At 67.7% G+C, this 85,264-nt stretch carries 70 protein-coding genes and 4 pseudogenes; 35 read left to right on the forward strand and 39 right to left on the reverse strand.

All coding sequences use genetic code 11. The annotated features are described in order from the left end of the window. From ACFWFI_RS01030 to ACFWFI_RS01045, 4 genes are all read right to left on the reverse strand, one after another. Positions 1-1,135: ABC transporter transmembrane domain-containing protein (locus ACFWFI_RS01030; RefSeq protein ID WP_387384021.1), on the reverse strand; the 1,135-nt coding region annotated here is incomplete at its 3' end. Positions 1,136-1,348: 213 nt separating this feature from the next. Continuing rightward, on the reverse strand, positions 1,349-2,824 hold the full coding sequence (locus ACFWFI_RS01035; protein WP_387384023.1) for a Gfo/Idh/MocA family protein: 1,476 nt from the start codon (positions 2,822-2,824) through the stop codon (positions 1,349-1,351). Between the two features lie 543 nt (positions 2,825-3,367). After that, the gene (locus tag ACFWFI_RS01040; protein ID WP_387384025.1) at positions 3,368-6,310 is read right to left on the reverse strand and encodes an FAD-binding and (Fe-S)-binding domain-containing protein; all 2,943 of its coding nucleotides are present in this window, start codon (positions 6,308-6,310) and stop codon (positions 3,368-3,370) included. Positions 6,311-6,356: 46 nt separating this feature from the next. Beyond that, positions 6,357-6,803, reverse strand: a complete 447-nt coding sequence (locus tag ACFWFI_RS01045) for a MarR family winged helix-turn-helix transcriptional regulator (protein WP_387384027.1) — start codon at positions 6,801-6,803, stop codon at positions 6,357-6,359. 147 nt (positions 6,804-6,950) lie between these two features. Here ACFWFI_RS01045 and ACFWFI_RS01050 point away from each other — a divergent pair, with 147 nt between their 5' ends. Both ACFWFI_RS01050 and ACFWFI_RS01055 read left to right on the forward strand, forming a co-directional pair. Then, positions 6,951-8,756, forward strand: coding sequence for an ABC transporter ATP-binding protein (locus tag ACFWFI_RS01050; RefSeq protein ID WP_387384028.1), 1,806 nt, complete (start codon positions 6,951-6,953; stop codon positions 8,754-8,756). A gap of 85 nt (positions 8,757-8,841) precedes the next feature. Beyond that, on the forward strand, positions 8,842-9,459 hold the full coding sequence (locus ACFWFI_RS01055) for a hypothetical protein (RefSeq protein WP_387384030.1): 618 nt from the start codon (positions 8,842-8,844) through the stop codon (positions 9,457-9,459). Positions 9,460-9,599: 140 nt separating this feature from the next. Here the strand turns inward: ACFWFI_RS01055 and ACFWFI_RS01060 are convergent, their stop codons facing one another. After that, entirely contained in the window at positions 9,600-10,676 is a 1,077-nt protein-coding gene (locus ACFWFI_RS01060) for an NAD(P)-binding domain-containing protein (RefSeq protein ID WP_387384150.1), read from the reverse strand. 73 nt (positions 10,677-10,749) lie between these two features. On the opposite strand from ACFWFI_RS01060, the gene ACFWFI_RS01065 reads away from it, so the two are divergent. Further along, positions 10,750-11,172, forward strand: a complete 423-nt coding sequence (locus ACFWFI_RS01065) for a secondary thiamine-phosphate synthase enzyme YjbQ (RefSeq protein WP_387384032.1) — start codon at positions 10,750-10,752, stop codon at positions 11,170-11,172. A gap of 210 nt (positions 11,173-11,382) precedes the next feature. Here ACFWFI_RS01065 and ACFWFI_RS01070 read toward each other — a convergent pair whose 3' ends face one another. Beyond that, positions 11,383-11,577: a hypothetical protein gene (locus tag ACFWFI_RS01070; RefSeq protein WP_387384034.1), complete on the reverse strand. Its 195-nt coding sequence runs from the start codon at positions 11,575-11,577 to the stop codon at positions 11,383-11,385. Positions 11,578-12,071: 494 nt separating this feature from the next. Between ACFWFI_RS01070 and ACFWFI_RS01075 the strand changes: the two genes are divergently transcribed. From ACFWFI_RS01075 to ACFWFI_RS01085, 3 genes and pseudogenes are all read left to right on the forward strand, one after another. Next, on the forward strand, positions 12,072-12,965 hold the full coding sequence (locus ACFWFI_RS01075) for a hypothetical protein (RefSeq protein ID WP_387384035.1): 894 nt from the start codon (positions 12,072-12,074) through the stop codon (positions 12,963-12,965). A gap of 61 nt (positions 12,966-13,026) precedes the next feature. Further along, positions 13,027-13,497, forward strand: coding sequence for a hypothetical protein (locus ACFWFI_RS01080; RefSeq protein ID WP_387384037.1), 471 nt, complete (start codon positions 13,027-13,029; stop codon positions 13,495-13,497). Positions 13,498-13,812: 315 nt separating this feature from the next. After that, positions 13,813-14,579: pseudogene (locus tag ACFWFI_RS01085) on the forward strand (transposase family protein). Positions 14,580-15,364: 785 nt separating this feature from the next. On the opposite strand, the gene ACFWFI_RS01090 reads toward ACFWFI_RS01085, so the two are convergent. Beyond that, entirely contained in the window at positions 15,365-16,627 is a 1,263-nt protein-coding gene (locus ACFWFI_RS01090; RefSeq protein ID WP_387384038.1) for a DUF6357 family protein, read from the reverse strand. 350 nt (positions 16,628-16,977) lie between these two features. Next, positions 16,978-17,631 (reverse strand): DUF6357 family protein, encoded by a 654-nt coding sequence (locus tag ACFWFI_RS01095; protein WP_387384040.1) that lies wholly within the window; start codon positions 17,629-17,631, stop codon positions 16,978-16,980. Between the two features lie 697 nt (positions 17,632-18,328). Between ACFWFI_RS01095 and ACFWFI_RS01100 the strand changes: the two are divergent. After that, a pseudogene (locus ACFWFI_RS01100) lies at positions 18,329-18,586 on the forward strand (transposase family protein); the annotation flags it as partial. Positions 18,587-18,657: 71 nt separating this feature from the next. Here the strand turns inward: ACFWFI_RS01100 and ACFWFI_RS01105 are convergent. Next, positions 18,658-19,086 (reverse strand): VOC family protein, encoded by a 429-nt coding sequence (locus ACFWFI_RS01105; protein ID WP_387384042.1) that lies wholly within the window; start codon positions 19,084-19,086, stop codon positions 18,658-18,660. A 770-nt stretch (positions 19,087-19,856) separates the two neighbouring features. On the opposite strand from ACFWFI_RS01105, the gene ACFWFI_RS01110 reads away from it, so the two are divergent. From ACFWFI_RS01110 to ACFWFI_RS01120, 3 genes are all read left to right on the forward strand, one after another. After that, on the forward strand, positions 19,857-20,594 hold the full coding sequence (locus tag ACFWFI_RS01110; RefSeq protein WP_387384044.1) for a hypothetical protein: 738 nt from the start codon (positions 19,857-19,859) through the stop codon (positions 20,592-20,594). A 55-nt stretch (positions 20,595-20,649) separates the two neighbouring features. After that, entirely contained in the window at positions 20,650-24,762 is a 4,113-nt protein-coding gene (locus tag ACFWFI_RS01115; RefSeq protein ID WP_387384046.1) for a CHAT domain-containing protein, read from the forward strand. 430 nt (positions 24,763-25,192) lie between these two features. Then, positions 25,193-25,348 (forward strand): hypothetical protein, encoded by a 156-nt coding sequence (locus ACFWFI_RS01120; protein WP_387384048.1) that lies wholly within the window; start codon positions 25,193-25,195, stop codon positions 25,346-25,348. A gap of 579 nt (positions 25,349-25,927) precedes the next feature. On the opposite strand, the gene ACFWFI_RS01125 is transcribed toward ACFWFI_RS01120, so the two are convergent. Further along, on the reverse strand, positions 25,928-26,089 hold the full coding sequence (locus tag ACFWFI_RS01125; RefSeq protein ID WP_387384050.1) for a hypothetical protein: 162 nt from the start codon (positions 26,087-26,089) through the stop codon (positions 25,928-25,930). 50 nt (positions 26,090-26,139) lie between these two features. After that, positions 26,140-26,580 carry a hypothetical protein gene (locus ACFWFI_RS01130; protein WP_387384052.1) on the reverse strand — a complete coding sequence of 147 codons (441 nt, stop codon included), beginning with the start codon at positions 26,578-26,580 and terminating at the stop codon, positions 26,140-26,142. A gap of 176 nt (positions 26,581-26,756) precedes the next feature. Here ACFWFI_RS01130 and ACFWFI_RS01135 point away from each other — a divergent pair, with 176 nt between their 5' ends. Further along, positions 26,757-27,218, forward strand: coding sequence for a hypothetical protein (locus ACFWFI_RS01135; RefSeq protein WP_387384054.1), 462 nt, complete (start codon positions 26,757-26,759; stop codon positions 27,216-27,218). A 549-nt stretch (positions 27,219-27,767) separates the two neighbouring features. Here the strand turns inward: ACFWFI_RS01135 and ACFWFI_RS01140 are convergent. Beyond that, positions 27,768-28,604 (reverse strand): AraC family transcriptional regulator, encoded by an 837-nt coding sequence (locus tag ACFWFI_RS01140; RefSeq protein ID WP_387384056.1) that lies wholly within the window; start codon positions 28,602-28,604, stop codon positions 27,768-27,770. A 65-nt stretch (positions 28,605-28,669) separates the two neighbouring features. Here ACFWFI_RS01140 and ACFWFI_RS01145 point away from each other — a divergent pair, with 65 nt between their 5' ends. After that, positions 28,670-29,608, forward strand: coding sequence for a DMT family transporter (locus ACFWFI_RS01145; protein ID WP_387384058.1), 939 nt, complete (start codon positions 28,670-28,672; stop codon positions 29,606-29,608). Positions 29,609-29,750: 142 nt separating this feature from the next. Further along, complete coding sequence (locus ACFWFI_RS01150; RefSeq protein WP_387384060.1) at positions 29,751-30,191, forward strand: hypothetical protein; 441 nt, start codon at positions 29,751-29,753, stop codon at positions 30,189-30,191. A gap of 68 nt (positions 30,192-30,259) precedes the next feature. Here ACFWFI_RS01150 and ACFWFI_RS01155 read toward each other — a convergent pair. Then, positions 30,260-30,513: pseudogene (locus tag ACFWFI_RS01155) on the reverse strand (serine hydrolase); the annotation flags it as partial. 360 nt (positions 30,514-30,873) lie between these two features. On the opposite strand from ACFWFI_RS01155, the gene ACFWFI_RS01160 reads away from it, so the two are divergent. Together ACFWFI_RS01160 and ACFWFI_RS01165 are read left to right on the forward strand one after the other, a co-directional pair. Then, the gene (locus ACFWFI_RS01160; RefSeq protein WP_387384062.1) at positions 30,874-31,284 is read left to right on the forward strand and encodes an FKBP-type peptidyl-prolyl cis-trans isomerase; all 411 of its coding nucleotides are present in this window, start codon (positions 30,874-30,876) and stop codon (positions 31,282-31,284) included. A gap of 727 nt (positions 31,285-32,011) precedes the next feature. Continuing rightward, the gene (locus tag ACFWFI_RS01165; RefSeq protein WP_387384064.1) at positions 32,012-34,990 is read left to right on the forward strand and encodes a GH59 galactosidase; all 2,979 of its coding nucleotides are present in this window, start codon (positions 32,012-32,014) and stop codon (positions 34,988-34,990) included. Positions 34,991-35,042: 52 nt separating this feature from the next. Here ACFWFI_RS01165 and ACFWFI_RS01170 read toward each other — a convergent pair whose 3' ends face one another. Next, complete coding sequence (locus ACFWFI_RS01170) at positions 35,043-36,230, reverse strand: substrate-binding domain-containing protein (RefSeq protein WP_387384066.1); 1,188 nt, start codon at positions 36,228-36,230, stop codon at positions 35,043-35,045. Between the two features lie 199 nt (positions 36,231-36,429). On the opposite strand from ACFWFI_RS01170, the gene ACFWFI_RS01175 reads away from it, so the two are divergent. From ACFWFI_RS01175 to ACFWFI_RS01200, 6 genes are all read left to right on the forward strand, one after another. Beyond that, positions 36,430-37,449: a hydroxyacid dehydrogenase gene (locus tag ACFWFI_RS01175; protein WP_387384067.1), complete on the forward strand. Its 1,020-nt coding sequence runs from the start codon at positions 36,430-36,432 to the stop codon at positions 37,447-37,449. A 52-nt stretch (positions 37,450-37,501) separates the two neighbouring features. Further along, the gene (locus tag ACFWFI_RS01180; RefSeq protein ID WP_387384069.1) at positions 37,502-38,770 is read left to right on the forward strand and encodes an ABC transporter substrate-binding protein; all 1,269 of its coding nucleotides are present in this window, start codon (positions 37,502-37,504) and stop codon (positions 38,768-38,770) included. Next, the gene (locus ACFWFI_RS01185; protein WP_387384071.1) at positions 38,767-39,711 is read left to right on the forward strand and encodes a carbohydrate ABC transporter permease; all 945 of its coding nucleotides are present in this window, start codon (positions 38,767-38,769) and stop codon (positions 39,709-39,711) included. Before ACFWFI_RS01180 ends, ACFWFI_RS01185 begins: the two co-directional genes overlap by 4 nt. Continuing rightward, positions 39,708-40,619: a carbohydrate ABC transporter permease gene (locus ACFWFI_RS01190; RefSeq protein ID WP_387384073.1), complete on the forward strand. Its 912-nt coding sequence runs from the start codon at positions 39,708-39,710 to the stop codon at positions 40,617-40,619. Before ACFWFI_RS01185 ends, ACFWFI_RS01190 begins: the two co-directional genes overlap by 4 nt. Positions 40,620-40,682: 63 nt before the next feature. Next, positions 40,683-41,387: a hypothetical protein gene (locus ACFWFI_RS01195; protein ID WP_387384075.1), complete on the forward strand. Its 705-nt coding sequence runs from the start codon at positions 40,683-40,685 to the stop codon at positions 41,385-41,387. A 73-nt stretch (positions 41,388-41,460) separates the two neighbouring features. Beyond that, positions 41,461-43,128 (forward strand): heparinase II/III domain-containing protein, encoded by a 1,668-nt coding sequence (locus ACFWFI_RS01200; RefSeq protein WP_387384077.1) that lies wholly within the window; start codon positions 41,461-41,463, stop codon positions 43,126-43,128. Positions 43,129-43,528: 400 nt separating this feature from the next. Here the strand turns inward: ACFWFI_RS01200 and ACFWFI_RS01205 are convergent, their stop codons facing one another. Both ACFWFI_RS01205 and ACFWFI_RS01210 read right to left on the reverse strand, forming a co-directional pair. Next, on the reverse strand, positions 43,529-43,963 hold the full coding sequence (locus tag ACFWFI_RS01205; RefSeq protein WP_387384079.1) for a hypothetical protein: 435 nt from the start codon (positions 43,961-43,963) through the stop codon (positions 43,529-43,531). After that, positions 43,960-44,226, reverse strand: a complete 267-nt coding sequence (locus ACFWFI_RS01210; RefSeq protein ID WP_387384081.1) for a hypothetical protein — start codon at positions 44,224-44,226, stop codon at positions 43,960-43,962. The genes ACFWFI_RS01205 and ACFWFI_RS01210 overlap by 4 nt, the downstream gene beginning before the upstream one ends. A 23-nt stretch (positions 44,227-44,249) precedes the next feature. On the opposite strand from ACFWFI_RS01210, the gene ACFWFI_RS01215 reads away from it, so the two are divergent. Continuing rightward, positions 44,250-44,855, forward strand: a complete 606-nt coding sequence (locus ACFWFI_RS01215) for a class I SAM-dependent methyltransferase (protein WP_387384083.1) — start codon at positions 44,250-44,252, stop codon at positions 44,853-44,855. A 235-nt stretch (positions 44,856-45,090) separates the two neighbouring features. Here ACFWFI_RS01215 and ACFWFI_RS01220 read toward each other — a convergent pair whose 3' ends face one another. The 4 genes from ACFWFI_RS01220 to ACFWFI_RS01235 all read right to left on the reverse strand — a co-directional run bounded on the left by ACFWFI_RS01220 (position 45,091) and on the right by ACFWFI_RS01235 (position 47,431). Further along, positions 45,091-45,489: a hypothetical protein gene (locus ACFWFI_RS01220; protein WP_387384085.1), complete on the reverse strand. Its 399-nt coding sequence runs from the start codon at positions 45,487-45,489 to the stop codon at positions 45,091-45,093. Positions 45,490-46,212: 723 nt separating this feature from the next. Continuing rightward, entirely contained in the window at positions 46,213-46,476 is a 264-nt protein-coding gene (locus ACFWFI_RS01225) for a phospholipase D-like domain-containing protein (protein WP_387384087.1), read from the reverse strand. A gap of 90 nt (positions 46,477-46,566) precedes the next feature. Then, entirely contained in the window at positions 46,567-46,869 is a 303-nt protein-coding gene (locus ACFWFI_RS01230) for a hypothetical protein (RefSeq protein ID WP_387384089.1), read from the reverse strand. Then, complete coding sequence (locus ACFWFI_RS01235) at positions 46,862-47,431, reverse strand: Zn-binding domain-containing protein (RefSeq protein WP_387384091.1); 570 nt, start codon at positions 47,429-47,431, stop codon at positions 46,862-46,864. Before ACFWFI_RS01235 ends, ACFWFI_RS01230 begins: the two co-directional genes overlap by 8 nt. 39 nt (positions 47,432-47,470) lie before the next feature. Between ACFWFI_RS01235 and ACFWFI_RS01240 the strand changes: the two genes are divergently transcribed. Continuing rightward, positions 47,471-47,686 carry a hypothetical protein gene (locus tag ACFWFI_RS01240; RefSeq protein ID WP_387384094.1) on the forward strand — a complete coding sequence of 72 codons (216 nt, stop codon included), beginning with the start codon at positions 47,471-47,473 and terminating at the stop codon, positions 47,684-47,686. 662 nt (positions 47,687-48,348) lie between these two features. Here ACFWFI_RS01240 and ACFWFI_RS01245 read toward each other — a convergent pair. Further along, the gene (locus ACFWFI_RS01245) at positions 48,349-48,846 is read right to left on the reverse strand and encodes a hypothetical protein (protein ID WP_387384096.1); all 498 of its coding nucleotides are present in this window, start codon (positions 48,844-48,846) and stop codon (positions 48,349-48,351) included. 490 nt (positions 48,847-49,336) lie between these two features. On the opposite strand from ACFWFI_RS01245, the gene ACFWFI_RS01250 reads away from it, so the two are divergent. Both ACFWFI_RS01250 and ACFWFI_RS01255 read left to right on the forward strand, forming a co-directional pair. After that, complete coding sequence (locus ACFWFI_RS01250; protein ID WP_383114485.1) at positions 49,337-49,921, forward strand: 3'-5' exonuclease; 585 nt, start codon at positions 49,337-49,339, stop codon at positions 49,919-49,921. Between the two features lie 47 nt (positions 49,922-49,968). After that, complete coding sequence (locus ACFWFI_RS01255) at positions 49,969-50,106, forward strand: hypothetical protein (RefSeq protein ID WP_387384098.1); 138 nt, start codon at positions 49,969-49,971, stop codon at positions 50,104-50,106. A 303-nt stretch (positions 50,107-50,409) separates the two neighbouring features. Here ACFWFI_RS01255 and ACFWFI_RS01260 read toward each other — a convergent pair whose 3' ends face one another. Continuing rightward, positions 50,410-55,602 (reverse strand): DUF6531 domain-containing protein, encoded by a 5,193-nt coding sequence (locus tag ACFWFI_RS01260; protein ID WP_387384100.1) that lies wholly within the window; start codon positions 55,600-55,602, stop codon positions 50,410-50,412. 1,312 nt (positions 55,603-56,914) lie between these two features. On the opposite strand from ACFWFI_RS01260, the gene ACFWFI_RS01265 reads away from it, so the two are divergent. After that, positions 56,915-57,670 carry a class I SAM-dependent methyltransferase gene (locus ACFWFI_RS01265; RefSeq protein ID WP_387384102.1) on the forward strand — a complete coding sequence of 252 codons (756 nt, stop codon included), beginning with the start codon at positions 56,915-56,917 and terminating at the stop codon, positions 57,668-57,670. Positions 57,671-58,177: 507 nt separating this feature from the next. On the opposite strand, the gene ACFWFI_RS01270 is transcribed toward ACFWFI_RS01265, so the two are convergent. The 6 genes and pseudogenes from ACFWFI_RS01270 to ACFWFI_RS01295 all read right to left on the reverse strand — a co-directional run bounded on the left by ACFWFI_RS01270 (position 58,178) and on the right by ACFWFI_RS01295 (position 64,365). Next, complete coding sequence (locus tag ACFWFI_RS01270) at positions 58,178-58,639, reverse strand: pyridoxamine 5'-phosphate oxidase family protein (protein ID WP_387384104.1); 462 nt, start codon at positions 58,637-58,639, stop codon at positions 58,178-58,180. A 480-nt stretch (positions 58,640-59,119) separates the two neighbouring features. Continuing rightward, positions 59,120-59,602 (reverse strand): hypothetical protein, encoded by a 483-nt coding sequence (locus ACFWFI_RS01275; protein WP_387384106.1) that lies wholly within the window; start codon positions 59,600-59,602, stop codon positions 59,120-59,122. Positions 59,603-59,823: 221 nt separating this feature from the next. Beyond that, a pseudogene (locus ACFWFI_RS01280) lies at positions 59,824-60,105 on the reverse strand (transposase); the annotation flags it as partial. Between the two features lie 43 nt (positions 60,106-60,148). Continuing rightward, positions 60,149-61,288, reverse strand: a complete 1,140-nt coding sequence (locus tag ACFWFI_RS01285) for a M20 family metallopeptidase (protein WP_387384108.1) — start codon at positions 61,286-61,288, stop codon at positions 60,149-60,151. Between the two features lie 7 nt (positions 61,289-61,295). Beyond that, positions 61,296-62,720, reverse strand: coding sequence for an aldehyde dehydrogenase family protein (locus ACFWFI_RS01290; protein ID WP_387384110.1), 1,425 nt, complete (start codon positions 62,718-62,720; stop codon positions 61,296-61,298). A gap of 82 nt (positions 62,721-62,802) precedes the next feature. After that, positions 62,803-64,365 carry a GMC family oxidoreductase gene (locus ACFWFI_RS01295; protein ID WP_387384112.1) on the reverse strand — a complete coding sequence of 521 codons (1,563 nt, stop codon included), beginning with the start codon at positions 64,363-64,365 and terminating at the stop codon, positions 62,803-62,805. A 131-nt stretch (positions 64,366-64,496) separates the two neighbouring features. Between ACFWFI_RS01295 and ACFWFI_RS01300 the strand changes: the two genes are divergently transcribed. Further along, positions 64,497-64,988 (forward strand): GbsR/MarR family transcriptional regulator, encoded by a 492-nt coding sequence (locus ACFWFI_RS01300; protein ID WP_387384114.1) that lies wholly within the window; start codon positions 64,497-64,499, stop codon positions 64,986-64,988. Between the two features lie 310 nt (positions 64,989-65,298). Here ACFWFI_RS01300 and ACFWFI_RS01305 read toward each other — a convergent pair whose 3' ends face one another. From ACFWFI_RS01305 to ACFWFI_RS01325, 5 genes are all read right to left on the reverse strand, one after another. Beyond that, the gene (locus tag ACFWFI_RS01305) at positions 65,299-65,559 is read right to left on the reverse strand and encodes a hypothetical protein (protein WP_387384116.1); all 261 of its coding nucleotides are present in this window, start codon (positions 65,557-65,559) and stop codon (positions 65,299-65,301) included. 50 nt (positions 65,560-65,609) lie between these two features. Further along, on the reverse strand, positions 65,610-66,713 hold the full coding sequence (locus ACFWFI_RS01310) for an alkene reductase (RefSeq protein WP_387384118.1): 1,104 nt from the start codon (positions 66,711-66,713) through the stop codon (positions 65,610-65,612). A gap of 379 nt (positions 66,714-67,092) precedes the next feature. Continuing rightward, complete coding sequence (locus ACFWFI_RS01315) at positions 67,093-68,121, reverse strand: saccharopine dehydrogenase family protein (protein WP_387384119.1); 1,029 nt, start codon at positions 68,119-68,121, stop codon at positions 67,093-67,095. A gap of 159 nt (positions 68,122-68,280) precedes the next feature. After that, positions 68,281-69,261, reverse strand: a complete 981-nt coding sequence (locus tag ACFWFI_RS01320; RefSeq protein WP_387384121.1) for a helix-turn-helix transcriptional regulator — start codon at positions 69,259-69,261, stop codon at positions 68,281-68,283. Between the two features lie 98 nt (positions 69,262-69,359). After that, a complete protein-coding gene (locus ACFWFI_RS01325) occupies positions 69,360-70,199 on the reverse strand; it encodes a helix-turn-helix transcriptional regulator (protein ID WP_387384123.1) in 840 nt (279 codons plus the stop codon). Between the two features lie 651 nt (positions 70,200-70,850). Here ACFWFI_RS01325 and ACFWFI_RS01330 point away from each other — a divergent pair. The 6 genes from ACFWFI_RS01330 to ACFWFI_RS01355 all read left to right on the forward strand — a co-directional run bounded on the left by ACFWFI_RS01330 (position 70,851) and on the right by ACFWFI_RS01355 (position 75,668). Then, on the forward strand, positions 70,851-71,306 hold the full coding sequence (locus ACFWFI_RS01330; protein ID WP_387384125.1) for a nuclear transport factor 2 family protein: 456 nt from the start codon (positions 70,851-70,853) through the stop codon (positions 71,304-71,306). 53 nt (positions 71,307-71,359) lie between these two features. Continuing rightward, positions 71,360-72,277 carry a helix-turn-helix transcriptional regulator gene (locus ACFWFI_RS01335; protein ID WP_387384127.1) on the forward strand — a complete coding sequence of 306 codons (918 nt, stop codon included), beginning with the start codon at positions 71,360-71,362 and terminating at the stop codon, positions 72,275-72,277. 161 nt (positions 72,278-72,438) lie between these two features. Then, positions 72,439-73,494, forward strand: a complete 1,056-nt coding sequence (locus tag ACFWFI_RS01340) for an aldo/keto reductase (RefSeq protein WP_387384128.1) — start codon at positions 72,439-72,441, stop codon at positions 73,492-73,494. A gap of 200 nt (positions 73,495-73,694) precedes the next feature. Further along, entirely contained in the window at positions 73,695-73,997 is a 303-nt protein-coding gene (locus tag ACFWFI_RS01345) for a hypothetical protein (RefSeq protein ID WP_387384130.1), read from the forward strand. Positions 73,998-74,012: 15 nt separating this feature from the next. Then, positions 74,013-75,128 carry a DNA alkylation repair protein gene (locus ACFWFI_RS01350; protein ID WP_387384131.1) on the forward strand — a complete coding sequence of 372 codons (1,116 nt, stop codon included), beginning with the start codon at positions 74,013-74,015 and terminating at the stop codon, positions 75,126-75,128. Between the two features lie 159 nt (positions 75,129-75,287). After that, complete coding sequence (locus ACFWFI_RS01355; protein ID WP_387384132.1) at positions 75,288-75,668, forward strand: nucleoside triphosphate pyrophosphohydrolase family protein; 381 nt, start codon at positions 75,288-75,290, stop codon at positions 75,666-75,668. Between the two features lie 291 nt (positions 75,669-75,959). On the opposite strand, the gene ACFWFI_RS01360 is transcribed toward ACFWFI_RS01355, so the two are convergent. From ACFWFI_RS01360 to ACFWFI_RS01375, 4 genes are all read right to left on the reverse strand, one after another. After that, entirely contained in the window at positions 75,960-76,334 is a 375-nt protein-coding gene (locus ACFWFI_RS01360; protein ID WP_387384134.1) for a nuclear transport factor 2 family protein, read from the reverse strand. Between the two features lie 301 nt (positions 76,335-76,635). Next, positions 76,636-77,100, reverse strand: coding sequence for a cupin domain-containing protein (locus ACFWFI_RS01365; RefSeq protein ID WP_387384136.1), 465 nt, complete (start codon positions 77,098-77,100; stop codon positions 76,636-76,638). A gap of 242 nt (positions 77,101-77,342) precedes the next feature. After that, on the reverse strand, positions 77,343-77,723 hold the full coding sequence (locus ACFWFI_RS01370; protein WP_387384138.1) for a VOC family protein: 381 nt from the start codon (positions 77,721-77,723) through the stop codon (positions 77,343-77,345). A gap of 297 nt (positions 77,724-78,020) precedes the next feature. Further along, complete coding sequence (locus ACFWFI_RS01375) at positions 78,021-78,674, reverse strand: hypothetical protein (RefSeq protein ID WP_387384140.1); 654 nt, start codon at positions 78,672-78,674, stop codon at positions 78,021-78,023. Between the two features lie 336 nt (positions 78,675-79,010). On the opposite strand from ACFWFI_RS01375, the gene ACFWFI_RS01380 reads away from it, so the two are divergent. Both ACFWFI_RS01380 and ACFWFI_RS01385 read left to right on the forward strand, forming a co-directional pair. After that, on the forward strand, positions 79,011-79,487 hold the full coding sequence (locus ACFWFI_RS01380) for a nuclear transport factor 2 family protein (protein WP_387384142.1): 477 nt from the start codon (positions 79,011-79,013) through the stop codon (positions 79,485-79,487). 452 nt (positions 79,488-79,939) lie between these two features. Continuing rightward, positions 79,940-80,404 carry a nuclear transport factor 2 family protein gene (locus tag ACFWFI_RS01385; protein WP_387384144.1) on the forward strand — a complete coding sequence of 155 codons (465 nt, stop codon included), beginning with the start codon at positions 79,940-79,942 and terminating at the stop codon, positions 80,402-80,404. Between the two features lie 299 nt (positions 80,405-80,703). Here the strand turns inward: ACFWFI_RS01385 and ACFWFI_RS01390 are convergent, their stop codons facing one another. Both ACFWFI_RS01390 and ACFWFI_RS01395 read right to left on the reverse strand, forming a co-directional pair. After that, a complete protein-coding gene (locus ACFWFI_RS01390; protein ID WP_387384146.1) occupies positions 80,704-82,212 on the reverse strand; it encodes a DUF4246 domain-containing protein in 1,509 nt (502 codons plus the stop codon). 257 nt (positions 82,213-82,469) lie between these two features. After that, entirely contained in the window at positions 82,470-85,061 is a 2,592-nt protein-coding gene (locus ACFWFI_RS01395; protein ID WP_387384148.1) for a glycoside hydrolase family 9 protein, read from the reverse strand. Between the last annotated feature and the right edge of the window lie 203 nt (positions 85,062-85,264).

Below are 85,264 nucleotides of genomic sequence, written 5' to 3' on the forward strand. Positions count from 1 at the left end.
GCCGTTCCGCCAGCCGCCCGGCTTCGTCGGGGTCGCCGCAGACCACGGCGGTGAACAGGCCCTGCGACGCCATCAGTCCGGTCACCGGGTCGTACAGATCACCCCGGGGCAGCTCGGCCTCCGCCGTCGGAGGGCGGGTACTGCGGCGCAGGGAGAGCACCCGCACCGCGCGCTGCGCCGACGGCCGCGAGAAGGAGTAGGCCATGGCGATCTCCTCCACGTTGCGCAGCGGAAACAGCATCAGGGTCGCCGCGCTGTACACGGTGACCAGCTGACCGACGTCGATCCGGCCGTCCCGGGCCAGTGTCGCGCCGTACCAGACCAGGGAGATCAGCAGGACTCCCGGCAGGAACACCTGGATCGCCGAGATGAGCGCCCACATCCGGGCGCTGCGCACGGCGGCCTCGCGGACCTCCTGGGACGCGCGCCGGTAGCGTCCGAGGAACAACTCCTCTCCGCCGATGCCGCGCAGCACCCGCAGTCCGGCGACGGTGTCGGAGGCCAGCTCGGTGGCCCGGCCCGCCTTCTCGCGCTGGAGATCCGCCCTTCGGGTGGCCCGGGGGAGCAGCGGCAGGACGGCCAGTGCCAGGACAGGGGTGGCGATCGCGACCAGCACACCCAGTGAGGGCAGGTAGAAGACCAGCCCCACACAGATCAGTACGAGCGCGGTCGCGGCGGCCGCGAAGCGTGACAGCGCCTCGACGAACCAGCCGATCTTCTCGACATCGCCGGTACTTACGGAGACCACTTCACCGGCCGCCACCCTCCGGGTCAGTGCCGAGCCCAGCTCGGCCGTCCTGCGCGCGAGCAGCTGCTGCACCCGGGCCGCAGCGGTGATCCAGTTGGTGACCGCCGTCCGGTGGAGCATGGTGTCGCCCACGGAGATGAGGATGCCGAGGACGACGAGGAGGACGCCGGACACCGCGAGGTCCCGGCCGGAACGGTCGATGACGGCCTGCACCGCCAGTCCGACGGCGAGCGGGAGGCCCGCGATCGCACAGTGGTGGAGCAGCCCCCAGGAAAGGGACTTGAGCTGGCCGGTGAGCTGACATCGTCCGAGCCAGAACAGGAAACGGGGGCCGGACCGTACATCGGGATCGCCGGGATCCGAGTACGGAAGATCGCGAATCTGCATGACGTCCCAAGGATCGGAAGCGGAGATCCGTGTCGGATCTCGTGGAACAGTGGGGGGACCAAACCGTGCAAGGTTCGCTTCCTGCCCCCGTCCGGGGCAACCGATTATTCCGGCGTGACGGCCGGTTCCGCTCTTTCAGGGTTCCGCTCTTCCCGGATTCCGCTCTTCGAGGAGGAGCCCCGCCACCGACCGGGGTGACGGGGCGTCGGCCGCCTACTCGGTGGGCTTGGCGGAGTCCATGCCGGAACGGGCCTTCTTCCACTCGCCCCGGGTGAAGTCGGGGATCTGCTGCGGCGCGCCCTTGGCCTTGATCGACAGGTGGCTCAGCGGCACGGGCGCGGTCCAGGTGGCGGCGTCGTACACGTCGAAGTCGGGGGCGAGCCCGAGACGTATGCACTGCATCAGCCGGAACACCATCATGTAGTCCATCCCGCCGTGGCCACCGGGCGGGTCGGAGTGCTCCTTCCACAGCCAGTGGTCCCAGTCGGCGTACGCGCCGAAGTCGGCCCACTCGTCGTTCGAGTGGTCCGGTTCGAGGTAGATCCGCTCGGGGTAGTCCTCGAACACTCCTTTCGTGCCGCCGAGGCTGTTGATCCGCGAGTAGGGGTGCGGCGTCGACACGTCGTGTTCCAGGCGGATGACCCGGCCCTTGGCGGTCTGGACGAGACTGATCGTCCGGTCGCTCTCGATGTAGGTCTCCTTCCAGCTCGGGTCGCCGGCCGGCATGTGCTCCTTGCGGTAGGCGGCGAGACCGAGCGACGGAGAGCCGACACTCGTGATGCTGACCGCGCGATCGCCGCGGTTGACGTCCATGTAGTTGGCGACCGGACCGAAGCCGTGGTTGGGGTACAGATCACCTCGCAGCCGGGTGTGCCACAGCCGTCGCCAGGGGCCCTCGTAGTAGTCCGGGTCGAACATCAGGCCGCGCAGGTCGTGGTTGTAGGCGCCCGCCCCGTGCAGCAGATCGCCGAAGAGACCGGCGTGCGCCATCCGCAGCACCCGCATCTCGTTGCGCCCGTAACAGCAGTTCTCCAACTGCATACAGTGGCGCCGGGTCCGCTCGGAGAGGTCGACCAGTTCCCAGAGCTGGTCCAGCTGCAGGGCGATCGGGCACTCGACACCGACGTGCTTGCCGTTGAGCATGGCCGTCTTCGCCATCTCGAAGTGGAAGTCCCAGGGCGTCGCCACGTAGACGAAGTCGATGTCTCCGCGTGCGCAGAGATTCTCGTAGTCGTCCTCCCCGTTCGTGTACACGGCGGGTGCCGGCTGACCCGCGGCCGTCACCTTCGCGGCGGCCTGCCCGGCCTTTTCCTTCACCGGGTCGCAGACGGCGACGACCCGCACCCCGTCGACGGCGAGGAAGAGGTCGATCATGCTGCCGCCGCGGTTACCGAGGCCCACGATTCCGACGCGCACGGTCGAACGCCGGTCGAAGCGGACCCCGGCCATGGTGGCGCCCTTGCGGGCCGGTACGGACATGGGGTCGGTGACCGGGGCATGCTCCGCAGCTGATGCCGAGCCGGCACCGAGCGTTCCGAGTCCGAGCCCGGTGCTCGCGACTCCCACCGCCCCGGCTGTGGTGCGAAGGACGGAACGACGGCTCAGCGAGCCGTCGTCCGTGGACCGCGGGTCCTGGCCCTGGGGGTTCTGGTCCTGAGGGTTCTGGTCCTGTGGTGCGTCGTCATTCATCGAGCCTCCAGAGAGGGGGATTTGACGGTGCGCGTACCGATCCCGGAGCCCGCGTGGACACGGCGGGTCCCCGAACCTCGGTTAGGACCTTGGACGGTGAGGCTGTTCTTACGCAAGGGAAGCGATTGGACTCCTGCGTTTAAACCATGGACTTCCGAACCATGGACTTCCGGCAGCTCTGCGACGACGCCCGGGCCGTGCGGGACTCACGCGCGGTGCGCGGGGAAGAGGAAAGGTGACGCATGCCCGCGCGGGGCCGTATGCGGCGCTGCACGGGGGTGGCGTGCAGGAGTTTCAGCGGTCAGCGGTCAGCGGTCAGCGGTCAGCGGTGAGCGGTGAGCGGTGAGCGGTGAGCGGTGAGCGGTCAGCGGTCAGCGGTCTGCCGGGGCAGGCAGGCAGGCAGGGTGGGTCGGGCCGGCTGCCGGGAAGTGCCCGGGCTCAGCGTCGGGCTGCTGCTCCCTGATCGGCGGAAGGGAGCTCAGCGCCCGGCTCGGCGCACGGTGCCGGCCCCTTCCCGCTCGGCGGACGGGCGCTGACCTCGCGTCAGAGCACCGGACGGGTCGCCCGCTCCAGCTCGATGAGCGCCGAGTGGTAGCTGTGGCCGGTCGCCCGGTCCATCCCGATCTCGCACGTCCGGTTCGCCGACAGATAGGCGTCGTACTCCCGGGTGTTGACCTCCGCCGCCTCCTTGGCGGTCGCCGAGTCGGTGAGCTCCTTGTGCAGCATGCCGCGGTCGCCCGCGAACCCGCAGCAGCCCAGGTCGTCCGGCACGACGACCTCCTCGGCGCATGCCTCGGCCAGCGCGCGCAGGTGTGGGACATCGCCCAGATGCTCCATCGAGCAGGTGGGATGCAGGACGGCGGACCCTGCCCGGCGGAACACCGTCAGATGGGGGAGCAACTCGTCGGCGGCCCAGACGAGCGAGTCGACGACGGTCAGCTCCTGGTGCAACGCCCGGTTGTCCTCCGTGAGATACGGAACCACCTCGTGGGCCAGGCCCAGCGTGCACGACGACGCGTCGACGACCAGCGGCAGCGAGCCGCCACCGGTCCAGCCCCACGCGGCCTCCACGATGCGGTTGGCCATGACCGCGTTGGCGACGTCGTACCCCTTGGAGTGCCAGATCGTCGCGCAGCAGGTCCCGGCGACGTCCTCGGGGATCCATACGGGCCTGGCGGCCCGCGCGGACAGGGAGACGACGGACTCGGCGAGCGACAGCGCCCCCGCGTCCCCGGGGCCGGCGAAGATGCGGTTCACACAGGCCGGGTAGTAGACGGCACTCGCTCCGACCCGCGAGGTGAGCGGCAGAGTGCGGGGGGCGGCGCCAGGGATCTCGGGCAGCCATTCCGGTAGCAGATCCGGATTTACGGCCTTGCGGGCGAGCCGTGTCACGGCCTCGAGCAGCCGGTCGCCGGCGTGTCGGGTGACGACGTCGGCCAGGCCGAGGGCGATCCGCGCCGAGGCCTCGACGACCTTGAAGTGCTGTGCGGTCAGAGCCGCGACCCGCTCCTCGCGCGCGGAGTGCCGATGATGACGGAAGTCCTTCATCATCGCGCCGGTGTCGATGCCGACCGGACACGCGAGCTTGCACGTGGAGTCCCCCGCGCAGGTGTCCACGGCGTCGTATCCATAGGCATCCAGCAAGCCCGCCTCCACCGGGGAGCCGTCCGGCTGCCGCATCATCTCCCGGCGCAGCACGATCCTTTGACGCGGCGTGGTGGTGAGGTCCTCGCTGGGGCAGGTGGGCTCGCAGAACCCGCATTCGATGCAGGGGTCGGCGACCGGCTCGACCTTGGGGATGGTCTTGAGCCCCCGCAGATGTGCCGCCGGATCCCGGTCGAGGACGATCCGGGGTGCCAGGACCCCGGCGGGGTCGATGGCCCGCTTCGTCCGCCACATGAGATCGGTCGCGGTGGGGCCCCATTCCCGCTCCAGGAAGGGGGCGATGTTGCGGCCGGTGGCGTGCTCCGCCTTCAGCGATCCGTCGAAACGGTCGACGACGAGCGTGCAGAACTCCTCCATGAAGGCGGCGTACCGGTCGACGTCGGCCGGTTTCGCGGCGTCGAAGGCCAGCAGGAAATGCAGATTCCCGTGCGCCGCGTGACCCGCGACCGCGGCGTCGAACCCATGGACGGCCTGGAGGGCGAGCAGCGCCTCGCAGGCCTCCGAGAGCCGGGACGGCGGGACGGCGAAGTCCTCGGTGATCAGCGTCGTGCCCGAGGGGCGGGAGCCGCCGACGGCGGTGACGAACGCCTTGCGCGCCTTCCAGTACCCGGAGACGGTGGCGGCGTCCCGGGTGAACTCATTGGTGACGGAGACCGCCGGAGCCACCAGATCGAGATCCGCGACGACCGAGGCCGCGGCCCGCTCGCAGGCCGCCAGCGCGCTTTCGTCCGGGGCGCGGAATTCCACCAGGAGCGCCGTCGTCGCCTGCGGGAGCCCCGCCCAGTCGGAGGGGACGCCTTCGACCCGGACCGACGCGCGCAGGGTGTTGCCGTCCATCAGCTCCACGGCCATCGCTCCCGCCTCGTTGAACCGCGGCACCGCCGCCGCTGCCGCCGTGAGCGAGGGGAAGAACAGCAGTGCGGAGGAGACGTGACGGTCCAGCGGCAGGGTGTCGAAGACGACCTCGGAGATGAATCCGAAGGTGCCCTCGGAGCCGACCATCAGGCCACGCAGGATCTCCACGGGTGTCGATCCGTCGAGGAACGCGTCGAGGCGGTAGCCGTTGGTGTTCTTGATCTCGTACTTGGCACGGATCCGGGCGGTGAGCCGATCGTCGGCCTCGATCTCCGCCTTGAGAGCCAGCAATTCGTCGCACAGGCGAGGTTCCGCATGCCGGAGCAGCTCATCGGCTTCCGCTTCGCCCGTGTCGACCACGGTGCCGCTCGGCAGGACGAAGGTCAGCGAGGAGACCGTACGGTACGAATTCCTCGTGGTTCCCGCGGTCATGCCCGAGGCGTTGTTCGCCACGACGCCACCGACGGTGCAGGCGATGGCGCTGGCGGGATCGGGGCCCAGGACCCGTCCGTGCCGGGCGAGAGCGGCATTGGCCCGCATGACGGTGGTCCCGGGCCGGATCCTGGCCCGCGCGCCGCCGTCCAGGACCTCGACGCCCGTCCAGTGCCGGCGTACGTCGACGAGGATGTCCTCGCCCTGAGCCTGGCCGTTGAGGCTGGTGCCAGCGGCCCGGAAGACGACATCGCGGCCGTTGCCGTGCGCGTAGGAGAGGATCGCCGAGACGTCGTCGAGGTCCTCGGGGACCAGCACGACCTGTGGCAGGAAGCGGTAGGGGCTCGCGTCGGAGGCGTACCGCACCAGGTCGGAGACCTGCCACAGCACCTTCTCCGGACCGAGCAGAGCGGTCAGGCCGGCCCGCAGCTCCGCCGGGGTTCCTGATGCCTTCCAGCCGGGCACCCGATCGGGGGACGGCGCGCGTGCCGTACCAGGACGCAGGGCTTCCGGCTTCGGCTCCAGCAGCGGCATGTCAGGGTCCCCTCGACGGCGCGGTGCGGTGGTCGCACCGCATGCCTCAGCAGCGGCGGCGCTCCGGCATCCCGTCGACCAGAGCGGTGAGCAGACCGCCGAGCACCTCACGCTGTTCGGCGGTCAATGGAGCCAGGATGTCCTCCGCGGCGGCCTTCCGCGCGTCGCGCATCGAACGGAGCACCGCCCGGCCCTCCTCTGTGATCTCGATACGGACCACCCGGCGGTTGGCCGGATCCGGGGCCCGCCGCACCCTGCCACTCGCCTCCAGGCCGTCGACCAGGGTGGTCACCGCTCGTGGGACGACGTCGAGCCGCTCGGCGAGATCGGCCATCCGGGGCGGGCCGTCGTAGTGCGCGGTCGTGCGCAACAGGCGGAACTGGGCCGGGGTGATGCCGATCGGCTCCAGCTGCCGGCTCTGGATGCGCTGGAGGCGGCGCGTGAGCCGCAGCAGCTGCTCGGCGAGCATGCCGTCGGAGTCGGGGGAGTCCATGGGGGAACAATATCAGGACCTGGTTCATTGTGTATAGAGGTAACAGTGAGCTAGGCTCTCAAAAGTCCGCTCGTCCGTCAGCTCTCGGGATCTTCCTCAGCTGCCGGAGACCCGAGCACACTCCGCCGCACGCTCTCGAAGGAGCCCATGAAACCCGACGAACCCGCCTGGACACCTCCAGCCGCAGATGCCGGGCAGCCGCCCGCCGAGCTGCGTCGCATCTTCCGGCTCTTCCGTCCCTACCGCGGCAGGCTCACCGTGGTGGGGCTGCTGGTCGGCGCCTCCTCGCTGGTGTCGGTCGCCTCCCCGTTCCTGCTCCGCGAGATCCTGGACACCGCGATCCCCCAGGGGCGCACCGGGCTGCTCACGCTGCTCGCACTCGGCATGATCCTCACCGCCGTGATGAACAGCGTCTTCGGCGTCCTGCAGACCCTGATCTCCACGACGGTCGGCCAGCGCGTCATGCACGACCTGCGCACCGCGGTCTACACCCAGCTGCAGCGGATGCCCCTCGCCTTCTTCACCCGGACCCGCACGGGCGAGGTCCAGTCCCGCATCGCCAACGACATCGGCGGAATGCAGGCGACGGTCACCTCCACCGCGACCTCCCTGGTCTCCAACCTCACCGCCGTCATCGCCACCGTGGTCGCCATGCTCGCGCTGGACTGGCGGCTCACCGTCGTCTCGCTGCTCCTGCTGCCGGTCTTCGTCTGGATCAGCCGTCGCGTCGGCCGGGAGCGCAAGAAGATCACCACCCAGCGCCAGAAGCAGATGGCCGCGATGGCGGCCACGGTCACCGAATCGCTCTCGGTCAGCGGCATCCTGCTCGGCCGCACCATGGGCCGGTCGGACTCCCTCACCAAAGCCTTCTCCGAGGAGTCGGAGCGACTGGTCGACCTCGAGGTGCGCTCCAACATGGCGGGGCGCTGGAGGATGTCGACCATCGGGATCGTGATGGCCGCCATGCCCGCCGTCATCTACTGGGCAGCGGGCCTCACCCTCCAGTCGGGTGTCACGGCCGTCTCCATCGGTACGCTGGTCGCCTTCGTCTCGCTCCAGCAGGGCTTGTTCCGGCCCGCCGTGAGCCTGCTCTCCACCGGTGTGCAGATGCAGACGTCCCTCGCCCTGTTCGCGCGCATCTTCGAGTACCTCGACCTCGAGGTGGACATCACCGAGCCCGAGAAGCCCGTCCGGCTGGAGAAGATCCGCGGTGAGGTCGCCTTCGAGAACGTCACCTTCAGCTACGACGAGAAGAGCGGCCCGACCCTGAGCGGCATCGATGTGACCGTGCCCGCCGGGAACAGCCTGGCCGTCGTCGGTCCCACGGGATCGGGCAAGTCCACGCTCAGCTACCTGCTTCCGCGGCTCTACGACGTCACCGGGGGCCGGGTCACGATCGACGGGGTCGATGTGCGTGACCTCGACTTCGACACCCTCGCCCGGGCCGTAGGCGTGGTCTCCCAGGAGACCTACCTCTTCCACGCCTCGGTCGCCGAGAACCTCCGCTTCGCCAAACCGGACGCCACCGACGAGGAGATCGAGGCCGCGACCCGCACCGCGCAGATCCACGACCACATCGCCGGGCTGCCCGACGGCTACGACACCCTCGTCGGCGAACGCGGATACCGCTTCTCGGGCGGCGAGAAACAGCGACTGGCGATCGCCCGCACGATTCTCCGGGACCCGCCCGTGCTGATCCTCGACGAAGCGACCAGCGCCCTCGACACCCGTACGGAACATGCCGTGCAGCAAGCCATCGACGCCCTCTCGAAGGGCCGCACCACCCTCACCATCGCGCACCGGCTCTCCACCGTCCGGGACGCGGACCAGATCGTCGTCCTGGACGACGGCCTTGCGGCTGAGCGCGGCACCCACGAGGAACTGCTCGCGCAGGACGGACGTTATGCCGCACTGATCCGCCGCGACTCCCATCCGGCCCCGGCCGCCACCTGAGGCACCGGCCCGGCTGCGGTGCCCTCTGCGCTGTGGGGCAGGCAGGGCTGCGATGCCGGCCGGGGGTGCGGCATGATCGCCACCCATGAGAGCACTGCTCGGGGTGGAACTCCCCGGATACCGGCCCCTGGAGACGGACGGCGGCGCCCAGGGCGACGCCTGGATGAACGAAGACGGCGACGTGCTGTCTGTGCACTACTTCGCCCTGCCCCCGGACCTTCCGGCCGGTCTGGACGACGGCCCCGCGCTGCGGACCACTCTCACTCATTGGACGGCACAGGCGGGCGGCGGACTCATCGAAGCGTCGGTGAAGCGGCTGGGTGAACTGCCCGCACTGCGGCAGATACTCAAGCTGCCACTGCCCCAGCAGCCCAGCGGGCAGGTGTTCATCGGTAGCTTCACGGTGCCCCGCCAGGGGTGCAGCACCGTGGTGAAGATCCAGGCGCCGGAGCGCGGGATGACCGGGATGCGGGAAGCCCTCGTCATGTCCGAAGTCGGCCCCGACGCGTACTTCCGGCCGCATCCCTACGCTCCCGATGCGCAGGGCGGCCTTCCCTTCCATGCGGCGGACCATGCCCGCTGGGACGAGAGGTTCCCCGACCACCCGCTCAGCCGGGTGCGCCGTACGCTCGACGCGCTCACCGAGGCGGTGACCGTGGATCCGGGCTTCGCGGCTCTGCCCCCGTTCACCGGCCCAGTGTGAGGGATTCCCGGGTCTGAGGCATGGAAACACAGCAGCGCTGCCACTCCCGTGGGACGGGGAGCGGCGGCGCCGTTGTGCAGGGAGGGTCGGACGAGCCAACCCACGAAGTGGGGGTTTCGGCCTCGATCGTCGAGGTCCGGTCAGGCCGGCACGCTGTCCAGCAGTCGGGTGACCGAACGGACCGCCGCCCTGCCTGCCCGGTTGGCGCCGATCGTGCTGGCGGATGGGCCGTAGCCGACGAGGTGGACGCGCGCGTCCCGCACGGCCCTGGTGTCCTCGACGCGGATTCCGCCGCCCGGCTCGCGGAGTTTCAGCGGTGCCAGATGATCTACGGCGGCCCGGAAGCCGGTCGCCCAGAGGATCACATCGGCCTCGACCGTGCGGCCGTCGGGCCAGGCGACCCCCTCCGGGGTGACTCGTTCGAACATGGGGAGCCGGTCGAGGACACCCTGCTCCCGCGCGCGCCGGACGGCGTCGTTGAGCGGCAGACCGGTCACGCTCACCACGCTCTGCGGAGGGAGCCCGAGGCGTACGCGTTCCTCCACCATGGCCACCGCGGCCCGGCCCTGCTCCTCGCCGAACGGCCCCTCCCGGAAGACCGGTGGACGCCGCGTCACCCAGTACGTCTCCGCCGCCACCTCGGCGATCTCCATCAGATGCTGGGTGCCCGACGCTCCGCCGCCGACCACGACCACCCGCAGGCCGGTGAACTCCGCGGGCCCCGGATAGTTCGCGGTGTGCAACTGCCGCCCGCGGAAGGTCTCCTGCCCCGGGTAACGCGGCCAGAACGGCCGGTCCCAGGTGCCGGTGGCGTTGATCAGAGCACGCGTGGCGTACGTGCCTTCGGAGCTCTCGACGAACAGCCGGCCACCTTCGCCCTCGCGCACGGCACTCACCTCGACGGGACGGTGCACACGGAGACCGAAGCGGCGCTCGTACGCGTCGAAATAGGCGCCGATCACCTGGGACGAGGGGCTGCTGTCATCGGCGCCCGTCAGCTCCATGCCGGGCAGGGCGTGCATTCCGTGCACCTTGCCGTACGTCAGTGAGGGCCAGCGGAACTGCCAGGCGCCGCCGGGCCGGGGCGCATGGTCCAGCACGACGAATTCCCGGTCGGGCCCGAGGCCGGAGCGCCGCAGGTGGTATGCGGCGGACAGCCCGGCCTGCCCGGCGCCGATGACGACCACGTCCAGCTCACGTGTCCCGAAGTTGTTCACGCTTCTACCAACCCTGGCCCTGCCCCGGATCTTCCCGGGGCGCGACCCGCCCCGACGACGAGAGAATGGGTCCATGTCCGACACCTTTGCCACACACCTGCTGAGCGTCACCACGGGACGGACCGAAACGGTCATGGACCTGACCGAGGACTGTGCGCAGTTCCTCGCCCGCACCGCTCACGGCAGGGACGGCCTGCTCAACGTCTTCGTACCTCATGCCACCGCCGGGATCGCGATCCTGGAGACCGGGGCCGGCAGCGACGACGACCTCCTCAACGCCCTGCAGACCCTGCTCCCCGCCGACGACCGCTGGCACCACCGCCACGGGAGCCCTGGCCACGGCCGCGACCACGTACTCCCGGCACTCGTACCGCCGCATGCCACCTTGCCCGTGATCGGGGGGAGGCTGGAGCTGGGGACGTGGCAGTCGGTCTGTCTGGTCGACACGAACGTCGACAATGCGGACCGTCAGGTGCGGCTGAGCTTCGTCGGCTAGGCAGTCGCTTCGGTGGGACTGTAGAGGGGAAGTCCGGCCGCGCCAACTGAGTGGTGCGCACGGCTGCCCGCCGGTCCGCAGGTCACTGAGCTTCGCTCCACCTCGGGCGCAAGGGAGTCCCTTCCGCGTCGTCCACCTGCTCCTGATGACCTCGCACGTAAGTGTGTGGCGATTCTGGAGCCCGTGGCGAAGGGTGCCTGACCTGCGGTTTCATGTCCTGGGGGTTTGTTCGACCTGTTTCCCTCGGTCCAACAGATTGAGCTCCTCGACACGGGCTTCGGAGATGTCCTCAGCCGCAGGACCGTGGTCGATATCGACCGCCACCATGGATTTCCACACCGCGTTGCGGACCACCTCCTCCCGGTCCCGCGGCGGTATGAACGCGGTGTCCAGGACCGGGCTCATCAGGCAGACCTTCGTCTGCGTCGGCCACAGAGTCGGCCTGGCAGTACCTCGGCCCGTTCCCCCACAAGTCCCCCTCGACACGGACGCTTCCCGATATCAGTCTGACGGGATTTGATCTCGCTGTGCAACGGCTTCGCCGGGCCCCGCGCAGCGCCCTCGCCGGATGCGGCGTGACCTTGAGGCGGTGCACTACTGACAAAGTTCCCTGCACGGATGACAAGGTTCGATGCCCGCGATGAGCCTAAGGTCCATGGGCGAGGCCAGAGAAGGGGGAGTCACACACCCGCATCACGAGCCTTGTCCAGGCCATCCTTTACCTGCGTCACCCCAGCGCAGACCGAGGATGGAAGGGGCTCACTGTGATCACGGAGCGCGGAGTCAAAGGCGACACTTCCGACAGGTTCGGTGTGCCGTTGCCGTCTGTTAATCATGTCGTTCTGATCAGTTCACGGCAGAGTCGGGCCTCTGGCCAGAACGCGGAAAGGTGAACATCGGTGAGGCGGAAGTATTCGGCCACGCTCACGCTCACGGTTCTCTTCCTGCTCGCAGGTTGCGCTGATGAACCGCGACCATGGGAGGGCATCTCCGGCTCCAGGACGCGGGATCTGACCAACGAGGAAGTCGTCGAGATCGAGCGGGCCGAGCAGAAGCTCATCAAGGCGTGCATGACGAATGAGGGGTTCCCCTACTGGGAATTCCCGGTGCCCGGCATTGACGAGCGAAAGTCGGGCACTTACGTCATCGAGTCCGTGCGGTGGGCCAAGGCGTACGGATACGGTCGAGAGTTCGAAAGACTTGGCGAAAAGATCCGAACCTCCCACCGGGTCATCACATACCAGAACAAACTTCCCAAGGAAGGGCGTGTCAGTTACACCCGGGCTCTCGACGGCAACTACAGGGACAGGATGACAGTCAAACTCCCCGGAAAACTTGGCACGGTGGAAACCCCGCGCGGGGGATGCACCAACGAAGCACGCGCCGAACTCTACGGCGATGCCGAGATCTGGTACACCGCGCGCCGGACCGTGGAGAGCGCCCTCCCCCTCTACGCCCAGGCCCTCAAGGAGGACGAACGCTTCACGAAAGCGCTCCGTCAGTGGGCCGACTGCATGACGAGAGCCGGACGGCCCTTCGACAGCCCCGATGACCTCCGGCAGAAGAGGGCGGCGGCCGTCGAGAAGATGCCGGATGCCGAAGCCGATGCCTTCGACAGGAAACTCGCCGTCACCGAGGCGACCTGTGCCGTGGAGTCCTCCCTGGGCAAGGTGCTCCGTGACCTGGAGAGCGAGTACCGGGCCAGGACTCTGAAGCCGTACAGCGAACAGTGGGACGCCTACCGGAAGATGCGCCTGCACGCTCTGCGGCAAGCCCAGGACGTCCTGTCCTGACCATGACTCCGGCAGGCATCCGACTGCCGGACAGCAGACACCTGCTACAGAGGAGATTGGCATGTACATGCACAAGTTTGGTTCGGCTGCCGCCGTGGCGGCCCTGACCGGGGTCGCGATCCTCGGCTTCGGCCCCAGCGCCTCCGCCTCGACCCCCGGAACCTGCTGGGACAACTACGAGAACATGGTCAGCGGTTACATGTCCGCCTACTCAGCGATCAACTGTGACGGTCTTCTCGGCCTGGCTAAAGGAAACGACCTGAACTGGGGCGACAGCTCCGGCAGCTTCCAGAGCAGTGACGCCAACGTGGCCAGCTCTGTCATCAACAAAGGGAACTACTCGGAGGTGAAGTTCTACCCGGGGTCGGGAGCCGACAGCAATTTCCACATCTGCCTCACCCGTGCTGAGGGATTCGCCAGTAATCTCACCGACGACTACTGGCTCGAAGAAAGAGGCTTCGGCTCCGTCAACAACTCCATAGGTTCGCACCGGTGGGTCGACAGGACTGCATGCTCGGCCCTCGCAGTGTGACCCTCCCTGCCACCACGCCCTTCGGCACAGTCGTGCCGCCTGGTCAGTAGGCGGGCGTGGCCGGGTGAGCCCGGACGGGCGCGGCACATCATGATCGTGTGCTTCCACTCGCAAGGTCAGGAGGACCGCGCCCGCCTGGCCTCCTACCCGGCCATTGCCGCCGTGCACCGCATCGCCCAGAAGCCTGGGCCGCGGGACCATCCCCCGTGGGTGCGAGGAGCATATGGAGGTTTCACGGAACGTTTTCAGAGCGGCCTCGGGGCGGGTGACGGGCTTGGGTCCGCAACGCACGAGGCTTCCGTGCCGTTGAGAGAGGTGTTCGACGCCTCAACTCAGCAGTGCAGAAGCCTCGTTGGTTTCACACCTGCCGCACTCGGCCTGCCTCACGCCCTGGTCGAGTGGGTAACCAAGCTAATCGTGACCCGTGAGGGTGACCGCCGCTGCAAACCCCCAGCCTCACCGGCGGGCCCTCGTCGGCCTGGTCTACCTCCACCGGCACGACACCCTCACACAGGTCGTTGCGGACTTCGGCATATCCGTCGGCACCGCCCACGCCTATGCCACCGCCGTCGTCGACCACCTGTCCAGTCGGGCACCAGGACTGCTGCGGATTCTGCGGGAGACCGATCCCGAGTACGTCTTGCTCGACGGCACGCTCGCCGAGTGCGACCGCGTAGGTGACAGACGGGCCGACTTCTCCCAGAAGCATCGCCCCCCACGGGGTGAGCATGCAGCTCGTGACCGATCCCGCCGGCAAGCTGCTTTGGATTTCACCCGCGTTGCCCGGCCGCACCCACGACCTCACCGCATCATCCGGATCTGCGAACGCCAGGGCATTCCCGTCCTCGCCGACCGCGCCTACATCGGAGTCGGCCCCTGGGTGACCACTCTGCTCAGACGGCCCTCGGGGAACTCGCGCCCACTCTGCGGACGGTCAGTCGAGCCCTGTCGACAGCGCGGGCACCCGTCGAACGAAGCGTCGCGAGACTGAAGTCCTGCAGATCTTCCGCCGGCCCTGCCGCAGCCCGAACCGCCTCACGTCAATCGCCTCCGCCGTCCTCACCCTGGAGCGGCAGCGCTGAAAATGCTCAATGACCGCATCGACGTTCCCCTCGCGTTCGTATCCGTAGCGGCACACGGTGACCGGTCCCTCTCGTGTGTGCAGCGAGAGCTCGGCCACCCGCTCGTCCTCCATGCGCCTGACCTCGTAGCCGCCGTCGTGTACAACCCGGACCGGAGCACCGTCACCGCGTCGGACGAAGATGATGCCGTTGTGCTTGCGGTCTTCCTCGTTCGCACTAGCCCAATCCCAAGCAAGATCAAGCAGCATGTTATGAGATGACCATCGCGCATGCCCGAACTGGAGTGCACATCGTGGAGCGCCCGGCGCGAAGCGCCAGAGGGGTGACGTCGACCCTGCAGGGGCGGGGATGCTCTGCTCTTGAAGAAGCGGGGGGGCTACAAGGATTCGTCGCCCCGCGTCCGCGGCGATCCCCGGCACGGCGTCACCTGCCTGAGACGGCGTAACTGTTGGCCCCAGCTCGTCAAGATGGCCAGCAACCAGAGGCGGCTATCTTCGAGGAGGGGACTGTCCGCAGTGCTGGCCTTTGCCTTCCGGGCCTGTTCGGCCCAGTCAACCGATGGTCGATCCCCGGGGTGGCTCGGTACCAACTGGTTGTCTTAACGGAGGTTGGTGGACACCAGCATCTCGAATCACGACCGGCAGGTGCGGCTGAGCTTCATTTGCGCATCACGCTAGCGGCGGCGCCCGGTGTTTACGAGTCGGGCGGCGGCGGTGAACAGTCGGAGCCGGATCCGTTTGGGTTCCCAGCGGCGGGTAGCGCTGGTGAGGGCAGGCATCGGCGGGCTACTTGGCGTCGCGCTGCCGGCGCGCGCGCTCGAACTCAGCGTTGTCCGCCATCCAAGAGCCGTGCTGTTCGAGTGAGGCGCAGCCGCCGCGGACGAAGGCGCTCACCAGGTTCCGGTACCCGCTGATCCCGTCGACCAGGCTGTACTCGACCCGGTACTCCGGATCCGACTCGCCTTCACCCTCGTGCACCGTCGTGATCCGGGCGATGGAGTCCGCGTAGAAGTGGAGCTGGATCCCTTCGCCCATCTCCTCGTCCTCGATGGTGAACACTTCGTTGTCCGCGGCAGAGTGATCGCCGACGAACTCCCAGAACTCCGCGGCGGCAGTGCGGGGACTGTCCTGGATCCACTTCTTCTCGACGCCTTTGTCGTCGGTGAACGACAGGACCGTCTTCCTCGCACTTCCGCCGAGGTCGGCGCGGTGGCCGGCCGCCTCCTCGTCATCCTCCATGGGCGTGCTCCTGGAGCGGGCCGCGGCCTCCGAGCACATCAGGAAGCTCACGGTACGCACCGCGTCATCGACGAGCTCGGGGTGTGCACTGCGCACGGCCGCGTCGACCGTCGTCGCCATCCGATCCCAGTCGCGCTTGCTCGTGCCGCGCTTTCCCCGTCGCGGATCACGGCCGATCCGCGTCCCGGCGCACGCCTGCTCCGCGGTGGCGATCACACGCATGACCTCCGGCAGCACCGCGGGGTCGACGGCATCGGGCATCCGCCTCGGAACCGTCGCCCCGTGCAGGTACTGGCCCGTGTACATCAGTATCGCGGTGTCGAGTGGACCGAGTACCGTTCCGCGCTCGGCGCGACGGCGGTTCGCGTGGTACTCCTGAGCTCGTTTCCCGTTGGACGTCTCCGTCGCCGCGCGCATCGCCGCGCAGACCTGGCCACGCTCGAGCAGATCGATGTCAGCGCCATGGGCGATGAGCCGAGCCCTGTCCCACGGAATGCGTCGGAAGAGCGCGTCGACGTCCGCGGGCGCGGAGAGGAGGATCGGGTCCAGGAGCGCGACGGCAGCGTCCTCATCGATCCGGCCCCGGGTTCCGGCGGCGTCGCACAGCGGAAGGACCGCACTCCACAGCAGCAGGTGTCTGGCCAGGTTCTCCCGGATCACCGCAAGATGGGCTTCCTCGATCGAGAACGTGAATGTGCGAGGCGCATGGTTGGCGTCGGCCCCGGCACCGAGCATCAGCTTCAGTTCACCGGCCTCGCGGATCACGTTCGGGATCCAGCCGCTTCTGCGCGTGAAAACTATGTCTCTCATGGACTCAGTCTTCCCCATCAGGAGAGACCAGCGAGTCCCGCCCGCATCGATCTGACCGGCCGCTTTCGTGTACACCCACGCCGCGCGGAGCGAGCAGGCCCGTCAGGGTCGAGCCAGACGTCGAACCTGAACTCCACCGAGTTCCGGTACAGGGCAACTTCGATCCGGCACCGATCTCGACAGGATGCGACCGGATGGGAACCGCTGACTACGCACCACTGGAGGAATGCAGCAGTCACCGGTCGACAGGTAGGCGAGTCATCTCCGGAACGGCACCGGCTGGACACGGCTGGCCTGGGTCCCACGGCGAGCATCACGGCGATGCTGCAGCCCTATCCCGAACCATCAGTTCACGACCACCGTTCGAACTCGACGTCGAGGCGCATGTCGGTGCGCACCCAGACTTCGCCATCGGCGGCCTCGGCCGGGGCGTCGACTCGTTCGATACCGAGGAATTCGATCAACTTGAGCAGTTCGGCTCGTTCGGCTCGGTCATCGCCGACATCATGCGAGTCGAAGAAGACGTAGCACTGGTTGCTCGGGTCTACGGTGCCCGAAGCTGCCCAGATTCGAGCGACTTCTTCGATTGCCGCAGCTTCGGTCGTGATCGTGGCGGCGCGGGTAGCACCGCGAGTCTCCGGTGACGCGTCGAGGTCCGCGAGGTCCGAGAACCACTGGCCGAAGTAGTCGAGGCCGGCATATCCGTTCTCGAAAAACAGCATTGTGCTCGGCAGGTAGCGATTGGCCCTATCGACCTGGAGGTATTCCGACCGAGGCTGATCCGTCATCTCGATCCGGGCGATCACACCTTGACCAGGCATGAGCACCAAGCTTTGGCTCGCCGGTTCGTCTTCGATCGTGTAGGTATCAGAGTCTCGATTCCGGAAGAACGCGGAGAATGCTACGTACGCTTCCTGAGGGTCGCTTACGGAGACCTGCTGGTCGTTGCCATCACCGACAGCGAAGACGAACTGTTTCGGTCCGGGGTTGTAAGGGCGAGCCATTTGTGTCCTTCCTTCAAGTGTGATAGCTCCACCAGCGTAGTCGCATCGGAGCAGGCAGATGGACCTGCCGTTCATCGACGACACATTGTCAGTGGAGCGGGCGGCCACCGGAGCCACAGGCTCGCGCGCCGGTAGCCTGTTCGGCACGCTCACGCCCGACTTCGACTACTCCCGGGCAGGGCGAAGCCGCCGACTTTCCCGCCTTCCCGTAAGCCCCGAGCGCTACCGGAAGGCCGGCCGACACACGGCGGGGCGCCGTTTGCCGCCTGGGGCGGTGCCTCCGTGCAGGCCGCCGAGCCCGAGCTGCTGGCCGTGCAATCTGCTGGCAACGGCCTGTTCGGGGCCGCCGAGGCTGTTGCCCCGAACGCCGGTGTCCTGCGGCCCCGTTCCGGCCACCGCGACCCGCTGGCGCCTGAGGTCCGCACAGGTGCCGGTGGGGACCCGCTGTCCAGCAATGCAGGTGACGTCGCGCATCGGTACCCCACCACCGCGCGAGAGGGCGCAGGGGTGGGCGCCGCGTCATGAAGCACCTTGCCGCTGATCCGCTGTCTCGTGCGTGGCCGGGTGCGTCTGGCGACAGTCGGCCAGTCCGCGGAACGGCTTGGTGATCACGGCGTCGCAGCCGTCCTGGATATCCCCGGTCACCGGGCTGAGCCCGCCTGCTTCGGCGCCGCGACAAGCAATACACGGTCTTCCAATTGGCAAGGCCACGACGATCGCCGACGGCGGCTATCCGGGCACAGGACTCCTGATGCCGCACCGCCGCCGAGCCGGCGAAAAACTTCCCGACCGGAAGCAGCAGCACAACCGCTCGCACAAGCAGGTCCGTGCCGCGTCGAGCACACCTTTGTCCGGATGAACCTGGAAGATCCTTCGCGACTGCCGCCTGAAGGGCGACGGCGTTCACACCGCCGTGCTCGGCATCGCCCGGTTGCACAACCTCGCCATCAGGGGGGACACCCGCCCTGTACGAGGCCGAAGAGGCACAAGGGAGGCGGCTCCCCGCTTTCCCGGATCGGAGAATGCTCAGTCGATACAGAAGTCGTTGCCCTCGATGTCAAGCATCGGGATGCACGCATCATTGCCGTCATACAGCGTCTGCACGTGAACCGCACCGAGAGGGACCAGCCGCGCGCATTCGGCCTCAAGTGCGGCGAGACGCTCCTTACCCACGAGACCGGTGCCGACCCGCACATCAAGATGCACACGGTTCTTGACGGCCTTCCCCTCAGGAACGCGCTGGAAGAACAGCCGCGGACCCACACCTGAGGGATCTATGCAGGCGAACCATGCATCCTGCTGCTCAGGTGCCTGCGAACGCTTGTAATGGTCCCAAGTGGCAAACCCTTCAGGCGGCGGTGGTATGACGTACCCCAACACCTCGCACCAGAAGCGAGCGAGACGCTCAGGTTCTGCGCAGTCAAAGGTGACTTGGAACTTCTTGATCGCTGCCATTGGCGCACCCTACCGAGAGCGACGCGACCCTGGCGTCGTAGCCCACCGGTGGGGCCCAGGACTCCATCCCGACCGCCCTCATACCAAAGATCAGTTACGGGACAGTCCTTAGGCAGTTGAAAGCAGTGTGAGTCGGGTCCTGAACAACCGAAGCCATGGTCATGGGGGATCACGACTGTTCTCCACGCAGCTTGATCACGTGGACACATCCGGACTGCCGCAATTCCGGGCGAAGCCCCTGACCTGCTCCGCGCAACCAGCGCTTCACCGGCGGCACGCCCCGCCACCCCTACCAGGACGCCGTTCGCCGTGCCGACACAGCGTCCGCCCAGTACCCGCCACGCTGCACTGCTGTGCGAGAGGAGCTGAGACCCGCATTCTGATCTCCTGACCACGGCCCACGATCCGCCCCAGCAGGTGCCCCATGGCCGCCCGTTCATCAGCACGCTCGAAGTCGAAGGCGCGGCAGTCGGTTCGCCTGGCCACAGTGACGCTGAGCGGTTCGTCGCCCGCTTCGGCTGCAAGTGACTTCATGCAGCCCGTGGGCAGGATGGCCCCCGCGGTCCGGGCGAGCGTGGCACCTCTTCGCTTCGGAAGGCGATCCGTGCAGCGCGGGGCTTCCGAGTCCCGGGGGCGGCTCCCGCAGTGCGCGGCCGAGATTGTGCCAAAAGGGGCGCGGAGGGTGGCCGGCAACGCTACGGTTCGCGTCAGCAGCTTCGGCGGGCGGGGGAATAGTGTCTGGTTCGGTGCATGAGCGGTATACGCGGGAGATGTACCAGAAGTTCGGTTATTTCGCCGTGTGGATGCCCAACAGCGCTGTGTCGCTGGGAGATGTGGGCGTCGTGCGGGGGCACCGATTCCATCGGATGACGTCGCTCGCCGAGCTGGGTGTCGGGTTCGAAACGGCAGGCCCCGGAACAGACGGCATCTACGCCTATTCCTCTGCGGGCCAGGTGGACGTGGCAGTCAGCGGCGAGGTTGCTCTGCCGGCGGTGATGCCGGGGGTCGAACCGCTGCTCAACGTCACCGTGACCTTTCATAGCGCGCACGCCACGTTCTTGCGGGCTGCGCGGTGTGCCACTGACACGATCAACGACGTCTTGTCACTGGAGCAGAAGATCGATGACCTGCGCGAGGCAGGGGTCTGGCGACGGGAATTCGTCGTCGTCACTGAGCTCGTCCGGTCTGGCCCTGCGGTCATCCTGGTGTCGAGCAGAGCCGGTACACGGGTGGAGTTCCAGGCATCTGCCGAGCTGGTTCCGATGTCTCTGCCGCTCGGGGGCGTCGCTGCCGGGTTCGGTACCTCGCTCAGCTCCGGCCTTGCAGCCGAAGTGTTCGTTCCGGAAGGGGGCCTGACTCCTCTGTTCGGTCTCTCCGTCCACCGCAGGCGACCGGGCGGCCGACGCAAGCTCCGGGTCCGGGGTCCCGGGGCCGAGCCGTCCAAGCCGCGGACCTTGGTGCCGGTGTCATGGGACGAGTTCGCCCACGATCCGGTCGCTCCGCTCTGATCACGGTTGAAGCTCCTCTCCTTCTTCCGCTTGCTGTCGCACACCAGGAGCGCACATGGTCAGACCGCCCATGGACGAGGACGCCCGTCGCCTGCTGGCGGTGATTGACACCATGCCCGTGCGGATTCCTGAAAGGGAACGGGTCATAGCGGCGCTCGACAGGGTCGCCACCACGGAATGGACCCGGGCGCGTATCGGCCTCTCCGACAACCAGTTGGGCGCCCTGCGCCTGGCAAACCAGACGTACTCGCCCTACGACCTCGCTCACGTGCTCGACGTGGCGAGCACCGCTGCCCGTCGCTACGAGTTCGAGCACGTCGGAGTGGGCCTGATCGCCGTCGCCCTCGTGGCCACCACACGGCCTGGACAGCACACCGAGGACTCAGGTGTCGACGTGGTGGCCGAGGCATTCGGCCTGGGCCACCTGGAGAATGCTGAGGAAATCTCGAATCAGCACCTCCTACGCCTGGAGGGCGGCCTGAAGGCATCGGACGACGGCCGACCGACAGGCCGGATCATCTGGGGCACGACGCCCGAAGGCAAACGGTGGCACGGGGCAGCTACCGTCGCGCAGCGTATGGCGCGCGGAGTCACGGTGGGCATGCTTCTGTCGCTGGCTCTGCGCGGGGACGACGGCTGGATCGCCTGGGCGGTGGCGTTCGCCGCAGTGCTGTCTTCCCAGGACAGCAGGAAAGAACCGTTGCACCTGGCCGATGACGTGTCCATAGGCTCACTGTCCCTGCGCTGGCCGTGGCTCGGCTGCCTCGCGGCGCTCGCCACGGTCTCAGGGCTGGAGAGCCAGGGCGCCTTGATTACCGCGCTGTATATGGTGCTTCCGCTGATCGCTCATCTCGGTGAGGCCAAGTCCGCGCGTCAACTGCGGATGCGAGGACCAGAGTTGCGGGGGACGGGGAAGCACACTGCCGCACTGCTGTCGGTCGTCGACGGTTACGCGGTGCGCTGCCGGCTCAGGCGAGAGGGCTTGGTACTGCTGCTGGCAGTCGCCCCAGCCGCTGTTGTCGCCTACATGAACGGCTCGGGCTGGCCGCTGTACGCCTTGGTGGCCGCGTTCACGGCTCGGTCGCTGACCGTGCCGGCCGCTCTTGTCGCGGTGATGGTTCTCGTGGCCGGGGGAAGTATCCCTCTGCTCGCCCTCTCCCTTGCCGGGGGTGCGGTGGCGCGCGCGGCCGACGCCTGGTGCGGTCGGCCTCCGCAGGCCCCTGTGCCGCCCGTCCGGCTGCCCCTGAGCGGGGTGTTCTCCTCCGGCGGCCGGGCCTTGCTCCGCGCCCGCCGGGTGCTACGGGCGGGGCGTCCGTCAGCGGCCCTGCGGGAACTCGAAGCGGCCGGGGACGCGGAGCAAGGCCCGGCCGCGCGGGTGCTGCGCGGGTGGGCATTGCTGGAGTGCGGTCACCCGGGCGAAGCCAAGAGCGCAGTGCGCGAGACGCAAGCCGGGCTCGGAGGGACAGCGCACCTGATCACCTGCCTCGCGGAACTGGACCTGGCGAATACCGATGCGGCGGAGCATGCTCTGGCGGAGTTCCGCCGGACCTCCGGCCCCACCACAGGATGGGCGCAGCTGCAGGAACTCACCGCGCACGTACGTCTCTCCCTGCTTCGGCAACTTCCCGGGCTCACCGAGTCCATAGCCCAGGCCGTTCCCCGCCGGGTGACCCGCCGGAACCTGCTGAAGACTGCCGCCCTTCTGCGCCTGACCGCCGAATCCGCGCTTCCCTCGGCGCTCACACTCGCCGTGTACGTCTCCGGTGCGGCGGTCTTCCTTGTCCGACGGGCCTCCCCGGACTCGCTGTTCCGCGAATTCGGCCTGCTGGGAAGTGGCCGTACCCTCGCTCTGGAGTCCGCCCGGTGCGCCGCGCTGGTGAGCCTGGTTGATCTTCGGGAGCCGTCCGGCGCCGATGCGGGCACCGTTCAGGACGCCGGCACTGCTGGCGCCGCCGGTTACCTGCTGCGGATGGACCGGCCCATCGAGGCCGCGGCTTGCTTGAACGCCGTGGCCGACCGAATCGCGACGGCTCCTCAACACCGCCTGGCCGCGCTGGACAGCCGGATCGAGACACTGGCTGTACTGAACGCGACCCGCCATGAGCTGCCCAGCAGTGAAGAACGGCACAGGTGGTGGCGGGTGTTCGGGCTGACGGTGGAGAAGGCCATGGAGCAGGCGGCATCGGGGCAGGACTGGGACACCCTGGCCGAACTGATCGAGTCGGCGCGGCTCCAGCTCGACCCGGGGAAAAACGGCAGCACCTTCGATTCGGAACGTGCGACATCACCGTTCATCCGCGTGCGCGGTGTGTCCCGGATGGAGTCGGCCCACTGGTTCCGGCCGGAGCAACGGCCCCCGGCCTACGCTCTGGAGGACATGGCGGGCATCGCGGTCGGCTTCGGCGCCTGGTGGTGGAGCACCTGGGTGAGCGGGAAGAACATCTTCTGGTCGTTGGTCCCGCCCACTGGTCCGGTGTCCGGGGGCGTACTGCGTCTGGACGAGCAGCCACTCGCGGGAGCACTCTCCGATCTGAGGGACGCCCTCCCGACTCGCTACCCCGGAGAATCGGTGGAGGACTGGGAGGAGCGAGTCCTGGACAGCCCTCTTCTGATCGGCCCGCCAGCGGCAGAGGCCTCTCTGGCGCGGCGGCTGGGCGGGTTGCTCCCGCGGCAACTGGCACACGAGTTGGCCGCCGGGGACGGGCCGCTCCGGCTCGCCATCGCGCCTGCGGGGGAGCTGGCCCACATCCCCTGGCCGGCGATCGGCATACCGGACGGAGAGGGGGGAGACCTCCGGCTCGTCGAGCGGTGCACCGCCGTCCTCGTACCCCCGGCCGGGCTCCTTGCCGCGCTGGCCGGCCGGGATCGGCCCCAGGGCAGCCCGCCGCTCGCGCTCGCGGTGATCGATCCCGGAGGAGACCTTCCCTGGGTGGAGGAGTACGAGCAGCTACTTGGTGCCCGACGCATGCTCAGCCTCGTCCCTGCGGGAGTGGAGACCGTCACCCCGGGCTCCGATCTCTCCGTGGAGGAGTTCGCTGCGATGCTCCGGACGTTGGACCCCGAGACCAGCGCCGTCTTCGCCTGTCACACGGAACAGAGCGGTGACGCACTGAGCTGCGGGATCCGGCTCAGGCCCGGCAACGACGACGCGTCGCCGCGCAACCCGTCGCAAGTCCTCACTTCCCGCATGCTGATCGAGAACCCGGAGCGCTACTCCATGCCGCGCCAGGTCCTCCTGCTCGCCTGCGACAGCTCCGATCTCCGGAACGTGTCGGCCGGTGAGTGGCTGGTCCTGGCGCCGGCCATGCTTTGGGCCGGGTCCGATCGCCTCGTCGTCACCAGCTATCCCGTCATCGACGCGGCTGATGACGAGGAGGCCGACGGCGAGCAGGACGGGGGCGAGGTGATCGACCGCTACCTGGTGACTGCCCTGCTGGAACGCCGCGAGCTCGGTGAAGCACTGCGAGAAGTACAGATCGAGCAGCTGGGACGATGGCGCTCCACCGGCCGGGAGGGGGCGCCGGTGCACTGGGGCGGACACCTGGCCATGGGAGCCTACGGAAACGTGAGCGCGCGCACCTGGCTACCGCCGAGCCGACGGTGTTATGTCCACGCCGGTGTGCTGGAGCTCCTGGACAGCGCCGCCAAGGACTCGGCAACTGCTGGGCGCCACCTCCTCACAGGGAGCGATCTCGTGGTCGAGCTCGCCGTCTACGGCTTTGCGGAGGAGCTGCCCACGGCCCGCCGCCTCATCGCACTGTTCCTTCTTCGTCCCTACGAGTTCGCTGTGTCCAGACGGGCCTCCAAAAACCCTGTGCCTGCGGTGCGGGCAACGCCGGATGAGAGCGTGTACGAACTCCTGCGGAGCGCCGCCGCCATCGCGCGCGCAGCAGGGCACGCAGTCGTGAACGTGGAGCATCTGCTGGTTGCCGTCCTCGGAGCGTCAGGGCGTTCGGCTTTCCTCGCCAGGACCCTGTCCGGCTGGGACGGCCGGCAGCCGGAGGTGGTGAAGGAGCTCATCGGAGACACGCAGGAGGGGTTCCAGGACACGAGTCTCCCGGAGACTCCTCATCTCACCGCGGACACCGTGTCCGCGGTCTACGGGGCACTCGACGCTCATACGCCAGGTCCGCAGGACTCAGCACCCTGGTACACCACGGATCGCTGACCTACCCGTATTTGCACCCACGACCTCTTCGACTCGATCGAAGACCGGGTCAACCTGCGGGGTGTTCGGCGGCTATCCAGCGGGTTGTCTTGACGGTCTGTGGTGGATACCAACATCTCGAATTGCACCGTCAGGTGCGGTTGTCGTTCCTCGGGTAGGGCTCTGCCTGTCGCCACGGACGGGCACCAGCGCGCTGACCGCCCACGGAATCTCTCCCGCGCTCTGCTGCGTCAGCCATCCCGAAGTGAACGAACCGTCAGGGCCGCGCAACGGCAGTCGGCCAGGGCAGTCGGACGAGAAGGCTTGCCGGTAGCGTGAGAAGGCCGCGAATCCCTGTGAGGCCAGGTCGCTCGCCGCCTTGCCGACGCTCGTGTTGTCCAGACTGGCCAGGCAGCTCGGCGCAGCTCGGCGGGCAGCGGAAGAGCACGGCATGGTCGACCCCGCCGACGCCGAGACCTGGGCCCGGGAAAGTGGTGAACAGGGCTTCTACAACGCCCAGGGATCGTCGACGGCCGTACCCCGGGCAGCCGGACAACGGCCGGACAAAGTCGCCAAGTTCCACCCAGATCAAGCAGCCCTCGAATAGCCAATCCGCCTCCGTCGGATCCCCCGACCAGTCATACAAGGGCCAGCGAGTCAGCGAACGGCATGGGCACGGTCAGCACCTGCGATGCCACCATGCCAACTCCGGATCTACCATGGGCTCGTGGTGCGTTCGTCGAAGTAGCACCTCGTCCAGGCGCTCCACCTGCAAACGCAGTTCGGCGGCGGCCCTTGGCGGCAGCATGGCCAGAGTCTCTTGCAGCTTGTCCCGGGCCCAACCCTCGCCGCAGCACGGGCAGGTGAACTCCGCCTCCCACCGCCTCCACCGGCGTTCGGTGCCGTGGACGCGGACCGACCACACGCTCAGCGCGACAGACACAATGCCCGGCGCCAGTCGACCCCGCTCGAGCACGCGGACAGCTGCATTCGCCGCCCCCGAGAGGCCAGGGACATCGCGATAATGCACCCAGGGTCTCCTCCAGCCACGTTCCCGCGGCCGAAGTGAAACTGGCGTTCTACGCGGCACGGGCCCTTCGAATATCAATCATGGACGGCATCCTCCCACAGCCAAGATCGGCCGGACAGAACCTTGTCAGGTTGAGGCACCGCGGTGAGGGCTGGATCAGCCGTTGCGCGGGAAGCTGGGGAAGTAGCTGACTGCGGCCGGCTGCACGAACGCCCCGACGGGAAGTGTCGGCTGGCGATACGGCGATGCCGACGCCGTGTCGTACGGGGCGCGGGCCTTGGGGAGCACGCACAGTGTCCCCGGTTCGGCCTCAGCCATGGCTGCGGCGGACGACGGTTCAGCTCGACGCGAGTGTGCGCTGGTGATGGTCAGCGGCGGCCGGTGGCCAGGATGACGAGGAACTGACCGCCGCCCGGCTCGATGTCGGCGGTCACCGGCAGCCCCGGTACCAGTCGGGAGAACCGGTCCACCAGCCAATCCGCCGCCTCTTGGGCGTCCCGCTTAGTCGGGCAACGGCCCACCATCTCGCGGCCCCCCTTGCGCTCCAGCCTTCCGGCAACGGTGATCAGCGGCGCGGGATCGACCACGTAAAGGCGGTCCGGCCAGGCGATGACCACCTTGACCGCGCCCTTGCGGGTGTTGCATCCGCGGTGCGCGAGCCGCTCGGCGACCTTGGCCTTCCGGTCGGCAGTCCGGCTGTCGACGCTGGGCCCCCGCGGGTCGTTCACCGACTCGCCGGGATCGACCGCTTCGTCACACACCCAGCATCGCCAGCCGTCGCGCTCGGCCACATCATCAAGGAGACTCATCCGAGCAAACTAGCCTGCCGCGCCGCCACTCCGCCCACCAGGGCCCCGGCAAGGTCTTGTCCACGCGTGGCGGCGGGCATCGTGGGGCCTGAGCCCTTCGTCCGGACTGCTGGGAAGCAAGTTGGTGAGCTAGTGCCGTATCAGGCACCGTTCGCCTGGCCGCCAAAGGCCTCGCCTTGCCGCGGGATTTCGTCACCTTCCAGACCACCGAGAATCTGTACGGCTCGCTGGACGAAGTTTCGGTAACTGGGTGCTGGACGAATCTTTCGGACCCGCTGCCCAGTCCGGTCGAGCCCGGTGCCTTCCTGGTGCGGTTCTTCCGGGATCAGCAGGACTGCGTCATCTGGTACCTCTACCTCCGTCCGCGAAGCGAGGCGTTCGTGGTGTACTCCGACCTCGACTACGAGGCCGAGTACGAAGCGCGGCGCGACGGGGAAGAGGCACAGACCGATCTCGAGGATGCGGAGGAGCAGAGGGCCGCGATTCTGTGGTGTGCGCCGTCGTTCGAGGAGTTTGCCCATCGGTTCTGGATCGAGAACCGCCTCTGGCATGCGGTCAACGACCGTGAACCGCCACCGATCGAGCCGTGGCTGCAGGATTACTTGAATCACTACATGCCGCCTGAGGCTCCCATGTGACCAGGAATGCGCCACATGAGGCCTGCCCGGTCGGGCTCATCAGCATGCGGCCGGCGCCCGCAAGGCCCGCGGGTCCCGGAAATGGACGACGTCCCACCACTGTCCGGCGCAGCAACGAAGTCGAGCCGACCATCAACCGATCTGAAGACTCCCGCACGGTCGCCACCCGCTGCGGATGCGGGCCTACGCCTTCCACGGCACAGGTACCGCAGCAGCGATCCGTCTATTGCTCCGGCCATGAACCGCCGGACAGTGCCTAGCGGCGGTCGCCGACCTCGGACCGTACGCAGTCGGTGAGAGAGATGGGAACTGGACGGCCCGGCACCAGTACGTGCGAAAGGTCATGGCAGGCCAGGTCGACCACGTCGAACTGAACCCGCACGCCTCCGAGGTGGTACGAGATGTAGCCCGTCGCATCCTGGCGACCCCGAGAACGCCTCCACCAGCAGTGAAGCCCACCGCCTCAACCGTGCGGCCGAGGCGTCGCTGCCCCCGCTTCCCGCGCTGGTTCAGGCTTTAAAGACCTTGCGGACCGCCGTGGGCCATCGCTCAGGCGCGTCGGAAGACACCGGGTGTGATGCCGTACACCCGGTGGAACCAGCGGCTGAAGTGCGCTTGGTCGGCGAAGCCGGTGGCCGAGGCAGCCTCGGCAGGTGTGAGCCCGTTCCTGAGCAGTGCACGCCCGTGACGCAGGCGCACCTGTCTGCGGTAGTCGCTCGGTGCGAGGCCGAACTCCGTCCGGAACGCACGGTAGAGGGCGTACCGGCTGCAGCCGGAGGCCTGCGCCAGTTGTTCGGCGGACAACGGCTGCAGGTAGGTGTCGTCCAGCATCGCCCGGGCCCGACGGGCAGCTTCGCGACGCGCGCGGTCGGTGGGCACGCGAGGCAGCATCTGCGGGCGCGCGTGGGACGCGCCCCGGCGCGCCATGGCGATGACTGCTGCGGTCAGTCGCTCATCGCGCACCAGTGGGTCCGCGTCGCTGATGAGCACGGCGTGCAGCCGGGCGAGGGAGTCGGCCAGCGCTTGGTCGGTCAGCACTGGATTCGGGAACAGGGGCAGCGCACGGAAGCGCCCTTCGGTGGCGTCGACGAGCACGTCACTTACAACGGATGGCCCGATGTGCACGATCCGGTAGTGGTACCCCAGTTCCGCGGCTGCCCGGCCGTCGTGGACCTCATCCGGGTTGAAGGCCATCACCATGCCGGCACCGCTGGTGTGTACGGCTCCCCGGCAGCGGAAGCGCTGGGCACCGGCGTCAGTGATGCCGAAGGAGTAGGTGTCGTGACTGTGCGGCGGATAGACATGGTCGAGGAAGTGCGCCTGCATTGCTTCCACTTGATGGTCGTCGTCGCGCCAGTACCGCGCCCAGTGATCGCCTTCGGTCATGAAGGCATTATGCGGAGCGCACCAGCGTTCAAGACAGACTGGTCCCGGTCCGCGAGGGTCGGACCATGTCGAGGGAAAAGGGCGCCAGCCCGTATCTGATGCTGTCGATCACCATGGTGCTGTGGGGTAGTGCATTTTCCAGCTCCAAGTCCGTCGTGGAGCACGTGCCGCACTCGGTGGCCGCCCTGTTGCGTTTCGGTGGAGCCGCACTGGTTCTCCTGGTTGCGGTAAAGGTCTTCGGCGGCGGAAAGCCGGCGCCGCGCGCCCGTCGGCGTGCCGCTTCGGCGGGTGTTCTCGGGGTCTTCGCCTACAACGGCTGCTTCTTCTGGGGGCTCTCGCTCGCACCGTCTCTGGACGCAGGCATCTTGATTCCCGTCATGAGCCCCGTATTGACCAGCTTGTTTCTGCTGTTGACCGGACGGGGCCGGGTGTCAGCGGGGCGATTGGCGGGTCTGGCGCTGGGGTTGGCAGGGGCGGCCATTTTCTTCCTCGGCGCAGGGGGCAGCGCGCAGCAGTACCCGTCGAGACTTGCTGGAGACGCACTGTTCCTCCTGAGCGCGGTCTGCTGGGCCGCGTTCACGCTCGCCGGCCCCCGCGTGCTGTCCGGCATCGACCCGCTGAGCGCCACCGCGTACGCCACATGTACGGGGGCTGTACTTTTGGGGGTGCTCGCCGCGCCGGACCTGCCGGACGTCGACTGGTCCGGCCTGCCGACGGGTGTCTGGCTGAACGTCGTCTACCTGGCCCTGGGGGCAGCCGCCGTCGCGAACCTGCTGTATTACCGGGGAGTGGGGGCCGTCGGACCGGCCTCGGCGTCGATGATGATGTTCACGGTCCCAGTGGTCAACACGGTGTGTGGCACCGTGTTCCTCGGAGAGTCCTTCGCCGCGCTCCAGGCGGTGGGCGCCTTGATCCTGTCGGCAGGAGCTGTACTCGCCGCCCTTCAGGACCGTCCGTCCCGGCACCACGCACCCGTGGCACCGAAGACCAGCCGCACTCTCTGAACGGCACCCCTACCAAGGAAAACGCGCTACCGGGATGGAAGTAGGTGACTGACTCGTCGGCTCTCGCCCGGACGGGACGTCGTGGGTTCTATGGACGGAAATCGTGTCATCACCCTTTACCGGTAGGAAAGAGTTATAGCCCGTGATCAAAATGATGTTCTCTGTACGCTCGGGGCAGGGGGAGCCGAGTGGGTTCGATCTAGGGGATATCGTCTGTGAGGGGGAAAGCGGAACGGTGGGGTCGGCTGGTCATACTCCCGACCAGGGGATGATGATCTATCTGTCCGTGACTCTCTTGCTTGACTCTCTCAGGGAACTCCTCGCCGGTGAGAGGAGAACGGTTTCGTTCGCGGGTTCCGACACATCGCTTCGGCTCGACTTCAAGCGGGGCAACAAGGGACTCGTATCGGTATCGGCCAGGGGTGAGCTGCTGGGAAAGTCCAGGCTCGAGGATCTTGCATATGCAGTCCTCGGTCTGGCTCAAGAGCTCGCCGAGCGAGACCTTTCGCGACTTACGGTGGAGGATCCCGTAAGAAGTGACTATCACTCAGCTATGCAGGAACTTCGCGCCACATTGGCATGATGGCGGCAGGCGCCCGTGACAGGCTCAGCTTCACGCGCCTGAAGAGTACCCACGCCAAGGTCCTGGTCGAGGTTCTTCAGCTGAGCCGGCAGTGGGACACCGGTCGTTTGGGTCAGCAGCTGGCGGGCGGCCACCGCTCCGAGCATGCGGCCTGCTGCTACCTCCGGCCAGAACAGCACTCGGCTCGTCGGTCGAGGATGCCGGCGGTGTCAGACGTGCGGATGCCGGTGGCGTCACCGACGTCCCACGCGGCGCCTGGATAGACCCAGTCCCGGACGCTTTCACGAAGCAGCCGCTCAATGCGGTCGATTGCGTATGTCATGGTCTCCCTGTTCGCCGTGGGAATCCCGTCGGCCGGCGTAGTGACGTGGGCAGGCCGGTCCACGCAGTGGCAGTACCGGGCAGGCGGCGACCAGCAGTGTGTCCAGCCCGTTCACGCCGCCCGAGGCGATGCGGCGGTCCGCCTCCTCGTGGACGAAGAAGTCGCCCTGCAGCGCATCGCAGTGGGGCGCAGCCGTTGGACGGCTGCCTCCCGCGCATCGATCGGTCCTTGACCCGCCTCCGGAGCCCGGGTGCACCTTGGAGCACGGCCATTGCCGTAGCGTGATCGCCTGCCGCATGGAATGTCCATGTGTCCGGTCGGCCCGTGCGAGGGATTCCGGTGGCGAGCGATGGGACCGTGATGAGCGAACTGACGAAGCCCAGTGTCGAGGTTCCGGAGGGTGTCGCGACCACCGAGTTGACGATCCGGGACCTCGTGGTCGGCGATGGACCCGAGGCGCAGCCGGGCAGGGTGGTCCAGGTTCACTATGTAGGGGTCACGTTCGCGTCCGGAAAGGAGTTCGACTCCTCCTGGGAGCGGGACCGGCCGTTCAAGTTCGCCGTGGGCGGTGGCAAGGTCATCAAGGGCTGGGACCGGGGGGTAAGGGGAATGAAGGTCGGCGGCCGGCGCGAGATCATCATTCCCCCGCGTCTCGGTTACGGCAGGCAGTCACCCTCTCCGTTGATCCCGGCGGGCTCGACGCTGATCTTCGTCGTGGACCTGCTCACGGTGGTGGGCGGGCCCGCCGGAGCGAGGCCCGGCTCGGCCTGAACCTGGCGCTCCTGAGGGGCTGGGGGCCCTGTCGCTTCCACGTGAAGGACAGATGCACTCATCGACAGACCTTCCACGTGCATCCGCCTGGGCAGGATCGGAGGCCGTCGTCGTGCTCGGTCGCGTAAGTTCCATGTCTTGGAAAAGCTCCGACGGTACGCGACCGATCAGACGGATGCCCTCATGGGTTACCTGCGGGCCGAGTACGCCATCGACCAGCACAAACGTCAGGCCCGCGCCTTCGACGAAGTAGCACTTTCCCCCGGTCGGCTCCAGGCCACCCGCCTGGGCTTGAGGAGCTCGACTCGCCACCGAGTACGGCTTGGAGTGCCAGCTCCCCATGTCGGCCTCCTCCGCGGCGAAGCCGTACGCCGCCGTGACGGTGACGGCATCCTCCCGGTCCATCCCGAAGCGCAGCGGTAGCCCTGGACGCACGACCACCACGACGGGCCGGCCATCGCCGTCGGGCCGGACCGTCGCCGGCCCAGGTGGTCTTCAGGCGAGCCATCTCGATCCGCCGGAGAGTGTCGCGCTGCCTTCAACCGGCAGGCGGTGGAGGTGAATCGGCCGTTCGACGACGAGTAGCGCGGCGCCCGACCCGGATGTTCGAGTGCGAATGAGTGTGGTCGTGTGCGGGCGAACCGTAGAGGGCTTGAACGGCGTCGTTGTGTCATGTTCCCGCGCCCGAGCCAGGACGAGGCAGACGAGGCAAAGGAAACGAAGCTGGATGCGTATACAGATGACGCGCACGCAGATGAAGACGCGTGCGCAGAGAAGGCTGAGATGGGTGTCGCTCGCCGCGGCCGCAGTCGTGACGCTGGGGACGGGACTGGTCGCGGCGCCTCCCACGCATGCGGCGGACGACCCGGTCGAGGTCGTGGTCGACGGTGACGACGTGCGTGCCGACAACGTGAACGGCCTGACGTACAAAGGTCTCGGCGTGCTCAGCTGCAACAGCACGAGCAATTTGCTGATGGACTACAAGGCCGAGCACCCCGAGCGGTACTGGCAGCTCATCCGAGTCCTGTTCGGCGGTGGGAATCCCCTCATCAATCACGTCAAGGTCGAGATGGGGTCGGACACGAACACCTCGACCGGCGCCGACCCGGCGACCATGCGCACACGGGACGAGCTCGCCGACGCCTCCCGCTCACCGGGCTTCCAGCTGGCCGCCGACGCCAAGACGGTCAACCGGAAGCTCAAGGTCTCAATTCTGCGCTGGGAAATGCCCCAATGGGTCCAGCTGGAATGGAACAAGGGCACCGGCACCGACGAGATGTATCGCTGGTACAAGGAGACCGTCCTCGACGTCTACGAGAAGTACGGGTACATGATCGATTATGTCAACCCGGACAAGAACGAGACCCGCTCGCCGGACATCTCGTTCGTCAAGTGGTACAAGAACGCGGTCGTGAACGACACGGACTTCGCGAGCGAGCGCTACGGAATTCCGGCCGGCGAGCGGGAAGCCGTCGCCAAGGCCTACCAGCGCATCAAAATCGTGGCCTCCGACGAGAACAACACCCTCAACATGGGCCCGACGATGCTCAGCGACGCCGATCTCTTCGGGATCGTCGACGCGGCGGGCTACCACTACACAACGGAGGACCGGCGCGAGGGCGCCGCAGACAGCTCCACATATCTGCCGTACACGAAGCTGGCGACCGGCGACAACACGTACGGCCAGGACAAGGAGGTCTGGTACAGCGAGGGGACCGCCTCGTTCGGCTACACCGACTACCGCGTCAACAACACCGAAGGCCCCACCGGTGCCAGCACCGGAATCGGCGGCGTGCAGAGCGCTCTCGACGTCGCCAACCGCCTCGTCAAGAGTTACGCGAATTCCAAGCGCACCCACTACATCTTCCAGCCGGCGATCGGTTCCTTCTACGAGGGCGCCCAGTACAGCCACAAGGAACTGGTCAGCGCACGCGACCCGTGGTCGGGATATCTCCACTACGACGCGGCGCTGTACGTGATGCAGCAGTTCACCGGGTTCGCGAGGACGGGCTGGGAGAACGACACGAACACGGCGGGAATCTGGCGCACGGTTCCCGAAGCCAGCTACAGCGGGGTGAGCGGCACCGAGAATCTCGACGGCTCCAACGGCGCCCCCAGCTACATGACGCTCGCCGATCCCGAGAAGAAGGACTTCTCGACCGTCGTCGTCAACGACAGCGATCAGCCGAAGACCTACCGGATCAAGGCTGAGAACCTGCGGCTCGGCAAGGACCGCACGATGGAGGTGTGGGAGACCCGAGCGGCCGACGCCGGGCAGCGCTACGACGCCAACTTCAAGCGGCTGGTCGACGAGATCCGGCCGGATGCCGACGGTGCGTACACGTACACCGTGAAGCCGAGGTCCATCACCACCCTGACCACGCTCGACAAGAGCGCCGACCCGTCCACGAAGGAGCGCCTGCCCGAGTCCGGGGAGCGCGCCGTCCTCGACAGCGACGAGAGCGGTAAGCGCGGCGACACCCATGACACGTACCTGTACGCGGACGACTTCGCGTACGACGAAGAGGGGAAGGTCAAGGTCGGCAGAACGCTCCAGCCGTACCTCGCCTCGCGCGGGAACCAGCCCCGCTACATGGTCGACCAGACCGGCGCATGGGAGGTGGGCGGCGACGGAGTGCTGTACCAGTACATGGACCAGTCCATGAAGGACACCGCCGCCTGGAACAAGAACACCCCCAACACCACGGTCGGCGACTTCCGCTGGGAGAACTACAAGGCGTCCGTCGACGTCTCCTTCCCCGACCCGGACGGCGGTCTCGCGGCCCTGGGCGTGCGCCAGCAGAAGGGCATGGCGATCAGCGACGCGGCCTACAACCTGCGCATCGGTTCCGACGGCGCCTGGACGTTCCACGAGTACGGCACGGTCCGCGCGCAGGGCAAGGTCGCGGCGGCCGAGGGGTACCGCCTCGCTGTCGAGGCGAAGGGGGCGAAGGTCACCGCCTTCGTCGACGGCAAGGCGGTGGCGGCCTACGACGACCCGACGCCGGAGACCGAGGGCCGCGTCAAGCTCGGGAGCGGCTACCAGAGGACGGGCTTCGACAATCTGAAGGTCGAGAGGGTCGACGGCTACACGCCGTACGCCAGCGCGCAGTTGGACAACATGGACAGTGCCGTCACGTACGAGGGCACGTGGAGCCGGAAGGCCTCGCTCGGCGACGCGATGGACTGGTACCGCTCGACGTCGACCAGCACGACGGCCGGCGCATCCTTCACCGTCCCGTTCCGCGGTACGGGGGTCGACGTCATCGGCGGCAACGACGGCAGCGCCGTCCTCGACGTCTACGTCGACGGCGAGCTCGTCGCCAGGGACGCGAGGACCGCCGCCACCGACAAGCGCCTCGCGGCGTACGCGCTGCGCGGCCTGCCGGACGGCAAGCACCGGGTGAGGTTCGTCCTGAAGTCGGGGACGCTCGTCCTCGACGCCCTCAACACCATCTCCGCCTCTCACGAGGAGGACGGCGAGGTCGACACGGCACCGATCCGCCGTGCCCTCGCGGACGTCGCGACGCCGGAGCAGGGGACGTACACGGCCGCGTCGTGGCACGTGTTCACGCATGCCGTCGCCGCCGCGAAGTCCGCCGCGGCCGGACAGGACGGCCTCGACACCCTCGGCGTCGAGCAGCTCGCGAGCAGGCTGCGATCGGCGTACGACCAGTTGGAGCGCAAGGAGGACGCCGCGCAGTAGACAGCTCTCGTACAAGGGCGAGCGGTCCCGGCGGAGGCCTCACCGGGGCCGCTCAGGCCGGTTCGCGGCGCCGCGTCATGGGCGGGTGCGCGGAGTGCGGTGCGGCCGGTAGCGACGAGGCGCGAATCATCAACTCCGGCAGGATGAGCACCCGTTGGGCCGGGCGGCGGCTGCCTTCGAGCAGGCGCGCCAGCATCATCTCGACGGCCGTGCGGCCCACGAGCGCCTTGGGCGGCCGTACTGCTGTGATTGCCGGGTCGGCGAGATGGGCGACCTCGTCGTCGTAGCTGACGATCGCCAGGTCGTCGGGGACACGGATGCCCTGCTCGGTCAGGTACTGGACCACCGAGAGTGCGTCGGGGTCGCTGTGCACGATGAGCGCGGTGATGCGGGAGCGGCGGCAGCCTTCCAGGATGTCACCGATGATCCGGCGGTGTCCCGGGACGTCGAGGGCAACGCTCTCACGTATCAGCAAGTCGGCGGACAGACCGAGTTCGGCGCAGGCGCGGTGCCACCCCACGGCGAGGTGCGCCGAGGTGGGGCTGCCCTTGGACAGCACGAGCCCGATATTGCGGTGGCCGAGCGTGTGCAGATGCCGGACCGCCATCTCCAGCCCGGTCGCGTGATCGCTGCGCACCCATTCGAGCTGGTGCGGCGTCGGGGTCCAGTCGGGCGTGTTGCGCTCCACGAAGACCACGGGGACCGGCAGCTTCCCGATCCAGTCGATCATCTCGTGCATGCCGGGGCCCTCCAGGTTCGGCGCGAGGAGCAACCCCTGCACCTGCCCGGATTCGGTCAGCCGGACGATCTGTCGGCGGTCCTCCGCCTGGTCGTAACTGGAGCCCCGCAGCTGGACGTTTACGCCGTGCGCCGCCGCGGCGTTGCGGACGCCACTGACGATGTGAGGCCAGTAGAAGTCCAGCGAGGGGACCACCATCCCGATCGTGAACGCGGGCATCGCGAGCCGCCTCCGGCGCACAGGCTCCTGTTCCAGGGCGGAGGGCAGCGTGGCCCCGCCGTGCACCCGGGTCAGCAGGCCGCGCTCGGCCAGCGCCGCGATGTCGCGCCTGATCGTGAGCTCGCTGACCGAGAGGTCCTGCGCGAGTTCGCGTACGCGAACAGCGCCGTGCAGCCGCAGCTGGTCCATCAGCCGTTCGCGGCGTTGCAGCGCGAACAGCTGGTCGGCCCTCGCGGAAGATCCCGCGGGTCCCTCGGGCCCGGTGAGCCGTGTCGACGTCATGGCGAATCCCCTCCCGTCCGGTGCTGAGCCCGGGCGATGTTCGAGTGTGTTCGGCTCGTTTCGTCCGTGGTCGAGCTCTGGTGGGTCTGTGTGGGTGACCACTATCTCTGACTCAGCGTCTTCTGGCTGGAACTCGCCGGAAACACGGATGGCACCTGCTGTTTGAGCGGGGGCCCAAAGACAGAGGAGCCCGCACCGCATGCAGACCAAGGCCCGCGCTCTGGTCGTGATGAGCAGGTCCAGCTTCGAGGCACACTTCGATCAGGACCGGCTGGGTCGCCTCGCCGACCTCGTGACCCTGGACGAGCCCTGCTGGACGGACGACCTCGACAGCGCACGGTCGCGCGAACGCCTGGCCCGCGCCGAAGTGCTGCTCACGTCGTGGGGAGCGCCCGCCCTCACGCCGCAGCGGCTCGCCGCGGCACCCCGCCTTCGGGCAGTGCTGCACGGGGCGGGCAGCGTGCGCGACCTGGTCGGGCAGGAGGTGTGGCGGCGCGGGATCCGGGTGGCCAGCGCCGCCGGCGCCAACGCCGTACCGGTGGCGGAGTACACCCTCGCCGCGATCATCTTCGCCGGGAAGAAGGTCCCGTTCCTCGCCGCCGACGAGCAGCGCGCGTACGGGGGCTGGGGCTCGGTCGCCGGTTACGGCGACCTGTCCAACTTCCGGCGGACCGTCGGCATCGTCGGCTTCTCGCGGATCGGCCGTCAGGTCGTCGAGCTGCTGCAGGTGCTGCGCGGCACCACCTGCCTGGTGGCCGACCCCTACGCCGACCCGGAGGAGGTGGCGCGGGCCGGTGCGAGGCTCGTACCGCTGGAGGAGATGCTGCCTCGGGTCCACGCGCTGTCCGTACACGCCCCCGAGCTGCCCGAGACCCACCACCTCATCGGCGCCGAACAGCTGCGCATGCTGCCCGACTTCGCGACGGTCATCAACACCGCGCGCGGCTCGCTCGTCGACCCCGACGCGCTGGCCGCCGAGTGCGCTGCCCGCCGGCTCTTCGCGATCCTCGACGTCACCGATCCCGAACCGCTGCCCGCCGACTCGCCGTTGCGCCGCCTCGCCCGCGTGATGATCACGCCGCACATCGCCGGGTCCCTGGGCACCGAGATCGGCCGGCTGACCGACCACGTCCTCGACGAGCTCGCCCGCTGGGTCGCCGGCAAGCCGCTGAGGGCCGAGATCACCGCGGAGAGCTGGGCCCTGGGCCTGAGCGCCTGACCCCGATCCACTTGCTCCACCGTCCCCAACCGCTCAAAGGAGAGCCGCCTCAATGAAGTTGACGAAGAACCTCGCCCGTATCGCGCCGTTGGTCGTCGCCGCGACCCTCACTGCCACCGCCTGCGACGCCAGCGGCACGGACAGCACCTCGTCGTCCAAGGGCAAGACCGTCGTGAAGATCGCGTTGTGGAACTACAAGACCACGCCCGAGTTCAAGGCCCTGATCGACGGCTTCGAGGCCGAGAACCCCGGCATCGACGTCCAGCCGGTCGACATCCTCGCCGACAACTACCCGGAGAAGGTCACCACCATGCTTGCGGGCGGTGACACCACCGACGTCCTGACCATGAAGAACGTCACCGACTACGCCCGCTACGCCACCCGCGACCAGCTCCTGTCGCTGACCGACGAGGCGGCGAAGCTGGACAAGGCGTCGTACTCCGGCCTCGACGACTACAACCTCAAGGACGAGTACTACGCGCTGCCCTACCGCTCGGACTTCTGGGTCCTCTTCTACAACAAGGACATGATCGGCAAGGAAGACCTGTCCAAGCTGACCTGGGACGACTACGCGAAGCTCGCGAAGGAGTTCACCAAGGGCTCCGGCTCCGACAAGGTCTACGGCACCTACCTGCACACCTGGCGCTCCGTCGTCCAGGCGATCTCCTCAGCGCAGACCGGCGGTGACCAGCTCGGCGGCGACTACGCGTTCTTCAAGGACCAGTACGAGATGGCCATCGGACTGCAGAAGGCGAAGGCGACCCTGCCGTTCTCCACAGCCTCCAGCAACCAGATCACCTACGACTCGCAGCTGACCACCGGCAAGGCCGCCATGGTCCCGATGGGCTCGTGGTGGGCGGCCGCGCTGCTCGCCGAGAAGGCGCAGGGCAAGAACGACATCAACTGGGGCATGGCGCCGATGCCGCAGGTCAAGAACGACGGCAAGAACGTCACCTTCGGTTCGCCGACCGCGTTCGCCGTCAACAAGAAGGCCCACAACGCGGACGCCGCCAAGAAGTTCGTCACCTGGGCGTCAGGCCCGCAGGGCGCCGCCGCAGTCGCGAAGATCGGCGTCACGCCCGCGTACACCAGCGACAAGATCCTCGACACCTTCTTCTCCGTCGACGGCATGCCGGCCGACGCCCTGTCCCGCAGGACGATGCAGCCGACGACGGTGCAGCTGGAGATGCCGGTCAGTGACAAGACCTCCGACATCGACCAGATCCTCAAGGAGGAGCACGAGATGGTCATGAGCGGCGAGAAGTCCGTCGACGAGGGCATCAAGGAGATGGACAAGCGTGTGAAGGACGAAGTCCAGTGAGTGTCGTCGCACCCCCCGCCCCCCGGCACGCGTCCGACGGCGCTTCCGCGGCCCATGAGGCCGCTGCCAAGCGCCGGAGGCGCCGCAACCTCCTGGTCGGCTGGTCGTTCATCCTGCCGAACTTCCTCGGGTTCGCCGCCCTCACCCTCATCCCGGTGATCGGCGCGCTCGCGATCTCCTTCACCGACTGGGACTCCTACTCCACCCCGAAGTGGGCGGGCCTGGACAACTTCCAGCGGCTGTGGACCGACTCCAACTTCTGGGCCGCGCTGCAGAACACCCTGTACTACGCGGCAGGACACATCCCGCTCACCCTCGTGGTCTCGCTCGGCCTCGCCGTGCTGCTCAACCAGAAGCTGCGCGGCGTACACGTCCTGCGGACCGCCTTCTTCTTTCCGTACATCACCTCGCTCGTCGCCGTCGCCGTGGTGTGGAACATGTTGCTGAGTCCCGAGTCGGGGCCGGTCAACCAGTTCCTGACGTTCCTCGGCATCGACCACCCGCCGGGCTGGACCAGCTCCCAGGACTGGGCGATGCCTGCGCTGATCATCACGAGCGTGTGGCGGGACATGGGCTACTACATGGTGCTGTTCCTGGCCGGACTGCAGACCGTCCCGGCCGAGCTGTACGAGGCGGCCCGCATGGACGGCGCTGGCGCCTGGCAGCGGTTCTGGCACGTCACCCTGCCGGGGCTTCGGCCCACGACCTTCTTCGTCACCGTGATGATCACGGTCTCCAGCTTCAAGGTCTTCGACCTGGTGCAGGTCATGACCGAGGGCGGGCCGGGCCGCTCCACCCTCGTCCTGTCCCAGCTGATCTTCCGTGAGGGCATCACGCAGGGCCGCTTCGGCTACGCCTCGGCGGTCTCCCTCGTGCTCTTCCTGATCTGCCTGGTGATCACGGTGATCCAGTTCCTGATGCAGCGAAGGAGCGAGCGATGAGTACCACCGTGCTGCGCAAGGACAGCAACGCGCCCACGGACCCCGCTCCCGCAGGCCCGCCTGCGGAGTCCCGTGCCCGCGGCGGCGCGGCGGCGGTCACCGGGCAGATCGCCCTGTATGTGCTTCTCGCCGTGGTGGCCCTGGCGGTTCTCCTGCCGTTCTTCTGGATGCTGATCTCGTCGGTCAAGGATGACCGCGATGTCTTCACGGTGCCGATCCAGTGGATCCCCGAAGAGTTCAAATGGGAGAATTTCACTACCATCTGGACGCGAGTGCCGTTCGCCGCCTACCTCGGCAATTCGTTCTTCCTGAGTATCGTGATCACGTTTCTGCAGGTGCTCACCGGCAGCTTCGCGGCGTACGGCTTCGCCAAGATGCGCTTCCCGGGCCGGGATCTGCTGTTCACCGGCTACATCGCGACGATCGCAGTGCCGTGGCAGGCGTACATGGTGCCGCAGTACGTGATCATGCAGAAGTTCGGCCTGGTGAACTCGTACACGTCGCTCATCCTTCTGCAGGCGTTCGGCGCGTTCGGAGTCTTCCTGATGCGGCAGTTCTATCTGACGATCCCGGACGAGATCAGCGAGGCGGCCCGCCTCGACGGCCTGACCGAGTACGGAATCTGGGCGCGGATCGTGCTTCCGCTGTCCAAGCCGGCGCTCGCGAGCCTCGCGCTGCTGACGTTCGTGAACACCTGGAACGACTACATGGGCCCGTTCATCTACCTCACCGACAACCGCCTGTGGACCGTGCAGCTGGGGCTGCGCGCCTTCATCGGGCAGTACGACGCGGAATCGGCGATGATCATGACGGGTTCGGTGCTCTCCCTGGCGCCGGTCCTGGCGGTGTTCCTGCTCGGCCAGCGCTACTTCGTGCGAGGCATCGCGACGACCGGTGTGAAGGGCTGAGGGGTGGAGAGGACGGAGGGGAGCCGGCGACCGCGACTCAATGTCGCTTACGGTTCCTGGGAATTGATCTGGGCGCACGTCCACCGTGTCCTGGTCGTCAACCTCGGGGTCGCCGTGACGAATCTGCCCCTGCTGGCCGCGCTGCAGGTGACCCATCAGCCCTGGCGGCACCCTGTGTTCTTCGGGCTGTTGCTGCTGATGCTGCCGGGGCCGTCCCTCGCCGCCGCGTTCGCGTATCTCGGCGCGACAACCGGGGAGGAGCAGGCGCCGGTAAGGCTGTTCGCCCGGGCATACCGACAGCTGTTCCGGCGAGCGGTGCTGGTCTCGGCACCCTTCGTGCTGCTCGTGATCGCGGCCGTCGTGGATGTCGTGACCCTGCGAGCATCCGCGCTGGGTACGGCGGTCGTACCGATGGCGGTGGTGGTCGCGCTGGTGGCTGCCGCGGCCTGGCCGGTCGCGCTCACGCACGTGGCCGGGGGAGGGGACATCGGGCGGCGGCTCTTCCTGCTGGCGCCGTACGCAGTGCTCCGTCACGGGCTGCCGGCCCTGATGAACCTCGTACTGGGGATCGTGGTCCTGTTGCTCGTCAACCAGGCGCCGCTGTTGGGGCTCGCGGTGTTGCCCGGGTGCGTGCTGTTCGTGGTGTGGCGCAACTGCCGGGTCATGGTGGTCCTCAGCGATCGGGGCGCGGCGAGCGATCCTGTCGTACGAGAAGGGAGGCGTGATGTCACCGACGGCTTCCGGTCGGGCGTGGAACCGGCAACATGAGCTGGAAGCTGACTGGCAGGGCGGGCTGCACGCCCGCATCCGGTCGGCGGCGGACTCCGCGCGGAGCACGTGCATGCCGGACCTGCCGTTCTCCTTGTACCGCCGCTTCGACGACGACGGCGACCGCCTGGCGTACGAGGAGCTGTACTTCCGGCGCCGAGCGCTGGTGACGGCCCTCGCCGCCGAGGCCCTGGTCGACCCGGAAGCCGAACTCGCCCCACTGGCCGACGCGTTGTGGTCCGTCTGCGACGAGTACACCTGGGCGCTGCCCGCCCACGAGATGCATGCGACCCGCTTGGGCCGGGGCATGGACCAGTGCCTCGACCTGTTCGCCGCGCTCACCGCGCAGTTGCTCGCCGAAACGGTCCAGGTCTGCGGCGACCGGCTCGATCCCCGGGTCGCCGCCCGCGTGCGCGACCAGGTGGACCGCCGGGTGCTGTCCCTGCTCGCCGACGACGAACGCCCGCTTCCGTGGGAGGGCTGGGCGCACAACTGGGCCGCAGTCTGCGGCGGTTGCGTGGGCCTCGCGGCACTGGCCCTGTGGGATCCTGGGCCGCGCCTGACCCGAGTCCTCGACCGGTGCAGACGCGCCCAACTCACCTACCTCAGTGGCTTCGGCGACGACGGGGGCTGTGCGGAAGGGGTGGGCTACTGGGTGTTCGGGTTCGCGCACTTCGTCTACTTCGCCGAGGGACTGCGGGAGTTCACCGGGGAAGATCTGCTCACGCACCCCAAGGTGTCGGCCATCGCCCGCTTTCCGGGGGCGGTGCATCTGGGCGGCGGGCTGTTCCCCGCCTTCTCGGACGGGGAGGAAAGGCCTCGCGTGCCCGCCGGTCTCGCCCGGCAGCTCTCGCGGAGGCTCGGGGTCCGGGTCCCCGCCGAGGCCGTGGAGGCCACGGACAGCGGGGCGGACCTCCCACGGGACTGGGCCGACCTCTCCCGAACCCTGCGGTGGGGCGCCCCGGGCCCCACCCCCGTGCCGGAACCCGAGCCGCCCACGGCGTACCTCCCCGACCTCGCATGGCTGGTCGACCGGGGACAGGGCGTGGCCTTCGCGGCCAAGGGCGGCCACAACGCCGAGCCTCACAACCACAACGACCTCGGCCAGTTCGTACTGGCGGCCCGGGGTGAGGTGCTGCTCGCCGACCTGGGCGCCGGCGAGTACCGCAAGGGGTACTTCGACGAGGCCACCCGCTACGCATTCCTGCACGCCTCCTCGCGCGCGCACTCCGTTCCCCGCGTCCACACGCGCGAGCAGTCCGCGGGCGGCGCCCGCGCGGCCAAGGTCCTGAAGCTCCACGTCCACGCGCACGGCGCGGACCTGACTCTCGACCTCGCCGGCGCTTACGAGGTGAACGGCTTGACAGCACTGCGCCGCGCCTTCTCCTGGCACCGCGACACCGGGGAACTGCTGCTCGTCGACGAGGTGGTGGCAGAACGCCCGGTCCCGCTGGAGGAGGTGTTCGTCAGCCGACTGCGCCCCGAACTCCGCGCGGACGGGGCGGTGTGGACCGGAACCGCGGCACGGGCCCACCTCGGCCTGCCGGAAGGCTGTGTCCCGCACGTCGAAACGGTGCACACCACCGACCACGAGGGAGCCCCCGACACGGTCCACCTCCTGCGGCTGGCCTTCGACCTCGTTGAGCGGCAGACCCGGTTGCCGTTCCGGTTCACCGTCGGCTCCGCTGCCGGCGGGGAGGGCCCCCGGGGAGACACCAGCGGAGGGCCCCTGCCGGCGTGAAGGCGTACGGGAACGGCAGGCCTGCATGCCAACGGATCAGGAGGAGGGGGCAGATTTCCTGGGGTCGAGGGTTCGTTCCGGCACCTGACCTTCGGGCTCTCCACGAGAACCTCACCGAGGCGGATCGGCACGACCTTCAGCAGCGGTCAACGATCTCCACCTCCTTCACCCCGGCGTCCGTCCACCTGCCGAAGCTCGCGCAGTACCACGCGATGCATCCGAGGACCGACTGACGGAACGCGCTCACGACGCCACAACCACCCGGTGACCCTGTTGCCGAACGACCCGATCATGCAACAGACGAATGACACACGACCTCGATGACGCCGGCTGCGGATGTGGGTCGTCGACGGCACTTGGAGCAGGTGTTCACCGGCCTGGTGGCTTTGGCCCCGAACCCCTACGCGACCCAGCAGTAGACGCTCCGGCCCTGGCGTCGGGCACTGCTGACGAGAGCACCCAGATCGCCCAAGATCAGGAAGGCGGTCTCCGTGTCGATGACCTCGCCGTCCTCCGCCCGCTGCAAGGACCATGCGACAGCGGCATCCTTCAACTCGGACCGTTCGGCCTCGGCGAGCGCTGCGGACAGGCGAGGCGAGATCGCGAAGACGAGGCACCCGTCATCGTCCTGGCCGGCGACGAGACGAGGCTCGTCAGCCTCGACGAGTTCCTCGAAGCTGACGTCGGAGAACAAGCACTCCCACTCGATCACAGCCTCTTCGGGGTCGAAGTTGCCGAAGGAGAGCGACTCGAATGCGCGTCGCGGCCCGGTCCGAAGCACCAGAGCCGCTGACGCGTCGTCCGGAGCCGCGAAGAATTCTACGATGATGCTCACCCCGGCATCATGCCGGACTGCCCACCACCCGCGACCACGATCGGCCGGACAGCTCCTCGCAGGACGGATGGGGTGCGGCCCTCCTCGTCAGCGCCGTCGAACGCGGCAGACATCGTTTTCGATGAGGCGACGGCCGTCAGGACCAGCCGCTCGGTGCCGGACTCGGCGATCTTTTTGTTCTTCAGGCCGCCCGACTCCGACTGGAAGGACTCCGGGATGTGGCCTTCAGTGCTGTGAGTCCAGCCGCTTCTTCGCGTAGCCACACGGGCGCCCTATAGTTGGCCTTATGAGTCGCTGGACGGATTTGGCCGGGAAAGCGTCCGGGGAGGACTACGCCGCACGATTCGCGACCCTGGCGCGCAGTGGCAAGAACGTGCACGGTGAGGCGCGGTTCTGTGCGGCTCTCGTGCCAGTCGGAGCGCGGGTGCTGGACGCCGGGTGCGGTACCGGACGCGTCATGATCCGGCTCGCGGAACTCGGGTACGACTGTGTCGGGGTGGATCTTGACGCGTCGATGCTGGCAGTGGCGCGGAAGCAGTCGCCCGGACTGCCTTGGTTCCAGTCCGATCTGGCCGAGTTCGAGCCGGCCCTGCTCGGCATTGCAGGAGGCTTCGACCTTGTCGTTGCTGCGGGCAATATTTTCCCGCTGCTCGCCCCCGGTACCGAGACCACGGTGGTTGAGCACCTGTCCGCGGCACTGCGTCCGGGCGGCCTGCTGGTCGCCGGCTTCGGCCTGGACGAAGCGCACCTGCCGGTGCTGCCCAGCCTCACACTGTCGGACTACGACGACTTCTGTGCCGCGGCCGGCCTCATCCTCGTCGACCGGTTCGCCACCTGGGATGCCGACCCTTACGACGGCGGCGGGTATGCCGTCAGTGTCCACCGTCGGTGAGGGCGTACCGGACGTCTTGATTGCCGTCCACCAGGCGGGCTGGGGACCACTGTGCACCGTGGGTATCGTCGTCCACCTGTTCCCGATGACGCATCACGTGGAGTGCGTGGCGATCCTTGAGCCTGCCGTAAAGGGCGTCTGACCTGCGGGTTCGTGCGGTGTGCGTTATGTGCATTGTGGGCGTTACGGGCGATATCTTGACGCTGAAATGACGCTCGCGGCGGTGTCTTGACGCTCATTTGACGCTCGTTCTGATGGTGGTCAGGTGCTCTGGGTGGCTGGTCAGGCGGCCCCCGGCTGCGCGAGTGGAGCTGGTTGCCGGGGAATTTCGGTGGTGCAGAGCGGTCCCATGCTGCTGCCTGCGCATTGTGCCGGCAGGTTCTTCGTTGTCGTAGTTGTCCTCCTCGGGCCGCTCGATGCCGGTGACCTCGGGGATCTTGTCCAGGCGGTGGCGCGTCGATGATCCAGCTCTCTCTGTCGGGGCGGTGAGGGCGATGGCCGTGTCGCACTCGTTCTCAATGCTGCCAAGGAGTTCCTCGGCGACATCCTCGTAGGTGACGACGCCCGCCGCTCCGCCGTGCTCGTCCAAGCCGACGGTGATCTCGTTGTCGCGCTCTCGCATCTGCGCCACCACGGCGGGGAGCTCCAGGGAGGTCCTATGAGGCGGGGCGGCGGGTGCCAGCACTACGGCCCGCAGAGTGTGAGAGCCCGCATCCAGCGGGCTTCCCGCAGCTCCGAGATGGGCTTCTCGGAGAAGAGATCCGTGAACACGTCATCATCCCCAACTCCCTCTCGATTCCGGAATCGCTTGGATGATGTTGACCAGGTTCGGACGGTTAGCCGGGTCCTTAGGCGGGCACGGAGCACGGGAGTGAGCGCGTCGGCTACTCCCGTGAGGTCCGGGTCCGCAGTGCAGATTGCCACCACCGTCGCCATCGGCGACGCTGCCTCAAATGGCGGCCTCCCCGTCCTGGCCATGGCCACCACGGTGCACGCCAGCGAGAAGGTGTCTGAGGCGGGCGTGAGGGGCTTAGCCTCAAATTGCTCGGGTGACATGAACGCCGCAATTCCGATGGCGTTGCCGAAGGTCGTTAACCGCGCGTTCGCCTGGTCGCGCGCTAGGTGTATTGACCCGCAGGGTTGTTGACGCGGGTGGCCGGTGACTGGCCTCCGAGTGCGGTCTTGCTCGGCTTGATGTCCCGGTGGATGAGGCCGTGGTCGTGCAGCCAGTGCAACCCCTGGGTGGCGCTGGAGCGCCTCCAGAGCCTACAGATCAGGTGCTTGCAGTTGTATTGCCAGGATGTCTGGGAATCCAGCTTGGGTGCGGCGTCAGGTTGGAGAAAGCGATGCCGGACGGTCAGGAGATCCGTTCGTACAGGACCCCTTCAGTCTCCCGCAGCTCACGTTCGACCGCTTCGGTGAGGTTCGGGTTGTCGATGAGGACGCCGAACTCGACGTTGTTGTTCTCCGCGCTCCAGGAGAAGTTCGCGCTGGTCACCAGTAGAAGGTGGTGATCGATGGCTAGGAACTTGTTCGGTCGTCGGAGACCAGTGTTGTCCGCTGTCGTCGGCGGCCCGGGTGTCCATGTAGACGCGGACGGCGACTTCGTCGCGCTGCGCAATTTCCCGCAGTGACTTCCAAAGCGTCGAGCTCCGTTGCAAGTTGAAGGTCGAGCACGTTATGGCGTGGCGCGCGCTGTCGACGAGGCGTGTCACCGAGGTGGTGAGCGGTCCGCTCTGGCGAGGTGCCCGGGCATGGTCCACAGTGGCGACAGTGTGGTCGGCAGCGCCCGGGCCCCCTCGATCGCACGTAGGACTCGGACCTGATGGTGCGATGCCTCGTCGTCGCCAGCTACGGCCTGCAACAGACGCCGGACCTCTGCCCGCTGGCCGGCCGGCACGACTTTGAGCGCGGTACCGAGGGTGTCGCCGTCGGCCAGACGGTCCGCGATGCCTTTGGCCTCGGTCCCGGTGAGGAGTTGACCGAGCCGCCGTGCCGCGTCTGCCTCACCCATGGACTCGGAAGAACCCGAGGCCACTACCGGGCAGGTCGAGGAGGAAGCGGCGATCGAGGAAGCGGTTGGCGCGCTCGCAGGAGGTCTCTGATGCCATTACGCAGCAATGGCAGGCGGCGCCGTGGAGGAAGTCCTCGGGGTCCTGCGGAGTGCGCTTGGAGCAGATGGGGTCGGAGGAGCAGCGCGCGGCTTTGCGCAGCGCGCTGTCGACGACCCGCTGGAGGCGAGAGGGCTCACTGAGCTGCACAAGGCCACCCAGGGTGCCGTCGCTGTCGGAAGCGGTGGTGCAGATGAGAAGGCCGGCCGATGGGTCACGCCCTTCGGCGGCGGGCCAGGCGTAGAGGCGCTCGCTGAGGCTGGCAGCCGAGTATCCGCAGGTGAGGGCGAGCTCGCGGATCAGGATGTGAGCGAAGGTGTGAACGAGCCAATAGCGCGGGGGCTTGAGACGAGTGGAGAAGTTCGGCATCGCCCCTGCACGCCGTCGTCGACGGAGATCGTCATGCCATCCGACACGAACCGAAGGAGCGATCACGATGGATCTCCGCGAGCTGATGCTGGCCACGACTACGCTATTTCCCCGAGTACGAACGAGTCGTCGCTTTTGCTGATCGTCCTGCTGACAGGCGTGCTGTTGCTGTTCTGCGGCGCCATCCTGCCGATCTCGAAGATGCTGAGAATCAAGCTCACCCCGCGCACTGTCCGCCGTGTGCGCCGGACGATGGCTCTGTCGTTCCTCGGCGGAGCCGCAAAGGCCCTGGGTGGCGCCGTCGTGCTCGCCTTGGTCTGGTGGGCCCAGCAGAACTTCTGGCTGTACTGAGCTGCTGACCGCCTCGACAGACTGGTGTGCGCGCTCTCGTGGGGTTCAGACTCCCTCCTCCGTCGCCGCTCGCCGTGGTGCAGCCCCCCTCCAACGGACGAAGAGTGAGGGAGCCCTCAACTTCAACGCGCCCGGCTTCGTTCTCACGCTCGCACAGAAGGTCAACCACCTGACATCGTCGGCGGCACGGGCGGCGTACGAACTGCCGACCCTCGACGAGGTTGGTGATCGTCTGCAGCTCGTAGGGCTGAGCCTCAAGGCCATCACGCTGGTCAACCGTGGCGGGCAGGTGGCGTACGAAGGATAGGTGGGCGCTTTGCATGGGGACCGGCTCCGTCACCTCAGCGAATCCCTCGGACCGGGAACCCTGGTCAAGACACTCGAAGCAGCCTTGTCTCCAAGTGGCGTACCGGTGAGGTACAACTTCTCCACCCGGACTGCCTCGGTAAAGCCGCCCCGCGGCAGTGTCCCCCTACTGGACCTCGTGAACACGTCCATTCGACTCTTCACGGATCTATCCCAAGCGGAGGAGGAACGCCTCGTCGAGGTGATCCCATCGGGCGGCCGCACCCTGCATGCCGGAATCGAGCACGACATGCCGGGGGCAGAGTCACCCGCCGACTGACCCGCGGTGGGTTCACTCCAGAGGACCAGCCTCTGTCCTACTGGGATTCCTCGGAACCGTTTTCGCTCGCTCCAGCGATCTTACCGCCGACGTATACCACGCTCAGCGCGAGGGCGGCTGCACCGGCGGTTGCCACCAACTTCATCCCCGCCCCCAGGAAATGCTTGTTCTCGCTGTCCTTCTCGCCTACCCGCTGTACGTTTTGGTCGAAGCGGTCGTAAAGGGCCTCCCGTTGCTCCCAGCTAAGGTCGTCCCGACCGAGGTCGGCCTGCAGAGCGTCCCGCTGGTCCTGCGAAGCCTTATAGAAGTGATTCTGACTGTTCTCGTTGGCTGCGAGAGTGGACTTGTGGGCCTCTGTGACCGCATCGATGTCGGCCTTGCCCAGGTCCTTGAAGGCAGGGAACTGCTCGATGAGCTTGAGCCGCACCTCGGTGGCCATCTCGGGCATGGCTGCTGCGAACTTGAGCACCTTGTCCTTGGACAGGTTCCGCCAGTTCGGGATACCCAGCTTCCGCTTGACCGCCGCTTCGTTCACGTAGCCCATTCCCTGACCCCGTTCGTCGTGCCGTGAGGATCCTGGATAGTAGCGGTCCCCACCGACAAGCCCCTCTTCCTCGTCCTCGGCCTGCTCGCCACGACTCTGTGAGCCGTATCCGGGGGAAGGGGGGCAGGTGCACCCACTGTGCGCCAGTCAACGGCACGACCCGACCGATGGTCTCATGGTCGGGACAGCACGACCGCAGGAACCAGCTCGTCTCCGAAGGCCGGTCACGGTCGAGAACTGGGGCCGGCCCCAGTTCGAATCCGCAGATATCCATCTCGGCGAACGAGGCATGCTACGGCAACGCCACTCGGTCAGGATCCTGCATTCGTCGTCGGCGGACCCGCCACGCATAGGGGGTAGTCGTTCGGCCGAGCTCACCTCGACCTGCTCCGCAAATGAGTGCCGCCTACAGTTCGAGGCTGTGGTGACCTTTCGCTGCTGGGCATGGGCCCGACCGCTGCGTCTCCCTATGCTTCTCGTCATGGACAGCACCTGGACCGAGAGTGTCGTCAACGTCGTGGACGTCGAAGCGACGTGTTGGGCCGGTTCCCCGCCGCCTGGGGAGGCCAGCGAGATCATCGAAATCGGGCTCACTGTCGTCGACCTGAACATCGGCGAGCGCCTTGGTCGGCACCGGATCCTGGTGAGGCCCGCCTGGTCCACCGTCAGCGAGTTCTGCACGGAGCTGACAGGACTCACTCAGGACAAAGTCGATCAGGGAGTCTCCTTCGCCGAGGCGTGCCGACTACTGACGGCGGAGCACCGCGCAGGCACCAGGCCCTGGGCCAGTTGGGGCGACTACGACCGTCACCAGTTCGGAAGGCAATGCCAGGCCACAGGGACGCCTTACCCTTTCGGCCGTTACCACGTCAATGCAAAAACTGTCTTCACCAAAGTCGAGGGCCTGCGCAAGGCCCCTGGCATGGCACGCGCCCTGCAGATCGTGGGGCGGCGTCTCGAAGGCCGTCACCACCGGGGTGAGGACGACGCCTGGAACATCGCTGCTCTCGTACTCCACCTCCACGAGAGGGGAGACTGGCCGACCGCGGGAGGGCACCGCGCCTGACGTGCCGCCAGGGCGTGGGGCAGGGCATCCTGCAAGGTGCATGTTGCATGTACGACAACGGTGCCGGCTGCAAGGAGTGGCTGGTTGCGCCGATCGGCTCCGTCAGGTCTGTGGCCTTCAACCGGAGCCATGGATGGAACCGTCTCACGGCTTATCAATCAACGCATGACATCCTCAAGCGCTGAAGGTGACCCGAGTTTTCTAGTGCTGATACCACACGTATGGTCGGCTCAGTGACATATACGAGCGTGGAGCATGTCGGAAAGTCCGGTTCGGCGAGGTAACCCTCGTCATCTTCCCAGTTTTCTTCGATTGTGATTTTTCCGGGAGCCTGCATTCGTGCTAGATAGTATCTGCCTCCCTTGTAATCGCTTTGGCGGGCGTCGAATGGGATTTGCAAGGAGGTCGACAGGGCATCGCTTACCTCTTGCAAGCTCATTTTGTCGGAGCCGTAGAGGTAGTAGCGATGCCCCATGGTTTTCCTCCCGTTAGTTCCGCGGTGCGATGATACTCGGTGCGCGTCCGGTTGCGCTCTCAACGGAATCGTAGACCATGAAGTGAACTGGTCGCCCGGCTGCCTCTGAGAGTTCTTGAGCGAGTCGAGTGAGGCGCATCTTTCGCAGATTTTCGTCCGTCAGCTCGCCGGTTCGGGTGCCCTTAGATCGAAGGCCCACGCCGGCTTTCTTAGCTTGCCCGAAGACGTCTGCTCCTGCGAGTGCGATGTCGAAGTCACTCTCCGGTCGGAAAGGCTCCCCCGTCCTGAAGCTTCGTCCAGTGACGGAGCTTCCGTGAAATATGGCCGTGGAGTCATTGTAGCCAGCTGCGCGCAGGCCGGAGTAGATTTTTTGCGTGAATTGGCCGTATGTCCCCGCGCTGAAGCCGCGAGGAATATACGGGTTTGCTCCACCCAGTGCTGGATCGTCGGAGTGTGCTGCCCCTGGTCCGAATCGGCCTGGAGCCTTGGGCTCGACGGCTGCCCTGCGCCACCCGGTCAGTCCGCCGAGTCCGGTGACGGCGAGCTGTTGGGTGAGTTCGTCGGCTGCTTCGGCGTAGAGGTCGGCGAGTGCGTCGCAGCCTTGTTGGCGGAGCATGTATTCGGCGCGGTAGAGGCGGTAGGCGGGGCGGACGGGGAGGTACTTGTCGAGGAAGGCGCCGGCGCCGCCGTTCTGGCCGGTGACGGCGTTGTAGGCGTCTCCGAGGAACTGGAAGGGTGCCTTCAGCCCTTGGAGGAAGCCCGAGCCGAAGTCGCCGAGGATCGCTCCTGGGCTGTTGGGGTCTTCGGGGGTCCGGCCGCTGGGGTCGGTGAGCAGGGTGGGCTGGTTGTCGGCGTAGGCGTACGGGGACACGTTGGGGGTTGAGGTGCTTCGGGTTGCCGGGTCGGTGCTGGTGAAGCGGCCGGTGGCCGGGGTGTATTGGCGGGCGTGGAGGTCGATGTTGCCGGTGGTTGTTTCGTAGCGGGCGCCGGTGTAGGTGGGGGTGCTTGAGGGCGCGCCTCCGGTGACGGTGCCCAGGACGCGGGTGCCGTAGGGGTCGTAGGCCCAGCGCTGGTGGAGGGTGCCTGTGCTGCTGGTGACGTCGAGCGGGGAGCCCTGGGTGTCGTGGTGGTAGTAGAAGACCGCACCTGCACCGGTTTTGGTGGCTGCGGGCTGGCCGAGGGGGTCGTAGCGGTAGGACTGTTTGACGGTCCAGGCGCTGTCGTACTCGGTGGCGAGGATCGGCAGGGGTGCGTTGGGATCCCACTGGGTGCGGCTGGTGACCGCGCCGTCCTTGAGCGTGGCGACCTGGTTGCCACTGGCGTCGTGGTCGTAGGTGTGGTCGGTGCCCGCGACGGTGGCGGCGGAGATCTGCCCGGCCAGGTCGTAGGTGAAGGTGTTGGCGCCCGCCTTTGTCTGGTTGCCTTCCGCGTCGTAGTCGTACGCGGTGGTGGTTGCCCCGGCGGTGGTGGAGGTGAGCTGGTCGGCGTCGTCGTAGGTGTAGCTGGTGGACGTGGCGCCGAGGGTGGAGGTCAGGCGGTTGCCGACCTTGTCGTAGGTGTAGGACGTGGTGCGGGTCGCTGCGCAGCCGGTGATCCAGGGCTGGGGGTAGCAGCCGGAGGTGAGACGGCCCGCGGTGTCGTAGGTCTGGTCGTAGCCGCCGGTGCCGATTCCGGCCCGGGTGACGTCGACGCGTGTGGGCAGGCCGGCCGCCGACAGGGTCAGGGCGGTCTTGGTGACCGTCGTGCCCGCCTTGGAGGAGGTGACGGCTGTGACGCGGCCCGCCCGGTCGTAGGTGCGGTCCTCGGTCTCCGTGTTGGGCAGCGCCGTCTTGGTGAGGTTGCCCGCCGGGTCCGAGGTGTAGGTGGTGGTGGCGCCGTCGGCCGTCATGGTGGCGGTGCGGCCGTCGTTGTCGTAGGTGTAGCCGATGGTGTTGCCGTCGGAGTACTTACGGGTGAGCATCTGCCCGGCGGCGTCATAGGTGTAGGCGAAGCCGCGGGTCTTGGTGAGATCACCTACCGCGTTGTAGACGAAGTCCTCGGAGATCTTCGCGTTGGCACGGGCGGTCATCTGTCCGGCGTCGTCGTAGCCGAGGGTGACGTCCGGCGTGGAGTCCGAGTAGTCGATCTTGGTGACCAGGCCGCGGACGTCGTACGTCCGGGTGGTGGAGCCTCGGGGCGTCGTCACCTTGACCGGATTGCTGTCCGCGTCGTACGCGTACGACGTCTCCCGGTCCAGCGGGTCGGTGACCGACGTCAGGCGGTGCGCCGCGTCGTAACCGTAGGTGGTGACGTGGTCGTTGGCGTCGGTGCGACCGGTCATGTTGCCGACCGTGTCGTAGTCGTAGGTGGTGGCCGCGCCGCCGGGGGCGGTGACGGTGGTCAGCTGGTCGAGCTTGTCGTAGTTGTAGGTGGTGGCGCGCTGGTCGGCGTCCGTGCTCCTGGTGACGTTTCCGACGGCGTCGTGCTCGGTTCTGGTCACGTTGCCGAGCGGGTCGGTGACGGTGGTCGGGTTGCCCGACGGGTCGTAGTCGTAGGCGGTGGTGTACTGGGCGGGGGAGGCGCCGGTTGCGTTGCCGCGTGGGTCGACGGCGGTGGCTTGGCGGCCGTCGTCGTCGTAGGTCCAGGTGCCCTTGTTGCCCCCGGGCGAGGTGCTGCTGAGCAGGTGCCCGTCGGCGTCGTAGGTGTAGGTGCTGGTCTTGCTCAGCTGGTTGGTGCTGCTGGTCAGCCGATTGTTCTTGTCGTAGACCGAGAGGGTCGTCTTGCCTGCGGCGTCGGTGACCTTGGTGACGTTGTCGTTGGCGTCGTACGTGTAGCCGGTGGTGTGTCCCAGCTGGTCGGTGTTCACCAGAGGCCGGTTGATCGCGTCGTAGGTCGTGGTGGTGAACGCGCCGGTGGGACCGGTGACCTTGGTGCTGTTCCCTGCGGCGTCGTAGGCGTAGCTCGTGGTGTATGCGGCCGGGTCGGCGCCGACGGCGTTGCCGCGCGGGGAGACGCTGGTGAGCAGGCGGCCCACCTTGTCGTAGGTGTAGGTGGTCTTGTTGCCGGCTGCGTCCGTCTCGGAGGCGAGGTGTCCGGCTGCGCTGTAGGTGCGGGTGACGGACTTGCCCGCCGTGTCCGTCGTCCGGGTCAGGTGCCCGGCATCGTCGTAGGCGAATGCCGTGGTGTCGCCCTCAGGGTTCTTCGCGGTGAGGAGCTGCTCCGCGCCGTTGTAGGTATAGGCAGTGGTGCGGCCCAGTGGGTCGGTGGCCGAGCTGAGCAGCCCTCGCCCGTCGTAGGCGTACGCCGTGGTGTAGGCGGCTGGGTCGGCGTTGGTGACGTTGCCGCGCGGGTCCGTCTTGGTCAGGATCCGCCCGGCCGCGTCGTAGGTGAACGTCGCCTTCTCACCCAGGGGTGTGGTCACCGACGTGCGGTTCCCGGCTGTGTCGTAGCCGTAGGTGGTGACCTTGCCCCGCGGCGTCTTGACCGTCTGGATCGCGCCGAGTGTCGTGTACGTGTAGACGGTGGTGCCGCCGAGCGGGTCGGTGGTCGTCGTCAGCTGGTTCGACGTGTTGTACGCGTACGTGGTCTTGTTGACGCGGCCGTCGGTGTGGCTGGTGATGTTGCCCGACGTGTCGTAGGTCCAGATTTCCTTGTAGCCAAGGCTCGCAGGTGAACTCCGGGTGAGCATGCGGCCGGCGCTGTCGTACGTCATCGACGTGGTGTTGCCGCGCTGGTCGGTGATGCCCACGGGTCGCAGATTGCGGTCGTAGTCGTAGGTGATGCTCTTGCCGTACGGGTCGATGGTCGACATGAGGACGTTGCCGGAGTACACGTCGGTCCACACGCCGCCGTCGGGCGCCGTGGTGTGGGACTCGCGGCTGCCGTCCCAGGTGAACGTGGTCGTCTTGCCGTTCTGGTCGGTCTGGGAAGTGATCCGGCCTGCGGTGTCGTAGGTGTTGCTGACTTTGCCGCCTGCGGGGTCGGTGTAGGACGACAGTCGCTTGTTCGCGTCGTACGTGTAGGAAGAGGTTTTTCCGGCGGGGTCGGTCACCGAGGTCAGCAGGCCATTGGTGTAGCCGTAGGACACCGACGTCGTGTCCGGCAGGGCCACCTTGGTCAGGAGCCCGTCCGTGCCGACCGTGAACGTCGTCGTGCGTCCGGCGGCGTCCTTGACGGAGGCGAGCTTGCCGGACGCGTACGTCAGGTTCAGCCCCTTTCCTGCCTTGTCCACGACGGAAACGAGCTGACCACCGCTGGTGAAGGTCCGCTTGGTGTGGTCGGGCGTGGTCAGGATGTAGTCACTGGTGCCTTTGACCAGCTTGGCCGCCGACCCGGCCGGAGCTCTGTACGTTCCGTCGCTGTTCTGCGTGAACACGAACGACGCCCCGTCGTCCACCCGGTAGGTGACCTTTCCCGTCGCGACCGTGAGCTTCGAGTCGAACGGTGTTGCCCAGCCGCGGCCCAGCAGGCCCGCCGTGGCCGAGTCGGAACGGTACGTCCGCTCCAGGGCGAAGGGCACACCTGGGCCGACCAGGGAGGCGTCGGTGAGCTGCTCGAAGAACATGCCGGTCGCCGTGTTGACCGGGTCCGCACGGTGAGCCTGCGCGTAGCAGGTGCAGATGCCCGCCTGTGCTCCGGGAATGTCAGGCGTGTAGAAGGCTTCCACCAGGGGCGAGGTGGTTCCGCCCGGACTCGAAGACCCGTCCGTGCCGGTGAGGAAGATCCAGGCGTAGTACTTCTTGCCGTCCTCGAGATGCCCCCCGAGCGTGCTGCCGCTCCACCAGAAGCACTGGTCGGCGGGGTAGGCGTTGCCCGGCCACCACCCGTAGCACCAGGCGCCGTTGTCGAGGTAGCGGCCCGAGGGGTCACCGGTGGTGCGCTTGATCTCCTGCTGGTGGACGTAGTTCCCCGCCTCGTCGCGGACGTAGAGCCACATCCCGGACACCTGGGATGCCGTCGTGCCCGCAGGCAATTGCAGCTGCCCGCCGATCGACAGCATCGCCGGGTAAGCAGTGGCGTACGCGCTGACCCACGTGGGATTCCCGGTTGCCTGTGCGCCGAACGGAGTTGCCGATCTGCTGGCGGCCGGGCCCCGGTCGGCTGGTTCGGTGGGGCGGGGGTGCGGTGTACCGGACGGCTTCTCTGCGCGCGGGTCGATGTATTTGTGCATGGGCGACAACTCGCCCCGGTCCCGCTTCACCTGCTGGCGTCTCTCGGCCAGCGTCATGGCCTTGGGCGGCTTCGGGAGGTCCGAAGCGGTCCTCGCCGCGGCCGTCCGTATGGCAGACGATGGGGGTATGGAGGTCTGTTGGCCTCCGGGAGATGCCCAGGAGGGGATGACCCCTGCGACGGCCAGGAGAGCCAGAGCCAGGAGTGTCGTGAGGAGTCTTCGCGCTTGTGTGCGCACAGTGCATCACCCGTGAGTAAGTCGTGAACAGAGTCGGGGTGATGCTTGATCCAAAAGCGGATCGAACTAACGCACGGCGGCGGATGGGGCTGGATCCCGACGTGTCGCACCGAACGGCGCCCGGAGTGTCCCCTGGTCGCAGGGCCAACCAGCCGCCCCATGATGGGCGATTGGCGTGAACACGCCTTCCTGTCCTGGAGGCGGTAGTTGAACACCCGGAGAGCAGCCAGCCAACCCTGGGTTTCTGTTCGGAGACTGGCGTGATTGTGGCGACTGGTGGGGGAGTGGAAGGTGCGCCTCGTTCGCGGACCTCGCTTGTTGTCGACGTGCGGGAGCGGAGCTTCTAGTGGCGCTGTGGCTTCGCGGACCATGATCGGCCGGGTGCCGGCAACTGTCGTTGATGACGCCCTCGACCGGGCGGTCGGTGACTGCCCCGCGGGCCGGCGCGAGGCCGCCGAGGACAGGGCCGGACGCACCGAGGATCACCGTCGACGGCAGGGTGCTGAAGGGATCGGCCCATCTGGCCGCTACCCACAGGCGCCTGCTCTCCGCGGAGTTCCTCCGTACGGGTGCGGGGTGTCGTCGGCTGGCTGGCATGGCCCGTGATGTTGTTCGGACAGATGGTGCGGGGCACGACAGGTGAGTTGGCGTCCGGAGCCGGCGGGGGCGGACCCGATGGGTGACATGGCTTCGGCGGCCTGTTCGCCGGCTGTCAGCCATGACGCTCGTTTGACGCTCCAGGCAGCCACACGCAGGACGACGAGCTGAGAAATGGTCTCTGACCTGGTCTTTTCCATCACGCCCTCAGGCCGACATCTTTTCGATGACACATCAGGTGGAGTGCGTGGCGAACCTGGACCCAGTCCGCGAGGACGGCTGACTGCATATTCAGGCACGCCGCGTCGATGACGCTCGTCCTGAGGGTTCATCACATCAGGCTGGGCGCATGGGCGAATTTGCAACGGCCTGCTGCGCAGGTGGATGGCAGAGGGCGTCCCCGCCTGGTCAGCCGTGATGAGGAGGGCTTCCGCATATCAGCGCCACGATCTGGGCAGCAGCGGCGCGTGGCCGTGCGACCCACGGGTGGAAAGGCTGTCGACACCCGCCCCGCTCCTCCTGGATCATGTGCGGCATGAGACAGGATGAGGTCTGGGACGCCGATGCGGCCCAGAGCTACGACACGCCCGGCACCGGCATGTTCGCGCCTGACGTCCTCGGGCCGACTGTGGACACACTGGCGGAACTCGCCGAAAGCGGGAGAGTGTTGGAGTTTGCCATTGGCACGGGCCGGGTGGCCATCCCGCTCGCGGCCAAGGGGGTTGCGGTCACTGGCATCGAGCTGAGCAGACCCATGGTCGAGCAGTTGCGCACGAAGGCCGACGAGGAGGCGATCCCCGTCGTCCTGGGCGACATGGCCACCGCAAGCGCTCCCGGCGCGGGCTGCTTCCAGCTCGTCTACCTGGTCTTCAACGCGATCTCCGTGCTGCAGACCCAACCCGAGCAGGTCGAGTGCTTTCGCAACGCAGCCCGCCATCTCGCACCCGGTGGCCGGTTCGTGATCGAACTGTGGGTGCCCGAAGTGCACAAGCTCCCGCCGGACAGGAAGGCCGTGGTCTGCCAATCCGAGCCCGGCCACATCAGCTTGGACACCTACGACGTGCTCACTCAGCACGTTGTCTCGCACCACTTCGACTTCGAAGAAGGCAAACGGACTGCGGAGTTGTTCCAAAGCCCGCACCGCTACATCTGGCCATCGGAACTCGACCTCATGGCACAGCTCGCCGGGTTCGAACTCGAATCCAGGCATGCGGACTGGCAGGGCGCTCGGTTCACCGCCGACTCGGGATCCCACGTCTCGGTCTACCGACTCCCGGGCGGTGGAGAATAGGCTCCGGCCAGCGAGGCGACGAGCTGAAACGCCCCTCCGGCACCAGCTTCACTGCCCGTTCCTAGTGCCGCCCACGCACAGCCCGACACGAAGGAACCGCCCGCCCCCGCCGCGCCCTGGCGCATCGCCCGATGGCCCGATGGCCCGGCGGCCTGGTCGCACTCGCCGTCCAGTACGGACACCTGCGCACCCCGCTGGTCTCCGGCGGACGCGCCTCCCGCAGCCGCGGCGGGATCCAGCACTTCCTGGAGGGGCATGGTGCGGGTCGGTGGCGGTACGCCGTCACGATGCCCGGGGCCCAGGGCTGCCGCCCGGTGGATCAGCCGCAGGTCGTCGCGTTCCGGATGACGTACTGCTCAAGCGCGGGGCCGATTGCGGGCCGAACCGGTGTGACTGAGTGCTTCAGCCGGCCACTGAGCAGTTTTGTTGGCGGCTGTTGTGGTGCGCTGAGCATGAATCTGCGTCGTCGAGATCAGAGAATGAGGACGCTTCACCTGGCGACCGGGGCTACTCCAGCCACGCTCCCTCGCGCATGAGGACTCTGCCGCGCAGTTCCGGCTCGCCGCGCCAGGCGAGCACGGTCTTCGGCGTCACGCGTATATAGAGAAAAGAGACTTCCTCCACACGTGGGTCCCACCCGAACTTTTCGGCGAACGCATCCGCGGCGTCCTTCGGCACGCCCCGGTCCGAGAAGCACTCCGCCTTCCCTTGCAGGAGCACCACATCGAAGGTGTCCGGCAATGCCAGGCGCACACGGGGCTCCGATTGCACGTTACGCGCAGTAGCGGAGGTCTCGCCGGTGCACATCCACACGGCCTGCCCGTCCCACCAGAACCACAGCGGCACCTGATGCGGGCCGTGATCCGGATGAGCCGTCGATACCCATATGTCCCGTTCTCTGGAGAGCCGTTCAAGAGTGTCGCGCCTGCGCTCCGGCACATCACGACGAGCGATTCCCGTGGTCTGCATGAACGCCGACCCTAATCAGCGGTTCCCTCGCGCGCATGAGGCGTTGGTCCTACTCCCGGCGACCGACGAGCCGCTCCGCCCGCAGCCCGGGGGTGTGGCCACCTGTGACGCTCAGGCCGACAAGCTGAGTGCTGAAGCACGGGTGGCAGCGCATCTACGAGCGTCACATCGGTGGTACGGCTGTAGGTGGCCACGGTGATCTCATCCCCCGACTGCGACCCACGCGCAGGTAGAAGCGGCGGCGGAGAAGATCAGCGAAAGAGGCCCGCGAGCCGCACCGTCCTGGCCACCAGCTAGGGCTTAGCGCCTCGGCCGCCGGACGGCAGCCTGATCACGCGCGATGTTCACGACCCGACCGGCACCCCAGGCACTTCGGCATGAAGTTTTCTACCTCGTTTTCGTGCCGCGTCATGCAGCCGAGTCTTCCCGCGCCCGGACGGAGGGGCGGTGAGCCGCGCGCGTCCTGGCGTACGGGCTGGGTCACGAGGTGCCGGGCTCCTCCAGCGCCACCACGACCATCACCGGAAGATCGGTGTCCTGCTGGATCACACCGGCGGTCAGGATCCGGCCGCCGAGGGTCCACTTCTTCACCCGGATGAACTCGTCCTTGTCAGCCGCCGTCTGCTCGGCCTCGACGAGATGGTCGGCGAGAGAGGACTCCTCGATCTCGGGCAGAAAGTCGGCCAGTGCCTGCTCCTCCTGCTCGTAGACGGCTTTCACGTCGTCGAAGTAGCCCGACTCGTCGACGTCGCGGATCCGGACGGCGAACGAGACGCAGACGGCCCCACCGCCGAAGGTCTGGACCCAGCCCCCGACGCCGCCCTTGTCCCACGACGTCTCCACGCCGTCACGGGGCTTGCCCCCGGGCGTCCACTCCTGAGCCAGGAACCGCGCCGCCGCGCCCTCGGCGGTCAGCGGGGCGAGGCCCCGGAGCTCTTCCAGCATTGCGATCACTGCAGCCATGAACTCATTCCACTCCCAACGTTGCCGGGCACGTGATGCGCCCTCAGCTGCGCGCCGGCATAAGCCTAGTAGGGCTTTGTTGGGTGGTGTCGTAGGTCTGCCATGGGGTGGGTTGTCGGCAGGTGGGGCAGGTGCCGGTCCAGGTGGCTAACAGGTGCTGGAGAAGGGCCAGGGCCTGGTAGAGGGTCAGGCCCTGGCAGGGACTTTTGGGCAGGACCGTCCATCACGGCGGTGAACTGCGTGCGATCGTTGGTGTTGCCGTCCGTCAGGACGAAGGTGAGTGGGCGGCCAACCGCGTCGCAGGCAAGGTGAATCCTGCTGGCCAGGCCGCCCCGGGGCCGGCCGCGTGCCCTGCTGCGTAGCCCCCTTTTTCGCGCCCCGGCGGCGTGCTGGTGAGCCCGAACGATCGTGGAGTCGACCGACACGAGCCAGTCGATGTCTCCGGCCGCGTCAGCCCTCGCCTGCGCAGCCCGAAGCATCCGATCGAACGTGGAACCTGCGGCCGATCAGCGACCGCGCCTGCGAACCGTGGCTTCCTGTTGCGCGTCACGATCGGCTCGCTCGGGATGCCGCGGCGAGGTCGGCGGCGGTCCAGGCCATCGCGATGGCGCCGTCGAGGACGGCGCGGTCGGCGGCCGGTGTGATGCACGCGGCGGTGAATTCCGGCTGGTGGTTGACCGCGGGTGCGCAGTCCAGTCCGAGCATGGGGTGGATGGTGGGCACGACGTGGGAGACGTTGCCCATGTCGGTGGCGGCTCCGACGGCTGCGCCGCCGGGCAGGTCCGCGAAGGTTCGGCCGAGGGCCTCTGCGTTGGTCCGGTACAGCGCCAGAAGCCGGGGGTCGGGTCGCAGGTCGGCGTAGTCGGGGCCGGCTGGGGCGATCGAAAGTTCACATCCGGTCGCGAGTGCCCCGGCTTCGAAGCAGCGCTGTACGCGTGCCGTGAGCGGTGCGAGCGCCGCCAGTCTGTCCGAGCGGACGACCCATCGGCCTCGGCTGGACTCCGGGATGATGTTCGCCGCGCTGCCGGCTTCAGTGACGATGCCCTGGATACGGTCCCCGCTCGTGGTCTGCTGGCGCATCAGCCCGATGGCCACCTGGGCGACGGTCATGGCGTCGGCGGCGTTGAGGCCGCGTTCGGGATAGGCACCCGCATGCGCGGGCCTGCCGCGGTAGGACACGTCGAACATGGAGACCGCCGAGCCGGGCATGGCATCCATCTCGACGGCCGCGGGATGCACCATCATGGCGGCGTCGAGTCCGTCGAAGGCTCCGCGTTCGAGCATCAGGACTTTGCCGCCGCCGCCTTCCTCGGCCGGTGTCCCGAGCACGGTGACCGTGATTCCGAGGTCGTCGGCGAGGCCTGCCAGCCCAAGGCCGGCGCCCACCGCGGCGGCAGCGATCACGTTGTGCCCGCAGGCGTGGCCGATCTGAGGCAGCGCGTCGTACTCCGCGCAGACCGCGATGTGCAGCGGCCCGGAGCCCACGGTGGCACGGACCGCGGTGGGCAGGCCGTAGCAGCCGTGTTCGACCTCGAATCCGGCTTCGCTCAGGTGCTGGGCGACCCAGTCACTGGCTCGGATCTCCTGGAAGGCGAGTTCCGGGTGGGCGTGGATCCGGTGGGACAGATCCACCAGTCCGCGTTCCGCCGCCCGGATCCGCCGCTCGATGACACTCTTGGGATTCATGTGGTCCTCACGACGCCGGCTGCGGGGCGATGTGGACGGTGGCCGGTCGGGTGGCGGCGTCATAGGCCGCGGTCGCACCCGTGGCTCCCATGCCGCTGTCGCCGGCGGGTTCGTAGAGGCGTTCGGGGCCACCGCCCTGCCACTGATTGATCCAGACGACGCCTGCGGGGATCCGGGCGGCCGCGGCGATGTGGTCGGGGTCGTTGGTGTAGACCGTTGCGGCGAGGCCGAAGCGCGACCGGGAGGCACGCTCTAGGCCCTCCTCGAAGGAGGAGACGACCACGACGGGGGCGAGCGGGCCGAAGGTCTCCTCGTTCATCGCCAGCATCGACTCGTCGACGCCGGTCAGGACCGTGGCCGGGTAGAAGAAGCCCTTGACGTCCGGTTCGACCCCTCCAGCGCGGATCGTCGCACCGCGCTCGACCGCGTCGGCGACGTGCCGCCGGACGGTGTCGCGCTGACGCTCGTCGACCAGCGGGCCCACCATGACGCCTTCGTCGTGACCGTCGCCCATGGTGTACGTCCCCGCCGCCCGCACCAGGGCGTCGATGAACTCGTCGGCGATCTCCTGGTGCACGTAGACGCGTTCCATGGACGTGCAGATCTGCCCGGTGTTGACGAAGGCGCCGAACGCGACGGCGGCGGCCGTGGCGGCGGGGTCGACGCCCGAGTCGATGACGACGGGGTCCTTGCCGCCGAGTTCGAGCACCGCGCGGTGCAACAGCCTGCCGGTGCCCGCTCCGACTTTCCGGCCGGCCTCGACAGATCCGGTGAAGTGCACGAGTTGGATCTGCTCGTGCTCGGCCAGGGGTACTCCGGCACGCGCATCGCCGAGGACCAGGTTCACCACCCCCGGCGGCAGGTTTAGCAGCTCGAAGAGCCTCACGGCCGACAGCGGGGAGCGCTCCGAGGGCTTGACGACGACCGTGTTGCCGGCCGCCAGCAGGGGGCCGAGCGCGCCGAGAACCATGGGAACCGGGAAGTTCCACGGTGTGATCACCGCGGTGGCTCCCAGCGGGTGTCGCAGGATCCTCGTCGCGCTGCCGTCCGGGTGGCTGACCGTCTCCTCGAAGCCGTACGACAGCGCCTGGGTCGCCGCGGCCTTGAGACCGGCCACCGCACCGTCGATGAAGGTGCGGCCGATCCCGGTCGGCTTGCCCATCTCCCGGCACTCGAGTTCGGCGAGTTCCCCGGCGTGCTCGGCGATGGTGTCGGCCCATGCGGAGATGAGCGCGACACGCTCGGCCACGGGCAGCGCGGCCCACGCGGGCTGTGCCCGCGCCGCTGCGGCCACCGCGCGGTCGATGTCGCCCCGGCAGCCACCGGGAGCGCGGGCGACGACGTCCTCGGTCGCGGGGTTGACGACATCGATCAGTGCGTCATCCAGGGAGTCCTCCCAGATACCGCCGACAAGGTTCTGCAAGGTCTTCATCGGGAAGCAGTCCTCCGTGGACAGAGCGGGGAGCGTGGCAGTGACACGGCCCGCTGAGAAGGTTCGGCAAGCGGGGGTTGTGTCAGGCGATCCGGTCGGCCATGAGCTCACCCACCATGATCGCGGCGAGATTTGTGTTGGCGCGGGGCACGGTCGGAAAGACCGAGGCGTCGACCACGTGCAGGCCGTCCACGCCGAGGACGCGGCACTCGCTGTCAACGACCGTGCCGGGATCGCTGGTCGCGCCCATGCGGCAAGTGCTGGTGCCGTGCTGCGCGTCCACGACCGTGGCCAGCAAGTGATCGTCGAGTGCGGTGTCGCTCTCCAGCGCGCGGAACAGAGCCGCGTTCTCCTTCTCGAGCGAGCCGGCTGTGATCTCCGCGACCTCGGGCCGACAGGCCACGTCGACCAGGGCCCGCACACCGTGGCGCATGCGGGCGAGGTCCCGCTCGTCGGACAGCATCCGCTGCTGCACCAGCGGCTGGTCGGAGGGGTCGGCCGAGGCCAGCGTCAGCACGCCGCGGGAGTAGTTCTGGTTCAGCCAGATCCCGAAGGCTCCAGCACTGGTGCCGGTCGAGGCGGTGGCCATGGCCAGCACGTTCTGGTTGAGCGAGACGAACATCAAGTCGTTCTGCGGGGCGCCGGAGCCGCTGGTCCATCGGACGCAGACGTTGGTGTGACGATCGTGCGGCGTCTTGACCGCTGCCGCATCCGTCAGCGGGATCGACACCAGAGCCATCGGGTGGTCCTGCATGCCGAGCCCCACCGGAAGGTCGTTGCGCACGTCGATGCCCACAGAGCGTAGGTGAGCCGCGGGGCCGATGCCCGAGCGCATGAGGATCGCCGGGGAGTGGATCACACCGGCACTGAGGACGACCGTGTCGGCCTGCTCGGTCACCAGCTGCCCGTCGACGAGCAGCCGGACTCCCGCCGCCCGGCTACCGGCGAAGACCACATGGTCCACGAGAGCGTCTCCGCGGATGGTGAGCGTGCCCAGTTCCCGGGCCGCCTCCAGGTACGCGTCATTGACCGTCACCCGCCGACCATCACGCGAGTTGATCGGGTACGGGGAAACGCCGGTCGCCGAGGGCGCATTGACGTCCGGGGCCCAGCCGAAACCGGCCGCGAGAGCGGAACGGGCCAGAGCGGTGTCAACGGCGCCCCACTGGTCCTGCGGCATCCGGTGGATCGGCGTCGGCCCACCGCGGCCGTGGTGCGGCTCGTCACCGAACTCTGTGTCGTCCTCCAGCTTCGCGAAGTACGGCAGGACATCCTCCGGTGACCAACCCGAACAGCCAAGGGCCGCCCAGTCGTCGAAGTCCGCCATCGGCGGCCGGATCGCGATCTGTCCGTTGACCGACGAGCTGCCACCGACCCCCCGACCGCGCCAGTAAGGCGCCTGCTGCTGCTTGTCGGTGCGGGAGGACGTCAGCCCTGTCCACAGCAGCCCCTCGGCCGCTGTGGGATCCATCAGCGCGACCACCGGGTTGGGCGAGCGCCACGCCTCATGCATCTGCGCCGAACGGTAATCGGGGCCCGCCTCCAGCAGCAGGACCCGCTTGCCCTTCTCCGCCGAGCGAACCGCGTACGCCGCGCCCGCGGATCCCGCCCCCACCACGATGACGTCCCAGCCGCCACTCGTCATATCTCGTCTCCCGCCGTAGGGTGATCGGTCGTGGCCTCGGAGGTCCGCAGGCTTGCCTGGTACTGTCCACTCGAGTGCACGGTTCAGTCAATACTGAACGTTCAACTTATTCTGATTCTTGGAGGCCCTCGGTGTCCCAGGCGGCCGAGGGCGTCAACGGAGACGACGCACTTGTCGAGGAGTTCGGCATGCATGTCGGCCGTGCGATGGGCTGGCCACCGATGGCCGGCCGGGCGGCCGGCCTGTTGATGCTGAGCGAGAACCCGATGACCCTCGCCGAACTCCAGGACGCCCTCGATGCGAGCAAGGGGTCGATTTCGGAGATGACGCGGCTGCTCATCACCAACGGCACCGTGGAGCGCTACAAGGAGGCGGGGCAGCGGCATTTCGTCTACCGCTGGAGAGAGGACGCCTGGGTCGGGTGCCTGCAACACATCGTCGCTTCGACTGCACAGCTGCGCGAGCTTGCCGAACAAGCACAGGTGCGAGGCGCCAGGATGACGGCAGTGCAGCAGCACCGGATCGGCGAGATGCAGGAGTACTACCGCTTCATGGTGAGCCATCTCGAGTCGCTGCTGGCGGAGTACACCGCCGCGCGGGAATCTCGCAGGACGCAGCCGTAAGGGCCGGTCGACCGAGGATGGGCCACGGGGTATCCGAGGCGGGTGGCAGCCGGTCGGTCGCCAGGAATGGGGGCGCTCATCCATCGCGGCGTCGTCGAGGTGGTGCGCTTCGTGGCAGACGGTTGTCGCGCCCACCACCCCGAGCCGGCCGAGCATGGAGCAAGGCAACCTATGGAGAAGGTCGGCGCGCCGTGGAGAGCGACCGGCTGGGGGCACGCGCTGTGCCCCGCCGCCTCTGGTCGGGGCATGGTGCGGGTCGGTGGCGCTACGCCGTCACGATGCCCCGGGGCCACGGCTGCCGCCCGGTGGATCAGCCGCAGTTCGTCGCGTACCGGATGACGTACTGCTCGGGCGCCGGGCCGATTGCGCCGGACCAGTCGATGCAGGTCCCCTTGCCGCTGATGTACACGGGACCCGCGTAGCTGGTGTACGTGCCGTGGTCGTCCACGGCGGTGTCTCCCTGGTTGGCGAGCTGGAATCCCGCGTAGATGTAGACAGCCGTACCCGGCGTGTTGCGAATGGTGACGATGCAGTTCTTCCCAGTGGCCGCGCTGTAGGTCAGATACGTCATTCCCCGGGTACCTACCGCGCCCGCATTGACGACGGAGTACCCGGCTCCGCTCAGGCTCGGATCGTCCGGCGGAGCGGGTAGTCGGTGTAGCCCTCGGCCCCTGGTGTGTAGAACAGTTCCGGGCGCGGCTCGTTTTCCGGGTGCTCGCCCTGCCAGCGCTCGACCAGGTCCGGGTTGGCGATGGCAGCCCGGCCCACGGCCACGACGTCGGCATGTGCGGCCTCGATCAGCTCCACCGCCTCCTTGCGCGTGGTCACCGAGGAGGAGCCGCTGTTGGCCATCAGCTTGCCGCCGAACCGCCGGCGCAGTTCTTGCACCAGCTCGCCCTCAAGATCCTCGTGCAGCACGGAGAGATAGGCCGGACGCAGCGGACGCAGCTGGTCCAGGAGGGTGCCGTACGTGGCCAGCACGTCCTCCCGGTCGGTCTCCAGGGCATCCTGAATGTTGCGCTCAGGCGAAATCCGCAGCCCGACCCGGTCAGCACCGATGGCCTCGGCCACCGCGGTTACCACCTCGACGACGAAGCGGGCCCGGTTTTCCGGCGAACCACCGTACGTGTCGGTGCGCCGGTTGGACGCAGGGGAGAGGAACTCGTGCAGTAGGTAGCCGTTGGCGGCGTGGATTTCCACTCCGTCCAGGCCGGCTTCGACCGCCCGGCGCGAGGCGGCGACGAAGTCTTCAAGGGCTGCGCGCGCCTCCTGTGCGGTCAGTGCTTGCGGTACCGGGTAGGGCTGCTTGCCCTTCTCCGTGTGTCCATGGCCGTTGATGGCGATCGCGCTCGGAGCCAGGACACGCCGACCGCCGTTGACGCCGGGGTGGGTTACCCGGCCCCCGTGCACGACCTGCATCACGATGCGGCCGCCGCGGGCGTGCACTGCCTCGGCCACCCGACGCCAGCCGGCCACCTGCTCGTCGGTGACGATGCCCGGCTGTCCCACGAAGGCCTGCGACTCATGACTGGAGTAGGTGCCCTCGGTGACGATCAGCCCAAGGCCTGCCCGCTGCTGGTAGTGGTCGACCATCAGGTCGCCGGGGACGCCGGAGGAACCCGACCGCATTCGGGTCAGCGGGGCCATGGTGATGCGGTTGGCCAGCTCGATGGCACCGAGAGAAATTGGAGTGAAAAGGAGTGAGATGACGGACCTTTGAGGCATGGCTTCCCTCCGGAACGAGTGCATACAAGGGAACTCTCTCGATCGGCCAGGTGGATCTGGCCCGGTGGATCTGGCCAGGTTCCCCAATGGCCTTGGCGGACGTGATGGGCGCTCTTGGCGGATTCCCCGCTGACGTGCAGCGCGCGAGGCGTTCGGTGTCGTGTTCGGCCGGGTCGAGCCGCAGGTGCGATGGCGGGACGGCGGGCGCTCAAGGGGGCGGCAGAGAACATGACAGAAGCCCTTCGCCGGCGTGCTCGCCCCGTCCGGGCGGACGTCCCCAGTCCGGTCACCGCGCTACCCGGACAGGAAGGACGTGTCCACCTGGGTGCAACACACCCAGGTGCCGCCCGGCTCCGCCACCCCGGGCCGGTCGGCCTGCTCAGAGGTCCTTGATCTGCGTGTCGGCGATGGCGAGGGCCAGTTCGGGGCCGTAGGCGGAGGAGGGGGCCTGGAACCCGGGTGTGAAGGAGCCCGTCAGTACACGGCGGGCGATTTCCACGGATGACAGCTGTGTGAACCGGTAGCCGGTGGGTGTGTCGATCAGGCTGCGGGCCACGCTGCCGTCCCGGCCGGTCACTTCGGCGACGATCTTGCTGCGTCCCACCTCCCGCTCCTGGGCGGTCGGTCCGTCGGGCAGCGTCGAGAGGTCCAGGTCGATGGGCAGCGGCCGGCCGGCCTGTACGTACACCTCGATGGACGGGATACCGGTTGCGACATGGCTGGTGATCAGGTCGCCCATGGACGCGGACACGCACTCCTCCAGACCCGTGTCGCCGAAGTCGAACGAGGCGACCTCGGGCTCCGGCAGGGCGACGATGTCTCCGTCGGTGCGGACCAGTACGCCCAGGTCGCCGATGCCTTCGGTGGCGCTGATGATGGACCCGCGGGAGAAGAGATTCAGACCCTGTGCCTCTTCGGGGGTGGCGCTGAGGAGTTTGAGGGCGATACGCAGGCTGACCGGGTCGGCGACGCGGGCCGCGGCATGGGCGGCGACGCAGTCGCTGGGTACGACATCCCAGCCGACGCCGGACATGACCATTACGCCGGCTGCTGCGGCCTTGACATGGAGTGAACGCGCAGTGGCGAAGATGTCGTATTCGGCGGTGGTGTCGAGGTAGTGCACGCCCTTGTCGATGCATGCGTCCATCAGCGGGCGTGCGGTACGGCGGAAGGGGCCGGCGACGTTGAGCACCACCGTGATGTCGTCGAGTGCGTCGCGCAGCAGTTCGGGGTCCTCGACCGTGAAGGCGCGGCTCTCGACGTCGAGTTCCTTGCCGAGCACGGCAATGCGGTCCTGGTTCCTGCCGGCCACGACGACGTCGAGGCCCGACTGCTTGGCGTGCTCGGCGACGAGTCGTCCGGTATAGCCGGTGGCTCCGTAGACGAGCAGGCGGGGGGTAGCTGCCATGGTGTTGCTCCCAGAGGAAGGTGAGGGCCGAAGAGGGCAGGCCGTCCGGAGCGGTGGCGTGCTCGGCGGTGCGTGCCTCACATCCAGGCTAGGAGCAGATCCGGACAGGTACGGTCCTGGTCTCTCACCGGCCGGTGCCTGGGGTCCGGCCGCTGCTTGTTACTGCGGCTCGACCGGGCCCGGTCGCGGTGCTTCGTTACCGCGGTACAGGGCGTCGAGGCGGGCGAGCAGTGCTTCGCGGACGGAGTCGGGCGACAGGACTTCCAGTGGTGTGCGCAGGCTCAGCAGGTAGCCCGCGAGCTGGTCGGGGTCGGAACCGCCGATGGTGATGATCGTTTCGTTCGGTCCGTCGGCTTCGTGAGTGGCGACGATGGGCGCCACCAGCCGTCGGGCGTCGTCGAAGGACAGCGGAAGCCGCACGCGGGCGAAGAACGGGTACCCGGTGCGGGTGATGGTGTCGGAGACCAGCTGCGCGGCATCCGGAGCATCGGTCAGATGGATCACTTCCCCAGTGGACTCGGCTGAGACCACCCTGTCGACGCGGAAGGTTCGCCAGGACGAGCGTTCGACGTCGCGGGCCACGAAATACCAATGGACGCCGGTGTAGACGAGACGGTGCGGATCGACACACCGGACAGTGGCCGTGCCGTGCATATCGCGATAGGTGAGCGTGGTGCGCTCGGATGCCCGGCACACGGAGGCCAGCAGCAACAACACGTCCGCGGATACCCGTGGTGCCTCGCAGCGCGGGGTGTGTTCGACGGTGGCGTCCAGGCCCGCCAGGCGCTTCGCCATCCGGGTGGGAAGGATCTGCCGGAGCTTCAGCAGCGCCGACAACGCCGCCGGGTCGGCGCCGAGTGCCGCGCCGTGTGCCGCTTCCCTGAGCGCCAGGGCCACCGCGAAGACCTCGTCGTCGTCCAGGTTCAACGGGGGCATACGGTTGCCCGGGCCGAAGCGGTATCCGCCGCCCGGGCCTGGGATCGACTCCACGCCGTAGCCGAGCTCACGCAGCCGGTCGATGTCCCGGCGTACGGTGCGCTCGGTGACGTCGAGCCGCCGTGCCAGCTCCGCGTTCGACCAGGTGGGCCTGGACGAGAGCAGTGACACCAGCCGCAGCAGCCGGGCAGAGGTAGCGATCACGGAACGAACCTACCCGGGAGCCGAGGGCGGCGGCGCTCCGCGGGCATCTCGGTCGGCGTGGAACTACGGCACCTCTGTGTCGCCGCGTCTGTGGCACATCATGCTGTGGTTGCGCCCCGTCCGACCGGCGCCACGAGGGACTCGATCGCCGCGGCGCTGGCGCTGCCGGGCTCGGGAACGCCGACCAGGAGCTGCTGTCCAGGGGCGTCATGGACGTCGAAGGTCTGGTAGGTCAGTTCGATGCGACCGGTCTTGGGAAGCACGAAGACCTTGAAGGCGCGGGCCATGTTCTCCACTTCGTTCTCCTGCCACAGCTGCCGGAAGTCCGGTGACGCCTGTGACATCTCGGACACGAGGTCGGTGATGTCGGGGTCGTCGGGGAACCGGCCCGCGTGCAGCCGTAGCGCGTGCACCGTGGCGCGCGCCACCACGGGCCACTCGACGAAGACCTCGCGCGCACGAGGGTGCTGGAACAGCACGCGGACCATGTTCGAGGTGCCGTCGAAGGGGGAGAGGAGTGCGGTGGCGACGGAGTTCTTCGCGAGAACGTCGAAGGCGGGGCTCAGCACGTAGGCGGCGGCGGCGGGGAACGCGTCCAGCAGGTTCAGCAGGGAGGGGTGGACCAGGTCGCGGCCCGCGGCCGAGGTGAGCGCCGGGTGCAGGCCCGCCAGTCGGAAGAGGTGGGTCCGCGCGTCCGGTGTCAGCCGCATCGCCCGCCCCACCGCGTCGACGACCTGCGACGAGGGATTCCGCTCACGCCCCTGCTCCAAGCGCGCGTAGTAGTCGACACTCACCCCGGCCAGCACGGCTACCTCTTCCCGGCGCAGTCCTTCTACTCGGCGGCTGCCGCCACCGGCGGGCAGACCCACGTCGGCAGGCTCGGTGCGGGCGCGGTTCGCACGAAGGAAGGCGCCGAGTTCGTTCTGTGCTTGCTGCATTTTCCGACCTACTGGCTGGTGAGGGAACGGCGGGAGGGAATGACGAGGTCGGCGGCGCGGCCGGTTCTACCGGGCTCTGCGCCTGGCTGCCAGGACGGTGGGAGCCGTCCGCATCAGATCCTCACGATCCGAGGCAGGATAGTCCAATCACTCTCGGCCACCGCCCGTCCCGCAGAAGCATCATGAACGGGCGGCCCCGGAAACCGGGCCGCCGTTTCCTCCCGGATGCCCGCCATCAACATGACGAGCAAGGTTTCGGGATCCGTGGTCGTCCGGAAGGCCTCCGTCACGGCCGGCCTGCTCTGCTGGTCGCGCTGCTCGACTCGGGCGAGCACGAGGTCCTTCTTGCTGGGGAAGAGCCGGGGGCGGCGGCTGGGTGCCCGCAACGCTCCCGCCGCGGTGGGAACAAGCCTCAGCGCAGCGGGGCACCCCAGGGACCTGGATCAAGGCAGAGCGCGCGGTGCCGGGACGGTCATGGCCGGTATCTCCGCCCATGGTCTGCGACGCGCGGGTCAAGGCCCCGGCCGGACCACTGATCCTGGGTGTGGCACACCCAGGTAGACACGTCCTTCCTGGCGCGGCGCCGCGAAGAAAGACTCAGAGTGCTCGCCCGGAAGGGGCGGGCGAACTCTTCGTCGAAAGGCCACTGCCATGTCTTCTCCCTCCCTGTCGAGCGCCCGGCAGATCGAGAACCTCATCGCCCGGTACTCACACCTCGTCGACGAGGGCGACTTCGCAGCGTTCGGCGCACTCTTCGACGATGCCGACTTCGTGTCCGGTGATGTGAGCATCCGCGGCGGGAAGGCCATCGAGGACCTGGTGAGCTCGATGCTCGTCGTCCACGACGACGGGACGCTGCGTACACGGCACATCACGACGAACATCCTCATCGAGGTGAACGAGAACGACGACACTGCCGTGGCACGGTCGTACTACAACATCCTCCAGGCGGTGCCCGGCCTCCTTCCGCTGCAGATGGTGGCGGGCGGCCGCTATCGCGACCGCTTCGAGCGGCGGGACGGCAGGTGGTCCTTCGCCAGGCGCGAGATCACCATCGACTTCACCGGCGACACCCGCTACCACCTCAAGGGACAGCCGGCTGCCTGAAGTCGGCCGACGGGCGCCCCCTGCCGGGGGCGTTGCGCCTGGAAGGAGTACAGATGCGCATGCACGTGCCGGCTGTGCCGCCCACAGGCTCCGCGCAAAACGGGGGGCACGGTGCGCAGTCACGGGACAACCCCCTCGGGGAGTTCCTCCGGGCCTCCCGGTCCCGGCTGGCTCCCACGGACGTCGGCCTGAGCGTCAGCGGTCGTGGCCGCCGGGTCGAGGGACTGCGCCGACAGGAAGTGTCCTTCCTGTCGGGAGTCAGCGCCGACTACTACAGCCGTCTGGAGCAGGGGCGGGAGCGAAACCCCTCGCCCCGGACTGTCGAAGCCCTGGGCCGTGCCCTTCAGCTGGACCCGGACGCGCGAGGCAACCTGTTCCGTCTCGCGGGACTCAACCCGAGTCTGCGCCGCGACACCAACCGAGGGCAGGTGCAGCCAGAACTCCTGCGCCTACTGGAAGAGTCCCACCAGAGAGCGGCCTATGTGCTGAGCCCTTGCTTCGACATCCTGGCGGCCAACGCGCAGGCACAGATCCTGCTGTCACCGTTCGGCAGCGCAGGGGACGAGGAGGGCACCGGCGGCGAACTGAACCTGATCCGGGTCCTTTTCACACACCCGGAGGCGAAGAGCTACTTCGCCGATTGGCCCTTGGCCGTGACCGCCTCCCTGCACGTGCTGCGCCGCAATGCATTCCGGCTGCCGGAGGACACCGAGGTCGTGGACCTCGTCGCCGACCTGTCCGCCGAATCGGCCGACTTCACCAAGAGCTGGGAGGGCGGAGTGGCGGCCGGTCTGGACCGTGCGTACAGGAGCGTTGTCCATCCCGCGGTCGGACGCATCGAGCTCGGATACCGCGTCTTCCACGTGCCTGCCGCCCCGGGACAGCATCTGCTGATCGGAACCCCTGCTCCGGGAAGCCCCAGCGCAGAGGCACTCACCTACCTCGCGGCCATGGGCGGACAGCGCCCATGACAGCCGCGTCCTCCCACCCGTTCCACGCCGCACAACAGAAGGAGACGCAGTCCCCCGTGCGTGCATGGGTGCGGGACACCCACCCTCACACAGCCTCCCTCTTCAGCGTCCCGCAAGCGAGTGTGGTGTCCACACCCCACCGCCATCCCCAAAGGAACACCATGTCTCTCACTTCGTACCGCACCCTGGGCCGCTCCGGTCTGCGCGTGAGCCCCCTGGCTTTCGGCGCGATGAACTTCGACGACGGCAGCTGGGGCTCTGCCCCCGAAGCCTCGTTCGCGCTGCTGGACCACTACCTCAACGCAGGCGGCAACTTCGTGGACACCGCCAACATGTACAACAAGGGTGCCTCCGAGGAGACCCTGGGCCGCTACTTCGGCAAGCGTCCCGGAGCCCGTGACCGCGTGGTCCTGGCGACGAAGTTCGGTGGAAACATGGCGGCCGACGACCCGAACTCCGGCGGAGCCGGCCGCAAAGCGATCCGCGCTCAGCTCGACGACTCCCTGCGCCGTCTGAACACCGACTACGTCGACCTGTACTGGATGCACCAGTGGGACCGGCACACCCCCATCGAAGAAACCCTGTCCACCCTCACCGACCTGGTACGCGCCGGAAAAATTCACGCCATCGGCTTGTCCAACGTGCCGGCCTGGTGGGTGGCGGAGGCTGCCACGACCGCCCGGCTGCGTGACTGGGAGCCCATCGCCGCACTCCAGGTGGAGTACTCCCTGCTCGCCCGCAGCGTGGAGGGGGAGACCCTCGGCGCCGCCCGTCGCTTCGGGCTCGGCATCACGCCGTGGAGCCCGCTGGCCAGCGGCACTCTGTCCGGCAAGTACTCGCGCACCGCCACGGAGGTAGCCGGTTCCGGGCGCACCGCGTATGCCGCCGCCTATCTGAGCGAATCCACCTTCACCCTCCTCGACGCCCTTGAGGAGATCGCCCACAGCCTCGGCACGACCGTGGCCGCAGTGGCGCTCGCCTGGGTCCGCCAGCGTTCCGAGGTGACGTCCACGCTCATCGGCGCACGCACGCAGGACCAACTGATCGCGAACCTCGCCTCACTGGACGTCACGCTCTCCCAGGAGCAGATCACCGCACTCGACAGCCTCACGGAGCCCAGCCTCGACTACCCGCACAACATGATCCAGTCCATGGTCGGCTTCCAGCAGGGCGACACCAGCATCAACGGTCTGGCCGCCCAGGCCTTCGTCCGCTGAACCACCCGGACCGGCTTCCACCCGTCCAGTCCTACCCGTCCCAGCAGGGGAGACCCGATCCCGTTGTCAGAACCGGCGCGGACGTGGAGGAACAACGTGCTCACCGGCTTTTCCCCCCGCTGCGGAACCTTTCCCCTGACACCAGGTTGACCAGCACGATCGATGCCGATCGACACCACACCAAGAGAGCGGAACACACCATGGCCGAGACGCTCGAAATCACCACGCTGCGCCCCGCCCCGGGCTGCACCGCCGACGACTTTGTATCGGCGAACGCCGATATCAACGGCTACCTCAAGCGACAGCCCGGCTTCCTGTGGCGACGTATCGTCAAGACCGACGACGGACGCATCATCGACATCGTCGCCTACGACAGTCTGCCGCATGCACGCGCCGGTGCCGCCGGCATCACCGGTGAGATGGCGGACTCTCCCGTGCACGCCACGATCGACCACGACAGCGTGGACTGGCAGATCACGACCGCGCTGCAGCGCGTCGCGTGACGGGGGGCGACCTCCATGCCGTTCGCCGACGAACTCATCGGCCGACACACCGTTCAGAGCCTCACGCGCGCCATCCGTGCCGCCGCTCCGGACGCCGACCTCAGGGCACTGCGCGCGGCGCCCCGGCAGATCGACTCCTTGTCGCTGCGGGAGCGCGCCGACCTGCTGCGTGATGCGTTGCTCGCAGACCTCCCGGGCGACTACGCGGCGCTCGCGCGGACCGTACGCACCGCCCACAACGGCGCGCCGTATTTCGCCGGATGGTTGATCTGGCCGGTCACCAGCGCTCTCGCGACCCGCGCTGTGCAGCAGGACGACGCTGCTTCCTTCCACGATGCGATGGACCTGCTCGGGAGCCTCACCGGGAGGCTTTCCTCGGAATTCGCCGTCCGGACCCTGCTGCGGCACGACCTCGACCGGGCCCTGGGCATCATCGTCGGCGACTGGACCGGCTCACCCGACGCCGACGTGCGCAGACTCGCCTGCGAAGGAACCCGCCCCTACCTTCCCTGGGCTGTACGTGTGCCGGAAATCATGGCCCATCCCGGGGTGACCATGCCGATCCTGGACGCCCTTTACCAGGATGAGAGCGAGTACGTGCGGCGCTCGGTCGCCAACCATCTCAACGACCTCAGCCGCGACCACCCCGAGATCGTCCTCGACGGGGCCCGCCGCTGGCTGTCCCGCCCCGACGCCGCCACCGAACGCCTGGTACGGCAGGGGCTGCGCACGCTGATCAAGCGTGGTCACCCCGGTGCTCTGGAACTGCTCGGCTTCGCCCCGGCTGTCCTGGAGGTCGACGGGCCGCGGCTGGACCGGGACGCCGTCCCGATCGGCGGAAGCGTCCGCTTCACCGCCTCGATCCGCAACACCGGTGATCACCAGGCGCGGCTCGCGATCGACTACATCGTGCATCACCGGAAGGCCAACGGTGATCAGAGCGGCAAGACCTTCAAGCTCACCACCCGCACCCTCGCACCGGGCGAACAGATCCAGGTGACGCGCGAGCACTCCTTCCGGCCGATCACGACCCGCCGCTACTACCCCGGGCGGCACTCGATCTCCCTGCAGATCAACGGAGTTGAGTCCGATCGAGCCGACTTCGAGCTGGTTGCCGCGCGTAACCCATGACGCGGTCGATCGGAGTACGGCGGCCGACCGCGTCCACGAGGAATGTCACCCGTATGCCGACAGACCCCATCAAGGTGCGGGCGAACCAGGACCAAAACTGTCCACATCTGCGCCTAGCGTCGTGGACGACACGGAGAACCACCCCGAAAGGCACCCCACATGAGCGAGACACCGGCGCGCGACGAGAAGCCCGGACTCATCGAGGCCGAGGACAGGGCACTGAAGGTGCGAGCCCGGTATGAGCAGATCGAACAGCGCGTACTGGGCAGGACATGGACACTGCCGGAGCTCGCGCTCGGCTTCACCAACGACGCCGCCTATGTAGGGCGCCTGGTGCTTGCCGCCGAGCGGACATGGGGCATTGACGGCGATGTGGACGCTGAGCTGCGGCACAAGTTGGCTGAATGCCTGTGGTGGGTCTTCGTGCTCGCGGACCGGCTCGATGTCGACATGCCGGAGGCCTACGCGGCCACGATGGATCGCATTGATGCCGGTCTGCAGCGGACCCTGCACGGATTGGCGGCTGAGGGTTCATCCTGATGCCCTGCGTCGAGTGCCCGGCCGGCCCTCCGGCCGACGCAACGTTCGGCTGCCACGGTGTAGGTGCGTGACGCCACCCCCGACCGCTCCGAAGCCACGTTCGGTAAGGGCGGGGCTCCATGTATCCAGATGTGAACGCCGGCGGGTCGGCGGGGCCCAGCCCGGGGCTCCCGTCGGCCCACCGGCGCTCACACGTCGTAGAACACAGTCGGTCGCGGGCATCTGAATGGGTGTCTTGATGTCCCCCGCTCGGCATGCCTTGGTGACGGTGGGTCGAGTGCGGTCGCCGGCTCAGCTCTCCTGGCCGACAGGGATGTAGTTCGCGTACGCCTCGATGCGGGTGATCAGGCCGGCATCGTCGAAGCCGAAGTAGACCGCGGCGTGCACCTCACCGCGCCTACCGTCCCTCGGGGATACGTGCACCACGTGCTGCTGGAGGACCTCGCCCGGCTGGGAGAGCTGGCGAATGATGTCGTAGCGAATCGATTCGTAGGAGCCGATCTGCCTCTTCAGCCCCTCGAAGTACTCCTCGAGCGTCTCATCGCCCTTGCCGTCGTTGTGCCAGACGGTGGCTGTCGCGGCGCAGAGGCCGCGCGCGGCCTCGAAGTCGGGCTTCTCCAGCGAGCGGAGGTAGGTGATGACCTTGTTCTTCAGGTCCTGGCTCATGGTGCTTCTCTTTCTGACGAGAGGTGCGTGTCGTGGGCAGGGGCAGGGGCAGGGGTCAGGTCCGGCGGGGTGTGCTCGCGGACCTGGAGGTGCATCAGCAGAGGGGGGCATCGGTGCCGCGCCCCGTCGTGCCGATCACCTGACTCTGCCCGGGGTCTAGGGCCTCTCGCCCTGGTGCCGCACCTCGCCGGGGTGTCGGCGGAGGAGGGAGACATGGCTCTGCCATGCCTCCCTCCTCCGCCTTGCGATCCACGGCACCGGACCCCGCTCACTGATCCGGCCTGATCCGAACGAAAAGACCCTAGGCGGGGGGCGGACCGTCGAAGTTCACGATCCCGTACTCCGATACGAGGTCGGTGTGCTCGGCGTCGGCGCGTGCGTCGGCGGGTCCGACCGAATGGAAGAGGCCTTCGACGGCTCCGGGGTTGTTGATGACGAGGACCTCTGCGGTCGGCGTGATGGTCTGGAAGGTGTGGGGGACGAACCGGGATACGTGAATGTAAGCGCCCGGCTCGGCGTCGTGGACCTCGCACTCGTCGAGCGTGGTCGATCCCACCCAGAACCGGACCCTGCCGGACAGGACTACCCAGCTCTCGTCCTCCCGGCTGTGGCTGTGCAGAGGTGGCGCATCTTCGCGGCCCACGGTGAGCCGCATCACGCTGACAGCTCCGCTGGTCTCAGCGTTGGTCGCCACCTGCTCGATCACGTTGTTGTAGTAGCGAAAATCCTGGCCGTCGCCCGGGTTTCGTACGAGGGCAATGCTCATGTCGCGGTCTCTTCCTGACGTGTGGCTTCAATCCGGCGGCCGGCTCGATGAAGCCATGCGATGGATGGTGCAGCTGTCGATGCATGCAGGGGAAAAGATCCAGCGGTGGTGAGCGCCGATCCGGCGCATCGCCCGCTCGGCCCGCACAGGTGGATCCGCCTATGGCCTATGACGGAAGCGGGTGTTTCTGCCGAGGCACTATTCGCCGGCGGCGCCACCGTGGGCTTGGAAGACTGTTCTTCTCAGAGGGTGATGCAGAACGGGTGGCCAGCAGGGTCCAGCAGGATCCGCCGCCGGTGAGGGAGTGGTTGCACACCGGCTTCGGCTGCTCCCAGAGCGATCAGCCGGGCCTGAGCCGCATCCAGGTCATCCACGCCCAGTTCGAGATGGGCCTGCTTTTGTACGGTGGAGTCCGGCCAGGTAGGGGGCTGGTAGTCGTCCACGCGGTAAAAACCCAGCCCGGGTGAACCCTCACGGCCCAGCAGCACGAACCCGTCGGTGGAAAGAGCGACGGGCAGGCTGAGGGCCTCACTGTAGAAGCGCGCCAGCTCGGCAGGGTCGGGGCAGTCGAAGGTGACGGCCAGGTAGCGGATCGCGGGAGGGGGCGGCACGTGAGAATTCATCGGAAGCTCCTGGTGACGAGGACAGGTCGGGCTGCGCAGGCCGTCGAAGGGCAACGAGTCGTCTCTGGAAGGGGCGGGGCAGCGGCGTGACTGCCAGGACATAGCTCCAGTGCAAGGGGGACGAGCGAGTCGAACGCACCGAGGAAGGGCTACCGGTTCGGGCCACAGATGCCCGTCTTGAGCTGCCGGTGCAGTGTGCTGTCCCAGACCGTTGCGGCGGCCGCGCGGCGACATGCCACCTTCGGGGCCGGACTGGTCCGCGCGCCCCGCAGCGGAAGGTGGATGTCGCGGTCGGTGTTATCGAGGCTGGTCGGTGCCTTGGCCGGCCGGGTCGCCGACGCGGCTCGCCAACAGCTCCGGAGGGTGGCGAATCCAGTCGGGAAGGAGCGCGTAAAGACGGACAGCGATCTCCTCCTGGTCGCAGTCGGTGTTCCCCCCGACTGCGGCTGCGAAGACTCCGTGCACGCCGGAAGCGGTGTAGACGTCTTCGACTGAGTTGTGCGCGCCGGACTCTCCCTCGCCGACACCGAGATCGCGCCGTAGAGCGTGGAGCTGCTCCACGAGGAGGTCGCCGATGCCCATCAGCCCGCTCGGCGATTGCCAGGTCGAGGCCAGCAGGAAGAGGCTCTTGCGCTGCCGAAGAGAGTCAAGCATGGCGTTCAGCGTTGCCACTGCCACGGCAGCTGGGTCCGCGCCCATCTGCCGATCGCTGATATTCAGGTCATGAAGGGCGCGGAAATCGTCCGCGATCACGTACACCGCGGCCTCTTCGACCGAGTCGAAGTGGTTGTAGAAGGTCGCCCGGTGGATGCCTGCGGCTTCCGACAGGGCGGAGACCGAAGGACAGGACGACGTCCGCAGCATGAGGTCGGCCAGTGCCTCCGCGATCGCGCGGCGCGAGCGGGTGAAGCGCGGGTCCGCTTCGGCTGTCGGGGGCTGATCACTCACCATGGACGCACCCTACGTCGAGAGCGATCACCTGGCTTCGCCCCCTTGGGTTTCGGCGGCCGCCATGGCGGTCCGGCCACCGGCAGGGACGACGTCCACACCGCTCTGACACCGGCAACGTCGCGCACCACCGCCTTGGCCCGGCACCCGGTCGGCATCTCTGCACGGGGGCGTCCCCATCCTCTGTCGACGCCGGTGAAGGCCGTCACTCGGGCACTGCGATCCACCTCGGGCATGACTCTCCTTCGACGAGTTCGCTCTCGACGCTACCACTATTCGACAGGTGTCAATCAGTGGTCTACCGTGGTTGATGAAACGACCACCAGGTAAGGACGCACCATGTCAACGACCGACAGCAGCACCTCACCCACGGCGACCGCGGACAAGCTCGCCGTGGTGGAGACCCTCTACCGATACGCAGCCGGCCTCGATCTGCGCGACAAGGACCTTCTCGCGTCCGCGTTCGCAGACGATGCGGTCGCCGATTTCGGTCCGGCCACGAAGAAGGCCGGCCAGGAGTACCCGCCGGTGCAGGGCCGGGAGACCATCGCCGCAGCTCTGTCCGGCTCGCTCAGCCACCTGGACACGACCCACTCCTTGAGCAATCCGCGGGTGAGCCTCGATGGCGACATGGCGAAGCTGGAGGCGATCATGGCGTGCCAGCACCTGCCCCGAGAGGACCACTCCCGCCACGTCCTGATGACCAACCGGTACGACGTCGAACTGGTCAGGAGCGGCGACGTCTGGGTCATCCAGCGGGTCACCGTCGACAACGCATGGACCGAAGGCGACCCCACCGTTCTCGCCGGTATCTAGGACCTGCGAGGCGACAACCTTCTCCTCCGTGCCCTCAGCGGTTCTGCGGGCCGGGACTTGCCCACTCCCCGCCGATACGGTGCAGCAGCAGCAGGCCCGGCCCTGATGCCCTGGACCGCGCGACGTCGGCAACCCGCTGTCATCAGCCGGCAATGGCCACGCACTGATGCGGGTAGCTGGACCGCCTCCGACGCAGCCTGATTCGCCTACCGATGGCGCGTTTCGGAGAACGCCGCACGACACGGGTGGAACGGGTGCTGCGCGTTCCAGCGGTGGGGCGGTCGCACCATCCGCGCCGCCGCGTCCACCCGGCGCTCGCGGCCGGTACTGAACTCGTCAGCCCCTTGGCCGAGCGGGGTCTCGTCCACGAGGCCAGGCGGTCCGGGTTTCCTGGCGCAAGGTTCTCGCCGGCCGCGCCCGCCTGTTGCCCCCCCCATGACGATCGGAATCTCATGAGCGATACCTCCGTTTCCGACTACTCGGACCGCAGAGAGATCCTCGGCCTGCTGACGACCTATGTCTTCGGCCTCGACAGCCGCGACTTCGCTCGCGTCGCGTCAGTCTTCACAGACGACGCCGAAGTGCAGAACGTCTTTGACACCTACCTGCCGGAGGGAGCGAACTTCAGCGGCCTGACTGCCGGTGGCAGTGCCGTCGCGAACGGTGCCCGCCAGTTGTTCAGCAACCTCGACGCGACACAGCACCTGCTGGGTGCCCAGACCGTCGAGATCACGGACGCGGGAGCGCACGCGTCCACACAGATCATTGCCCATCACCACCGGGGCAGCAACTACTACCACACGGGCGGCACCTACGAGGACGACCTCGTGCGCACCCCCGAAGGCTGGCGCATCTCCCGTCGTACTCTGCGCATCCACTGGACGACCGGAAGCCCCGACGTGTTCCTGGCGCCGTGAGTCGTGGAGGGAGCCTGCCCCGGCGTGCCTGACCGCGGCAGGTCCTCGTGCGCACGAACCGGCCCGTCAGGGAGTCGGCGCCACGGTTCGCTCCCGTTGTCACCACCGCGAACAGCGCGTTTGCTACCAGGAGTTCAACCGTGATCGTGCCAGGCTGCGGGCGCCTGGAGAACGTGCCTTCGTGCAGCTGGGAGCCTGGCGAATGCTCGGGTGGGCCAGATGCCCCACCACCTCCTCATCGACACTGTCATCCAGGCCGTCCGCACCCTCCTGACCTGAACGTATTCAGGAGAAGAGGTTCAGTGCTCGCAGAGGGAGAATTCTCGTTCGTAGAGCTGCTCGTTGTGTTCGTCGACGAAGAACTTGCGTTCCTGCATGAGCTGTTCGCGATACCTCTCGGCTTGCTCAAGCGTCATTGTCGAGGTGTCGGACCATGGTTGTTGCGGTGGCACATCGGATGTCGAGACGATCTTTTCCGACGGGTCGACCAGGAAGAACGCGAGAATTTTGCGATATCCCGGGCGGGTGGGATCCGTGAGACGGAATGAGCCGACGCGGTGTTGCAGGATGTTCGGGAACGCCAGGCAGCGGCCGGCTGGGGTGGACGCCGATCCCAGCTTCTGGTTCAGCGCGTCTTCGTCCTCCAGGCCGTAGACCTCACGCAGACCGTTGTCGTCGTTCTGTTCGTAGTGCGGGTCGTCGAGTGCCGCCCGGAAGCTCAGCCGGCTTTCGGTGATGTTCTCGCTGTCCCAGTAGTAGATGCCGGTCGAGACGATCCGCTCGTTCAACATCCCCTCGACATGCCAGGAACCGCCGGCGTACACGGGCTTGTCCGGGGTGAGGTGAATGGTGGCGAGTTTGACGATGACCTGGAGGCGGCGGCCGCGCAGGTCGACCCGGGCGGACTCATCGGGCAACTGGGGCGGGGTGAAGGACGGTGCGTCCGGGATGACCGGGCGGCGGTTTTCCCACCAGTCGTCCTGGGCCTCCTCCCATGCGCGGAGGGCTTCTGCGTAGGCCCCGTCATCGCTGTAGGATGATTTGTCCGGATGCTCCGGCTCCGAGTCGTACCACCCGTAAGGATCGGCCTTGATCCGCAGGGGTCGCGGATGGCGCAGATCGGTGAGCACGTTCTCCAGCAGAGGGCGCAAGCGCGCGAACAAGTCCGGCAGGACGGAGGCTAGTTCGTGATGAGTCTCGGGGTGGACGTTGTTGACGTACGAACGGAAGGCGACATCGCCGTCGGCGCTGACGTCGACGTCCGTGGGCAGCCACTGGAATTTCTCCGAGAATTCGTATTTCGAGTAGCGGTCCGTCGGGTTCTGCCAATCCCGCTCGGGTGCGTCGCTCACCTCTCTCACCCGGCAGAACAGTGAGGGATGAACCAGATCCAGTACCTGACCGTCGGATCCGGGATGCCAGTCCTGTTCTGCTTCGGTGACCTCTTCCAGAATCCGAACCGCCTCGCGCAGCCGGGATCTGAGCTCGTCGTCGACCAGCGTGTCCGACTGCCACACCCCGTCGACGGCGGACACCTCGATGCCGGTTCGTCCGTCCCGCAGCGCGGCGTAATGCACGAGTTCGGCGAGCACGTAACGAACCTGCGCTTCGGTGAGCCCTTGGGCCACCGCTTCTTGCGTCCACCTGCCGACGATGTCGGCATCGTTCATCTTGTCGAACCACCCCGGCTTCGCCCGAATGTGTGAGCTGCACTGAATCATCTGAAGTTCCCGCAGCGTTCGGGGTGTCGCGAACGATATGGAACGGGAAGCATGAAAAGGCAGCGGGAAAGCAGACAGGCCGGTCAAGTTTCTTGGTCCTCCCAGTCGGTGTGTGGTGGCGGGAACGATACTTCAGCCGACTGACACCGCAGCCGTAGCCCTGTCATCGCCGGCCCGGGATCAGGGTTTCGACGTAGTCGCGAAATATCCGGTTCGCGCTAATCCGATGCCGAGGAGCACGAGGGGGAGGCGGGGGTTGCCGGCGACAGTGAACAGGGCGAGCCCGGGAGCGGCCTCCCGCGAGGGACGACCGCGCCCAGGCTCGTCAAGTAACTACGTCGCAATCACTCGACCTTGCAGGCCCGGCCGTTCAGTTTGAACGACCCCGGATCCGGCGCCGGACCCGCGGCCGTGGTGTTGAAGCCGAAGTCGACCGCCGACCCCGGGGCCAGGGTTCGGTTCCACGACAGCGGCCCGGCGCTGACCGTGCGGCCGGACTGGTCGAACTTCGCACTCCAGGTGTGGCTCAGTCGCTGCTCGCCGGACAGCAGCCAGGTCAGCGACCACGGCGAGACCGGCTCCGAGCCGGTGTTCTCGACGCGGACCGTCACCGTCGAGCCGCTGTTCCACGGGTGCGAGGAGTACGTGACCTTGCACGTACGGGCCGGGCCGGTCTGTTCACCCTCGCCCGCGTCGTCCAGGTAGGAGGCGATGAAGGCCAGCGGCGCGTTCCAGTTGATGGTGATCTCGTTGGTCGCCCAGGAGCCGATGTCGTCGATGTAGCACATGGCCGGGGCGCAACCGCTCAGCTTCTCCGCCGCGACCGGATCTCCGGAGGCGGCCGCGGTGAGGTTGGGTCCGCCCGCTACCGAACCGGGGGCCGGGTTCGGCAGACCGGCATCGTTCTGATGCGCCCAGAAGCGGTGGTGCTGGTTGTGGGAGTCCCGCTCGCCGTAGCCGGTGACGTACGACTGGTTGAGGGGATTGCGGCCGAGCAGGTAGTCGGCGCCCCGCAGCACGGCGTCCTGGTAGGCGGTTTCGCCGGTCAGGTCGTGGGCCGTCGCCAGCACGATCATGTTGTTCAGGACCTGACTGTTGGACCCCCAGACGTAGTCCTCGTCCTTGGGGGCGTACGGGAGCCCGTACGCCTGCGCGCCGGACTGCGCGGCGTAGCGGTCGGCGGCCGTGGTGACGACGGAGCGGACCTCACCGAGCTGCGCCGATGTCAGACCGTTCGGCACGGTGGCCAGCGTGAGCACGCCGAGTCCACCGGTGGATCCCCATGAGATTCCGCCGCCCGCCGGGAAGACCGCGTCCGTGTCACCGTGCAGGCCGGAGGAGAGCACCGCCTGGCGGTAGGTGTCCTTGCCCGTCGTGGTGAACAGCTCGGCAGCCGCCCAGTAGAACTCGTCCGAGACGTCGTTGTCGCTGTACGCGCCGCCGCCGGTGCCGTCGTTCGGATCGGCGAGCACGTCCGGGTGCTGCTTCGCCGCGGCCCACGCGGTCTCGGCGGCACGCAGGCAGCGGTTCGCGAAGTCCTCGTCGAAGGGGGCGTAGAGCCGGGCGCACTGGGCTGCCGAGGCGGCGAGATTCAGCGTGGCGGCCGTCGACGGAGGATGCAACTCGCGCTGCTGGGGATCGAGATGCGGCTTCATCGGCAGGCCGGTCCACTCGGCGTCATGCATCTTGTGGTGCGCCATGCCCGCCAGCGGCTCGCCGGACGGGACCTGCATCTTGATCAGGAAGTCCATCTCCCAGCGCGCCTCGTCCAGGATGTCCGGCACCCCGTTGTCGCGTTCGGGCACTCGCAGCTCACCGTCGCCGAGCTCCGCCGACTCGGCGTTCGGGGCGGTCAGGGTGCGCTCGTACGTGGACATCAGCTGGGCCACCGAGATACCGCCGTTGACCACGTACTTCCCTTGGTCGCCCGCGTCGTACCAGCCGCCCGACACATCCAGCCGGTAGTCACAGACCCCCGGCCGGCAGGGGACGTCCGTGTCGCCCTTGTTGGGCGCGACACCGATGTGGCCCGCCGGGCGCGCGTACTCCTCACCGACGAGGTCCGCCTCGATCGGGGTGCCGCTGCGGTTGTGGTAGAAGTACGCCAGCGCGTCGGAGCGCAGCCCGTCGTACAGGTCGCCGCGGATCGAGAACGGCTCGCTCACCTCGTCGTCGACCTCCACGGTGTAGCCGTCGCCCGCCGCGGTGAGGCCGCTGAAGTCGAAGGTGTGGACCCGCTGGAGCGAGCTGGGGTCCTCGCCCTGCGGAACGGTCCTGCCGGTGGCGGCCGTCGAGCCGTCCTCGGCCTTCACCGTCCATGTCAGCGGCGCGTCGGCGTCGGTGACCACGGTGCCGTTCTTGGGGCCGTGGGGCAGGTAGCCGACCTGGTTGACGCGGACGGGCGACCCGGTGTCCGGTATGTACACCGGCGGTTCGGCCCCGCCCCGCAGCGACACGTCGTCCAGGCAGAAGGTCGTCGCCCGCTCGCCGCCGCCGATCTGCAACTGCACCGACGCGGCCGGGAGGTCCACCGAAGCCGTGAACGTACGCGTCACCCGTGTGGCCTCCGTACCCACCGGATCCGCGGTGGCGAGCACCGTCGTGTACGGGTCGACCGCCTCCTGCACCCGGGTCTGGACGGTCAGGGGCACGGTCGAACCGGCCGTGTAGGACAGCTCGTAGCTCTCGCCCGCGACGATCGGGACGTCGTTCTGGCCGACGATGACGTCCCAGGCGTTGGACGTACCGGCGGGCACCTCGGCGCAGAGCCGGCCGTCCGACACGGCCGCCGGCGCGTTCGCCGTCCACCACCAGGGGGCGGTGCCCGCGGCGAAGTCGCCGTTGGAGATCTGCTCGGGGCCGGGCTCGGCTTCCAGGGCACCGGCGGTGCCGGGCACCGCCAGCGCCGCCGCGAACAGTAAGGCGGCGGCTGACATCCCGAACACGCGTCGCCCGTGCCGGGGGCGGACGCGCACGGGCCGTGCGGAGAGTGGTGAGGCATTCACCGGGAAGGCCTTTCGTCGACAGATGCGGGGCATGGGGAGCGAGGCACACCGGCGTATGGGAGCGCTCCCACTCGCATTGTGGAGGTGGATCGCGTTTTCTGCCAGGGTCATGACAGATGCGGCGGGTCCCGGCC

The organism is Streptomyces sp. NPDC060209, from assembly GCF_042728155.1.
GTDB lineage: Bacteria > Actinomycetota > Actinomycetes > Streptomycetales > Streptomycetaceae > Streptomyces.

Bases quoted from the DNA above. Each gene is read 5' to 3' on its own strand.
- ACFWFI_RS01035 (WP_387384023.1), bottom strand. From the start codon at position 2,824: ATGAATGACGACGCACCACAGGACCAGAACCCTCAGGACCAGAACCCC.
- ACFWFI_RS01040 (WP_387384025.1), bottom strand. From the start codon at position 6,310: ATGCCGCTGCTGGAGCCGAAGCCGGAAGCCCTGCGTCCTGGTACGGCA.
- ACFWFI_RS01045 (WP_387384027.1), bottom strand. From the start codon at position 6,803: ATGGACTCCCCCGACTCCGACGGCATGCTCGCCGAGCAGCTGCTGCGG.
- ACFWFI_RS01050 (WP_387384028.1), top strand. From the start codon at position 6,951: ATGAAACCCGACGAACCCGCCTGGACACCTCCAGCCGCAGATGCCGGG.
- ACFWFI_RS01055 (WP_387384030.1), top strand. From the start codon at position 8,842: ATGAGAGCACTGCTCGGGGTGGAACTCCCCGGATACCGGCCCCTGGAG.
- ACFWFI_RS01065 (WP_387384032.1), top strand. From the start codon at position 10,750: ATGTCCGACACCTTTGCCACACACCTGCTGAGCGTCACCACGGGACGG.
- ACFWFI_RS01070 (WP_387384034.1), bottom strand. From the start codon at position 11,577: ATGAGCCCGGTCCTGGACACCGCGTTCATACCGCCGCGGGACCGGGAG.
- ACFWFI_RS01080 (WP_387384037.1), top strand. From the start codon at position 13,027: ATGTACATGCACAAGTTTGGTTCGGCTGCCGCCGTGGCGGCCCTGACC.
- ACFWFI_RS01090 (WP_387384038.1), bottom strand. From the start codon at position 16,627: ATGAGAGACATAGTTTTCACGCGCAGAAGCGGCTGGATCCCGAACGTG.
- ACFWFI_RS01095 (WP_387384040.1), bottom strand. From the start codon at position 17,631: ATGGCTCGCCCTTACAACCCCGGACCGAAACAGTTCGTCTTCGCTGTC.
- ACFWFI_RS01105 (WP_387384042.1), bottom strand. From the start codon at position 19,086: ATGGCAGCGATCAAGAAGTTCCAAGTCACCTTTGACTGCGCAGAACCT.
- ACFWFI_RS01110 (WP_387384044.1), top strand. From the start codon at position 19,857: ATGTACCAGAAGTTCGGTTATTTCGCCGTGTGGATGCCCAACAGCGCT.
- ACFWFI_RS01115 (WP_387384046.1), top strand. From the start codon at position 20,650: ATGGTCAGACCGCCCATGGACGAGGACGCCCGTCGCCTGCTGGCGGTG.
- ACFWFI_RS01120 (WP_387384048.1), top strand. From the start codon at position 25,193: ATGGTCGACCCCGCCGACGCCGAGACCTGGGCCCGGGAAAGTGGTGAA.
- ACFWFI_RS01125 (WP_387384050.1), bottom strand. From the start codon at position 26,089: ATGGCTGAGGCCGAACCGGGGACACTGTGCGTGCTCCCCAAGGCCCGC.
- ACFWFI_RS01130 (WP_387384052.1), bottom strand. From the start codon at position 26,580: ATGAGTCTCCTTGATGATGTGGCCGAGCGCGACGGCTGGCGATGCTGG.
- ACFWFI_RS01140 (WP_387384056.1), bottom strand. From the start codon at position 28,604: ATGACCGAAGGCGATCACTGGGCGCGGTACTGGCGCGACGACGACCAT.
- ACFWFI_RS01145 (WP_387384058.1), top strand. From the start codon at position 28,670: ATGTCGAGGGAAAAGGGCGCCAGCCCGTATCTGATGCTGTCGATCACC.
- ACFWFI_RS01160 (WP_387384062.1), top strand. From the start codon at position 30,874: ATGAGCGAACTGACGAAGCCCAGTGTCGAGGTTCCGGAGGGTGTCGCG.
- ACFWFI_RS01165 (WP_387384064.1), top strand. From the start codon at position 32,012: ATGCGTATACAGATGACGCGCACGCAGATGAAGACGCGTGCGCAGAGA.
- ACFWFI_RS01170 (WP_387384066.1), bottom strand. From the start codon at position 36,230: ATGACGTCGACACGGCTCACCGGGCCCGAGGGACCCGCGGGATCTTCC.
- ACFWFI_RS01175 (WP_387384067.1), top strand. From the start codon at position 36,430: ATGCAGACCAAGGCCCGCGCTCTGGTCGTGATGAGCAGGTCCAGCTTC.
- ACFWFI_RS01180 (WP_387384069.1), top strand. From the start codon at position 37,502: ATGAAGTTGACGAAGAACCTCGCCCGTATCGCGCCGTTGGTCGTCGCC.
- ACFWFI_RS01190 (WP_387384073.1), top strand. From the start codon at position 39,708: ATGAGTACCACCGTGCTGCGCAAGGACAGCAACGCGCCCACGGACCCC.
- ACFWFI_RS01200 (WP_387384077.1), top strand. From the start codon at position 41,461: ATGCCGGACCTGCCGTTCTCCTTGTACCGCCGCTTCGACGACGACGGC.
- ACFWFI_RS01215 (WP_387384083.1), top strand. From the start codon at position 44,250: ATGAGTCGCTGGACGGATTTGGCCGGGAAAGCGTCCGGGGAGGACTAC.
- ACFWFI_RS01230 (WP_387384089.1), bottom strand. From the start codon at position 46,869: ATGGGTGAGGCAGACGCGGCACGGCGGCTCGGTCAACTCCTCACCGGG.
- ACFWFI_RS01250 (WP_383114485.1), top strand. From the start codon at position 49,337: ATGGACAGCACCTGGACCGAGAGTGTCGTCAACGTCGTGGACGTCGAA.
- ACFWFI_RS01255 (WP_387384098.1), top strand. From the start codon at position 49,969: ATGTACGACAACGGTGCCGGCTGCAAGGAGTGGCTGGTTGCGCCGATC.
- ACFWFI_RS01260 (WP_387384100.1), bottom strand. From the start codon at position 55,602: ATGACGCTGGCCGAGAGACGCCAGCAGGTGAAGCGGGACCGGGGCGAG.
- ACFWFI_RS01265 (WP_387384102.1), top strand. From the start codon at position 56,915: ATGAGACAGGATGAGGTCTGGGACGCCGATGCGGCCCAGAGCTACGAC.
- ACFWFI_RS01270 (WP_387384104.1), bottom strand. From the start codon at position 58,639: ATGCAGACCACGGGAATCGCTCGTCGTGATGTGCCGGAGCGCAGGCGC.
- ACFWFI_RS01275 (WP_387384106.1), bottom strand. From the start codon at position 59,602: ATGGCTGCAGTGATCGCAATGCTGGAAGAGCTCCGGGGCCTCGCCCCG.
- ACFWFI_RS01285 (WP_387384108.1), bottom strand. From the start codon at position 61,288: ATGAATCCCAAGAGTGTCATCGAGCGGCGGATCCGGGCGGCGGAACGC.
- ACFWFI_RS01290 (WP_387384110.1), bottom strand. From the start codon at position 62,720: ATGAAGACCTTGCAGAACCTTGTCGGCGGTATCTGGGAGGACTCCCTG.
- ACFWFI_RS01295 (WP_387384112.1), bottom strand. From the start codon at position 64,365: ATGACGAGTGGCGGCTGGGACGTCATCGTGGTGGGGGCGGGATCCGCG.
- ACFWFI_RS01305 (WP_387384116.1), bottom strand. From the start codon at position 65,559: ATGACGTATCTGACCTACAGCGCGGCCACTGGGAAGAACTGCATCGTC.
- ACFWFI_RS01310 (WP_387384118.1), bottom strand. From the start codon at position 66,713: ATGCCTCAAAGGTCCGTCATCTCACTCCTTTTCACTCCAATTTCTCTC.
- ACFWFI_RS01315 (WP_387384119.1), bottom strand. From the start codon at position 68,121: ATGGCAGCTACCCCCCGCCTGCTCGTCTACGGAGCCACCGGCTATACC.
- ACFWFI_RS01325 (WP_387384123.1), bottom strand. From the start codon at position 70,199: ATGCAGCAAGCACAGAACGAACTCGGCGCCTTCCTTCGTGCGAACCGC.
- ACFWFI_RS01330 (WP_387384125.1), top strand. From the start codon at position 70,851: ATGTCTTCTCCCTCCCTGTCGAGCGCCCGGCAGATCGAGAACCTCATC.
- ACFWFI_RS01335 (WP_387384127.1), top strand. From the start codon at position 71,360: ATGCGCATGCACGTGCCGGCTGTGCCGCCCACAGGCTCCGCGCAAAAC.
- ACFWFI_RS01340 (WP_387384128.1), top strand. From the start codon at position 72,439: ATGTCTCTCACTTCGTACCGCACCCTGGGCCGCTCCGGTCTGCGCGTG.
- ACFWFI_RS01345 (WP_387384130.1), top strand. From the start codon at position 73,695: ATGGCCGAGACGCTCGAAATCACCACGCTGCGCCCCGCCCCGGGCTGC.
- ACFWFI_RS01350 (WP_387384131.1), top strand. From the start codon at position 74,013: ATGCCGTTCGCCGACGAACTCATCGGCCGACACACCGTTCAGAGCCTC.
- ACFWFI_RS01355 (WP_387384132.1), top strand. From the start codon at position 75,288: ATGAGCGAGACACCGGCGCGCGACGAGAAGCCCGGACTCATCGAGGCC.
- ACFWFI_RS01360 (WP_387384134.1), bottom strand. From the start codon at position 76,334: ATGAGCCAGGACCTGAAGAACAAGGTCATCACCTACCTCCGCTCGCTG.
- ACFWFI_RS01365 (WP_387384136.1), bottom strand. From the start codon at position 77,100: ATGAGCATTGCCCTCGTACGAAACCCGGGCGACGGCCAGGATTTTCGC.
- ACFWFI_RS01370 (WP_387384138.1), bottom strand. From the start codon at position 77,723: ATGAATTCTCACGTGCCGCCCCCTCCCGCGATCCGCTACCTGGCCGTC.
- ACFWFI_RS01375 (WP_387384140.1), bottom strand. From the start codon at position 78,674: ATGGTGAGTGATCAGCCCCCGACAGCCGAAGCGGACCCGCGCTTCACC.
- ACFWFI_RS01380 (WP_387384142.1), top strand. From the start codon at position 79,011: ATGTCAACGACCGACAGCAGCACCTCACCCACGGCGACCGCGGACAAG.
- ACFWFI_RS01385 (WP_387384144.1), top strand. From the start codon at position 79,940: ATGAGCGATACCTCCGTTTCCGACTACTCGGACCGCAGAGAGATCCTC.
- ACFWFI_RS01395 (WP_387384148.1), bottom strand. From the start codon at position 85,061: ATGTCAGCCGCCGCCTTACTGTTCGCGGCGGCGCTGGCGGTGCCCGGC.